Annotated in this window: 111 protein-coding genes, 1 tRNA gene and 1 pseudogene (1 of these 113 running past the window's edge); 91 read left to right on the forward strand and 22 right to left on the reverse strand. The window is 53.1% G+C overall.

Annotated features, from left to right (window positions below; genetic code table 11):
* Nucleotides 1-936: IS110 family transposase (locus AC0YNV_RS20675; RefSeq protein WP_475769702.1), on the reverse strand; the 936-nt coding region annotated here is incomplete at its 3' end.
* 677 nt (nt 937-1,613) lie between these two features.
* Here AC0YNV_RS20675 and AC0YNV_RS20680 point away from each other — a divergent pair.
* The 4 genes from AC0YNV_RS20680 (at nt 1,614) to AC0YNV_RS20695 (ending at nt 4,259) form a co-directional block, all read left to right on the forward strand.
* A complete protein-coding gene (locus tag AC0YNV_RS20680; protein WP_475769703.1) occupies nt 1,614-2,048 on the forward strand; it encodes a YciI family protein in 435 nt (144 codons plus the stop codon).
* A complete protein-coding gene (locus AC0YNV_RS20685) occupies nt 2,045-3,304 on the forward strand; it encodes an RNA polymerase sigma factor (protein WP_475769704.1) in 1,260 nt (419 codons plus the stop codon). Before AC0YNV_RS20680 ends, AC0YNV_RS20685 begins: the two co-directional genes overlap by 4 nt.
* A 17-nt stretch (nt 3,305-3,321) precedes the next feature.
* Nucleotides 3,322-3,756, forward strand: coding sequence for a YciI family protein (locus tag AC0YNV_RS20690; RefSeq protein WP_475769705.1), 435 nt, complete (start codon nt 3,322-3,324; stop codon nt 3,754-3,756).
* A 164-nt stretch (nt 3,757-3,920) separates the two neighbouring features.
* Nucleotides 3,921-4,259 carry a DUF1801 domain-containing protein gene (locus AC0YNV_RS20695; RefSeq protein WP_475769706.1) on the forward strand — a complete coding sequence of 113 codons (339 nt, stop codon included), beginning with the start codon at nt 3,921-3,923 and terminating at the stop codon, nt 4,257-4,259.
* A gap of 113 nt (nt 4,260-4,372) precedes the next feature.
* Here the strand turns inward: AC0YNV_RS20695 and AC0YNV_RS20700 are convergent, their stop codons facing one another.
* On the reverse strand, nt 4,373-5,311 hold the full coding sequence (locus AC0YNV_RS20700) for an NADP-dependent oxidoreductase (protein ID WP_475769707.1): 939 nt from the start codon (nt 5,309-5,311) through the stop codon (nt 4,373-4,375).
* A gap of 237 nt (nt 5,312-5,548) precedes the next feature.
* Here AC0YNV_RS20700 and AC0YNV_RS20705 point away from each other — a divergent pair, with 237 nt between their 5' ends.
* From AC0YNV_RS20705 to AC0YNV_RS20730, 6 genes are all read left to right on the forward strand, one after another.
* The gene (locus AC0YNV_RS20705; RefSeq protein ID WP_475770038.1) at nt 5,549-6,361 is read left to right on the forward strand and encodes an MmyB family transcriptional regulator; all 813 of its coding nucleotides are present in this window, start codon (nt 5,549-5,551) and stop codon (nt 6,359-6,361) included.
* Between the two features lie 211 nt (nt 6,362-6,572).
* Nucleotides 6,573-8,972 (forward strand): glycoside hydrolase family 15 protein, encoded by a 2,400-nt coding sequence (locus tag AC0YNV_RS20710; RefSeq protein ID WP_475769708.1) that lies wholly within the window; start codon nt 6,573-6,575, stop codon nt 8,970-8,972.
* Nucleotides 8,973-9,570: 598 nt separating this feature from the next.
* Complete coding sequence (locus tag AC0YNV_RS20715; RefSeq protein ID WP_475769709.1) at nt 9,571-10,467, forward strand: ABC transporter ATP-binding protein; 897 nt, start codon at nt 9,571-9,573, stop codon at nt 10,465-10,467.
* 12 nt (nt 10,468-10,479) lie between these two features.
* Nucleotides 10,480-11,235 (forward strand): ABC transporter permease, encoded by a 756-nt coding sequence (locus AC0YNV_RS20720; RefSeq protein ID WP_475769710.1) that lies wholly within the window; start codon nt 10,480-10,482, stop codon nt 11,233-11,235.
* Between the two features lies 1 nt (nt 11,236).
* A complete protein-coding gene (locus AC0YNV_RS20725) occupies nt 11,237-12,358 on the forward strand; it encodes a sensor histidine kinase (protein ID WP_475769711.1) in 1,122 nt (373 codons plus the stop codon).
* Between the two features lie 15 nt (nt 12,359-12,373).
* Nucleotides 12,374-12,976 carry a response regulator transcription factor gene (locus AC0YNV_RS20730; protein ID WP_210043336.1) on the forward strand — a complete coding sequence of 201 codons (603 nt, stop codon included), beginning with the start codon at nt 12,374-12,376 and terminating at the stop codon, nt 12,974-12,976.
* On the opposite strand, the gene AC0YNV_RS20735 is transcribed toward AC0YNV_RS20730, so the two are convergent.
* Together AC0YNV_RS20735 and AC0YNV_RS20740 are read right to left on the reverse strand one after the other, a co-directional pair.
* The gene (locus AC0YNV_RS20735) at nt 12,977-14,188 is read right to left on the reverse strand and encodes an anti-sigma factor (RefSeq protein ID WP_475769712.1); all 1,212 of its coding nucleotides are present in this window, start codon (nt 14,186-14,188) and stop codon (nt 12,977-12,979) included.
* Nucleotides 14,169-14,684: an RNA polymerase sigma factor gene (locus AC0YNV_RS20740; protein ID WP_475769713.1), complete on the reverse strand. Its 516-nt coding sequence runs from the start codon at nt 14,682-14,684 to the stop codon at nt 14,169-14,171. Before AC0YNV_RS20740 ends, AC0YNV_RS20735 begins: the two co-directional genes overlap by 20 nt.
* Nucleotides 14,685-14,936: 252 nt before the next feature.
* On the opposite strand from AC0YNV_RS20740, the gene AC0YNV_RS20745 reads away from it, so the two are divergent.
* The 8 genes from AC0YNV_RS20745 to AC0YNV_RS20780 all read left to right on the forward strand — a co-directional run bounded on the left by AC0YNV_RS20745 (nt 14,937) and on the right by AC0YNV_RS20780 (nt 21,851).
* Nucleotides 14,937-15,179 (forward strand): helix-turn-helix domain-containing protein, encoded by a 243-nt coding sequence (locus AC0YNV_RS20745; RefSeq protein ID WP_210043323.1) that lies wholly within the window; start codon nt 14,937-14,939, stop codon nt 15,177-15,179.
* Between the two features lie 3 nt (nt 15,180-15,182).
* The gene (def, locus tag AC0YNV_RS20750) at nt 15,183-15,701 is read left to right on the forward strand and encodes a peptide deformylase (RefSeq protein WP_475769714.1); all 519 of its coding nucleotides are present in this window, start codon (nt 15,183-15,185) and stop codon (nt 15,699-15,701) included.
* Nucleotides 15,702-16,047: 346 nt separating this feature from the next.
* Nucleotides 16,048-17,049, forward strand: coding sequence for a phosphotransferase family protein (locus AC0YNV_RS20755; protein WP_475769715.1), 1,002 nt, complete (start codon nt 16,048-16,050; stop codon nt 17,047-17,049).
* Nucleotides 17,050-17,109: 60 nt separating this feature from the next.
* A complete protein-coding gene (gene corA / locus AC0YNV_RS20760; RefSeq protein WP_475769716.1) occupies nt 17,110-18,060 on the forward strand; it encodes a magnesium/cobalt transporter CorA in 951 nt (316 codons plus the stop codon).
* A gap of 154 nt (nt 18,061-18,214) precedes the next feature.
* A complete protein-coding gene (locus AC0YNV_RS20765; protein ID WP_210043283.1) occupies nt 18,215-18,502 on the forward strand; it encodes an alpha/beta-type small acid-soluble spore protein in 288 nt (95 codons plus the stop codon).
* Between the two features lie 199 nt (nt 18,503-18,701).
* Nucleotides 18,702-19,391 (forward strand): response regulator transcription factor, encoded by a 690-nt coding sequence (locus AC0YNV_RS20770; protein ID WP_475769717.1) that lies wholly within the window; start codon nt 18,702-18,704, stop codon nt 19,389-19,391.
* On the forward strand, nt 19,358-20,971 hold the full coding sequence (locus AC0YNV_RS20775; RefSeq protein ID WP_475769718.1) for a sensor histidine kinase: 1,614 nt from the start codon (nt 19,358-19,360) through the stop codon (nt 20,969-20,971). The genes AC0YNV_RS20770 and AC0YNV_RS20775 overlap by 34 nt, the downstream gene beginning before the upstream one ends.
* Nucleotides 20,972-21,290: 319 nt before the next feature.
* Nucleotides 21,291-21,851 carry a pyridoxamine 5'-phosphate oxidase family protein gene (locus AC0YNV_RS20780; protein ID WP_475769719.1) on the forward strand — a complete coding sequence of 187 codons (561 nt, stop codon included), beginning with the start codon at nt 21,291-21,293 and terminating at the stop codon, nt 21,849-21,851.
* Between the two features lie 66 nt (nt 21,852-21,917).
* Here the strand turns inward: AC0YNV_RS20780 and arfA are convergent, their stop codons facing one another.
* Entirely contained in the window at nt 21,918-23,426 is a 1,509-nt protein-coding gene (arfA, locus tag AC0YNV_RS20785) for an arabinosylfuranosidase ArfA (protein ID WP_475769720.1), read from the reverse strand.
* A 157-nt stretch (nt 23,427-23,583) separates the two neighbouring features.
* Here arfA and AC0YNV_RS20790 point away from each other — a divergent pair, with 157 nt between their 5' ends.
* On the forward strand, nt 23,584-24,495 hold the full coding sequence (locus AC0YNV_RS20790; RefSeq protein WP_475769721.1) for an ArsR/SmtB family transcription factor: 912 nt from the start codon (nt 23,584-23,586) through the stop codon (nt 24,493-24,495).
* Between the two features lie 194 nt (nt 24,496-24,689).
* Here the strand turns inward: AC0YNV_RS20790 and AC0YNV_RS20795 are convergent, their stop codons facing one another.
* Together AC0YNV_RS20795 and AC0YNV_RS20800 are read right to left on the reverse strand one after the other, a co-directional pair.
* Nucleotides 24,690-25,667, reverse strand: a complete 978-nt coding sequence (locus tag AC0YNV_RS20795) for an aldo/keto reductase (protein ID WP_475769722.1) — start codon at nt 25,665-25,667, stop codon at nt 24,690-24,692.
* Between the two features lie 95 nt (nt 25,668-25,762).
* Nucleotides 25,763-26,635, reverse strand: coding sequence for an aldose epimerase family protein (locus AC0YNV_RS20800; RefSeq protein WP_475769723.1), 873 nt, complete (start codon nt 26,633-26,635; stop codon nt 25,763-25,765).
* Between the two features lie 149 nt (nt 26,636-26,784).
* On the opposite strand from AC0YNV_RS20800, the gene AC0YNV_RS20805 reads away from it, so the two are divergent.
* The 5 genes from AC0YNV_RS20805 to AC0YNV_RS20825 all read left to right on the forward strand — a co-directional run bounded on the left by AC0YNV_RS20805 (nt 26,785) and on the right by AC0YNV_RS20825 (nt 30,853).
* On the forward strand, nt 26,785-26,970 hold the full coding sequence (locus AC0YNV_RS20805; protein ID WP_475769724.1) for a YjfB family protein: 186 nt from the start codon (nt 26,785-26,787) through the stop codon (nt 26,968-26,970).
* A gap of 318 nt (nt 26,971-27,288) precedes the next feature.
* Complete coding sequence (locus tag AC0YNV_RS20810; protein ID WP_210043243.1) at nt 27,289-27,609, forward strand: PadR family transcriptional regulator; 321 nt, start codon at nt 27,289-27,291, stop codon at nt 27,607-27,609.
* Nucleotides 27,606-28,163, forward strand: a complete 558-nt coding sequence (locus AC0YNV_RS20815; protein ID WP_475769725.1) for an HAAS signaling domain-containing protein — start codon at nt 27,606-27,608, stop codon at nt 28,161-28,163. Before AC0YNV_RS20810 ends, AC0YNV_RS20815 begins: the two co-directional genes overlap by 4 nt.
* A complete protein-coding gene (locus tag AC0YNV_RS20820) occupies nt 28,160-29,110 on the forward strand; it encodes a DUF4097 family beta strand repeat-containing protein (protein ID WP_475769726.1) in 951 nt (316 codons plus the stop codon). The genes AC0YNV_RS20815 and AC0YNV_RS20820 overlap by 4 nt, the downstream gene beginning before the upstream one ends.
* Before the next feature lie 297 nt (nt 29,111-29,407).
* Complete coding sequence (locus tag AC0YNV_RS20825) at nt 29,408-30,853, forward strand: HD-GYP domain-containing protein (protein WP_475769727.1); 1,446 nt, start codon at nt 29,408-29,410, stop codon at nt 30,851-30,853.
* Between the two features lie 109 nt (nt 30,854-30,962).
* Here the strand turns inward: AC0YNV_RS20825 and AC0YNV_RS20830 are convergent, their stop codons facing one another.
* Nucleotides 30,963-31,886, reverse strand: a complete 924-nt coding sequence (locus tag AC0YNV_RS20830; protein ID WP_475769728.1) for a phosphatidylinositol-specific phospholipase C/glycerophosphodiester phosphodiesterase family protein — start codon at nt 31,884-31,886, stop codon at nt 30,963-30,965.
* Nucleotides 31,887-32,198: 312 nt separating this feature from the next.
* Here AC0YNV_RS20830 and AC0YNV_RS20835 point away from each other — a divergent pair, with 312 nt between their 5' ends.
* From AC0YNV_RS20835 to AC0YNV_RS20855, 5 genes are all read left to right on the forward strand, one after another.
* Complete coding sequence (locus AC0YNV_RS20835; RefSeq protein ID WP_475769729.1) at nt 32,199-36,044, forward strand: response regulator; 3,846 nt, start codon at nt 32,199-32,201, stop codon at nt 36,042-36,044.
* Nucleotides 36,045-36,174: 130 nt separating this feature from the next.
* Nucleotides 36,175-36,894, forward strand: a complete 720-nt coding sequence (locus AC0YNV_RS20840) for a response regulator transcription factor (protein WP_475769730.1) — start codon at nt 36,175-36,177, stop codon at nt 36,892-36,894.
* A 120-nt stretch (nt 36,895-37,014) separates the two neighbouring features.
* Nucleotides 37,015-37,188, forward strand: a complete 174-nt coding sequence (locus AC0YNV_RS20845) for a MerR family transcriptional regulator (RefSeq protein ID WP_475769731.1) — start codon at nt 37,015-37,017, stop codon at nt 37,186-37,188.
* The gene (locus AC0YNV_RS20850) at nt 37,185-37,460 is read left to right on the forward strand and encodes a hypothetical protein (protein WP_475769732.1); all 276 of its coding nucleotides are present in this window, start codon (nt 37,185-37,187) and stop codon (nt 37,458-37,460) included. The genes AC0YNV_RS20845 and AC0YNV_RS20850 overlap by 4 nt, the downstream gene beginning before the upstream one ends.
* Nucleotides 37,461-37,467: 7 nt before the next feature.
* Nucleotides 37,468-38,928 (forward strand): MFS transporter, encoded by a 1,461-nt coding sequence (locus tag AC0YNV_RS20855; protein ID WP_475769733.1) that lies wholly within the window; start codon nt 37,468-37,470, stop codon nt 38,926-38,928.
* A gap of 89 nt (nt 38,929-39,017) precedes the next feature.
* Here the strand turns inward: AC0YNV_RS20855 and AC0YNV_RS20860 are convergent, their stop codons facing one another.
* Nucleotides 39,018-39,236, reverse strand: a complete 219-nt coding sequence (locus tag AC0YNV_RS20860) for a hypothetical protein (protein WP_475769734.1) — start codon at nt 39,234-39,236, stop codon at nt 39,018-39,020.
* 623 nt (nt 39,237-39,859) lie between these two features.
* Here AC0YNV_RS20860 and AC0YNV_RS20865 point away from each other — a divergent pair.
* From AC0YNV_RS20865 to AC0YNV_RS20930, 14 genes are all read left to right on the forward strand, one after another.
* The gene (locus tag AC0YNV_RS20865; protein WP_475769735.1) at nt 39,860-41,380 is read left to right on the forward strand and encodes a sensor histidine kinase; all 1,521 of its coding nucleotides are present in this window, start codon (nt 39,860-39,862) and stop codon (nt 41,378-41,380) included.
* Between the two features lie 142 nt (nt 41,381-41,522).
* Nucleotides 41,523-41,597: transfer RNA gene (locus AC0YNV_RS20870), tRNA-Thr, on the forward strand.
* Between the two features lie 658 nt (nt 41,598-42,255).
* Complete coding sequence (locus AC0YNV_RS20875; protein WP_475769736.1) at nt 42,256-43,608, forward strand: glycosyl hydrolase family 28-related protein; 1,353 nt, start codon at nt 42,256-42,258, stop codon at nt 43,606-43,608.
* Nucleotides 43,609-44,161: 553 nt separating this feature from the next.
* Entirely contained in the window at nt 44,162-44,851 is a 690-nt protein-coding gene (locus tag AC0YNV_RS20880) for a hypothetical protein (protein WP_475769737.1), read from the forward strand.
* Nucleotides 44,852-44,891: 40 nt separating this feature from the next.
* Nucleotides 44,892-46,172, forward strand: coding sequence for a polysaccharide deacetylase family protein (locus AC0YNV_RS20885; RefSeq protein ID WP_475769738.1), 1,281 nt, complete (start codon nt 44,892-44,894; stop codon nt 46,170-46,172).
* Between the two features lie 175 nt (nt 46,173-46,347).
* Nucleotides 46,348-47,043 (forward strand): response regulator, encoded by a 696-nt coding sequence (locus tag AC0YNV_RS20890; protein ID WP_210043143.1) that lies wholly within the window; start codon nt 46,348-46,350, stop codon nt 47,041-47,043.
* Between the two features lie 48 nt (nt 47,044-47,091).
* Nucleotides 47,092-48,543, forward strand: a complete 1,452-nt coding sequence (locus tag AC0YNV_RS20895) for a sensor histidine kinase (RefSeq protein ID WP_475769739.1) — start codon at nt 47,092-47,094, stop codon at nt 48,541-48,543.
* Between the two features lie 5 nt (nt 48,544-48,548).
* Nucleotides 48,549-49,751 carry a WD40 repeat domain-containing protein gene (locus AC0YNV_RS20900; RefSeq protein WP_475769740.1) on the forward strand — a complete coding sequence of 401 codons (1,203 nt, stop codon included), beginning with the start codon at nt 48,549-48,551 and terminating at the stop codon, nt 49,749-49,751.
* Between the two features lie 311 nt (nt 49,752-50,062).
* Nucleotides 50,063-51,481 carry an ABC transporter substrate-binding protein gene (locus AC0YNV_RS20905; protein ID WP_475769741.1) on the forward strand — a complete coding sequence of 473 codons (1,419 nt, stop codon included), beginning with the start codon at nt 50,063-50,065 and terminating at the stop codon, nt 51,479-51,481.
* 149 nt (nt 51,482-51,630) lie between these two features.
* The gene (locus tag AC0YNV_RS20910; protein WP_210043126.1) at nt 51,631-51,837 is read left to right on the forward strand and encodes a hypothetical protein; all 207 of its coding nucleotides are present in this window, start codon (nt 51,631-51,633) and stop codon (nt 51,835-51,837) included.
* Nucleotides 51,827-53,089 carry a DNA polymerase IV gene (locus AC0YNV_RS20915; RefSeq protein WP_475769742.1) on the forward strand — a complete coding sequence of 421 codons (1,263 nt, stop codon included), beginning with the start codon at nt 51,827-51,829 and terminating at the stop codon, nt 53,087-53,089. The genes AC0YNV_RS20910 and AC0YNV_RS20915 overlap by 11 nt, the downstream gene beginning before the upstream one ends.
* A 16-nt stretch (nt 53,090-53,105) precedes the next feature.
* A complete protein-coding gene (locus AC0YNV_RS20920; RefSeq protein WP_475769743.1) occupies nt 53,106-53,468 on the forward strand; it encodes a YolD-like family protein in 363 nt (120 codons plus the stop codon).
* Between the two features lie 200 nt (nt 53,469-53,668).
* Nucleotides 53,669-54,040, forward strand: a complete 372-nt coding sequence (locus tag AC0YNV_RS20925; protein ID WP_475769744.1) for a hypothetical protein — start codon at nt 53,669-53,671, stop codon at nt 54,038-54,040.
* Nucleotides 54,041-54,199: 159 nt separating this feature from the next.
* The gene (locus tag AC0YNV_RS20930; RefSeq protein ID WP_475769745.1) at nt 54,200-54,937 is read left to right on the forward strand and encodes a hypothetical protein; all 738 of its coding nucleotides are present in this window, start codon (nt 54,200-54,202) and stop codon (nt 54,935-54,937) included.
* 142 nt (nt 54,938-55,079) lie between these two features.
* Here the strand turns inward: AC0YNV_RS20930 and AC0YNV_RS20935 are convergent, their stop codons facing one another.
* Together AC0YNV_RS20935 and mscL are read right to left on the reverse strand one after the other, a co-directional pair.
* Complete coding sequence (locus AC0YNV_RS20935; protein WP_475770039.1) at nt 55,080-55,739, reverse strand: NUDIX hydrolase; 660 nt, start codon at nt 55,737-55,739, stop codon at nt 55,080-55,082.
* Nucleotide 55,740: 1 nt separating this feature from the next.
* Entirely contained in the window at nt 55,741-56,235 is a 495-nt protein-coding gene (gene mscL, locus AC0YNV_RS20940; protein ID WP_475769746.1) for a large conductance mechanosensitive channel protein MscL, read from the reverse strand.
* 187 nt (nt 56,236-56,422) lie between these two features.
* Between mscL and AC0YNV_RS20945 the strand changes: the two genes are divergently transcribed.
* Nucleotides 56,423-58,225 (forward strand): ATP-binding protein, encoded by a 1,803-nt coding sequence (locus AC0YNV_RS20945; RefSeq protein ID WP_475769747.1) that lies wholly within the window; start codon nt 56,423-56,425, stop codon nt 58,223-58,225.
* 269 nt (nt 58,226-58,494) lie between these two features.
* The gene (locus AC0YNV_RS20950; protein ID WP_210043096.1) at nt 58,495-59,538 is read left to right on the forward strand and encodes an FUSC family protein; all 1,044 of its coding nucleotides are present in this window, start codon (nt 58,495-58,497) and stop codon (nt 59,536-59,538) included.
* A 147-nt stretch (nt 59,539-59,685) separates the two neighbouring features.
* On the opposite strand, the gene AC0YNV_RS20955 is transcribed toward AC0YNV_RS20950, so the two are convergent.
* The 5 genes from AC0YNV_RS20955 to ilvA all read right to left on the reverse strand — a co-directional run bounded on the left by AC0YNV_RS20955 (nt 59,686) and on the right by ilvA (nt 63,994).
* Nucleotides 59,686-59,973, reverse strand: coding sequence for a transposase (locus AC0YNV_RS20955; RefSeq protein ID WP_475769748.1), 288 nt, complete (start codon nt 59,971-59,973; stop codon nt 59,686-59,688).
* 274 nt (nt 59,974-60,247) lie between these two features.
* Complete coding sequence (locus AC0YNV_RS20960) at nt 60,248-60,586, reverse strand: hypothetical protein (protein WP_475769749.1); 339 nt, start codon at nt 60,584-60,586, stop codon at nt 60,248-60,250.
* A gap of 46 nt (nt 60,587-60,632) precedes the next feature.
* A complete protein-coding gene (locus AC0YNV_RS20965) occupies nt 60,633-61,238 on the reverse strand; it encodes a TVP38/TMEM64 family protein (RefSeq protein WP_210043074.1) in 606 nt (201 codons plus the stop codon).
* A gap of 17 nt (nt 61,239-61,255) precedes the next feature.
* Nucleotides 61,256-62,446 (reverse strand): MFS transporter, encoded by a 1,191-nt coding sequence (locus AC0YNV_RS20970; protein ID WP_475769750.1) that lies wholly within the window; start codon nt 62,444-62,446, stop codon nt 61,256-61,258.
* A gap of 273 nt (nt 62,447-62,719) precedes the next feature.
* Nucleotides 62,720-63,994: a threonine ammonia-lyase IlvA gene (gene ilvA, locus AC0YNV_RS20975; protein WP_475769751.1), complete on the reverse strand. Its 1,275-nt coding sequence runs from the start codon at nt 63,992-63,994 to the stop codon at nt 62,720-62,722.
* Nucleotides 63,995-64,601: 607 nt separating this feature from the next.
* On the opposite strand from ilvA, the gene AC0YNV_RS20980 reads away from it, so the two are divergent.
* From AC0YNV_RS20980 to AC0YNV_RS21025, 10 genes are all read left to right on the forward strand, one after another.
* Nucleotides 64,602-65,813, forward strand: coding sequence for an oxalate decarboxylase family bicupin (locus AC0YNV_RS20980; protein WP_475769752.1), 1,212 nt, complete (start codon nt 64,602-64,604; stop codon nt 65,811-65,813).
* A gap of 58 nt (nt 65,814-65,871) precedes the next feature.
* On the forward strand, nt 65,872-66,288 hold the full coding sequence (locus AC0YNV_RS20985) for a DUF4395 domain-containing protein (RefSeq protein WP_475769753.1): 417 nt from the start codon (nt 65,872-65,874) through the stop codon (nt 66,286-66,288).
* A gap of 167 nt (nt 66,289-66,455) precedes the next feature.
* Nucleotides 66,456-67,130: a response regulator transcription factor gene (locus AC0YNV_RS20990; RefSeq protein WP_475770040.1), complete on the forward strand. Its 675-nt coding sequence runs from the start codon at nt 66,456-66,458 to the stop codon at nt 67,128-67,130.
* Nucleotides 67,127-68,104 carry a HAMP domain-containing sensor histidine kinase gene (locus tag AC0YNV_RS20995; RefSeq protein ID WP_475769754.1) on the forward strand — a complete coding sequence of 326 codons (978 nt, stop codon included), beginning with the start codon at nt 67,127-67,129 and terminating at the stop codon, nt 68,102-68,104. The genes AC0YNV_RS20990 and AC0YNV_RS20995 overlap by 4 nt, the downstream gene beginning before the upstream one ends.
* A gap of 188 nt (nt 68,105-68,292) precedes the next feature.
* A complete protein-coding gene (locus AC0YNV_RS21000) occupies nt 68,293-69,213 on the forward strand; it encodes an ATP-binding cassette domain-containing protein (RefSeq protein WP_475769755.1) in 921 nt (306 codons plus the stop codon).
* Nucleotides 69,210-69,995, forward strand: coding sequence for an ABC transporter permease (locus tag AC0YNV_RS21005; RefSeq protein WP_475769756.1), 786 nt, complete (start codon nt 69,210-69,212; stop codon nt 69,993-69,995). The genes AC0YNV_RS21000 and AC0YNV_RS21005 overlap by 4 nt, the downstream gene beginning before the upstream one ends.
* 292 nt (nt 69,996-70,287) lie before the next feature.
* Entirely contained in the window at nt 70,288-70,899 is a 612-nt protein-coding gene (locus AC0YNV_RS21010) for a TVP38/TMEM64 family protein (RefSeq protein WP_210043029.1), read from the forward strand.
* A gap of 73 nt (nt 70,900-70,972) precedes the next feature.
* On the forward strand, nt 70,973-71,794 hold the full coding sequence (locus AC0YNV_RS21015; RefSeq protein ID WP_475769757.1) for a VanW family protein: 822 nt from the start codon (nt 70,973-70,975) through the stop codon (nt 71,792-71,794).
* Between the two features lie 24 nt (nt 71,795-71,818).
* A complete protein-coding gene (locus AC0YNV_RS21020) occupies nt 71,819-72,727 on the forward strand; it encodes an effector binding domain-containing protein (RefSeq protein ID WP_475769758.1) in 909 nt (302 codons plus the stop codon).
* 11 nt (nt 72,728-72,738) lie between these two features.
* The gene (locus AC0YNV_RS21025; protein WP_475769759.1) at nt 72,739-73,590 is read left to right on the forward strand and encodes a sugar phosphate isomerase/epimerase family protein; all 852 of its coding nucleotides are present in this window, start codon (nt 72,739-72,741) and stop codon (nt 73,588-73,590) included.
* Between the two features lie 359 nt (nt 73,591-73,949).
* On the opposite strand, the gene AC0YNV_RS21030 is transcribed toward AC0YNV_RS21025, so the two are convergent.
* A complete protein-coding gene (locus AC0YNV_RS21030) occupies nt 73,950-74,780 on the reverse strand; it encodes a phytanoyl-CoA dioxygenase family protein (RefSeq protein WP_475769760.1) in 831 nt (276 codons plus the stop codon).
* Nucleotides 74,781-74,907: 127 nt separating this feature from the next.
* On the opposite strand from AC0YNV_RS21030, the gene AC0YNV_RS21035 reads away from it, so the two are divergent.
* The 4 genes from AC0YNV_RS21035 to AC0YNV_RS21050 all read left to right on the forward strand — a co-directional run bounded on the left by AC0YNV_RS21035 (nt 74,908) and on the right by AC0YNV_RS21050 (nt 79,988).
* Nucleotides 74,908-75,771, forward strand: a complete 864-nt coding sequence (locus AC0YNV_RS21035; protein WP_475769761.1) for a helix-turn-helix transcriptional regulator — start codon at nt 74,908-74,910, stop codon at nt 75,769-75,771.
* Nucleotides 75,772-75,839: 68 nt separating this feature from the next.
* On the forward strand, nt 75,840-77,657 hold the full coding sequence (locus AC0YNV_RS21040; protein ID WP_475769762.1) for a DUF5693 family protein: 1,818 nt from the start codon (nt 75,840-75,842) through the stop codon (nt 77,655-77,657).
* Nucleotides 77,654-79,060 (forward strand): glycoside hydrolase family 26 protein, encoded by a 1,407-nt coding sequence (locus tag AC0YNV_RS21045; RefSeq protein WP_475769763.1) that lies wholly within the window; start codon nt 77,654-77,656, stop codon nt 79,058-79,060. The genes AC0YNV_RS21040 and AC0YNV_RS21045 overlap by 4 nt, the downstream gene beginning before the upstream one ends.
* A gap of 253 nt (nt 79,061-79,313) precedes the next feature.
* Nucleotides 79,314-79,988, forward strand: coding sequence for a DUF421 domain-containing protein (locus tag AC0YNV_RS21050; RefSeq protein ID WP_475769764.1), 675 nt, complete (start codon nt 79,314-79,316; stop codon nt 79,986-79,988).
* Nucleotides 79,989-79,991: 3 nt separating this feature from the next.
* On the opposite strand, the gene AC0YNV_RS21055 is transcribed toward AC0YNV_RS21050, so the two are convergent.
* A complete protein-coding gene (locus AC0YNV_RS21055; protein ID WP_475769765.1) occupies nt 79,992-80,810 on the reverse strand; it encodes a PPK2 family polyphosphate kinase in 819 nt (272 codons plus the stop codon).
* 187 nt (nt 80,811-80,997) lie between these two features.
* Between AC0YNV_RS21055 and AC0YNV_RS21060 the strand changes: the two genes are divergently transcribed.
* The 20 genes from AC0YNV_RS21060 (at nt 80,998) to AC0YNV_RS21155 (ending at nt 98,001) form a co-directional block, all read left to right on the forward strand.
* Nucleotides 80,998-81,522, forward strand: a complete 525-nt coding sequence (locus AC0YNV_RS21060; protein ID WP_475769766.1) for a YfiT family bacillithiol transferase — start codon at nt 80,998-81,000, stop codon at nt 81,520-81,522.
* A gap of 171 nt (nt 81,523-81,693) precedes the next feature.
* On the forward strand, nt 81,694-82,146 hold the full coding sequence (locus AC0YNV_RS21065) for a GNAT family N-acetyltransferase (RefSeq protein ID WP_475769767.1): 453 nt from the start codon (nt 81,694-81,696) through the stop codon (nt 82,144-82,146).
* Between the two features lie 15 nt (nt 82,147-82,161).
* Nucleotides 82,162-83,175 (forward strand): TIR domain-containing protein, encoded by a 1,014-nt coding sequence (locus AC0YNV_RS21070; RefSeq protein WP_475769768.1) that lies wholly within the window; start codon nt 82,162-82,164, stop codon nt 83,173-83,175.
* Complete coding sequence (locus tag AC0YNV_RS21075) at nt 83,172-83,357, forward strand: hypothetical protein (protein WP_475769769.1); 186 nt, start codon at nt 83,172-83,174, stop codon at nt 83,355-83,357. The genes AC0YNV_RS21070 and AC0YNV_RS21075 overlap by 4 nt, the downstream gene beginning before the upstream one ends.
* A 300-nt stretch (nt 83,358-83,657) precedes the next feature.
* Nucleotides 83,658-83,873, forward strand: coding sequence for a hypothetical protein (locus AC0YNV_RS21080; RefSeq protein ID WP_210042988.1), 216 nt, complete (start codon nt 83,658-83,660; stop codon nt 83,871-83,873).
* Between the two features lie 259 nt (nt 83,874-84,132).
* The gene (locus AC0YNV_RS21085) at nt 84,133-84,321 is read left to right on the forward strand and encodes a hypothetical protein (protein ID WP_210042986.1); all 189 of its coding nucleotides are present in this window, start codon (nt 84,133-84,135) and stop codon (nt 84,319-84,321) included.
* Nucleotides 84,322-84,629: 308 nt separating this feature from the next.
* Nucleotides 84,630-85,076 (forward strand): tellurite resistance TerB family protein, encoded by a 447-nt coding sequence (locus AC0YNV_RS21090; protein ID WP_210042984.1) that lies wholly within the window; start codon nt 84,630-84,632, stop codon nt 85,074-85,076.
* Nucleotides 85,077-85,213: 137 nt separating this feature from the next.
* On the forward strand, nt 85,214-85,804 hold the full coding sequence (locus AC0YNV_RS21095) for a TerD family protein (RefSeq protein WP_475769770.1): 591 nt from the start codon (nt 85,214-85,216) through the stop codon (nt 85,802-85,804).
* Between the two features lie 48 nt (nt 85,805-85,852).
* Entirely contained in the window at nt 85,853-86,428 is a 576-nt protein-coding gene (locus AC0YNV_RS21100; RefSeq protein WP_210042980.1) for a TerD family protein, read from the forward strand.
* A gap of 91 nt (nt 86,429-86,519) precedes the next feature.
* Nucleotides 86,520-87,098 (forward strand): TerD family protein, encoded by a 579-nt coding sequence (locus AC0YNV_RS21105; RefSeq protein ID WP_475769771.1) that lies wholly within the window; start codon nt 86,520-86,522, stop codon nt 87,096-87,098.
* A gap of 87 nt (nt 87,099-87,185) precedes the next feature.
* On the forward strand, nt 87,186-88,454 hold the full coding sequence (locus AC0YNV_RS21110; RefSeq protein WP_475769772.1) for a TerD family protein: 1,269 nt from the start codon (nt 87,186-87,188) through the stop codon (nt 88,452-88,454).
* Nucleotides 88,455-88,476: 22 nt separating this feature from the next.
* On the forward strand, nt 88,477-89,223 hold the full coding sequence (locus AC0YNV_RS21115; RefSeq protein ID WP_475769773.1) for a TerC family protein: 747 nt from the start codon (nt 88,477-88,479) through the stop codon (nt 89,221-89,223).
* A 103-nt stretch (nt 89,224-89,326) separates the two neighbouring features.
* Entirely contained in the window at nt 89,327-90,532 is a 1,206-nt protein-coding gene (locus AC0YNV_RS21120) for an HpcH/HpaI aldolase/citrate lyase family protein (RefSeq protein ID WP_475770041.1), read from the forward strand.
* Entirely contained in the window at nt 90,477-91,901 is a 1,425-nt protein-coding gene (locus AC0YNV_RS21125; protein ID WP_475769774.1) for a phosphoribosyltransferase family protein, read from the forward strand. The genes AC0YNV_RS21120 and AC0YNV_RS21125 overlap by 56 nt, the downstream gene beginning before the upstream one ends.
* On the forward strand, nt 91,898-93,049 hold the full coding sequence (locus AC0YNV_RS21130; protein ID WP_475769775.1) for a cysteine protease StiP family protein: 1,152 nt from the start codon (nt 91,898-91,900) through the stop codon (nt 93,047-93,049). Before AC0YNV_RS21125 ends, AC0YNV_RS21130 begins: the two co-directional genes overlap by 4 nt.
* Entirely contained in the window at nt 93,046-93,876 is an 831-nt protein-coding gene (locus AC0YNV_RS21135; protein ID WP_475769776.1) for an HAD family hydrolase, read from the forward strand. The genes AC0YNV_RS21130 and AC0YNV_RS21135 overlap by 4 nt, the downstream gene beginning before the upstream one ends.
* Nucleotides 93,873-94,904 carry an ATP-grasp domain-containing protein gene (locus tag AC0YNV_RS21140; protein WP_475769777.1) on the forward strand — a complete coding sequence of 344 codons (1,032 nt, stop codon included), beginning with the start codon at nt 93,873-93,875 and terminating at the stop codon, nt 94,902-94,904. Before AC0YNV_RS21135 ends, AC0YNV_RS21140 begins: the two co-directional genes overlap by 4 nt.
* 440 nt (nt 94,905-95,344) lie before the next feature.
* Complete coding sequence (locus tag AC0YNV_RS21145; RefSeq protein WP_475769778.1) at nt 95,345-96,082, forward strand: hypothetical protein; 738 nt, start codon at nt 95,345-95,347, stop codon at nt 96,080-96,082.
* 16 nt (nt 96,083-96,098) lie between these two features.
* Entirely contained in the window at nt 96,099-97,205 is a 1,107-nt protein-coding gene (locus AC0YNV_RS21150) for a toxic anion resistance protein (RefSeq protein WP_210042921.1), read from the forward strand.
* A 241-nt stretch (nt 97,206-97,446) separates the two neighbouring features.
* On the forward strand, nt 97,447-98,001 hold the full coding sequence (locus tag AC0YNV_RS21155; RefSeq protein ID WP_475769779.1) for a hypothetical protein: 555 nt from the start codon (nt 97,447-97,449) through the stop codon (nt 97,999-98,001).
* 426 nt (nt 98,002-98,427) lie between these two features.
* Here AC0YNV_RS21155 and AC0YNV_RS21160 read toward each other — a convergent pair whose 3' ends face one another.
* Nucleotides 98,428-98,943 carry a hypothetical protein gene (locus tag AC0YNV_RS21160; protein WP_475769780.1) on the reverse strand — a complete coding sequence of 172 codons (516 nt, stop codon included), beginning with the start codon at nt 98,941-98,943 and terminating at the stop codon, nt 98,428-98,430.
* A 215-nt stretch (nt 98,944-99,158) separates the two neighbouring features.
* Between AC0YNV_RS21160 and AC0YNV_RS21165 the strand changes: the two genes are divergently transcribed.
* Nucleotides 99,159-99,497, forward strand: a complete 339-nt coding sequence (locus AC0YNV_RS21165) for a YrdB family protein (protein ID WP_475769781.1) — start codon at nt 99,159-99,161, stop codon at nt 99,495-99,497.
* Nucleotides 99,498-99,523: 26 nt separating this feature from the next.
* Here the strand turns inward: AC0YNV_RS21165 and AC0YNV_RS21170 are convergent, their stop codons facing one another.
* Nucleotides 99,524-100,660: a transglutaminase domain-containing protein gene (locus tag AC0YNV_RS21170; RefSeq protein ID WP_475769782.1), complete on the reverse strand. Its 1,137-nt coding sequence runs from the start codon at nt 100,658-100,660 to the stop codon at nt 99,524-99,526.
* A 189-nt stretch (nt 100,661-100,849) separates the two neighbouring features.
* Between AC0YNV_RS21170 and AC0YNV_RS21175 the strand changes: the two genes are divergently transcribed.
* The 10 genes from AC0YNV_RS21175 to AC0YNV_RS21220 all read left to right on the forward strand — a co-directional run bounded on the left by AC0YNV_RS21175 (nt 100,850) and on the right by AC0YNV_RS21220 (nt 112,633).
* A complete protein-coding gene (locus AC0YNV_RS21175; protein ID WP_475769783.1) occupies nt 100,850-101,494 on the forward strand; it encodes an SOS response-associated peptidase in 645 nt (214 codons plus the stop codon).
* A gap of 225 nt (nt 101,495-101,719) precedes the next feature.
* The gene (locus AC0YNV_RS21180) at nt 101,720-102,391 is read left to right on the forward strand and encodes a response regulator transcription factor (protein ID WP_475769784.1); all 672 of its coding nucleotides are present in this window, start codon (nt 101,720-101,722) and stop codon (nt 102,389-102,391) included.
* 20 nt (nt 102,392-102,411) lie between these two features.
* Entirely contained in the window at nt 102,412-103,737 is a 1,326-nt protein-coding gene (locus AC0YNV_RS21185; RefSeq protein WP_475769785.1) for a sensor histidine kinase, read from the forward strand.
* 118 nt (nt 103,738-103,855) lie between these two features.
* Complete coding sequence (locus AC0YNV_RS21190; RefSeq protein ID WP_475769786.1) at nt 103,856-104,731, forward strand: carbohydrate ABC transporter permease; 876 nt, start codon at nt 103,856-103,858, stop codon at nt 104,729-104,731.
* Nucleotides 104,732-104,744: 13 nt separating this feature from the next.
* The gene (locus tag AC0YNV_RS21195; protein WP_475769787.1) at nt 104,745-105,710 is read left to right on the forward strand and encodes a carbohydrate ABC transporter permease; all 966 of its coding nucleotides are present in this window, start codon (nt 104,745-104,747) and stop codon (nt 105,708-105,710) included.
* 114 nt (nt 105,711-105,824) lie between these two features.
* Nucleotides 105,825-106,979 (forward strand): efflux RND transporter periplasmic adaptor subunit, encoded by a 1,155-nt coding sequence (locus tag AC0YNV_RS21200; protein ID WP_475769788.1) that lies wholly within the window; start codon nt 105,825-105,827, stop codon nt 106,977-106,979.
* A 58-nt stretch (nt 106,980-107,037) separates the two neighbouring features.
* The gene (locus AC0YNV_RS21205) at nt 107,038-108,444 is read left to right on the forward strand and encodes an ABC transporter permease (protein ID WP_475769789.1); all 1,407 of its coding nucleotides are present in this window, start codon (nt 107,038-107,040) and stop codon (nt 108,442-108,444) included.
* A gap of 6 nt (nt 108,445-108,450) precedes the next feature.
* On the forward strand, nt 108,451-109,836 hold the full coding sequence (locus AC0YNV_RS21210) for an ABC transporter substrate-binding protein (protein ID WP_475769790.1): 1,386 nt from the start codon (nt 108,451-108,453) through the stop codon (nt 109,834-109,836).
* A 118-nt stretch (nt 109,837-109,954) separates the two neighbouring features.
* A complete protein-coding gene (locus AC0YNV_RS21215) occupies nt 109,955-110,665 on the forward strand; it encodes an HAD family hydrolase (RefSeq protein ID WP_475769791.1) in 711 nt (236 codons plus the stop codon).
* 216 nt (nt 110,666-110,881) lie between these two features.
* The gene (locus tag AC0YNV_RS21220) at nt 110,882-112,633 is read left to right on the forward strand and encodes a methyl-accepting chemotaxis protein (RefSeq protein WP_210042869.1); all 1,752 of its coding nucleotides are present in this window, start codon (nt 110,882-110,884) and stop codon (nt 112,631-112,633) included.
* 213 nt (nt 112,634-112,846) lie between these two features.
* On the opposite strand, the gene AC0YNV_RS21225 is transcribed toward AC0YNV_RS21220, so the two are convergent.
* Both AC0YNV_RS21225 and AC0YNV_RS21230 read right to left on the reverse strand, forming a co-directional pair.
* Complete coding sequence (locus tag AC0YNV_RS21225) at nt 112,847-114,385, reverse strand: sulfatase family protein (protein ID WP_475769792.1); 1,539 nt, start codon at nt 114,383-114,385, stop codon at nt 112,847-112,849.
* A gap of 19 nt (nt 114,386-114,404) precedes the next feature.
* Complete coding sequence (locus AC0YNV_RS21230) at nt 114,405-115,199, reverse strand: helix-turn-helix transcriptional regulator (protein WP_475769793.1); 795 nt, start codon at nt 115,197-115,199, stop codon at nt 114,405-114,407.
* A gap of 120 nt (nt 115,200-115,319) precedes the next feature.
* Between AC0YNV_RS21230 and pyk the strand changes: the two are divergent.
* A pseudogene (gene pyk, locus AC0YNV_RS21235) lies at nt 115,320-115,343 on the forward strand (pyruvate kinase) (its annotated part continues 1,008 nt past the right edge of the window); the annotation flags it as partial.

Genomic DNA, 115,343 nt, shown 5'->3' on the forward strand with positions numbered 1-115,343 from the left:
CCCTGCCTCACCCAGAATACCGGCTAGTGAAATGGCATTAATCCCTTTGACAGCAAGCATAAATTTCGCAAATGGAATCCGTTCTAAAACGGCAACAATCTCCGTCTCTACCGTTTCTAGCTGCAGGCAAGCAAGATCGTACTCGTCGAGAAGTTGCTTCAAGTGAAGCTTGTAGGCATGCAAGGCCTGTTTAGATCCAACAGAACGACGAGCAAGAGAGATAAGAGTTCGGGCTTTTCGCTCACCAGCATGCCGTTTCATAAGCGATTTCCAACCTTGTATGACGTCTTGTGGCTGTAAGGTACCTATGTCATCGGGCGTAGGAAAAAGACGAAGTGTGGCCAATGAACCGGTGCACAGGATGTTTTTGAAGACTTGCCGTAGCTCCGGGAAAACCACGTCGACCCAGCGATGAATTTGGTTCTTCGCACTCACGAGTCTCGTTACGACAAAGTCGCGATTGGAGAGAAAGACACGGAGTTCTTCAAAGGCTGCTGGTGTGTTGCGAGTAACCGAGTAGTAGCCGTTCTTGACCATGTCGGCAATGACCAGAGCATCCTTTTTGTCGCTCTTGGATGGCGTATTGTCGCGGTTCTCCTTGTTCTTTTTCACCAGATGTGGATTGACGAGAACGACTTCAAATTGACGATCCGAGAGCCACTTGGATACGTTAAGCCAGTAATGTCCGGTAGGCTCCATGCCAACAATGGCCGCCGTTAAAGCATGGGCAGATTGTAGCGTCTGGATCCACCGAAGAAGGCTGTGAAAACCTTCCTCATCATTCGAGAAGGATAGGGAATGACCAAGCACAATACCGCGAAAGTTAACGGCTCGTGCAACATGGGTCTGCTGGGCGATGTCGATCCCGACGACCAGATGCTGGGCGGTAATTTTTTCAATGAGTTGATTTTGTTTGTCCTGCGATTTAAACTTCATAGTAGAGCGTCCTCCTAAGATGATGGGATTTAAAGGGCTATGACCCGTTTCGTACTCCCATCGTACCGAGGCGCTCGTTTTTTTGCAAAGCGGTAATTTAACGCTCTACAGGAATGCTATCTTGTTTCATTGTTATTGGATCTCCTTTTCTCTTCGTGAAGATTATTCAGTTATTTCTTATTGTAGTTGTTTCAGGCACTCTCGGGGCTTTAATAAGAGAACTGTTCTTCCGGAAGGAACAGTCGAAGCAATCCGGCAGGGACTGACTGAAGAAGAACATACAGATTCCTAAAATAAGGTCTGTCTCGTACTGCTGCCTTTTATGCGCTTGCAAAATATGTTAAAAGACTTCAATGAGTTGATTTTGGTTGTCCTGCGCTTTAAACTTCATAGTAGAGCGACCTCCTGGATGGGTTTTTGAGGCAATGACCTCGTACGCGATCCCATCGTAACGAGGCGCTCGTTTGTTTGCCCAGGTGAAAATCATAGCCGAATACCGCAATCTTTAAGCTGCCGCGTACCCGTGACGTGTGACCGCTGTTTGCCGCCGAAAAAAATTTATTAAACCGCATGTCGATCCGTTCGTCTTTCGTTCGTCGTCTATATAGAGGCAGGTTAAGCCGCCCGAATCGGGTGGTGCAGCAGGCTTTAGCAAAATAAGAGGAGGCATACCACGTATGCGATTTATGATGATTGTCAAAGCCACAAAGGATTCAGAAGCCGGCGTAATGCCGAGCGAAGAGCTGTTCGAAGCGATGATGCGGTATAACGAGGAACTGGTAAAGGCCGGCGTGCTGCTTGCTGCCGATGGTCTGCATCCGAGCTCAAGCGCAATCCGGATTTCTTATCCGGAGCCGGGCGGCAAGCCAAAGGTGCTGGACGGACCGTTCACCGAGGCGAAGGAGATGATTGCCGGTTACACGCTGATTGAGGTCAAATCGAGGGAAGAAGCCATTGAATGGGCGATGCGTATGCCGGATCCTCACGGCTTCGGCGAGGGACAGATCGAGCTTCGCCAAGTATTCGAGGGCCCGGACCTGACGGAAAATCCGGAGCTGCTGGCGGATCATGATGCGCTGCGTGAGGAAATGGAGAGGCGCAGCAGGCCGTGACGCACTCCGCTTCCTACCGGACAATCGATGCTGTATGGCGTATTGAATCGCCGAAGCTTATCGCGGGGTTGACCCGAATGGTGCGCGATGTGGGACTCGCCGAGGATCTCGCGCAGGATGCGCTCGTCATCGCCCTCGAACGGTGGCCGGATTCCGGAATTCCGGACAACCCCGGGGCCTGGCTGATGGCTGCTTCCAAGCGGAGGGCGATCGACTTTTTGCGGAGGAGCAAGCTGCGCGACCGGAAATATGAGGAGGTCGGACGCAGCGCCGATTTATACACAGAAGATGATCTGGAAGCTGCAATGGACGGGGAGATCGGCGACGATCTCCTGCGTCTCATTTTTATGACCTGCCATCCGGTACTGTCCCGCGAGGCTCGGATTGCTCTGACGCTTCGCCTTCTGGGCGGGCTTACAACCGATGAAATTGCACGCGCCTTCTTTGCTGCTGAACCGACCATCGCGCAGCGGATCGTCCGGGCGAAGCGGACGCTCCGGGAAGCCGGGGCTGTATTCGAAGTTCCATCCGGCAGTGAGCTCAAGGAACGTCTTGCGACGGTGCTGGAGGTCATCTATCTTCTGTTCAACGAAGGCTATGCGGCAACGTCGGGAAGCAGCTGGATACGCCCGCTGCTCTGCCAGGAAGCGCTGAGATTGGGGCGCGTCCTTGCGGAATTTGCGCCAGCGGAGCCGGAGGTTCACGGCCTGGTTGCCCTCATGGAAATTCAATCGTCGCGGTTCAAAACCCGGGTGAGCCCCACAGGCGAGCCGGTTCTGCTTATGGACCAGAACCGGGCACAGTGGGATCAACTGCTGATCCGCCGCGGCTTGGCTGCGCTCAAGCGTGCCCAGACGCTCGACCGCCCGCTCGGCCCTTATGCGCTGCAGGCAGCGATATCCGCATGCCATGCCAGAGCGCGTACTGCCGGGGAGACCGATTGGGCGCGAATTGCCGCGCTCTATGAAGCGCTGTCGCGGGTGATGCCGTCGCCGGTGGTCGAGCTGAACCGCGCGGTGGCCATTGCGATGGCGTTCGGGCCGGCATTCGGCCTTCAGCTCGTCGATGAGCTGACCTCCGAGCCGGCATTAAAGGAATACCATTTGCTGCCGAGCGTTCGGGGCGATCTCCTGGTCAAGCTGGGGCGCCGGGAGGAAGCGAGGGAAGAGTTTGAGCGCGCGGCATCGCTGACGAGAAATGAACGCGAGCGCGAGCTGCTGCTGAGGCGTGCCGCTGAATGCGAATCGGGAGGATAATGAGAGGAGGAATACATATGAGATTTATCCTGATGACGAGAGCGACCAGACACTCGGAGGCGGGTGTCCGGCCAAGCCGCGAAAGCATCGACGCAATGAACGCCTATCACGAGGAGCTGGAGAAAGCTGGCGTGCTGCTCGCTGCCGAGCGGCTGTATCCGAGCTCGAGCGGACTGCGGATGTCGTTTTCCAGGCCTGGCGGCCAACCGTCCGTAACCTCTGGGCCTTTGGCAGAGGTGAACGAGCTGGTGGCGGGATTTACGCTCATCGAAGTGAAATCCGAAGAGGAAGCGATTGAATGGGCTTTGCGTGTCCCGGATCCTCACGGCTATGGCGAGGGTGTAATCGAGCTGCGCCAGCTCTTTGACCGCCGGACACCGGCACAGGATCCGAGGATGCGTGTCCTGGAGGACGAGCTGCACAGCCAGATCGACATGCTGAAAAAAAGTTAAAACATTATTTTTCCGGTTTTGTCGATTTAACGGTTTTTCATTCGTTGTGTAGATAGGAGACGGATTTTAGCAGGTAACAACTCTTTAACTACATTAGTGAAAGCGGCTGATTACCCTGCGGTAAGAAATATTGACCCATTACATCTTGCAGAGGAGAGTCTTAAATGAACCAGGAAGTTACGGATTTTATAGAAGCGGTGAAGGAGCCGTGGCAGGGGCAGCTATGCGCCAGCCTGCGCGAGGTTGTGCACGGAGCGATTCCGGATGTTCATGAGCGGATTCAGTATAAGAAGCCCCATTTCTTGAAAAACGGCAAATATGCGGCTGTCATCTCGACGTCGAAGGACGCGGTAAGCTTCACGATCTTCAACACCGCGGAGCTTGCGCTTCCTGCAGGCTTCGACGGGCCGCCGGAGAGGAAAACGATCAAGCTGCGGCAGGGGCAAACGATCGATGCCGAGATGCTGTCCTCCCTGGTCAGCCAGGCGTCGTCGACATTATAAAATATATATTTTGATGAGCCGGTTATATGATGTGGAATCAAGATGAGCGTCAAATAGCTCCCACCTGGCGGCGGGAGCATATGCTGCTGTTGCAGCATGAACGGTTCAAGCGCTTACGGATTCCGTGCAATCAGCAGCTGACCTTTCTTACGGCCGGCTGCGCTCGCGCGATGCGCCTCCGCAATTCCCTCGGCGCTGAATGGAAAAACTCGCTCAATATGCACCTTCAGCTTTTGTTCCTGGACATTGCGCATAAGGGATGACCAATCGCTGTTGTTCGGTTCTGGGCGCACAAACTGGGCTTCGATGCCGCGAATGCGCGGATTCCCGCTGATTGACGGGGATACGAGAGATAGAATCTTTCCTCCGTCCTTCAATACCGTGTAGCTTTTCCGCTCCGTTTCTCCGCCGTCTCTCACCATATCGAGCACGATATCTACCGGGCTGACAGCTTCCGCAAAATCGGTTGTGACGTAATCGATCACCTCATCAGCCCCCAACTGCCGTACAAATTCTTGATTGTCGCCACGCGCCGTGGCAATTACGTAAGCCCCGTGCTGTTTGGCCAGTTGAACGGCAATATGACCCACAGCCCCAGCGCCTGCGTGAATCAGAATGCGCTGTCCCGGCTGCAGCTCGCCGTACTCAAACAACGACTGCCATGCGGTCAACCCGACAGCCGGTAACGCGGCGGTTTTCTCGAACGAAAGCGTAGACGGGATAACTGCGAGTCCCCTCTCATCCACTGCCACATAATCCGCATAGCCTCCGCCGGCTGCAGTCAGCCCTATGACACGGTCGCCCTGCTTCACATGCTTAACCTTCTCTCCGACTTCTCTCACCACGCCTGCGATTTCAATACCAAGAACATGCGGAAACCGGAGAGGAATGATATTCCGGAACGCCCCTGAGAGGATAAGATGGTCCCCGGAATTGACCGTCGTTACGTACATTTCCACAAGCGCCTCCGTTTCTTTCAACTCCGGCTTGGCTGTTTCCTGTTCCTGCAGAACCTCGGGAGTCCCGTAATCAACAATAACGACCGCTTTCATATTGCTTCCTCCTATCCTGATCTAACAATAGAGAATACGTCTTTATCCGATAGTCATCCATGCTCCAGTGAGCATAAATTGACCTCGGTTTTATGGAGAAGTATACTTTAGTAAAACATTTAGCCCAAGTGTAAAACTACACCTGGACCTGAATGAGGGGGGAAAGTCGTGCATGGAAACCGGAGCCCGCAGCATAAATGGCTGAAAGCCGCATTGGGAGAAATCGAAACGCTTCGTATGAAGCGCCAGCGTCAATATGCCGATCAATCCCATCCTTCGTTAAAACGATTCACGCAGCAGGAGCTGAACGACGAGGCCTGCCTGACGTATAAAAACCTGCTGGTCGGACGTTCGCACAGATTGCCGGACCGTCAAACGATGCTTCGTATTGCCGAATATCTTGAATGCACCTCCGATGAGCGCAATGATCTGCTCGCAGCTGCCGGATATCTACCGATCCTGCCCGAAATGGCGGGACGATCCCTGGAGCTTGCTCTGGAGCAGGCGCATCAATTGATGGCAAATTTATCTCTTCCGGCCATGATCGTAACCCCGACGTTGGATATCAAGGAGTTTAATGAACCATTCCGTGATTTATTTGATATCCCTTGCGATTTATTTTATGAGAACCGTATGAATCTAATCGATTTTCATTTCAATTCCGATCTTCCCATACGAGCTCGCTCCACTTACGATGCAGCATCGTTCGACCAGTGGGAATCGCATGCCATCAACGGGATACAAGCTTTCAAGAGGAACCATCTGCTTTCCCGACACGATGACTGGTATCAAAGATTGATTCGAAAATTCCATCAATACGGCGATACCGATAAGTATTGGAATATGGAGCCGAAGACTCCGGAACACCAAGAAAACTACTCCAGAATCATATTAGCCAGAACGGAAAGCGCAGGCGGGTTAGTTCCGATCCGTTACAGGCAAGTCTTTCTTTCCGCCGGCAGCAGCATGTATCCAGGAATCGGAGTTTTCCTGCCGGTTGACGAACCGGCGCGCCAAGCGTTTGCTCACTTAGGTTGTCCTGCCGTGTGATGTTTCGATTCGAAGAGGGCTGAAGCTGCTTTTTATCTTAAATTGTTCTCCAAGCGCGCGTCCGATCAGGACGCTTTTTTTTGTCGATGCTAAAATGAGCAGTCCTCACGCAGCATGGACGGGCAGTTTGCGGCCGCCCTGCAGGGGTAAAATATAATCATTAGTTGGCATGTGCGCGGACAACAATAAGAATGCAGGGGGATTGTTGCAGATGAATGAAGCCTTCGGCAGACCCGGGGAGCGTCCGACCTGGACGACAGGGGCCAAATCCGGTGTGGGTACCGCGGCAAGTCCCGAATCGCTGGTATGGTTCACTTTTTCGCAAGGGATAATGAATGAGGTTTATTATCCGCAGGTCGATACGGCAAATATAAAAGATGCGCAGTTCGTGGTGGCGGGAGATGGATTTTTCTCTGAGGAGAAGTCGGGTACCAGGCATAAAATGGAGTGGTTGGATCTGTGGGCGCCCGCTTTCCGGATTACGAACACCTGCCTCTCGAGGCGGTATGAGATTACCAAGGATGTGATCACGGATCCTTCCCGTAATACGCTGATTCAGCAGGTCCGCTTCATTCCCCTGGAGGGAAAGCTTGCGGATTATTCATTGTTCGCGTTGACCTCCCCGCATATAGGAAATCAGGGTTACCACAATGACGCGCGGATCAGCGAATATCGGGGTAATCCTCTGCTGCTGGCTTCCTGCGGCTCCATCACGCTTGCCGTTATGTGCTCCTGCGGCTTCAGCAAACGCTCGGTCGGATATGCCGGTACCTCCGGAGGCTGGCAGGATATCGCCGCAAACTATAGAATGACGAATGAGTTTGCTTCGGCCCCGGACGGCAATGTTGTGCTCACAGGACAGATCGATTTGCCGGAGGATGGGATGTTTACGCTTGTTTTCGGCTTCGGGAAGACGGAGGAGGAAGCGGCAGGCCAGGCCTATGCCACGATAGAGGCAGGCTATGAGAACTGCTACACGGCCTATGTGGATCAGTGGAAAAAACGAACGGAGTCTATTCGTAATTTATTCGCCTGTACGGGGGATGACGGGGCATTATTCCGTTCGAGCGTTCAAGTGCTGCTGAGCCACCAGGACAAGCTCCATCCCGGCGGGACGATCGCTTCGCTGTCCTTCCCATGGGGGGAGACAAGCACGGCGGACGGGCAAACGGGCGGTTACCATCTGGTATGGCCGCGGGATTTGGTACAGACGGCAACGGGCCATCTGGCGATTGACGATGTGGAGAGCGCCCGGGCGATCCTGCTCTACCTGGCCGGAATTCAGCAGGAATGCGGGGGCTGGCATCAGAACAACTGGATTGACGGACGCCCTTTCTGGGACGGCATTCAGCTGGATGAGACGGCTTTTCCGGTTATTCTCGCCTGGCGGCTGAGTGAACGAAATGCGCTGGAGGGCTTCGACCCTTGTCCGATGGTGTTCAAAGCAGCGGCTTTTCTGATCCGGCAGGGGCCGGTGACCGGGCAGGAGCGGTGGGAAGAGGACGGCGGGTATTCCCCTTCGACGCTGGCGGCCATGATTACGGCGCTGATCTGCGCTGCCGATCTGGCTGACGCCAAAGGCGAACGGGAGCATTCCGTTTATCTGACAGAGGTTGCGGATTGGTGGGCGAGCAATCTGGATGCGTGGACCTATACGACGAACAGCCTGCTCGATCCGGAGCTGCCTGCCCATTACGAGCGGCTGAACACGGTTGTGGTCGGCAATCCGGATCACGATAGTCCCCATCAAGGCAAAATCCCGATCCGCAATCTGGCGCCGGATGTGCAGAGCGAGTTCCCGGTGGATGATGTGGTGGATGCGGGATTCCTGCAGCTGGTCGATTACGGCATACGCCCGCCCCATGATCCGCATATCCTGAAATCTGTGCAGGTGGTGGATAAGGTAATTAAAGTGGAGCTGCCTGCCGGGCCGAGCTGGTACCGGTATAATCATGACGGCTACGGCGAGCATGAGAACGGTGATCCCTTCCAGGGCTACGGGGTCGGACAGGCGTGGCCCCTGCTTACGGGAGAACGGGCGCACTATGAATTGGCAGCGGGAAATAAAGCGGAGGCGGAGCGTCTGGCGCGCGCCCTTGAGGATTTCGCCGCTGGTAATAAACTGCTGCCCGAACAGCTGTGGACCCTTCCGGACATTCCGGACAAGGGACTGCACAGGGGCAAGCCGACTGGCTCCGCTATGCCGCTGGTATGGGCTCATGCGGAATATCTCAACCTGCTGCGGAGTCTGCAGGATGATCAATTATTCGACCGCGTGCCGATCGTTGCCGATCGCTATAAGGATGGGCCGCCTGCGCTGCGCAACGTCTGGCGCTTCAATCATAAGGTCAGCTCGACGAATGTGGGCGAGCCTCTGCGGATTGAGGTTCTGGCTCAGGCGCGCATTCACTGGAGCATGGATAATTGGCACACCGTACATGATGATGAGATGCGGGGCAGCGGGTTCGGGACTTATTGGTTTGATATCCCCTTATCCGCCAGCGACAAGCTGACGGGCGTGGAGTTCACTTTCTATTGGACGGACTCCCGGACCTGGGAGAACGCGGATTTTACGATATGGATCAGGCATCCTTTGGCGGAGAATCGCTAAGCCATTCTCCGCCCTGGCCCTTCATCATCAGGATGAAGCCCCTGAAAATTAGTCGACCCCCGCTGATTAATCAGCGGGGGTCATTTGTATTAGTCGCTTAGCCTGCGCCGTCAAACCGATCGATCGATTCAGCGGAGCGCATATGCGATGTATATAATAGCGTAACATTTAGTGGTCTTCGATTCACTTGCACGAAAACAACGAAAGCCCTTACCTCTCAGTCGTCCTTGCGGTTCCAATGACCGCGCCAGTTTGAATCCGTGTTCCTTAAAGCAGCCGTGATAAAAGGAATGTGTTAACTGGATGGGAGGATAACCATCTTAACTAAAACTAAATCGGGGAAAACCATGAGGTTACACTACATATAGACTTATAATATATCACATTCTATAAATAATGTCAAATTCCATTTAAATAAATTCGCTTCTCCCTGACCGCCCTGCTTCCCTCCCTGATGGATCCAACCCGTATGACATTTGTCATGCGCAAGACATTACATTCGTGAATACCTGCCGGCATCACGTCTTGGTAAGATGAAATCAACAAAGAGGCCGCAGCACAAGGCCTGTTGCAAACAAGGAATAAGGGGTGGGAATCCATGACAGCAGCCATACAGCTGGATCAGGTGACGAAGATCTATAAAGGGAAGAAAGCAGTCGACGGGTTATCCCTGACGATTGAGAAAGGCAGCGTAGTGGCGCTTCTTGGCCCTAACGGCGCAGGCAAGACAACAACGGTCTCCATGATACTTGGCCTACATCAGCCGACCAGCGGCAGCGTCAAGCTGCTCGGGGGAGACCCCCGGGACCCGCGGATCCGCGACCAGATCGGCGCTATGCTGCAGGATGTCAGCGTTATCGATAATCTGAAAGTGTATGAAACGATAGAGCTGTTCCGTCATTATTACGAGAAGCCGCTGCCGCTTGAGCAGCTGCTGCGGATTTCCGGTCTGGAGGAGGAGAAAAACAAGATGGCAACGGCGCTCTCCGGCGGACAGCAGCGCCGGCTCGGATTCGCGCTGGCTGTAGCAGGCGATCCTGAGGTGCTGTTTCTCGACGAACCGACAGTCGGGATGGATGTCTCCTCGCGCCAGCTCTTCTGGGATACGATTCGCGCCATGGCGGGAAGAGGCCGGACTATTGTGCTGACGACCCATTATCTCGAGGAAGCGGACAGTGTAGCCGACCGGATTGTGGTCATCAATAACGGGAAGCTGATCGCCGATGGCACGCCAAGCGAGATCAAGGCGGAAACAACTGGCCGTGTGATAACGTTCACTGCCGGAGCCTCCGTCACCCCGGATTCGCTGGCGGCAATGCCGGGAGTCACGGATATCCAGTGGAGCGGACGGAAGGTCAGACTGTTCAGCGGCAATACGGACCAATTGATCGCCGCCCTTGTAGAGAAACGGATCGATATGCGCGATATTGAAATTGCCAGCGGCGGACTTGAGGATGCTTTTCAGGCGCTTGTTCAGCAAACCACCCAACGATAGGAGAGATTGATAATGAAAAACACAAGTATGCAGGCGACATGGGCGCAGTGCAAAGCGGAGCTGATTCGCACGGCACGGAATAAACGGTTTGTTTTCTTCTCGGTCATCATGCCGGTAGCTTTCTTCTTTATCTTCACCAGTGCGATGGGAAGCGATACAACGGTCGGGGGTGTGGATTTCAGCTCGTACTATCTCATGTCCATGACGGTATACGGGGTGATCGGGGCAAGCCTCATGTCCTTTTCCCAGCGGATCTCCAAGGAGCGCTCTCAAGGATGGATCAGACTGCTGCATATTACCCCTCTGCCCTCATGGTCCTATATCTTCTCCAAGGTGGCGGCGCAGGCGTTCATTAATCTGATTATTATTGCCATGATGTTCATCATCGGCGGGTTTGCCAAGGGCATCGATTTATCCCCGGCCGTCTGGATCGAAAGCGGTCTGTGGATATGGATCGGCGGCTTTTCCTTCATGGCGCTTGGCACGCTGCTGGGCACGATCAAGAATGCGGATGTCGTACAGGTGATCAGCATGATCGTGTATATGGGGCTTTCGGTGCTGGGCGGTCTGTGGATGCCGACTTCCACGATGTCGGCGGAGCTGCAGAATCTGGCCCGATTCACGCCGACCTTCAGGCTTGGCCAGGGAGCCTGGAATCTGGTGGCCGGGGGTTCCCTCGACTGGAGCGGTGTGCTGATATTGGCAGCGTATGTGCTGGTATTTATGGTATTATCCTCTTATATCATTAAAAAGCGGGAAGCGGTGTAATATGAAGCGATCGACCGTGCGGCCCCGTAAAGGGCCGCCCCTTTACTTTTCATTTGTTTTTTTGTTTTACCTGGCGTTTCCGCTCACCGAGCTGTTTAGCCGTCCCGTCGGGGAGCTTGTAATCGGACTCCTTGTCCTTGCCGTATTTACGGCCCTGTATCTCTACAGCTCCAAAGTGAACCGGGGAAGGCTTATTTCTGTGTTTTTGCAGCTTATCATTATAGGGCTGTTCTGCTACCGGTATAATGCGGGCTTCATTTATATGGCCTTCTATCCGTCCCCCATCATCGGATTGATATCGTCGAGGAAGCAGATGTACGTTGGGATGGGCGCAATGGTTGCGCTGTTCCTTGCCGTGGGATTGTACTATAAGCTGTACCTGAGCGCTAATGACATGATCCAGATTGTACCTGCGATGCTGGTGATGCTCTTCCTGCCTTTTGCGCTGCGGATGGGCCAAAAATCATTTGAGCTGCGGGAAAAGCTCAATCTGGCGAACGAGGAGATTGCGCGGTTGTCCAAGAACGAGGAGCGGCAGCGGATCTCCCGCGATCTGCATGATACGCTGGGTCATACCCTGTCGCTTATCACGCTCAAGAGCGAGCTTGCGGAGAGGCTGATCGTGAAGAATCCGGAGCGCGCAGCGCAGGAGGTCAAGGATATTCACGCCACCTCGCGGGCGGCGCTGAAGCAGGTGCGGGAGCTGGTATCCGGGATGAATGCCGTAACGGTCCGGGACGAACTGGTAAACGCAAAACAAATATTGGCTGCGGCAGATATTGTGCTTGAGGTTCGCGGCGAGCTCGCGGAAAGCATGGCATCACCGCTTGCCGACAATATTCTGGGCATGTGCCTGCGCGAAGCGGTCACGAACATCGTCAAGCACAGCAAGGCGAGAACATGCACGGTGGAGTGGAGGGGGGAGCCGGATCTGCTTCATCTTAAAGTTTCCGATGACGGCCGCGGCATCGACCCCGCTGCGGGGGTCACTGACGGGAACGGGCTGAACGGCATGAAGGAGCGGCTTAAGCTGGTCGAGGGCGACTTGAGCTTCGCGCCATTCAAAGGCAGCGGCACTTCTGTAACCTTCACAGTGCCGCGGGTTACCAAATCGATGGAATAAAGGGGGTTAATAACCATGAAAGTCATTGTGGCGGAGGATCAGGCCATGCTGCGCGGGGCACTGAGCGCGCTGCTTGATCTGGAGGACGATATTGAGGTGATCGGCCAGGCGGAAAATGGCGAGCAGGCGCTCTCCATGATCGAGTCGCTTGTACCGGATCTGTGCATCCTGGACATTGAGATGCCGAAGCTGACGGGGCTCGACGTGGCCGAACGCCTGAAGGCGCAAAAGCATTCCTGCCGGGTAGTCATTCTGACGACTTTCTCGCGGGCCGGATATTTTCAGCGCGCGATGCGTGCCGGTGTACAGGGCTTTCTGCTCAAGGATTCGCCAATCGATGAGCTGGGCGCAGCGCTCCGCAGCGTCCATCAAGGCGGCCGGGCAGTCAGCCCCGAGCTTGCTATGACATTCTGGGAAGCGGAGAACCCGCTCAGCGAACGCGAGCGCGAGGTGCTGAAGCTTGCCGCGGAAGGGTTATCGGCGGTCGATATGGCAGGCAAGCTTTTTCTGACAGCCGGAACGGTACGGAACTATTTGTCGGAGGCGATCCAGAAGCTGGAGGCCAAAAACCGGATCGATGCGATCGGAATTGCCCGGAAGAATGGCTGGCTGGATTAATTAATGGCTGTATTCCACGCCGCTCGCCTGCTGCTGGTCCCAGTTCCACCAGTCCGTAGACCCCACCAGGGGAGTGTCCAGCTCGGATTCCTGTTTGAGCTTGAGCAGTTCCTTGGTCGGGCCGGTCAACACGGCGCCGTACAGCTTGACGCCATTTTTCATCAAATAGCTGTAGCGGTCCTCCAGGTTCGCTGCTTTGAATTGCGGGTTCTGCGCATTATTGCGCAGCAGCGCCTCTGTCAGCCTTCCGTGGTCAAGCAGATAACGGATCTCCCTCAAATAGGTCTGCGCGCGTCGTTCGCCTTCCGCGTTGTCTTCTATTGTATAGCTGCCCGGATTATCCTCATCTCCGTAAGGTAGCGCATCCGGAGCATAACCGAACACAAGGCCCGAGCCCAGCAGCGGATTGCTTGCGGACAGCTTGCTTTCCACTCCTGTATCGACGGCGAACCAGATGGTGTCGAGGTCGTATTTTTTGGTGATCGCGAAATATTCGTCATGTGTCAGCAAATGCCGGAACGAGACGGCAAGCTGGGAGACGGTTCCCTCCGGCAGCTTCTCCAGCGTCAGCCATCCATTCCCGCTCGAAGGTTGAGGAGCCAGGTCGGTGCCTTCTGCCGGGTACCGGAAAAAGAAGGGAAGGGCATGCTGGCCGCCTGACCAGTCATAGCGGCTCGATACCTTGGCAAAAAACCAATTTTCCCGGTAATAGCCGACGGTATTCTCGCCTCTGCCCACCTGCTCCCGGAGCTCATAATCGCTTGTGAACGTGAGCAGCGCGCTTCCGGTTGCTGAATTGCCGACCTTGATGCCAGGCTTCGTGAATGAAATGACATCGCTGGTGACCCGGATCATGGCATGGGCATCGGGACCAAACCAGCGGGTGGCGAAGAAAACATTGGAATACCCATACAAAACGGATACAAGGAAAATGGCAGCAAGCGTTGTAAAGGTGATCGAAACCACCGAGAACCGGCTCTGCCACTTGCTGCGGCGGATGATGTTAGATTGGATGTCAATGGGCATGCCGCCATGTTCCGGCTTTTCCGATTCGCCGGGAGGCGGTCCCAGCAGCAGCAGCTCCAGTTGGCCGGCTAAGGTCTCGTTTTGTTCCAGCTCACTACGCAGAAGATTGACTTCCTCCCCTGTAAGCTCCCCCCGCAAATAAGCCGCGATCCTGCTGTTCAATTGTTCATCGGATGGCTGGGTCATCGTTATCCTTCCTCCATAACTGACGTAATTTTTGTCTGCCGCGGTAGATCGATATCTTGACATCGGCCAGCGGGATACCCAGAACCTGGGCGATTTCATCATAGGTAAGCTGATGATAGTAAAGCAGCAGCAGCGACTGATGCTGTTTATGCGGAAGCTCCCGGGCAAGAGTCTCGAATTGCTCATGCAATTCCTGCTCAAGCATTCTGCTCTCGGGATCGCTGTCTGGCGGACCAGCGGCTTCAGGCTGCATAACCAGGGGAAGCTCGCGGCCTCGGGCTTTTTTGCGGTGCCAATCGATGAAAGCGTGATACGCTACCTTGAACAGCCATGGGCGGACCTTGCCTCCGGTATAGGAATCCAGAAATCGGAAAGCGCGAAAATAAGTTTCCTGGGTGAGATCCTCAGCGGTCTGCCTGTCTCCCGATAGTTTATATAGATAAAGGTAAATGTCATTCATATGCTGGCGGTATAAATCATCCAAGCCCGCTGTCACAAGTGCTTTCCTCCTTACACCACTGCTTGATGCTTCACTTAGTACCACGTTAGCAAGATCATAAAAGTTACACAAGCAACAAACGGCTGTCGACATCCTTTGGCGGCGCTGCAGGTTTCTTCCCTCAGAAATAGACTGGACAAAAAGGGCTGACAGCCGCCGTTGCGTTTTCGATTGGTGTTGGTATAATATTAGGTATTGCCTTAATAAATTAAGTGTTGCCTAATTAATCGGCTGAAGAGGAGTGGAGATATGCTCGAATGGATGTTGAGACAAGTAATGGCTGAGCGGGGCATTTGGTCCGGAGCGGCACTGGGTCGTCTTTTGCATGAAAAAACAGGCTACCGTCTGTCCGCGCCTTCCATCAGCGCTTTGCTGACGGCAGCTCCGAAACAGATGAAGGCTGACACGCTTGATGCGTTGTGTACAGCGCTGGAATGCAAGCCGAATGACCTTTGGGTGCACACCCCCAATCATCAAATGAGAGGAGCTTAAAGCATGAGCATCAAAGCAATCCTGCCGTTCGGCGATCCGATCCTGCGCAAGAAGTCCAAACCCGTCGAGGAGATCACGCCCAGGATTATCAAGCTGCTGGAGGATATGGCAGAGACGCTGCACGACTCCGATGGACGGGCAGGCCTGGCTGCTCCGCAGGTGGGAATTCTACGCCGGGTCGTGGTGATGGACTGTGGTGAGGGGTTGATTGAGCTGATCAATCCGGAAATCATCCGTGCAAGCGGCGAACAGACCGGGCCTGAGGCCTGCCTCTCCTACCCTGGATATGCGGGGATTGTTAAACGGGCACAAACCGTAGCGGTGCGGACATTGAACAGGGCCGGAGAACAAGTGGTGATCGAGGGAGAAGGATTCCTTGCCAGATGCATCCAGCATGAGGTGGATCATCTGGATGGTATTTTATTTATCGATCATGTAACGGAGGATACGCTGTTCCACGAGGTTATGGATCAGCGCATCAGCGTGATGGAGGTCAAGCGGATCGCCAACCGGCCAGTTTGATTTTACTAAAGCAGCTTCATCAGGGTTCGGTGAAACCGGCAGGCTGCGCATGCGGAATCCTCTTTCGCATCCAGCTTACAATAGGAAAGCCTTGGGACCCATTTGTCCCAAGGCTTTTTTGAATCCGTCAGAAGCAGAAAGGGCTTTCAATTTCTTCCGGATCGTATGTATGTTTTTATACAGAAATCAGTCAACATCATAACATACGGTTTCGAAACAGTCTATATTTTTATCGGCATTTTGTTTACGATAGTCCGGAAGCATTCGGGCTTGAGCAGATTTTCCGAGATACTGCAGCAGCTCTTCCCGGGCTCGAGGACAGACTCAAGAGAGGGAGTGGAGCATCATGTCGCAAAGCAGCGGCGGACACATTAGCCAGGCGGATTTGGAGGAGCATATCAGGGAGATTGGAGGAAACCGGTATCGTCTAAACGGCATTAGCCGGATCAGTGATGGGGGCGCGCAGAAAGCGGTCTACAAGCTGAATTGTACGGAAGGACTGTGCTTGATTCTGTTTGTTTGGGACCTGTCGGCGAATTATTTTGAACGGGATTTGCGGGAGGGAGGGGTAACGGATACGTCTTACGGGGCACTCCAATTCGAGACCAATACTCGTCTGCTGAGCCAAATTGGCGTTCGCGTGCCCGCGGTTCGTTATATCAACAGGGAGAGGAGACGCTACCCTTTCGATTATGCCATTGTCGAATATGTTTCCGGCATGAATCTGGAGGCCTGTGAAGAGGCAACGGCGGATGTGAGGGATGGAATTTATGGAGAGCTGGCAGAGATGCTCCAAGCCATGCACGGCAGCTGCGGCAAGGCGTGGGGAAAGGCGCAGCCCGGCGGAGAAGCGCATCATCAAGCACCGGCTAATCCCTGCCATAAACAGATATATGACCATGCACTTAGGGAGCTTGCTTTCACGGTGCCGCGTGTTCAACAAAGCGAATGGAATGAGCATCAGATTTTGAAGCATCTTGAACATCTGATGACCGGTATTCAGCCGCGTGAGCAGTATGGCTTTATCCATGGTGAACTGGGCCCCGATCATGTGCTGGTGAATGAAAGGAATGAGCCGTATCTCATCGATATTGAGGGCGCCGAATATTTTGATATCGAGCATGAGCATAGCTTCATGCAGTTTCGCTTCGGCGCGCAGTATGAACGGTACCTGCAGCGGAGCGGGCTTGATCCCAACCGGATGCGTTTCTACAAATTCCATCATCACCTCTCCTGTACGGCCGGTGGCTTGAAGCTGCTGGAACGGGGATTCCCCAACGTCAAACTGGCCGGATTGATTTACGAGAGCAATCGGCAGAGCGTGCTGGAGATGATGAAGTCCGGGTAAAATTGCTCCCTGAAATCTCCAATGCTACAATGAAAAGAAAAGTCGGATGGAGCACGGATTATGATTCGTACGTTAGTCATCACGAAGGACAAACAGCTGATTGAGCATACGCCGCTTCTTGAGATCGACCGTGAGCAGGCAAAATGGATCTGGGTTGATTTTTGCAAGCCTACGGAGGAGGAAGTGGAGCTGCTCGACAGCTATTTTCATTTTCACCCTCTGGCGATTGAAGACTGCCTCATGCACCTGCAGCGTCCGAAGCTGGATCATTACGATAATGTCCATTTCTTCGTTCTGCATGCGATGGAGGAGCAGGGCCGGAGGCCGGTGGAAGTGGATATGTTCGTCGGTCCAGGCTTTGTGGTCACCTTCCATTGGAAGCCGCTGCAGGAGATGGAAGAAGCCTGGTCCAAGTTCCTGCGCAAGCCCCAGTTTGAAGAGCAAGGCCCCTTATATACGGCATATCTGGTGATGGATGAGCTGGTCGATCATTATTTTCCGGCCGTGGAGGCGATTGAGGACCAGCTGCTGGAGTTCGAGGGGGAAGAGCTTGAGTTTAAGGTGCAGGGGAAGCTCAGCGACGTTTTTGAAATCCGCAACAAGCTGCTGAAGCTGCGCAAAACGATCGTGCCGATGCGGGATTTGTTATACCGGATTGTGAATACGCAGCGTATTGACGGGATGAGCCATTATTTGCTGTTTTTTACCGATGTTCACGATCATCTGCTGAAGCTGTCGGAGATGGTGGATTCCAACCGCGACATGACCTCCGATATGCGGGATCATTATATGTCGCTCAGCTCCAACCGGATGAACACGATCATGAAGACGTTGACCGTCATTACCACCATCTTCATGCCGCTCACCTTTATCGCCGGCGTTTATGGGATGAATTTTCAAAATATGCCCGAGCTGGACTGGCATGGCGGTTATTTTGGAGTCCTCTCTGTCATGGTTCTTCTCGGTGGCGGTATGTTCGCCTGGTTTAAGATCAAAGGATGGTTTGACTGACTTGGCAGTAGATAAATGATTTCAAAAGCATCCGTTTAGCCGCCGCAACAAGCGGGGATTAAACGGATGCTTTTTATGATGCGCATGATTCTGTACCGCACCGGGCAACCTATGCCTAGATAAATCCGGATGGGCAAAAGGAGTGAGTTATACAATGGCCAGAAGAGGCAGAAGAACGCATGTTGTACCTGGCGTAAGCCAGCAGATGAGCGCCTTTAAAGCGGAAGTGATGCGGCGCGAGGGCTATGCAGTGGACCCGAACAGGCCCGACGATGTGAAATACGAGGTTGCCAAATCGCTTGGCGTACCTATGGAGCATGGCTATAATGGCGGTTTGACCACGGAGTCTGTCGGGCATGTGGGCGGACGGATCGGCGGATCGATGGTCCGGGAATTGGTGCGGATGGCGCAGGAGCAGCTGGTGAAGGAACCGCGGCAATAATTGCCGGTGAAACGGGGCTTCGTCAGAAAAGCGGGACATCTTCTTTATGCGAGTAATATTCGGTGTGGAAAAAAACCGAATTTATTCCATAGAGACGGATGTCCTTTTTTCTGTCCTGCCGCTTCATGCGGCATTCATTTTAATTTCATATTCACCGTTTATAATAGGCCTATTCCAGTAACAAGGGGCTGCTGCGGTTATGCCGGCACATATTCTCGTCATAGAGGACGATCAATATATTCAAGAGCTGATAGCGGAGTATCTGCGCTCCCGGCAGTATGAGGTGGAGGTCGCAAGCGACGGACGGGAAGGCTGGGACAAAATTCAGCAGCAGCCCTACGATTTGGTTATTCTTGATATTATGATGCCGCGTCTCGATGGATTTACCGTTTGCAGGATGATCCGGGAGCAATCCGATATGCCCGTGATCGTGCTGACGGCGCTTGGCGAAGAGAAGGATCAGCTGCGCGCTTTCGAGATGCATGCGGATGATTATGTCGTGAAGCCATTCTCCTTCCAGGTGCTGATGAAGCGGGTGGAGGCAGTGCTGCGCCGGACCAAAAGCAAAGTGAAGCCGGGCGGGCTGTTGTTTGGCGGCCGGTTGCGGCTGGATCCGGATGCCTATAAAGTGTATGTTGACGGTCAATTAATCGATACGACAACCAAAGAGTTTGATATCTTGAGCGTGCTGCTCAGCAACGCCGGCCGGATTATGACCCGCGATATGCTGCTTGATAAAATATGGGGCTATGACTACTTCGGCGATTCCAGAATTGTCGACGCCCATATCAAAAATATCCGCAAGAAGCTGGGTGTTATCTCGGTGATTCGAACAGTCAAAGGAGTCGGATACGCATGGGAGAACGAACCGGCGGAAGAGGAAGGATGAGGCGCGGGGGCGTCACGTTTAAAATATTCACCATCACAGCGGCGCTGCTGGTCGTGTCGGCGCTGCTGATCTATTTGACGCTGTATTTCATGCTGCCCGGCTACTATAAGTCCATTAAGCAAGCCCGGCTGGATAGCGGTGTGAATGAGCTTGTTGCGGCTGTCGACGGACAGGATTACGGGGATGCCATTCCGCTGATTATAAAGTTCGGAGAGGAACATAACGCGATGCTGCGTGTGCGGGATGTGAACGGTCAAATGCTGCTGCCCGCTGATTTGATGTGGTTCATTCAAGGCAGCGGAGGCAGCATTGATTTGCCGGGCTTCCGCAAGCTGAGGCAGAATCCGGACCGATTCGTTCCGGCAAGGCCAGCGGTTGCGGCAGGTCCGAATATGCTGACGGTGAACCGGACCATTCATTTCGCCGAAAGCGCGGAGTCCTTTACGCTGTCGGTAAACGCTCCGCTCCAGCCGATTGATGAAGCTTCCGAGGTTATCCTGCGGTTCCTTCCCTACATGCTGATCGCCATCCTGCTCATTGCTGTCGGCGGAGCGGCCCTTTATTCGCGCCTGATCGCCCGTCCGCTGCTTGGCTTGAACAATGTGGCGCGCAGGCTGGCGAAGCTGGATTTCTCCGCGGCGGCGAATCCCCTGAAGTCGGGCGATGAGATTGGAGAGCTGTCCCAGAGCTTGAGCAAGCTGGCCTCCAACCTGCGCTCGACCATGGCGGAGCTGCAGGAGGCGAATGCGCAGCTGAAGGATGATATCGAACAAGAGCGTGAACAGGAGAAGAAACGGCGTGAATTCGTGGCGACGATATCGCATGAGCTGAAGACACCGATTACGGCGGTGAGCGGCCAGCTGGAGGCGATGATCGGCAATGTCGGCGCTTACCGGGACCGTGACACCTACCTGAGACAGTCCTATAAAATCATGCGCGACATGGATAAGCTGGTGCACGAGATATTGGACCTGTCCAAGCTGGAGAGCCGGGATTTTCTGCCCTTGATGCGGCAGGTCGATCTGGCTGAGCTAGTCCGCGAGTCGGTCGAAAACATCAGTTACCTGGCTGAGGTTAAGGATATGACGATTGAATGCGAGCTGCCGCAGGAAGCCGTCATTGCCGCCGATGAGCGGCTGATGGCCAAGGCCGTATCCAATATCATCGGCAATGCCGTACAATATTCCGGCGATGGCGAGCATGTTTACGTGCGTATTACGGAGATGAAGGAGCCGCAGGCCGGAGAAGCGTTCATTCCTCTGAGCTCTGCTGCTGGCAGGGGCGTAACCTCAGGGATGGGAGCAGGCATGGAGCAGGACGGGGCGGATGCGAAGGCAGGCCGGATGAAACGCCAGTATAAGCTGGAGGTCGTGAACACCGGAGCGCAGCTGGATGAAGCGAAGCTGCCCAGGCTGTTCGAGCCCTTTTATCGCGTCGAGGAATCGCGGAGCCGGGCTACGGGGGGCAGCGGTCTTGGGCTGTATATCGTCAGCAAGGTGTTCGATGCCCATGGCGCTTCCTACGGAATCGAGAATACCCCCCGAGGCGTAAAATTCAGCGTCGTACTGCAGGTGGCTTAGGACATACGTGAGATTGACAGCCATCATGCACCGTCATACCTCGCGGGGGGAGCCCCGCGAGGTGCCAAAAGTGAGAAGACATGCCCGGCCGTTTGGCGGTTACTTTGAATCTTTAAGAATTCATAAGCATTTTCCAACGATAGATTTCTATACGCGCGGATGAAGGATAGGAGCAGCGCCGTCAGTGTACCGCATCAGCCGTTTTTCTGGCCGTGGTTTATAGTTTATGTCTATAAAGTATTTAAGATTAATATATTTCATTATGCGAGCCCTTTCAGTCATAATAGAGATATGACTATTCCTGACGAGGTGAAGCGAAATGGGAAAATTGTTTGATGCGATGCTGCCGGAGCATGAGGCCTTTATCCGAAAACAGCATATGTTCTTCGTAGGCTCAGCTCCGCTGCAGGGGGACGGACATGTCAATATTTCACCAAAGGGCTACGATGTGCTGCGTATTTTCTCCCCGACCGAGGTGGCTTATCTCGACCTTACCGGAAGCGGCAATGAAACGAGCGCGCATCTGCTGGAGAACGGCAGGATTACGCTTATGTTCATAGCGGTGGAAGGTCCGCCAATGATTCTCAGGCTGTACGGAACAGGCCGCGTCATTCTTTCCGGGTCAAAGGAATGGCAGGAGAAGATCGGTCATTTTCAACTGCTTCCGGGTGCCCGCCAGATCGTATCGGTATCCGTTGAGTCGGTGAAAACCTCATGCGGCTACAGTGTTCCCTTCTTCACCTATGAAGGGGAACGAAGCACCCTGAAGCTGTGGGCGGAAAAGCAGGATGATGAGAAGCTTGCAGCTTATCACAAGGAGAAAAACACCTTCAGCATGGATGGGTTGATTACGCCGATGGGGCGAGAGGCTCAGTCATAACCATTCCTATATGATTGGAAAAGGGTACCTGCTCCAAATGAGCGGGTACCCTTCGTTTTGCATGGATCAGGCCAGCTTGAGGCGAATCACATTCCACGAGGCTTTGCCAAGCGACGCTTCTATCGAGCTGCCGGCAACAACCGCGCTGCCTTTGTTATGCGGAGTGACGTGATCCGGCCTCTCCAATGTATTGGCGGCCTTCAGGTCCTCATGCTCCAGCACGATATGCTCGATCAGGCTGAAATTACCGAAGCTGCGCAGATCGGCGGCGAGCGGCAGAGACTCGGTCAGATTGCGGTTGACCGCAAAGATCGTGACCTCGCCCTGCTCTTCATTATGGACCGCAACGGCTTCCAGATAAGGCACATCGGTATAGTCCTTGGCATCGTATTTCGGTGATTGGATCAGCGGCATAAGAGCCGTCCCCCGTCCGAAGATGCTGGCATGCATGTAAGGATAGTAGATCGTTTGCTTCCACGCCGCACCGCCATTTGCTGTCATAATGGGGGCAATGACATTGACCAGCTGGGCGATACAGGCCATTTTGACCCGGTCCGCGCGCTTGAGCATACTGATCAGCATGCAGCCGACGAGCAGCGCATCCTCATGGTTGTAGATGTCTTCGAGCTGCGGAGGAGCGACGGTCCATGGCTCGAGTTTCTTATCGGCTTCATTGGAATGATACCAGACGTTCCACTCGTCGAAGGAAAGATTGATTTTCTTCTTGCCGCGTTTCTTTGCCTGGATGTAATCCGCTGTGGAGATAACGGTATTGATGAACGAATCCATCCCCATCGACTGGGCCAGGAAGTTGGCCGAATCCTTGTCGCGGTTGCCATAATATTGATGCAGTGAAATATAATCGACATTGGCGTAACAAAGGTCAAGTACCGTAGCTTCCCATTCGGGGAAGGTAGCCATGCCAAGATTGGAGCTGCCGCAGGCGACAAGCTCAAGCGAGGGGTCGACCCATTTCATCACTTTGGCTGTCTCGTTGGCGATTCTTCCGTACTCGGCTGCTGTCTTGGCGCCGATCTGCCATGGGCCGTCCATTTCATTGCCGAGGCACCAGGTCTTGATGTTATGGGGCTGCTTGTAGCCATGCTGAATGCGCAGATCGCTCAAATAGGTCCCTGAGGGGTGATTCGAATATTCCACCAGCTGTCTGGCCTCATCAGGTCCGCGCGTACCGAGGTTGACGGCCATCATCGCTTCCGTGTCCGCCTTGCGGCACCAGTCGATAAATTCGTTCAGGCCGAACAGATTGGGTTCAACCGTCCGCCAGGCCAGCTCCAGCCGCCGCGGTCTGGATTCGACCGGACCAACCCCGTCCTCCCAATTGTAACCGGAGACGAAGTTGCCGCCCGGGTAACGGACGATCGGCACATCAATGCCTCTGACCAGCTCCATAACGTCGCTGCGAAAGCCCTGTTCGTCTGCCGATTCATGACCCGGCTCGTAGATGCCGCCATAGACGGCTCTTCCCAAATGCTCAATAAACGATCCATAGATCCGTTTGTCCACTTCACCGATCTTGAAATCCTTGTCCACTACCATTTTGGCTTTGTTTGACATGGTCATCACCTCATGTTAAATTAACAAATATATAAATCAATTAACCTGAATAGTTGCCTGCATCATTATTAAACACGAACAATAAACCCATTACAAGCTTTAATTTTCAATCTTGATGAATTAATGGTTTTGTTAATCGGGATAGAGGGAGAATGGAATGATACGCGCAAATACAGACCGCAAATGGCTGCCTTTATACGAAGCACTGGCGAGCGGGGTCCGGCTGCATATTCTGGAGCTGCTGGCCGGTCAGCCCATGAATGTGAAGGAGCTTGCATCCGCGCTGGGACTAAGCAGTGCGATCGTGACGATGCATACGAAGAAACTGGAGAAAGGGGGGCTTATCCATACCCAACTGGTCCGCAGGGGCGGGGGGACGCACAAGATCTGTTCCCTTGCCGTCAGCCGGGTGGAGCTGAATATACCGCAGATGGGCGAGAAGCAGCGCGAATATCAGGAGGTATCGGTACCGGTTGGCCATTATTCGAGATTCGAGGTCCATCCGACCTGCGGATTGGCGACACTGGACCGCATCATCGGCCAATATGACGACCCCCGTTATTTTCATGAGCCGCAGCGGATGCATGCCCGCATTCTGTGGTTCGGTAAAGGGTATGTGGAATACCGCATTCCGAATTATGTGCTCAGCAGCCAGCAGCTTGAAGAAATCGAATTTTCGCTTGAAATCGGATCGGAGGCGCCTGGCGTTCAGGCGGATTGGCCTTCGGATATCCACTTCTACCTGAACGATACGCTGCTTGGCGTATGGACCAGTCCAGGCGATTCCGGCGAGGGGCGGGGTATGCTTACGCCCTCGTGGTGGACGGTGAACCAGTATGGCTGGCTCAAAATCATACGCGTTACGAGGGAGGGGACGTATCTGGACGGCCAAAGGCTGTCGAATGTGAGGCTTGAGGATATCATTATGACCCGCAATGAATGGATGCTCAAGCTGGCTGTGCCCGAGAGCGCCGTCCATGTGGGCGGATTGACGATTTACGGGGAAGGCTTCGGCAACTACAACCAGGATATTGTGTTCCGTACTTATCTTCAAACGGGCGCAGATTAGGGGAATTTTCTTATTTGGACCGGACGGAGTATCGGTCAGTTGCAGCCGACAGTCAGAACCGCCGGTTCTTGGGGAACGATGAAACAAGGCGAACCAGGTGCCTTGAAGCCGTTGTGCGCACCGGGAAGCGCAGCAGAAAAGGAGCATAACGTCAGTTCTGACGCCATGCTCTTTCTCGTCCGTTGCAGCGGTTTCTATCGTTTGCTGTGGTCCGCAAGCTCGGCAAGCTCACGGATTTCCTCCTCTTCGAGCGCAAAACGCATCGCGTTGACATTCTCTGTTGCATGGTGAGGCTTCGATGCGCCGGGGATGGCGAATACGGTTTCGCCATGCGCATGGATGAGCCAGTTGAGCGAAATCTGGCTGGGGGAGGCTCCGTATTTGCCGGCAAGCTCGCTCAGCCGCGAAATAAGCGGCTGTGTGCGCTTCAGGGAATCCGGCTTGAAGCCGCTGGACCATTTGCGCGGGCCGCTGATCTGCTTGACGAGCTCAGGATTGCTGTGGAATTTGCCGCTCAGAATCCCCTGCTCCAGAGGGGAGTAGGCGATAATCGCCACGCCAAGCTCCTTGGCGGTCTGCATAATGCCATTGCGTTCAATGCGGCGGTCCAGCAAGCTGTATTTGACCTGATTGGATACAAGCCGCAAGCCATGCCGGCGCAGCGCCTTGTCTGCCTCCACCATCTTCGCGGCCGAGAAATTGCTGACGCCCACATGCCTGATCTTGCGCTGCTCCACGAGCTTCGCCATGGCATTCATTTCACTTGAGGCGGAAGAGAAGGAATACGGCTGGTGAACCTGATACAGATCGATAGTCCAGCCCTTTAAACGGCGCAGGCGTTCATCGATCGTCTTTCCAATGTTGCCGGCAGTCCGCATAGCCGGCCACCATTTTGTGGCGACGTGTGCGCCTTTTCCTGCATCACCGAGCGCGCTCAGCGCATCGGCCAGCATTTCCTCGGATTGTCCGCCGCCGTAAGCTTCGGCGGTATCAAACCAGTTGATGCCGCCTTCCCAGCTGATCCGCGTGATATCGCGGATGACGTTGTCCTCCAGAACAGGCCAGAACTTCCCGACGAGGCCCCGGCCCTTGCTGAACTGCCAGCAGCCCAGACCAAGCGGCGAGAGCGCAAGATCCGATCCCCCGAGCGAACGCAATATACCTTCCGCCATGAACATCCCCTGCTTTCAAAGTGGAATTTTTTTGATTGTATAGATTGTAGTCCGCAAAAGGACAGCTGCAGCCGTTTCTTCTTGAACGAACCTTATCAGCGGGTATATCCGATCGACAACTGCGCCTTGAGCGTTTCGCCTGCGGGCAGCATAAACAGCTCATCCTTGCGGTTGAACTCGGCATTCAGCGCCATCCAGGGCTCAACACAGATGAACGGTTTATCATTCACCTGCCACAGCACCACATATTTGAACACATCGCTGTAGGACATGTGCACGCGCCCGGTGCCGCCCGGACCGGGGAAGGCAATTTCGCGCTTGTCCGCATCCAACAGGGCGACGGATTCCTTGAGTCCGCCCAGATCGACGGCCCCGCGAAGGGGCTTAACCTCATTATCGTTATAATCGAGGTAACGCGTTGCATCGGTGTCATAGACAAGCGCTTTTGAGGTGCTCTTGAAATAAGGATGAAAGCCGGCATAGAACGGCATGGCGGTGTCCGAGAAGTTGCGGTAGCTCTGGCGGATATGCAGCGCGCCGTCGACCAGAGCGTAGGTAAACAGCAGCTCGAATTCAAAAGGAAACTGCTCCCGCGTGCCTTCTCCGCTCTGCAGCCTCAGTGTTACTGAGGCTTCGCCTTCCTCCGAGGTCGAGACGACCTCCCATGCGCGGTTGCGGGCCACGCCATGGTTGCGCATCGTATATGTAGCGCCATCCAGCTCGTACACGCCCTCTTCAAGCTGCCCGCAGATAGGAAACAGCACAGGATTGCCGCCGCGGATATTGGCCTCTGGATCGTTGAAGGATTCGCGGTCCAGATAGAATAGCTCCTCGCCTTTCAGCTGGCAGCTGATGGCGATGCCGCCGCGTTCCGGACATACCGTCACCGATGAGTCCGTGCCCGGTTCTTTGAGTGTATAAAGGGTGTAGACATCCTGCTTCACATCGACTTCATAGCTGCTGCTCATGTTCATGCCTCCACATCGCATTCATAGTTTAAACAAAGCATATCATATTGCGCCTGTTCACTAAAGCGAATCGGCATCCCAACCGATATTAGCAGTACCGGCTGGTATAGCGGGAGAGAGCATACAACAGAATGGAGGATGAACCGTTAATGGACATCGGAGGAATTGGAGCTTTGGTAACCGGCCAGTCGTCAAGCGCTCTGCAGCAGCAAGTTGGAATCGCTGTTCTGGGCAAAGCGCTAGATTCGCAGCAGGAGAACGCGCAGTCGCTTGTTCAGATGATGGAGCGCAGCGTACAGCCCCATCTGGGCGGAAGCATCGATATTCGCATGTAGGACGTAAAGCAGGCAGGACGAGGGGCCTTCCACCTTGAAAATTACGCTTGTTCACGAGCGGACAAGACAGGGCGGGAGGCCGATTCCAAAAATATATGACCATATCAAATCCGGTCTGTGCGCTGCTTATCTTTCTGATGGAATGAACCCTGGCTTAACCGGCAAAATAACAACCTAAGCCTTTTTTTTGAAAATACTGCTCCACTATATTGCATAATTGAATAGCAGGTGATATATTATAGCTGCAGGAGGTTATTTTTTTGCCTCGCTATTCTATAATGATGAATACCATACAATGTATCATAGGGAGCGCTGTGAATGAATGTACAGTTTAAAAAAGGCGTCCTGGATCTGTGCGTGCTCGCTCTGACCGCCTGGGAAGACCGCTATGGCTATGAGCTTGCCGTATCGATCTCCTCCAAATTCGAAGTGGCGGTGGGAAGTGTTTATCCGCTGCTCGCCAGGCTGACGCTGGAGGGATATTTCTCCACCTACCTGAAAGAGTCCACTGAGGGTCCGCCGCGCAAGTATTACAAGCTTACACCGCATGGCCATGAGCATTTGATGGATCTGATCCGGGAATGGCGGTCCTTCTCCATATCCGTGGACCAATTGATTAAGGAAGGTGTGGAACGATGATAAGAGAACAATATTTGCAGCATCTCTGGGACTTGCTTGCGCCGGTTCCCGAACCGCTGCGCCGTGAATGGATGTTTGATTATGAAGAGCATTTCCGGCAGGCTGCCGAGCATGGCCGCAGCGAGGAGGAGGCTGCCCACGAGCTGGGGGATCCGCGCCTTATAGCCAAAGAAATGCTGCTGGGATACCGTGTGGAACAGGCCGAGAGCAGAAACGGAGGCATTACCCATGTGTCTCGCGCGGTGCTTGCCGCAGTAAGTCTGGGATTTTTTAACCTCATATTCGTACTTGGCCCTTACATTGCGCTTCTAGGCGTGCTGCTGGCCTTGTGGGTATCCTCCATCGCCATCGGAATAGCCTCGTTGTATGCCATTTACGAAGGGACGATCGGCGGGACGTTCACACTGATTCAGTCCGTCTTCATCGCTATCTCGCTGCTGGCTGTAGGCATGCTGCTCGGGGCGTTCACGAAATGGCTGACCGGTGCGGTATCAAAAGGGACCCTGCAGTATCTGAAATTCAATTCGAGAATGATAAGGGTGAAAAAACAATGAGAAACTGGATCATTATTGCCTTAATTCTGCTGGTGGTCGGAATAATTGGTACGGGCGCAACGATGGGCAGGGACGGATTCTGGAATTTCGGAACGGTCGATATCGCTCAGAATCAGGCGGTTGACGGCATAGGCGCGAAGAATATTATCCTTTCAATGGAAAGTATGGATGTAACGGTCGTGAAAGGCCCGACGAATGAAATCAAGGCTTCTCTCAGCGGCAAGGTGAGCGAGAAATTTGTGAAGTCCACAAAACTGAAAGTCGTTCGGAATGGCGATACCGTTACGGTCGGTGTTGATGCGAAAAACGGATTTTCCTTTGGAGTGAGCATTTTTAACGTCAAGCTCAAGCTGGAACTGCCAGAGCAGCAGTATGATTCTCTCGCTCTGGACAGCGGCAGCGGCAATACCAGCATAACGGATTTGGCTGCACAGACATTGGATGTCGAAGCAGGTTCCGGGAATGTGAAGTTCAACCAATTGACCGTCGGCAAGCTTTCTCTCGATATAGGCAGCGGGAATTCGACAATCACCGATGTAACAGCCGACACGGCGGAGCTGGATATGCGATCCGGGGTTATCACGGTCGAGAAGCTGAAAGCCCGGGAGCTGTCGGCTGAAGCGGGGAGCGGAGATATCAAGCTGTACGATGTGGATGCCGAGCTGGAGGCGAAGACCTCAAGCGGCAACATCCGCGTGGAGCAAAGTGCAATTACCCGCCCCATGGAGCTGTCAAGCGGCAGCGGCGATGTTACCGTTAATACGGATGCAAGGCCGGAATCGGTCAGATTCAAATTCGACGGCGGATCTGGAGACCTGCGCAATCATTGGGATGGCGCAGTGCAGTCGACAGACGACGATGATGAGAAAAATGTAGTATTCGGAGATGGCGGCATTCTGGTAAGCGTCGAGACAGGATCAGGTAATTTAACGATTGGAGAACGGTAAAGATCAAGGGTTCATGCAGGACCTGAGTTGATGATTACAAACATCCGGCTGCGTTCGCTTCTGCAATTTGCGGGAGGAAATGCAGCCGGTTTTTTGACCTTGTAGAATGCCAAATTAAAATGATATATTACGACAAAATTTGACTGATATTTGTGACTATAGACCTAAATTTTTGGCTAAGAAAAGCCGATATAGAGAAAAAGAGCTTTCTTCCAGGACAGCGAAGCCCGCTGCTTCCTGGCGCCACATATATGAAGTTCGTTTGCGTATTTAATCAGGGAAACGGGAGGAAGCTTCATGCAGGATAAGGGAAAGTCGATTATCTGGCCGCTGACGATTACGATAGTGCCATTGCTGGTTTATGAGCTGCTTCGTTCGTTCCAGGGTACTGACATTTCCGTGAACGCTCCAACAGGACATTTCTACATTGTGAGCGCCATCGCCGCGCTTGCCCTCATTGTAGCGGTAGCGGTCGGCTACACCGGACATCGGCTGCGCAATATCAAGGTCGGGTTTCTGTCCCTGTCCTATGTGTCGATGGCTGAAATATTCGTTCTGCATGGCTTGTCCACTCCCGGCTTCCTGATGCATGAGCAGCATATAGCCGGAATCGCCGCACAGCTTAGCGTCATGCTGGCGGTTATGTGGCTTTGTTTGTCGGCAGCGTCTTCGGATCATCCCCTTGTCCGGCTGCTGACCAAATGGCGCCGATGGTTAATCCCCGGCTGGGTGCTGCTGCTTGCTGCCTTTACCCTGTTTACATTCCTTCGTCCCGATCTGATGGATAGGCTGATGCTCGCGAACCAGCCCTATAACTGGATTGCAGCCGGTTTGACCGGAGCGGGATGCATATGGACGATGTACCGCTACTGGCATTCATACCGGGCTGCGCGGTTTCCGCTTCAGCAGGCAATTGTATACAGCTCGGGCTGGCTGCTGGTTACCCAATATATTATCGTAACCGGAATTACATGGAAGCTCAGCTGGTGGCTCTATCACGGGCTGCTGCTGGGATCGATGATCATCATGATCGCCGGCCTGACCCGCCAATACTTCTCCAGAGGATCCTTCACCTCATCTCTGAAGGTATTGTTTCAATCGGATCCCCGCGTCTGGCTGGAAGCCTGCATGACACCGAGTGTCCGGGCGTTGATTATGGCAACTGAGGTCAGGGATGCCTACACAGCCGGCCATAATATGCGTGTTGCGCTCTATGCGCTGCGGCTGGCGGAAGAAATGGAGCTGACCACGGAACAGCTTCGCGCCATCGCACAGGGAGGCGTCGTTCATGATGTCGGCAAGCTGAAGGTGCCGGATTCCATTCTGAGCAAGCCCGGCAAGCTGCTGCCGGAAGAGCGCACAATCATTGAGCTTCATCCTGTCTCCGGCTATGACATGTGCAAACGGCTCGGCTTCCTGCAGGATGAGCTGACAGTCATCCGCTCTCATCATGAGAAATGGGATGGCACGGGTTATCCCGACCGCCTGGCGGGAAATGACATTCCGCTGCTGGCCCGCATTACGGCGGTTGCGGATGTCTATGATGCGCTCACTTCTTCCCGTTCATACCGGAGGGCCATGTCGCATGAAGACGCTATGGCGATTATCGTGAAGGACAGCGGAGTGCACTTTGATCCGAAGTGCGTCAAGGCGTGGGTTCGCCTGGCACAGGATGATGTCGACTTCTTCGAAGAGATTTCCGGCAGCGCCCGCACTCTTAAGCTCGTCAAGCAGACTTCCTGACGAAACAAGTCTGGACCTTGCAAATCAAGCATAACCAGTATAACAAGAAGAAACAGCTTAAAGACCTCCGATCCGCTTATGGAACCGGAGGTTTTTCTATAGATCGATTCTATAGTTCGCCAGGAACGGCAAAGTCGGTCATAACGCCTTTTACCCCTGTGCTGAACAGGGTGTGAATCCGGCCGACATCATTAATGGTATTAATATACGTATAAATTCCTTTTTGCAGCAGCGCTTGAACAAATTCGGGCGTATAGCGGTTTTCGTCCATTACGACAACACCGATTCCTTTCCCGCTGGCAAAGTTGACCACATCCTTCATGGAGTCCCCGTTCATATATAAAGTATAGATGTACTGCCTGAATGGATATACCCGGTTGACCGCGTCATAATTATCCTGCTTGTACAGCTGCGGAATGAATTGGCGCAGCACCTGAGCATCCACCCCGTTGGCCTCGCTGACGATCTGTTTGAACAGCTGGGTCGCTTTGGTTGAATCGGCTTCCTTCGTATCGGTGACAAGCAGTATATCGGGATGCTCCGACATGAACACACATAGCTCCTTGAAGGTCATGGGAGTGTACTGCTGCTGAATTTTCGTTGATTTGAACCGGGCTAATGTCATCGGCTCCAGGGGGCGCGCGTCCGGAATGGCTTGTCCAAGCACCATGTAGGTGCCGGCTTCCCAGTCATGCCTCAGTACCAGATGGCCATCGGAGGTTGCGGTAATATCCGTTTCAAACACGCGAAGCCCGCTGTTATAGGCCCGCTTCAGCCCCTCGATGCTGTTTGTCCCGGAATATCCGCCTATGCCTCCCAGCGCATGCGAGATCAGCGGCTCCTGATTCACCCAGTCATAAGGCATGCTTTCGATAGCGGGCTGAATCGCTACCGGGGCGGTTTCCTTCCCGGAGGCTGTATGGGAGGCTTGAATCGCTATGCCGGGAAGCACCTGGGCAAAGACGAACGGAGAAATAATCAAGGTTGTCAGTATAAAGCCGATAATACCGTAGAAGATGATTTTTTTGTTCATAGCGGGGGCTCCTCCTCAGATGTCTTATCTACCATTGGACAGATCCTCCGCCGCGCGAACCATATAGGAAAAAACTTGCTGCCATCCTCCTATGGCGGCAAAGCTGGTTTCTTCCTTCGGAAATATCAGAAAAGACAGGATAGAGTTCATGCGTTCTGATAGCTCAAGAATAGGATGTTCCCTCTTGGTCTGCCACGGTTCTACTCCTATTTTTTACGTCCGGGTCCCTATCTTGTCCGTCTATGAAGCTATTGGCATGAACGATATAATAGATGCAATAAAGCCTGCTGCTGCGAAAGGGGAACACCCGGGGTGAAAACGATATCGCTGCGTACTAAAATTCTGGTTCTTGTCGTGCTCATTACATCCATTCCGCTGACTATTGTCGGCTACGACAATTATAGAATGACCAAGAAGACGGTGCTCACGGCGATCACGGACAATGCGTTCGTCAAGGTGAAGAACAATGCGGATAATTTGGCCGAGTGGGTAAAGGCCAGAAGCACGGAAATTGAATTGATGAGCCGCACCGATATTGTCCGCTACGGGACGGATGCCGAACGCCTGAACTATTTCAGCAAGGAGACGGGTCGGGTCGATTCGGCATTTGTTACGATGGGATTTGCGGATCCGGACGGGGATCTGACGCTTTCCAGCCAGAAGCGGGTCAATATTGGGGAAGATCCCTCGTTCAAAAGAGCAATGAGCGGAGAGACGATAGTCACAGACCCCTTCCTCAGCGATTGGACCCAAAACCGGATTGTGGTCTTCCAGATTCCGGTCAATGACGAGGCGCACCGGGTAATCGGCGTCGTCTGCGCCGCTATCCTGACTGACCGGATTTACCGGGAGCATCTTAATTTTCATATAGCCGAATCGGATAATATTTTCCTGTATACCGATTCCGGAGATATTCTGGAATCACCGGATCTTGAAGCAGCAGATAAGGGCTCTGTCATGTCCAGGCCTTTTCTGTTCGGATCGCAGACCCAAGACCTCCTCGGCCGTGAGAGCGGCTACATCCAGCTGCAGGAACCGGGGGGAGATTCATTCGTTTTTTTCGCGAAGGTGCCGGGCACGACATGGCGGATTGCCATGCATGTGCCGCTGAATGAAATCGAGAAGCCGCTGGGCTCTATTCTGCTGCGGACGGTCCTGTTGATCGCGATAGCGGAAGTGGTCATGATTGTGCTGCTTTTCTTGTTCATGAACCGGATTGTGATGCGGATCAAGAAAGTTCTCAAAGCGACGGAGGCCGCTGCGGGGGGAGATTTTGACGTCAAGGCGGTCGCCGAAAACGGCGGGGACGAAATTTCGCAGCTTTCCCATTCCGTCAACGACATGCGGCTGCATCTGCGTGACATGTTCGGCCGGTTGGAGGCCATTATCAATCAGAATCAGTTCGCTTTTATCGTGCTTGACGATCAGTACCGGGTCACTTACTTCAGCAAGGCCGCCGAGCTGATGCTTGGCTATACGGCAGAGGAAGTGGTCAATAAGGCAACCGCCATCGCTTTTATTGACCCGGATGACCTGCAGGCGGAAGCGAGAAGGCTGAGCCGCAGGCTGCTCCGCAGCGTTCCCCCCGATCTGTCCGTGCTTCGCGAGCTGAGGCGGGAACAATTCACCTATGACCGGGAGTGGATATATGTCCGCAAGGACGGCGGCCGCTTCCCGGTAGCCTACAGCTCCAACGGCATCCGCGATCAGGATGGCAGATTCATCGGGGAGGCTGGCGTCGCCCGTGATATTACGATTCAGAAGCAGGCGGAGAAGGCCCGCAGCCAGCAGCTTGAAGTCATGGGGGCTGCGAAGGATCTGATCGCCACCTTCGATGAATTGGGGCGTCTCTTGTATATGAACAATGCGGGCCGGCTGCTGCTGGGCGTGGATCTGTATGCCGGCACATCGCCCAAGGAGCTTGTTCCGCAGCGTACGGTCAAGGAGCTGCTGCACGGTCTTGCGATTGCCAAGGAGCTGGGCTTTCATGAGAGCGAGGCGCTTCTGACAACGATAAAAGGAGAGAGTGTTCCCGTCTCCAAGATTGTGGTGGCGCATCGGGACAGCCGGACGGGCGATACGTTCTACTCCTGCATTGCGCGCGATATCTCCGAGCAGAAAAGAGCGCAATCCGATCTTCTGCAGGCGAAACGAGAGGCCGAGGAGGCCAATACCGCCAAGGGCAACTTCCTGGCCCGCATGAGCCATGAGATCAGGACTCCGATTGCCGGGATTATCGGGCTGACGGGCCTGCTGCAGAAGACGGAGCTGACCAGTCTTCAACAGGATTATCTGGACAAGACCCGCGCCTCATCCGAAGCGCTGCTGCGCATTATTAACGATATCCTCGACTTTGCCAAAGTGGAGGCGGGCAAAATCAAGCTGACGGAGGTGCCTTTTGATCCATGGGAAATGATCCATCGGTTCGCGGATCTGCTTGCCGTCTTCGTTGGCGGCAAGGAGCAGTTCGAGTTCATTATCGAGATGGATCAGGATATGCCCACGATGCTGGCGGGGGATTCCCTGCGGCTGGAGCAGGTTCTGCTTAACTTATGCATCAATGCGATCAAATTCACGGACCGGGGGCATGTCCGGCTGCAGCTGGAGCTGGTGAGGATAACCGAGGAAGGCCGGGCGGAGATCCGTTTTCTCGTCGAGGATACAGGAATCGGCATTTCCCGGGAACAGCTGGACAAGCTGTTCGAGCCTTTTATGCAGGTGGATGGCGCGGCGAGCCGGAAGTACGGGGGAACCGGCCTTGGACTTGTCATCGTCAAAAGCCTGGTAGGCATGATGGGCGGCTTGATTGAGGTCGACAGCAGCGAGGAAGAGGGCAGCTGCTTCTCCTTTACCCTGGAGCTGCCCGTTACGGCCGGGGCGCATGAGGAACGGTATAAAATAAGCCGCACCGGTGAGCTGTCGGCTTGGGTGGTCGAGGACTATTCGCTCATGAGCGATCACCTATGCGCCGAGCTGGAAGTAATGGGATTCTCGGCGATTGCGCACGGATCCTGGAGATCGGTGTACGAGCGTCTGCTGCGGGCCGGCATCGGCATTCTTCCCAGCGTGCTCCTGCTGGATTTTGAAATGCCGGATATGTTCGGCGAGGATACCTGGCGCACCCTCCATAGAACCGCAACGCAAAGAGGGGTTCCCACGGTTGCGCTGACAACGGCTTATGGCCGGGAGGAGCTGCTCAAGCTGCCTGAGGCAGACCGGCCCAATGCCATCATCGTGAAGCCGGCAGACCGGATCAGCCTGTACCAGTCGCTGCTCGCGGTATGCCAGCGGTCATCCGATGTATCCGTCGCGGCCCAGACAGCTTCCGCCGTGGAAATCTCGAAGCCGCCCAGCGGAACGGTCCTTCTTGCTGAAGATAATAAAATCAATCAACTCGTAGCGCTGGAGCAGCTGCGCGAGTGGGGCTTTATCGTGGAGGTCGCAGAGAATGGCCTGCAGGTGCTAAGCAAGCTGGAGGAGCAGCGATGGGATCTGGTGCTGATGGATATTCATATGCCGGAGATGGACGGGGATGAAGCGGCGCGCATTATCCGCTCGGATTCCAAATACGACCGGATGCCGATTATTGCGCTCACGGCGAATGTAATCCGGGAGGATCACGAGAGATACATGCAGCTCGGTATGAATGATGTGCTGACCAAGCCGATTCAGCCTGAAAGCATGCTGCAGATGATTGAGAAATGGCTGCTTGCAGGCAGAGAGAACCGGCTTGGCGCTGCCTCCGCAAGCAGAGAGAGCCAGCGTGAAGCATATGAACCGATTTTGGGCCATGAAGAGGAGCTTCCTTACGAGGTTCCGGGAATGGATCTGGGCGCCGCAATCAAGCGGGTGAATGGCAAAAGGGATATTCTGGGCCATATGCTCAAGCTGTTTGCCCGTGATTATGCCGAATTCGAGGTGCGGCTGCGCGAAGCGCTGCAAAGCGGGGATTATGGTCTGGCGCGAAGGATGACCCATACCTTGAAGGGAGTGGCCGGCAATTTGTCCGCGGCGGAGCTTGCGGCCATGGCCGATCAGCTGGAAATGCTGCTGAAGGCCCCTCTGGAGTCCCGCGAACCGCTGGCGATCGCTTCGGCTGCCGCATGTGTCCAAATTGTTTTGACTCCGATGATATCGGCGCTCAACCGCAAGAAATAACAATTTCGACAAATTCCCCTAACATTTTTCTAACAATCTATTGTTGACGGGTCGAACCTTATTGTATATTGGATATAACGTTGACGAAAGAAGCCATCTTCAATTTCTTTTCCATTCCGAGGTGAAATCATTGAATAAGGTACTCGTAATCGAAGATGACGTCATGATGAGCGATATGTTAGCGATGTATTTGTCGGAAGAGGGCTATTCCGTTAAGCAATCGGCCACTGGCGACTGCGGGCTCAAACTGCTGGAGTTGTATCCGCCCGATGTGGTTCTGCTCGATCTGATGCTGCCCGATTGGGACGGCATGAAGCTGTGTTCTACGATTCGACAAGCTTCGGGTGTCCCCATAATGATTGTGTCGATGAAATCCGAGGTTTCCGAACGGGTACAGGCTTTGCGCGCGGGCGCTGACGATTATTTGTGCAAGCCGTTCAGCATGCACGAATTGACTGCGCGGGTGGAAGCTTTGATCCGCAGGACGCGAATGGTGCAGGCCGTTCCCGCAAGAGCTGCCTCTCCGGAGGTCACGGAAGCAAGACTGCCGGAAGAGCAGATCCAGCTCGATGCGGACCGCCGGCTTCTGCTTGTCCGTGGAGCAATGGTCGAAACGACATTTTCCGAATTTGAGCTGATGAAATTATTTCTCGCGCATCCGGGAAAAGTGTTCAGCCGGGAGGATTTGATCAATGCGATTCGCGGATTCGATTCCTTCGTAACCGACAGGGCCATTGATGTACATATCGTCAATCTCCGCCGCAAGGTGGAGCAGAATGCCAAAGAGCCCAAATATATTCGTACAGTATGGGGTGTCGGGTATAAATATATGACGGAGTCTGACGGGTAAATTTCAAATTGTAATTGTGGCCTATTTCGCAAACCGGCGGATAAGGGCCTTTTTTGTTTATAGGGTAAAAAATAACCATACCTTTACGTAAACGTTAGGTATATAATGAGGAGAGTTGAAATGCAGAAAAAGAAATACAGCATTGAAGAGGTTACGGAACGTTTGGGCGTAACAGCGAGAACCCTTCATTATTATGAAGAAATCGGCCTCATCGGGAGGTCGAGCGGACTGGCGGAGGCCATCGTCTCTATTCCGAGGAAGAAGCAGAGGAGATGGAGCATATTTAGCGGTTGAAGAATGTCCTCGGCTGCTCGCTGCAGGAAATCCGGACGATTCTCGACGCCGAACAGCAGCTGACGGCTCTGCGGGAAACCTACCGCCAGGAAATATCGGACTCCAGCCGCTCAAGCCTTCTGGATCAGGCTGCTGTTCTGCTGAACCGGCAAATATCCCTGATCGATGAGAAGGTGAAGGGGATGCTGGAGATGAAACAACGATTTCAGGAACGGCTTCAGCGGGTAGAAGCCAAGCAGCCCGCGAAGACGAATGACTTTGCAAAGGAATGATAAGCATATGAATGACCGGAAATGGTGGATACTATCGGTAACCAGTCTGGGCGCGCTGCTCTCGGCGCTTAATTTCAGCACATTAATTATTGCTCTTCCGGATTTAATAAAGGGCATGCACGCATCCGTTCTTCAGGCCATGTGGGTTATGCTCGCCTATATGGTTGCCCAGACCGTTGCTGTGCTCATGGCAGGCAGTCTGGCCGACCGTTTTGGACGCAAGCGCATGTATATGTGGGGAATGATTATCTTTACTATCTTCTCGTTTGCTGCCGGGTTCTCGTCCAATGCTCCCATGCTGATTGTATTTCGCATTCTGCAGGGGATTGGCGGAGCCATGGTTATGGCGAACAGTACCGCTCTCGTCGCCGATGCCTTCCCCCGGGAGGAGCTCGGACGTGCGCTGGGCGTGAATATCATGGTGGTCGCCGTCGGGCAGATCATCGGCCCTGTGCTTGGCGGGTGGCTTACAACCGAGTACGGGTGGGAATGGACCTTCTGGTTCAATGTGCCTTTTGGCATAATCGCTATTGCCTGGGGCATGTGGGCTATGGGAATGAAGGATGTGAAGAGCACGGCTGCCGCGAAGAAATTCGATTTTGCCGGGTCGGTGCTGTACATGATTTTCATGACCGGCCTGCTGCTTGGACTAACCTGGGGCCCTATTCAGACCTGGAACTCCCCGGTTGTCTATATCTCTTTTCTTGCCTTCATTATCGGATTTCCGCTGTTTATCCGAACGGAGAGACGCCAGGCTTCTGCGCTGCTTCATCTGCCTTTGTTCAAAAACGTCGTGTTCTCGCTTGGCATCGTCACCGCTACACTGAATGGACTTGCACGCATGGGCGTTATGTTTATGCTGATCTTTTATTTTCAGGGCGCGCTGTCCTATGACGCGCTGATGGCCGGAATTTTGACGATTCCGCTTGCTGCAGGCATGCTCGTGGTATCGCCTGTCGGCGGCTGGCTCGGAGACCGTTTCGGCGAAACGTCGCCGGCAACGGTCGGTATTATTTTCAGCTTTGTCGGCCTGGTCGGGCTGGCGATGGATACGGGCCTTCATACGCCTTATTGGCAGCTTGCCTTCTGGATGACGCTGATGAGCATCGGCTCCGGACTCTTCAATTCGCCGAATTCCAGCAGTATTATGAATGCCGCTGGCCCCAAATTCCGCGGAGAAGCTTCCGGAATCCGCTCCATGACCGCCAATCTGGGGATGATGCTGAGCGTCGCCTTTACGATTCCGCTTGTGACCCAGAGTATTCCCCGCGAAGCCATGCTGGCAATTTTCTCGGGTACCCAGGTGGGTCTCGCCAACCCGGATCAGTCGCTTGCGGGATTCATCCACGGCCTGCATACGGTATTCTGGGTTATGGCCGCATTGATGGTCATTGCCTGCGTGCTATCGCTGATGCGGGCCGGGCGCACGGAGAAGCGTCAGGTCAAGACCGGCAGCGCCCTGCAGTAAGTTTTTGGTTTCGCAGATACAACAAAGGACAGCTGCATGTTATCCGCCTGGTCGGGAACGTGCTACTGTCCTTTTTTTTTTAGATAAGTTCAACAAACTTCCATGTAAAGCTTTGTGCCGTCATTATATTGTAAAATCGCCACGTCTCGAATCATCTCCACGGACGATATACGTTTCCATTTTTTGCGAAAGTCAAAGTTGTATTCCATCTCAAGCAATTTAATGTGAAGGAGCTCAATGTAGCTGATCTGCTCGGAAGGGTAATGAACGGGAACGGAATGTTTCTTAAAGGTAATGATTTTAGTCATTGCGGTAACCACCTCCGATCTTGAATTAAGCTTAGTATACCCCAAAATATTTAATCGCTTATAAAGGAGACATGAGGTACATGTTTGCTTTGCTAATGCCTGGCTAACAATTTATATTACCCTTTTCCTGTCGGTTTAGATCACATTAGCACTGCTTTTTTTGCGAGAAACTGGATGTTTATGGAGTTTCATGTAGAATAATGGGGAGTTCGGAGATGGGCGGACATTCGCATGAGGCACAAAAACGACAGCGCACAGGGGTCGCCGCCGAAGGCTCAGGCGTCATGAGTCACCGGATATAAAGAAGGGTAATTGACCCTATGTCATTTACATTTAAGGCGGCGAATCAGTTGTTCAGACCTGAAGCATCGGGGCGGAACTTTGAACATATTGGTGCATATTCTTGCGCTTGCGTTATGGAAGTGTTTTCGTATGGGCCTTGCTCGGGCATGATACAGCGGGATCCTTGAAAATGATGAGCGCCGCACACAAGCATATCCCGTATATGGTATTCTTTCTAATAGGTATGCGGGACGATCATCTGAAAAGAACGCTGTGTGCGCGCATGCAAATAGCGGAAGGAAGCCGCCGGTTGTACCCGACTATGGCAGGAGGAATCGCGCATGATGTTTGCCAAAGTTTTTTTTGCTAATCTGAGTCTGTTGATTGCCCTGGCCTATCTGTTTAATCTGGGGTATAAATATATTTTCCAGCACGCCTCCGTGAGGGTGAAATATGCGTTGACGGTTGCCGTGTTTATTATAGCCGGATGGCTGACGATGGTGTTCGGCGGCAGAATGGCGGGTACGGCGCTGATTGATATGCGTTTTGTACCGTTGATTATCGCTATTCTGGTGATGCCGAATCCTTATTGGATTGCTTTCATCGGGGTCGGTATCGGCGCGGGACGGCTCTTCATCGATTACGATCCCCACAGCTGGCTGGCTGCTCTTAGTATGGGCGTTATCGGGCTTGTCGGTACGGCTCTGAATATTTGGCTGAGAAAGCTGCGTTGGCGTTTTATTTGGAAAAGCGCTCTGGTTGTCGTTGTCGTAAATCTCCTGTATTCCATTAATTCAACCGTCATCATGTGCGTTTCCGATACGATGGATGCTTACGAGTACTGGCGTGAGATTGGCGGTTATGCCCTGCCGATCCGAGTGGTTTTCAGCGGCCTGCTGGTCTTTATTATCCGCGATTTTCAGAAGGAACAAATCCGTGTCGACGAGCTGCGCACGATGAATATGCTCTTAAGACGGCAGACGCGCGAGCTGCGCCAGGCCAAGCGCGAGGTGGAGGAGAAGGCGCGCGAGCTGCTGCTGGCCTCCAAATACAAGTCGGAATTTCTCGCCAATATGTCCCACGAATTGAAAACGCCGCTTAACAGCATCATTCTGCTCTCCCAGTTTATACGGGATAATGATGATGAGCGCTATGAAGGGGACGAGGTGCGGTACGCCGATCTGATTCATGGAGCCGGCAATGATTTGCTTCAGCTCATTAACGATATTCTGGATTTGTCCAAAGTCGAGGCCGGCAAGATGGATATCGTCTTTGAGCCTGTGTCCTCGCATGATCTGGTGCAGATGCTGCACCAGCAGTTTATGCCGATCGCGGATCAGAACAAAGTATCCTTCGAGCTGGACATCGCGCCAAATGTGCCGGCCAGCCTGCAAACCGATGCTCTGCGGGTGAACCAGATTCTGCGGAACCTGCTGGTCAATGCGTTCAAGTTCACCGAAGAGGGTACGGTCCGCCTGGCGGTGCGTCTGGAGGGAGGCGCTCCTTCCATCGAGCCGGGACCGCAGGGGAGAAGGCGTATCCTCAACTGGAATCCCGCCACCTGGGTGCGTCCGGCGGCGCGGCCGATTGCTCCGCAGCGGGTGTCCTTCACGGTGCACGACACCGGAATCGGCATCGAGACTGAGAAGCAGAAGGTGATCTTCGAGGCCTTCCAGCAGGAGGATGGCGCCATCAACCGCAAATACGGCGGAACGGGGCTGGGGCTCTCTATCAGTCTGCAGCTGGCCCGCCTGCTTGGGGGCTCGCTGACCTTGAAAAGCGAGAAAGGCAAGGGCAGCTCGTTCACCCTGCATATTCCCGTGCGTCCGCCTGCCCAGACCGATAAACCGCCGCAGCATTGATGGATATTACCCATTGTGGAGCGATCGCCAGAGCTGTAAAAAAAGGTCATATTTACCCCCGCTGCGCGGTCCCCAAAGGCTTGACTAATGATTTGCTTTTGCGATATATTATAAAAGTCGCGTCGCGCAAGACGGTGAATATGCTGATGTAGCTCAGGGGTAGAGCAACGCACTCGTAATGCGTAGGCCGGGGGTTCAATTCCCTTCATCAGCACCATCTCCCGTAATTACTACGTCTGTCGGTTGTTGAATGGACGAAAAGACATACGCTAGGCCAACGTTTTCCGGGCAATTATGCGGTTAAGCGTTGGTCATATACACGAAGCCTCCTGCGGTATCACGCGGGAGGCTTTTTGCTATGACGAACGGTCCACGGCAAGGTAAAACGGTCACGCGATAACGGCGGGGAAGGCGGCAGCGGCTAGGGTACATTTTGGTCAAGATCAAGCGTTCGACTTGTTTTATAGCGCTAAACGGACGGAGGGGCTACGCGGCCGAACATTAAATGATTACATAAGTTGCTGGAGCGGGTGGTTATCGTAGAAACATCCGGAGATTAATGGCGTTAGCGAATCCATTCGAGAATAACTCCGAGTTGTTTCGATGTCAGCATGCGCTACGATCCGATGTGGATGTAAGGTGATGAGATTCCTGCCATTGAGCAGTTTTAATAAAATAACTGCGAAACTGGTGTGGATGAGAGATATTTCGGTCTGCGAGAACTATAAATATAAGTACCGAGGGGGGGTTAATACGCGGTGAAATCCCCGTAATTAACGGGCTTGATTCAAAAGCAAGTCGTTGATCCGTCCCGTTCCCGACAGTTGTTGGTCCGTCAATGAACACGGCGTGTATTATCACAAGGAGGACGACGAATGAGCGTATCAATCTTGGATTATGGCGCTGTCGGTGATGGTGTTTACAATGATCGTGCTGCTTTTTCAAAGGCTATTAATGCTGTAAAACTGCAAGGCGGCGGCACCGTATTTGTCCCGGAAGGAACTTGGCACTTCGCAGATGCGCTCACAATTAACGAACCAAATATCCGATTAAGTGGGATGGGTATTAACTCTATGATCAAGGCGAAGCCAGGTTTCATAGGTACGCATGTTATCTCTACTTCATCCCAAGATACCGTCTTGGAGAATATGCGTCTAGACTTATCCGAAGGCGGTACAGTAAGTGTGAATTTAAAAAGCGGAACGAAGAATCTAAAGTTGATGAATGTTTACTTTTTCAAGGGTGTACAGAAGGTGAGTATCAACAACGGGACGGGTGTTGTAGAGGATGTAGATATCAACGGCTGCACATTCGATAACGATAACAGCCCCACAGGATACAGCATTCTGCTTGACAGGTTCGCAAACGGCAGAGGTTTAACCGTCCGTGGATGCTCCTTTATGAATGATGCTGCCGACTATATTGAAATAAACTTAGCTTCATATCCCGGAATATCCATTATTGGGAATCAGTTTTCAGACTTAACAAATGTAGCAAGCTCGGCAGGCTTTGCTATCGGTGTTGCCGATGGGCATAATGTCACAATCATAGGCAATACGTTTCATCGAATTTTTAAAGAAGCCGTTCACATAGAGGCAGGCAGTACCGCTATTTCAGTTATCGGCAATACGTTCAAAGAGTGTGGCAAGAGTGTTAGTGGGAATTCATATAAGACCATAAACATCACAGACGGCTCCAATACGGTCACTGTTTTGGGTAATACTTTTGTAAACACAGGCAGACTAGGAACAGCGATTTCTCTTGCAGCGGCTGGCGGTACAAACGGACATAAACACAGTATCTTGGCAAATATCATTGAGGGTTATGGTGTTGGCATTAATAACGGAGAACAGTCGTTATGCACCTACATTAACAACACAATAACAGACTGTAATACCGCAATAACAGTATACAAATCCAGCTCCCAAACCTTTATCGGCAATCAGATACATGGCTGTGATGATGGCATACACTTGCATGGATGGAACCTTACGTACACGGCTCCGGCAAGCAAGCTTGTGTTTGTTGCAAACGTCGTAGGCGCAGACGTAACTACACCATTCTTTATAGACGAAACTTCGCCATTCCTGATCGGCAGAATGTTGGTAGGCAATACGCGAATACCTGCAAAAGTTATCGATGCATCTACAGCGGCAGACGTAGCAACACTTAAGGCAGATGTTAATAAGGTCATCGCAGCTTTAAAAAATAGTGGTATCATCGGATAGCCACTGGATCGCTCAATCCTGTTTTATCGAAACGAAGTACGTTTTGTTCGGGACACCGAAAATTATTAGAGTTGAAATTAAACGTAGACAATGGTGTGGCCCGTTAACGGGTGGCGAGGTAGTAACTGTTGATATCGGAATATAACGAAAAAACGGCCACTCTCGGAGACTAATCCGCAGATGGCCGTTTTTTTCGTATATACGGTTATTGACCGTCCTCAGCTAGCGTAATCCATTCGCTATACTCCGGTTACTTTTCGTTATCACGTAATAGTGACAAGGCCTTGTGGCAAACGGAGATTTTCATTTAATGTATAATTTTCCATGCCCCTTATTTAGGAAGGGTATTGTGCCTGATGCTTCAACCCCGTTGTATTGGGGACGTTTTGTACACTTGAATATCCGTATCCACTCATGCAGATATCGATCAATGTTCCTATAACAATTTCATGCAAATAGTATCAAAGTACTACATATCCCTGAGTCTCTAATACCGATAATATATCATAGTGGAGAGTAGTAGATAGATACTGTGTGTTAAGGAGATGTCGATATGACAGATAGACCCCATTCTGCCGGCAAAGCAAAAGGGTGGCTGAAAAATGCGTTGACAGCGCGCACCCAAAGCTATCGTCAGGCGGAATTCTCATCTGAAGCAGAAATACAGTCATCGCTCGCCGAGCACCCGGCATCCGAAATTTCCTTGCTGGATCAGGACAAGGCAGCCCTGGACCTTGTGGTTGCGGTCGAGAATCTCTTGAATGACCGTCAGCTTATCCACTTCAAAAGCAAAGATATCGAGCAGCAGCTTGCCAATGCAAACGAAGATATCAGTCGTCTCAAAAACGACCTGATGAAGAAAGAACAGCTCATTGCCGACAGGGAGCAGGAGTTCAGATTGCTGGAGGATAAGCTGATTGCGAAGCAGATGGGCTATGACCAGCTTCTGGAGGACTACAAGGAGTTCCAGAACGCCTCCAATTCGGGTATCGATAATCTGAAGTACCAGCTGGAGAAGGAAAGAAACAAATACGCCAAGCTCCATGAGGATTCGCACCGTTTTCAGCAGGACAGTCTGCAGAGAACGAAGGAGCTGGAAGAGAAGCTCAGAGATGCGGAAGCGGAGAACCTGCAGCTGGCCAGCCAATATCAGAAGGTCACAGAAGAAAAAACGAAACTGCTGCAGTCCGTCACCGACTTTACAGCACGTATGGCCTTCTCATTATCTCCCCCGTCTGAGTGATTTTTTGTCAGCGAGAAGGGACTGAAAGGGGGAATCCACAATGGCATCCTATACGGGGAAATGGCTGGAGGTCCTATCCGTAGAGAATGGATCCGAGAGCCACTGCATTCATATACAATTAAATCTGGAACAATCCATGAATCTCAAATGGAAGCTGGATTCCTATACGGCCTATCATATCCGCGCCTTGATCGGATCCGTGGAAACGGCTAAATATAGATTGTCCTTACATAGCAATTGGAATGCCTTGAACAACCATCCTTCCGGCTCGCTTACCAAATATGACCGGGGCTCGAGTGAAAAAAGCATATTTCCCTGTTCCCGGCAATTTGCTGAGGAGCTCGCCGCTTTGCGGGAGATTCAGGACTTGTCCCAAATAAAACGATTATCTTCTTTTATCTGCACGGAGGATGTTTCCGAATGCCACGAACAAGCGGCTAATCCGAAGACGGTGCTTGAACGCTTGTCATGGAAGCCTGCATTTCCCGCACGGGCGCTGAGAATTCTGGCGGCTACGTTCGTGGTCGCAGCCTTCTTCCTGATCTTTGTTCCCGACTACCCCTCTACCAATCAGGCGGTGCTGGCCAAGGTCGATACATCGGTATTGGAAGAAAGAACGCAGCAAAGGGGAACGTCATTCACACAGCAGCTTGCCGAGGCGAGAAGCGAGCCGGTTCCGGCTCCTGCCCAGGAGGCCCTCGTCGTACCCGCGGTTGTAACTGAATCCGCTGCTGTCCCTGAGGTTAAGCTGGGCGGATTGGTCAATTTCAGCCTGCCCAAAGGCTCCGTTGCGCTTACCTTCGATGATGGGCCATCCAAGTATACCCGGGAGATTGTCGATATTCTGGAGAAGCACAAGGTCGGGGGAACGTTCTTCTTCGTGGGGACGCAGGTCAGGAAATTCCCCGAATATGTAAAATATGCCGATGACCATGGGTTTTCGATCGGCAATCATTCCATGACGCATGCGGATTTTAAGGACCTGACATCCGATAAGCGGCAGCTTGAGATTGCCCGCACCAACCAACTGCTCGAAGCGGTCACGTCAGAGCCCGTGGTGCTTTTTCGCCCGCCCTATGGAGCTACGGATGACGCGCTTTCGGAGCTTGTCGAGAAGAACGGAATGAAGATTGTTCTCTGGAACAAAGATTCCGAAGACTGGAAGGCCTCCAGCTCCCAGACGATTATGAATTATACCAGGCACACCGAGTTATCCGGTTCGATCCTGCTCCTGCATGAGTCGAAGCAAACGGTGCAGGCGCTGCCTCAACTGATCGAATATTTGCAAAAGCAAAAGCTGCAGTTCCCTAATCTGCGGTAGAGAAAAACAACAAGAAACCAGTCGGACACTAATGGTGTTTGGACTGGTTTTTGTTTATGCAGGGATGGACACGCCTGAACCTCAATAAAGAGTTTTGCCTCAACCGGTGCCATGATTCATGGTTTGAATGAACCCACAGGTTGTGCTACCATGTCGTTAGAATGGGGTGAACCGCATGGAGAAAGCCAAGATCCTGATTATTGAAGATGAAGCAGCGATTGCGGATTTGCTTGCCTATGGCTTGAACAGGGAAGGCTTCGATACGATCACCGCAAACAGCGGGGCGCATGGCTTGCGGCTGGTGGAGCAGTTCAGACCGGATCTGCTGCTGCTGGATTGGATGCTGCCGGATGTGAGCGGACTGGATGTTTGCCGCAAAGTTACGGAGACCCTCAATATTCCGATCATTATGATTACAGCCAAATCAGACATCGCCGACAAAATTGTGGGCCTTGAGTTCGGAGCGGATGATTATATTACCAAGCCGTTTGATCTGAGGGAGGTCATCGCCCGGATTCGAACGGTCCTGCGCAGATTGCCCCAGGCGGCACGCCCTTCCGGCGATCAGCCGGCATCCAGCATCCGTTTTAAAAATATCGAAATTATCAAAGAAGAGCGATTGGTAAAAAAGGATAATGAAGTGGTCGAATTGACGCCCAAGGAATTCGATCTGCTGATGACTCTGAACAATTACCGGGGCAAAATCTTCTCCAGACCGGAGCTGCTGGATGTGGTCTGGGGTTTTGATTATTTTGGAGACACCCGCACCGTCGATATCCATATCCAGCGCCTGCGCAAGAAGCTGGATATTAATGATGTGATCCTGACCGTTTTTGGCGTGGGCTACAAATTTGACAAACAGGTGGACTGACGGCGCTGCTATCCGGAGGCCGCCAACCGATCGGGGGGACAAGCCGGAATGATCCGTACAATCAGAGCCAAATTCATCATCGGCTTCTTCCTGATTTTCTGCCTCTCTTTTCTGCTGCTTAATCAGATTGTCGCGCGTGTCATCCAGACCAGCAACCAGAATATCATCACCGACGATTTGATCGGCTTGAAGAAGAACAGCAATGTCTATGTCCAGCAGGCGTTTATGATCAACCACTTTACGAACGACGATCTCTATTTTGGGCAGATGGCCGAGGAAATGGTAGGCGACCTGCAGCATGCGACCTCCAGCAATGTCACGGCCTATACAGTTGACGGCGTGCTGTTGTATTCATCCGATCAGGACGCTTTCTCAGGCGTTACGGACGATGATCTCAAGCAAGCGCTTCAGGGCAAAACGGCCTACACCATCTCCTACGAGCACGGCATTGCATCCGTTCTGTATTCGTACCCGGTCATCATCGGCGGGGTCAAGGTGGGGATTCTGCGCTTCTCCAAGGATTTTACGCTGCTCTATGAGCAAAGCGGGCATATATTGGATATCATTTTCTATATTGCTTTGGCAGTCTTCGCTGCAGCTTTCCTGTTCTCCTACATGCTCTCCCGGCATATTACGATCCCTCTGGTCAAGCTGGCCAAGGCCTCCACGGAGGTGATGAACGGGAATCTGGATATCCGCATCGCCTTTCGGCGAAAGGATGAAATCGGCCGGCTGACCGCCAATTTCAACGATATGATCGAGCAGATCAGAAGCCAGATTGCCAGAATCGAGCGGGACCGGGACCGGCTCGAGGGGTTGAACCGGCAGCGCAAGCGTTTCTTCGACAATGTCACCCATGAGCTCAAGACTCCGCTGACCTCCATTCTCGGGTATGCGGAGATCATCCGGGAGAACGGGGAGAGCGACCGCGACTTCTTCGATAAAGGAATGAACCATATTGTGGAGGAGAGCCAGCGTCTGCACGAAATGGTGCTGAGGATGCTGGAGGTATCGCAAGGACCGGCCAGCCGCGATGAATTCGCGCGCGTCGAGACAGGCCGGATTCTGCACGATGTATGCGATGCGATGGCCTTCAAGGCCAAGCGCTATAACAAGACGATTCGCTGCGACACGGAGGAGGGGCTCTTCGTACACGGACATTCGGACAGGCTCAGACAGCTCTTTATCAATCTGCTTGACAATGCGATCAAGTATGGCGACGCCCATTCGGAGATCGGAGTCAAGGCGCTGCTTGACCTCGGGACCGTCCGTTTTGCCTTCGTTAATTTCGGAGAAACGATAGACCCCGAGCATCTCGCGAGCATTTTCGAGTCCTTCTACCTGGCGGACAACAGGCCCAAGGAAGCGGGCAGCGTAGGCCTGGGCCTTGGCATTGCCAAGGCCATTGTCGAGGATCACGGGGGAAGCATCCACATCATCAGCGAGAACCGTCAAACAGGCGTCTATGTGGAAATACCTTACATAAAGGCGGAGAGGTAGCGATTATGAGCAGACGGATTGCGTTCTTGTGCGCAGCTCTTGTGCTTCTGGGCGTCCTGATGTCCGGATGCATGAGGCAGCTGCGATCCGAGACGATCATCATACCCGATACGGAAGAAGACAGCGCAGTTGACCAGGCCAGCGGGCCGTTCAAGGTCAAGACCTATTACCGGCTGCCCGCTCAGACTGGGGAGAACCAGTACAAAATCAGCTGGCTCGGCCGGGATACCGTTATCGGCGTGTTCGGGGAAGCAAGGCAGGGGCTGAGCATTGATCGTCTTGTCTCCCCTTATGGGACACCGGAGAAGCTGCGCGATGTGGGCGGGGATACCTTATTTGCCGGACTGTCGCCGGATGGCCGGTATGTATGCACGATTGCGCTTGCCGACCGCGTCTATACGATTACGCTGATATCGACGTCCGACCAGCAGGCGAAGGCTGCTGTTACGCTTACTTCCAAGCAGCTGCTGATATCGAAAAACCTGACATGGTCGGATAACGGCCGATACGTCTCGTATTTGCTTTCCGAAAATGGTCAGGGCAGCATTGGCGTAATCGATACAGACACCGGAACCGCGAAGTATTATTCACTGCCGGAGTGGAATAGAGCAGATGTCATTTACTCCATCAAGCTTTCGGATGACGGACAGCGCGTATTGATCGTCAAAGGCGAGGGCAGCCGACTCAGTTTCAGCGTCGGCGTCTGGAGCGGCAGCGGATTTGTGAGTCAATACGAGCATGAACTTGGCGGTGACAGATCGACGGTCTGGATGGGCGGCAGCAGCCAGGCCGACTGGGTCAATAAGGATCAGATCGCTTATATAGGGCCTGATGGATCTCTGTATACGTACGATCTGCGCAATGCGGCGGTAACCGTCCTGCTGGGGCGGGTAGGAAGCTTTCAGCTGTCTCCGGACCGGAAATATATCGCGTACTGGAAGGGCAAGGGTTCGACAATCAAGGATATGAGAATTTATGCGGGCAAGCTGCAGGGAAACAACATCTTGAACGAAACAGCGGTTTATCAGGGAGTCGTTCCCTTCCAGATGGCATGGAATCCGGACAACAGCGGACTTCTGATTGAAGGACAGAAAGTGTATGCGCGAGAGGCGGGCCCTGCGCAGCCTACCCAATCTGCGCCTAGTACTGTGCCCTCTGACCTGGTCCCGCTGCCCGATAATCAATCCTTTATTATCGAATTTGAATGAACCGCCCGCCAAGCGGTGGCAGCTGCAGTACCCGATGCATCTTGTTGGAGAGCCAGGAACACTTTTGGTGTTCCTGTCGGCTGTTCATCAGGATGTTTTTTTCTTAAAATCATTCAGAAAGTATACAATATGGCCTCTACTTTTCTGATATTTTTGGGGAAGAAACTAACTTTGCCGCTGAAGGACGGCGAAGCCGGTTCTTCTTATTGGAGACAAATTGTTTACAAGTCAGTGAAGTTATGTTGACATCTTCGCCTTAGACTGAAGGGGCCCGGATACGCCAAGTTCTCCGGCAGGAAAGGTGATCAACAATGAAAAAAATGATGATTATGTTGTTGGGGTTTGTCCTTCTGGTTAGTTTGGCTGCCTGCCGCAGCGGCGGCTCCGGCAGCGGGGGAACGGCTCCGGGGCAGGGATCGGCGGTAAGCGACACCGGAACAGCCGCCATCGATACCGGAACAACTGCCCCCGGGCAGGGGAAGGACGGCGATGCGCCCGGGAAAGATTCTCCCCCTGCCAAGGGAGGGAAGACGACAATCACGTTCTCGACGTTCTGGCCGGATGCCCGCTTCCAGGAAGCGAAGAAAAAGTATGAGGCGCTGCATCCGGATGTCGAGATCAAGCTTACGGATATGCCGACCGACAATGCGAATGTGGATGCGGATCTGGAGAAATACCAAACGACTATGAACACAGCCATGCTGGCAGGCAAAGGGCCGGATATGCTGGAAATGAAAGAGCTGCCTGTCGCCAGTTACGTGCAGCAGCAGCTGCTTGTCAATTTGGACACGATGATGGATCAGGATCCGTCGTTCAAGAAAGAGGATTATTTCAGCAACATTCTGGATAACGCCAAAATCGGCGGAGGGCTCTACGGTCTGCCCCTCTCCTTCTTCCTCTACGGCTTCGCCGGCGATATGGATGCCATCGCGCAGGCAGGCGTGCAGATCGACGACAAATCCTGGACCTGGAGCGATTTTGCCGCGGCTACGGAGAAGCTGGCGGAGGACGGTCCCTACAAGAACGTGCTTAACAGCACCCCGGAATATTTGCTGGCGCAGATGGTATCCGACAACTATTCCCAATTCGTCGACGCCGCCAGCCGCAAGGCGAATTTCGATTCGGCAGCTTTTATCGGACTGATGCAGCAGGTGAAGGAGATGGGCGATGACGGCATCATCGGCGAGGGGCGTCCTTATTTCTTTCCCCTCCAAATCAATTCTCCCGGGGATTATCTTACATCGCTCAGAGGATATCTCGCCAAGAATATGAAGCTGCTCATTATGCCGCATCCGCAGGATACGGCTGCCGGAGGCTATTTCATGAATTACCTTACCATCGGCATTAACGCGAAATCGCAGGTGAAGGAGCAGGCCTGGGATTTCCTGAAATTCATGATGTCGGATCAGATCACAACGCCTCCCAATACCGCGGGGTTCCCCCTCAACAAGAAGGCGTTTGCTGCAGAACTGCAGCAGTTGAAGGATGATGGGACGGCGCCAACGAACAAGGAGGGGCCGCTGGAGGGTGTGCCGGTCAAAGTCGACGATGCGCAGCTTGACCAGCTGCAGGGCTTCCTGGAAGGGGCGATTCATTCCGCATTATTCAGATCCGACCAGGTCGCGCAGTTCGTCACCGACGAGTCCAAGGCTTTCTTCAGCGGCCAGAAATCGGCGGAGGACGTCGCCAAGCTGATTCAGAATAAGGTGACGACCTATCTCAATGAATAAGACGAGGCTCCTCTCCACATCAAGATCCTTGTGTCCGCGGCTGGTTAGCGGATGCAGGGATTTTTTTATGGACCCCACATATTTCCTGTGTTGCGAACAAGCGTTCTTGTATATAATAAGAATATACGTTCGCAGATGGAGGGGTTGCAATGGACTTCAAGAAATATGTCGGGCAGCATGCGGAAATCATTTATCAGGATGCCAAAAATAACATAACGCAGCGGCGGGTGTTTGTGTATTCACAGAATGATAGCTATGTGCGCGTATTCTGCTTGAGGGCCAAAGCCTACCGCACCTTGAAAAGCGATCAGGTATTGGCCATTGTCCCGGCTCCGGCGAGACGCCATGCCATCTAAAGAGAGAACCATCTTCCTCGCGGACTGCCGGAGCTTCTATGCCAGTGTGGAGAAGGCGGACAATCCGGAGCTTATCGATAAGCCGGTAGCGGTCGCAGGCGATCCTGCGCGGCGCTCGGGAATTATTCTGGCAGCCTGTCCGCTGGCCAAAGCTAGGGGTGTTACGACAGCCGAAAGGCTTGGCGATGCGCTTGGCAAATGCCGCGATCTGGTTGTCGTCAGGCCGCGGATGCAGCACTACATCGATGTCTCTCTTCAAATCACGCAGATTTATGAAACCTACACGAGCCTCGTTGAACCCTATTCGATCGATGAGCAGTTCATCGATGTGACCGACTCCCTTCACCTGTATGGCGATGCGCAAACCACCGCCCATCTGATGCAGCAGGAAGTATTGGCCTTAACCGGCATATATACGCGTTTTGGAATCAGCCATAACAAAATTCTCGCCAAGCAGGCCTGTGACAATTACGCCAAGAAAAATGACTCGGGCTTGTATGTTTTGCGCCGCGGGGAACTGGCCGATTCCCTGTGGCAGCTGCCGATCAACAAAATGTTTATGGTCGGCAGCAGGATGACGAACCATTTTGTCCGCATGGGCATTCATACGATCGGAGATCTCGCCCGGATGCCGCTTCCTGAATTGAAGCGCAGGCTGCGCAGCAAGTTCGGCAAGAACAGCGATATTCAGGCGGAGGTGTGCTGGCGAATCGCCAATGGAATTGACGATTCGCCGGTTCTGCCGGGCACACATGCCGGGGAGAAATCCGTCGGCCACATGATGACGCTGCCGCGCGATTATGCGGCACGCGATGAGATCAAGGTGATCATCCTGGAGCTGTGCGAGTTGGTGGGCCGGCGCTGCCGATCGATCGGCAAGATGGGCCGGACCTTGTCGGTGAACTGCCGGGGAGCTGATTTTGACAGGCCGACCGGCTTCAGCAGACAGATGACGATGCCCTATCCCTCCCATGTGACCAATGACCTTTACTATCATGCTCTTGAGCTGTTCGACCGTCACTGGGACGGCCTGCCCGTCCGCAGGGTAGGGGTGTCGGTAACCGGCTTCCAGAGCGACGAGCAGTACCAGCTTGTCATGGACGATACGAGGGAGCGCATGGGTGCTCTGGAGGCAGTGACAGATCGGCTTAAGGACAAATACGGCGATGATGTCATTATCCGCGCCGTCTCGGGAACACCGGCCGGGCAGGCGGCGGACCGGGCCAGCAAGATAGGCGGCCACTACAAATAGGAGGGCGGGGCAAGCGATGGGCAAAACAAAGAAGCTGACACCAGGCGGCAACTGGATGTGGGAGGACAGCCGGATGATGCTGCCCGAGCACAAGCTGGAGCATAACCGGCATCAGCAGAATCTGAAGCGTCGGGAGCAGAAGGTATTGGACGAAGCGCGGTGGAGCGAGATTGCCATGCTTTTCAGCGAGTCGCTGCACCGGCACAAGGAGATTCGCGTCAAGCTGTTCGATGCGTTCGAGGAGCTGTCCGTAATCGGGATTGTGGAGCGGATTGACCAGCGGGGCGGCCAGTTTATGGTCAACGGGGACTGGTTCAGGCTCTCCGATGTCGAGGGTGCCGAGCTGGAGTCAGAAGATCATGATTTTTTCGATTCATGAAGATCCGCTGAGCAGCCCCTATTGAAGGAGAGCTCCTTAGTGTAAAAGATTACCCTGGAGGTATATTTGTCTTCGGCTACTGACGCCTATGCGGGAACGGCTGATTGAAGAATATGCGGTTTACGGGGCATTCTTGTCCATGCTTTTTACATGTCCTCCTCATAAATTGGATTATGTACATCCGAGAGGAGGGAAAACAGATGTCAGCCAAAATGAAGTTTGCCAATATTAAAGTTGCGAAGAAAACCCGCAGCCGTGCGCGGATTTCTTCCAACAGCTGCTGCAAAAAAACAGACAGTGCCGTCGAAGGCATCCAAGAAGCCGGTCAGGATCTGTGCAAGCTGTTCTGCCAGCTGAAGGATGCCGATAACGCAGCCGCACTTGTCCGCGCCATTCGCTGTAAAAACCGTAAAGTGGTAGACAACATTATCGGGGATAACTGCAGCGTGGTCTGCTTCTTCAATCAAGGCAGAAGCTCTTGCGTACGGATCAGCTGTGTTTTTGGAGAATGCTGCGACGTCCGTATTACCTTCGATATTTGCGTATCGAATGGCCAATGCAATATCCTGTAAGACCGTAGCTCCCTTCACCTACCCGGCTTCAGGCCGCAAAGAACCGTCTTGCGTCTTTATGCGTGGACGGTTTTTTTGCTGCAAGCGGCAGGGAAAAGAACCAATAGCAGTTAACCGCATAAAATAGCATAAACGGATGTACGGCAGGAGGGAACAGTAATGCCCATTATTCCTAATTTTCCGGCGGCGCTCCTGGAGGAGCACCGTCTTTGGCATCATACGAACCATCACAGCAATCCGGCAAACTTGCCGCCTGGCTATGGGGAGAAATTTCTGCAGTTCCACCGGCAATATATCGCCAAGGCACTTCAGTGGTATGAGCGGCAGGGGTATGATATGCCCCTTGTTGCGCCTTGGCAGGAAGTGCCGGAGGAGATTCGCAGCGCCCCGTGCTACGATCAGAATGCCGAGATGCGGATCCGCAATAATCCGGAATCGTTTGCGACTGCGGATGAGCTCGGCTTGTTTCTGGAAGCGTCCAATTTGCACGGCTGTATCCACGAGACAGCGGCCAAGCTTTATAGGCAGCCTGATTTGAACGATTTTGACCTTGCTCCGGCGAATACGATATTTTATAACATACACAGCATGATCGATCAGTGGTACCAGAATTGGGAGCGCGCGAAGGGCATGCGCTTGAAATACGCGGCCAGGAACGGCGGAGCCAGTGTGCGGGCGGCTGGAAAAGCGGGCAGACCAGGCAGTCTGCGCGCAGCATCGGGCGGCAGGAGCAAGTCCGTGCGGCGTTCCGCCGGGGGCAAGCTTCCCCGCAAAGCGGGAGGCAAGCTGGTGCAGTCGTCCAGCCGCCTGCAGTCTACGCCCTGGCATCGGCCGGCCAGGAGCGGAGCAAGCCCATGGCGTCTGCAAGGCGGCATGACCCCGCAAGAGAAAGGCTAGAGGAACCTCTTCCCGAGCCGGCATATGATAAGAACCCGGGAGCGGGACCGTAAGGGAATGTTCCGCGAAGGGGATGCGCCGGAGGCGGTATATCACAATTTTCGCTTAGGGATCCGAGAAGGATGGCTGCACCCCTCTCTTCTTAGATATGGGAGAGCAGGGCGCGAAACACATCCGTATAATAAGGCGCCGGCCGCGGTACAAAATGCCCGGCCTCCACAATCAGGGAAACGTGCTGAAGCTGGCCGCCGCTCAGGGCTGCGACGCCTTCGGCGTTCAGGCTCTTGCAGCGTCCTTCGAACAGATCGATCATTCGGGCAAGCTCCGCCTCGTAAACCCCGGCTACCTCCTCGGGCTGCAGACGCAGCGAATCCAGGGGGGCATGGTACACCAGCCCGAAGACGTCGCTTATTTCCCGGTCGATGAAGGGGATGCCCTGCGCCGTGCCTTCCGCCTCCTTGCGGGCGGTGCCGAGCGGAATAAGCTCGGAGAACGGCGCGCGGACGCCGAGCTCCTCTTCAAGCTCCCGGGCAGCCTCCGCCATCGTCTCGCCGGCAGCCAAATGGCCGGCAGCCGTAATATCCAGGAAGCCGGGGAAGGTATCCTTGCCGGACTGCCGCTGCTGGAAGAGCACAAGGCGCCGGCTGCCTTCCCGGCGGACCAGCCAGCAGTGGAACGAGCGGTGCCAATGACCGGCGGCGTGAACCTCGCTGCGGCTGGCTGTGCCGATCGGCGCGCCTGAGCTGTCATAAATATCGAAGAATTCCTCGGCGGCGGGTCGCTTGTCGTCATGGGCCGCCATGCTAGGACAGGCCCTCCTGCACGCCCTCAAGCTCTTCATCTTTCAAATGGGAGGTACAGTGGCCGCAGCGGGTTGCTTTTATCGGAATTTTGGACAGGCAGTACGGACATACCTTCTCCGTAGGCTCCGTGACCGATTCCGGTTCCCTGGCGTTCAGCCGGCGCAGGGCGTTCGCGCCCTTCACGATCAGAAAAACGCAAAATGCGACAATGGCGAAGTCGAGGATGACATTAATAAAATTGCCGTAAGCGATCACCGGTGCGGAATGGGCTTGAGCTTCGGCCAAAGTATCGTAATGTTCGTCCAGAGATAAATTAATGAACATATCCTTGAAATTCACTCCGCCGAGTATTCCGCCGATTGGCGGCATGATGATATCATTGACCATCGAAGTGACAATTTTGCCGAATGCGCCTCCTATAATGACACCGACTGCGAGATCGAGCACGTTGCCGCGAACCGCAAATTCCCTGAATTCTTTTAATACCTTCATCATGGGTAAATCCTCTCCTTGAGCTGCTGATCTCTCGATTGAATTCTATTATAACGTAAAGCCGCACCGCAAAAAAAGCGTCGTCCCATGCTTTAATCCCACATTTCATGTCACAGAAAAAAGGATTATTTGGAAAAATGTCGAATTGTCACATGAATATAACAGAATTTCTAGGTAATCGAGGATAGGTATGAGCGAATTGATCGTTTCGGACAAATGGATGTACCTGCTTTTGGCATTAGCTATCAATCTATTTGCCTCTTTTACAATGTACAATATGATCGGTCATTTCAAGCTAGTCAGAAAGCTCCGGCATTATTGGCTGCTGAGCGGGGCTGCCGTATATGCGCTGGGGCTGTGGGTTTGCCACTTTATTGTTCTGATTGCCACGGATAATATGATTGTGATTGATTGGACATCCGTCATCAACCTGTTTGGCATCATGTGCTGCGCTTATTTCTCCTTATGGCTGCTTGGCTCGGCCCGGATCTTCGTCATCAAACTGCTGCTGAGCAGCCTGATTATGGCGGCCGGGACCGTATTCTTGAATTATGCCAGTCTTCTAAGCGACCAGGTCCAGGATTACAGCGTCCACACCGGGCTGGTTTGCTTCGCCTTTGTCTTGAGCTTTCTGGGAACGGCCTACTCCTTCCATCTGTTCGAGCAAAAGAACGGCACCTACCTGATGCTGCCGGGCCTGATGCTCGGCTTGTCAGGGTTTGCTACGCACTTGATCGGCCTGCTTGCGATAACCATCCTCTATTCCATTGTGCTGACAACGGACCGGCTGAACGAATACATGCGGCTGCTTGCTGTCATTCTCGGAATTACCACCTTGGTCATCTTTGCCTTCAGCCTGCTGGCGAGCTTCGTTGAGCGTCGCTACAATGCCATGAATGAACGCTATAAGCTGCTGGTGGAGAATTCCATGGATATGATCGCGATTATCCGCGATGAATATTGGGAATATATCAATGACTCGGGCATGCAGATGTTCGAAACGGATAATGAGTCGGATTTGCTGGGAAAGTCGATTTATATGCATCTGCAGCCTAAATGCCATTCGGACATGAAACGGATGCTGCAGGTAACCGCGCAGGGTCTGGGACAAGGACCGACGGAGCTGGTATGGAACACGGTCAAAGGCAAGCCGCTGTTCACGGAGGTGGTCCAGACCAGCACGAGAATGTCGGGCAAGCCCGTCTTTCAAGTCATTGTCAGAGATATCTCGGAGCGCAAGAAGAATGAGGAATTGCTCATTAACTCGGAAAAGCTGTACGTCGCGGGGCAGCTGGCGGCAGGCATCGCGCACGAGATCCGCAATCCGCTGACCTCCCTGAAGGGGTTCCTGCAGCTGCTCGCCTCCGGCAGGCATAACAATAAAAACTATTTTGATATTATGAAATCGGAACTGAACCGCATCGAATCGATCGTCAGCGAACTGCTTATGCTGTCGAAGCCGCAAATTTATGAGCTGTCCCACAAGGATATCCGCCAGATTATGAATGATACCATAACCCTGCTGGAAGCCCAGGCGATTCTGCACAACATCGAGATGGAATGGAGCCCCGGCCAAGAGCCGCTGTGGGTGCTCGGCGTTGAGAATCAGCTGAAGCAGGTATTCATTAACGTCATTAAGAATGCCATTGAAGCGATGCTCGATGGGGGCAGGATTCTGATCCGCTGCATCCGGGAAGACGACCAGATCATGGTACGGATTGAGGACTACGGACCGGGCATTCCGGAGGAGCAGATGGCCAAGATCGGTCAGCCCTTTTACACTACCAAGGAAAAAGGCACGGGGCTTGGCCTCATGGTCAGCTACAAGATCGTCGACAATCATCAAGGCAGCATTCAAGTCACCAGCAGGCTGGGAAAAGGGACGACCTTTGAGATCGTGCTGCCTTATTTCGAACCTGCGGCAGAAGCGGAGGTCGGCCCCGGCAAGGTGACGCGGATTCGCCGGAGCCGGACGGATGAGGGGAAACTCTAGCAGGAACTGTGCTTCAACCAAGCAGAGGGAAAACGCGCCTCTGCTTTTTTGAACTATAATAAAGGATAAAATTCCATCGACCTTTGCTTATATTTCCAAAGGAAGAAAATGGGTCTAGCCATGATAGGACGGGGTAGTCGTTTCTTCTTGGTGAATTCGGCTATAATAGCGTGAGGAGGCGGTAATAAAGAAATGGCACAACCTTTGAGAAAAATGTTTGACCTGCTTGTGGAAGAAGAGCTGCGGCCGCCTGCGGAAGGAGGCGGAGCATGACAATCGGCGCACGCGTGATGAAGACAGGCCTTGCGGTTGCACTGGCCGTTTATATAAGCGGCATGATTGGTTTCTCATCCCCGATCCTTGCGGCGGTTTCATCCATTTTCACGATTCAGCCTTCAATTTCACGTTCATGGAAGCAGATCCTTGATCAGCTTCAGACCAATGTGCTGGGCGCAGCTATCGCGCTTGCAGCCGTTCGTTTATTCGGCAATACGCCGATTTCGCTGGGACTGGTATGCATTATCGTTATTTTATGCTGTATCCGGCTGCGGATGGAAGCGACGATCGGACTTACGCTTGTCACTGTAGTAGCAGTCATGGAAGCGGATGGAGGGAGCTGGCTGTATGCGCTGGAACGTTTCTCCATGGTGCTTACCGGGATGGGGGCGGCTTTCCTGGTGAATGTGCTCGTCTTTCCTCCCAGGCCGCGCAAGCAGTTTGTCAGGCAGGTCCATGACGCCTTCGGCCAGCTGTCGCTGCTGCTGCGGATGGCGATATCCAATGAGATGAAAGAGGATATCCACCGGCAGGAGAAGGAGAAGCTGCATGGCACGCTGCGCAAACTGGAGGAGCGTTATACGCTGTTTGAAGAAGAACGGTCGCTGCTCCCCGGGCGCAAGCAGGCGCGTATCCGGCAGCTGCTGCTGTCCAAGCAGATGATAAGAGCGCTGCAGCAGGGAGCGGATCTGCTTGAGGTTGTGGAAGAGCATTATTTTGCCGCGCCGGGATCAAGAGAGTGGGCGCAGCGGTTTGATCAGCAGATCGAGGAGCTGACGAAGTACCATGAGCAAATTCTGCTGAAGCTGGAAGGAAAGATGAAAGCCGGTGCCGATATCGAGCCTGAAGAGGAGCGGGAGGCGCGCCTGGTGAAGCAGCTGACGGATTACTTCAGCGATGATCTGAATGAGCATAAACGGCTGGTATTTGTCGCTTCTTCCATGTTTGAATATGCCTATCATCTGCGGCGGCTGGACAGGCTGGCGGAGCAGGTTATTGAGCGGGAAGAGCAGGAGACGCCGGTACTGGGGCATTAGTGAAAAAAGCGAAACGCCCATGTCCGGCAGATGAGAGATCTGCGCGGCATGGGCGTTTTCAATTCGTTGAACGGCTGGTACAATTGTCAGCCTTTGCTGCGGGCATGCGGAAGCGGCTGTGCTGCCGCCAAAGAATCCGCCTCGTTCCTAGTCCTCTTCTTTTTTGTCCGGATGGCGGCGCGGATGCTGCAGATGCGCCTCCTTCTGGGTGATTTCCTTCTTGGGCACCAGCCTCTTGTCGGTACGTCCTTCATGGTGGTTGTCAAAATCAAGCTCGACAAGCTCCCATTCCGATGTGCCAAGCTGCGGATCGGCGGGAAACAGGTCGCCGCGTTCAAGCTTTTCCTCGCGCCCCCATTGGTTGCGGTAGACGCCTTCGGTTTCTACGCGTTCACCGGACATCGGGTCCATCTCATTATGACGCTCATCGCTCATTGCTGTTTTCCTCCTGCAGAGTCATTATAGATCGGTCTTTCCTCATAATTTCAGTATGAGATAGCGCAGCTAACTCCGAATTCTTCTTTAGCATGCCGCGGGTACAGGCAAACTATGTATAAGGAGGCAAGTATTGCTCGGGATATCAATGAAAAGAGCCCCGGATGATCTGAAGGATCATTCGGGGCTCTGTCCGGTTTTATAGCGTTCATAAGCATCATGGAGACGCGTCGAGGTGATTGCAATCAAGACTGCCGCAAGGAAGGACACGGCCCTAGAGCAGCCGCAGGCCGCAAGCGGGACAATCCCGATGCTCATGGGTGACTGGCTCGCCGCAGGCGGGACAGAGCTCGCTGAAGGGCTTCAGCGGGCTGGCCAACGTGCTCGTCTCATCCTCTTCGGCAGCGGGCTCGTCCCCTCCGCTGCGCAGATGAGCCGGTGTGCCGAAAATGGTCTCCATATATTCCTTCATTTGTTTGTACTTGTCCGAATCGTCGCTCATAAGCCGGATAAGGAAGAGCATTCCCCCTACCAGCGCTGCTGTAAACAGCAGCACGACCGCCGTAGCTAGCCCGCCCATGATGCTTACAAGCGGGAACATCCCCTTTTTCAAAGCCCACTCCCCCGCCTTCCTGGGACATTTCCGATATGCGTTTGCATTATTTCAGGTGATAACGGGCTTCGACTCTTTTGCCGCCAAGCCACATGCCCAGAATAAGAGCGACTGTAAGAATAGGACGCCAAGGCTCCTGCGCGATGCTGCTGATGTCGAAGCTCAGGAGCGAGACGCTGAGAATCATAACCGCCTTGCCCAGCATAATCGCCAGCATGAATGAGCGGAAGGAGACGTTGCTGAGTCCGGAAACAATATTAATAAGTGCGGAAGGCGAGAACGGGAAACAGGCGAGAAAGAAAATAGGGGTGAAGCCTTTCTGCTCGATCCAGTCAAAGAAACGGACGCTTTTGGGAAAGCGTCTCCGGATCCAGCTGCCAAAACGTTTCCCCAGCTTGCGGGCAATCCAGAAGAGCAGCATCGATCCGCTGCACACGCCAATCCATGAATAGAGTGAACCCAGCCAGAATCCGTAAATATTGGCGTTAGCCGCCACGAAGACCAGCAGCGGCAGAACGGGAATAAACGATTCCAGCAGCGGCAGAAAAATTCCCGGAAGCGGCCCATATGCAGAATAGCTCCGCAGTGTGCGCTGAAGATGCTCCAGATCGATCTGCTTCATCTGCTGAATCCATTCTTGTATTTGACTCATTGATTCCAATCCTCCTGCTATTCCACACGGGCGCCATTATCCGCGAACGCACGGAACGGGAACCATATATAGAAGAATCCAATAATCAGAAACATAACCGCACTGACCCATATGACAAGCGACTCGCCGTGCCAGGAGGCAAGTGTGCCCCCAACGACAGGACCTATCATGCCCCCGATGCCTTCAACGGTCGAGAAGATACCCCAGCCAAGGCCCTGCTGCCTGGGCGGGACATAGTTGGCGAGCAGCGCATTCCATGCCGGCAGCAGCGTTGCATAGGAAAGCCCCAGCACGCTGGCCAGCAGGATACTCTCCCATAAGGGCGGAGCAAGCCCGATCAAATACAGACCAAGTCCGATGCCGCCGAAGCCAAGCACAAGAAACCATTTCTTCCCGCCGAGCTTGTCCGACAAACGGCCAAGCGGAATGAGGCTGATCACGGTAAATGCGCCTCCGGCGAGCAGCAGAAACGAATACTGCGTGCCGCTCATCCCCAGATGGTCCTCGGCGAAGCTGGGCAGAATCGGCACGAGCATGCCGGCTCCCATCGTCTGCAGCACCATGCCCGGCAGCAGGAGGCGCATGTGGCGCAGACGGTCTCTCAGGATGGCGAATTGCTCACGCAGGGGCAGGGAAGTCACTGTGCTGTTCTGACGGTTGCTGATGAACATAGCCAGAATCCAGGCGGCAAATGAAAGTCCCAGCAGCAGGTAGTAGGGTATTTTCGTACTGTAATCAAGCAGGATATTGCACACGATGGGGCCGGAGCCGAGACCGATAAACCAGATGGTGTACAGAAAGCCCATTTGGGTAGCGCGCTGATCGTCGGAGACCTTGGTCAGGCAGACGATCCATATCGGGGAGATGCCTACTCCATAGACGGCTGCGGCCACAATGAAAATCCAGGGCTGGTAAGCGAATTGAAAGAGCAGCACGCCGACCAGCGAGAACAAGAGACCGATATGGACAACAAAACGGATGGAGAAGCGGTCCAGCAGATACCCGATCGCCATTTTCAGCAGAGTATCAATGAGGTAGTGGGCTGTGATCGCGACGCCTATAATATCAAGCGTGAGGCCGAGCTGCTTCTCTCCGAAAATCGGCAGGAAGCTGATCAACATGGCCCCTCGCATAAATTCCACCAGAAACAGAATCGCCGAAAACAGGATGATCTCCGGTCCAAACCATGTTTTGCGAATCGTACTCACTCCTATAAGGATCGAATGTGCTCCTCCCATTATATGCAAGTTGGGGCAAAAGTCCAAGAAGAGGGCATCCGTCAGGCAGGGAGCCGATTACTTATTAAACGAGCGTCAGCGGACAAAAGATGCAATTTCTTCAATAATAGCCAATAAGACCGTTCATCCTGCAAGATTATTCTGTCGGAATGTTAAAAAGAGGCCGCCGGGAGCGAAACGTCCTTGACGGTTCGCTCCCGGCGGCCTCTTTATTTGAAGGACGGCCAGCCGCTGCAGCTATTCTCAGATAAGCAGATTATACAGCAGCGGATCCTTGTTCAGCTCCAGGAACTGCAGGTCCTTCCGGCGCATTCTCTCGACCAGCGGTTCATAGTCTTCCCGGTGCTTGAGCTCAATGCCGACCAGGGCGGGACCATTGTCCTTGTTGTGCTTCTTCGTATATTCGAATCTTGTAATATCGTCTTCCGGACCGAGCACTTCATCAAGAAATTCGCGAAGAGCCCCGGCGCGCTGCGGGAAATTAACCATGAAATAGTGCTTTAATCCTTCGAATATAAGAGAGCGCTCCTTGATTTCCTGCATCCGGTCTACGTCGTTGTTGCCGCCGCTGATGATGCACACGACCGTCTTGCCGGCAATCTGATCGCGGTACAGATCCAGCGCGGCGATCGGCAGCGCGCCGGCAGGTTCCGCGACGATGGCATTCTCGTTGTAGAGATCAAGCATCGCCGTACAAGCTTTGCCCTCGGGCACAAGCAGCACATCATCAAGCAGCTCGCGGCACATGCGGAAGGTCAGGTTGCCGACCCGTTTGACAGCCGCCCCGTCTACGAATTTATCGATCGTCTCAAGCGTCTTCACCTCGCCGGCATCCATCGATACCCGCATGGATGGAGCGCCTTCCGGCTCAACGCCGATCAGTCTTGTTCCCGGCGATACCGTCTTGACATAAGCTCCGACGCCTGCGGCAAGACCACCGCCGCCGATCGTAAGGAAGATGAAATCCGGCGCGGCCTCGACTGACTCCATTATTTCTTTGCCGATGGTTCCATTGCCCGCAATGATCTTCGGATCGTCGAAGGGATGGATGAAAGCCAGATCATCCTTGCGGCTGGCTTCAATCGCTTCATTGAAGGCATCGTCGAAGGTATCTCCGGTCAGGATGATCTCTACGTCGGGGCCGCCGAAGAAAGCGACCTGGTTCACCTTCTGCCGCGGCGTTGTGCTGGGCATATATATCTTGCCGGGAATCCCGAGCGCATGGCACGAGTAAGCTACGCCCTGCGCATGATTGCCGGCGCTGGCGCACACAACGCCGCGGGCAAGCCGCTCGGCAGGCAGCGACTTCATCATATGGTACGCGCCGCGCAGCTTGAAGGAGCGCACCACCTGCAGATCCTCGCGTTTGAGCAGTACCGTGCAGCCATAACGGGCGGATAACACGCGGTTGTGCTGGAGGGGGGTTCTTGCTGCAACCTCCTTGACATGCATTTGGGCCTGTGCAATCTCGGTAAGGCCCACGGTATAGCTGTTCGTGTGAAGGGATTCATTTGCCATTGCGCCTCGCCTCGCTTTCTTGTTCCAGCTATGAATATGAAAATACGCCAAATATACAAAAAAACCCCGTCCCTCAAGGGACGAGATGCATCTCGTGTTACCACCCTAGTTCCGTCGTCAGCCCTCATGGAGCTTGCGACCGGCGCTTAGTCGCGTACCAGCATACGCGCTCCGTGTAACGGCGGATTCCGTCCGGGCTTATTGTTTCCCTAGCGTCCCGTTATTACAGGACCGGCTGGTGCGCCGAGGCGCAGCACCCTAAGGAATGTTCAGCACGGCTTCTTCGGGAGGATATGTCAATTGACGGCAAACGTTGGCTTTCAGCGGCATGCCAACTCTCTGGGGATTGCCCGGCTCAAACGCACCTGTTCCCATCAGCGAATTTCTCAGGATTTCGGATTATTATTGTTATACTCCCGCGCGAGCGTTTTTGTCAACCGGCAATCGCCGTTATCTATTTGAGAATGGCATCGACGGGGCACATAACCTTGAAGCCCGCCTCATAAATTAATTAAATGTGATCCTGATACCGGACCGGAGACAACCTAATAGCTGCAGATGGAAGATGGGGCAAAAAGGGCAATTTGAACAGGAGGAGAATTTGTTTATGGAAGATACACCGAATCAGTTAAGGGGCAAAAAAGTCGAAATACCGGAGCCTATACGCCGCAGTGATGGAGCTGGGGCAACGGACCCGGGGCCGCGCGATATTATGCGCGATCTGGAGAACCCGGATATGCTCGTTCCTCCGGTAACAGATTCAGGTCTTCTGCCGAATATGAAATTCTCATTCTCCGACACCCATATGCAGCTGAATCAAGGAGGCTGGTCCCGGGAAATTACAGTCCGGGATTTACCGGTTGCGACTACGCTTGCGGGCGTGGATATGCGCCTGACTCCGGGCGGCGTTCGCGAGCTGCATTGGCATCAGCAGGCGGAATGGGCTTATATGCTGTGGGGCTGTGCGCGTGTGACCTCGGTTGATCAGAACGGACGCAACTTCATTGCCGATGTCGGGCCGGGGGACCTCTGGTATTTTCCCGCCGGAATCCCCCATTCCATTCAGGGGCTGGAAGAGGGCTGCGAATTTCTGCTGGTCTTTGACGACGGCAGCTTCTCCGATCTGAATACCCTCTCGATATCCGATTGGTTCGCGCACACGCCCAAAGAGGTGCTTTCCGCGAATTTCGGCGTGCCGGAGCATGCCTTTGACGCTATTCCGTCCGGGCAGGTCTACATTTATCAGGGCAGCATTCCAGGCTCGCTGGAAAGCCAGGCGGTCCAATCGCCGTATGGAACCGTTCCGCAAAGCTTCACCCATAATCTCCTGGCCCAGACGCCGCTCAAGACGCCGGGCGGGAGCGTGCGGATCGTGGACTCCAGCAATTTTCCCGCGGCCAAAACGATCGCTGCCGCTCTGGTAGAGATTGAACCGGGAGCCATGAGGGAGCTTCACTGGCATCCCAATAATGACGAGTGGCAGTATTATCTCACCGGGCAGGGGCGCATGACCGTATTTGCCGGCAACGGGATCGCCCGGACCTTCGATTACAGAGCCGGGGATGTGGGCTATGTGCCGTTAGCATACGGGCATTATATCCAGAACACAGGTACTCAGACCTTATGGTTTCTGGAGATGTTCAAGAGTGACCGCTTTGTTGACGTATCGCTCAACCAGTGGATGGCGCTGACGCCCCGCGAGCTGGTGGAGAGCAATTTGCATGTCGGACCGGAACTGCTTGATGCGCTGCGCAAGGAGAAATGGCCGGTCGTCGAATATCCGGGCTTCTCCTTTATTCCCCCAATAAACAGGTATTGAATTAATAATCCAAATCGGTTAAGTTGGAATTATCTGAACGAACAGGGGAGGTGGCACGGTGAAAGAAGTGCCGATGCCCTATATTAAGGCCAACCAGGCGGGAATTGTGCTGCTGGCTGCTGCCGCTTTTATTTTTCAGGAGCCATGGATCATTGCCGCGCTTTGGGTAATTCAGACTGCAGGTCTGCTGCTTGGGGGACAATGGAATCTGTTTGTCCGGATCGCGAAGCCGTTCCTGACCGTGGCTGGCCGGGAAACGCAAGCCCTGGAGCTGCAAAGGTTCAACAACACCCTGGCGGTCTTGTTCCTTACACTGTCGCTGGCGTCATTTGCTCTTGGCTGGACCATTGCGGGTTATGCGTTTGCCGTGCTGCTGGTGATCGCCGCCGGAGCTGCGCTGCTGGGAGCCTGCATCGGCTGCGTGGTCTATTTTCAGTACAAACAGTTTATGGCCAGAAGACGCCTCAGAACGTAAGCCCGGTTTGATGATTGCGGTAACGGCAGTCAGGCGGAATAAGACATCTCAAGGCACCTTTGCGTGGTGTCTTTTTTCTATCGAAACATAAGGGGAGAGGCTCGCATCCGGCGAAGCGCGGAATGGGCGATGAGTGGATTGTATGATACGATAAACCAAGGTGATGAATAATGAAAAAGATATTGTACATAGAGGACGATCCGGAAATCGGAAGCTGGGTTGTGGAAGAGCTGGAGCAAAGGGGATTTGCAGTGAAATGGCTCATGTCGGGCGAAGGGGCGGACAAGGAAGGCCGCAACCATGATCTTGTTATCCTTGACGTCATGCTGCCCGGCCTGGATGGCTTCACGGTTGGACAGCGCCTCAAAAAAGAATCTCCCCAAATACCCGTATTCATGCTGTCCGCACGATCGGCTGTAGACGACAAGCTTCAGGGCCTGCAGTTTGCGGACGATTATCTGACCAAACCGTTTCATCCCGACGAGCTGGCTGCGAGAGTGGAGGTTTTATTGAGGAGGTCGGGTTCGGTACCTTCGAATACGGTCATGCTTGGTCATATTGGCGTCAACCTGTCCGAGAACACGGTCAGGGACGACCGGACGGGAGAGGAAATCAAGCTGACAGGCAAGCAGTATCAAATATTGATGTATTTCCTGCGCCACCCGAATCAGATTCTGATGAAAGAACAAATCTATGAAGCGGTTTGGGGCGAGCCCTATATCGAAGGGGATAAAACATTATTGGTCCATATCCGGCATCTGCGGGAGAAATTGGAACTGAATCCTGGCTCCCCCGAAATTGTGGAGACAATCCGCGGCCTGGGTTACAGGGTAAAGCAATGAAACCGAAAAAATCGCTATTGAATCCCTATTTATTGATTAATTTTTTGACGGTGACGCTTTTGCCAATCCTGATCCTGGTAGTGTCCGTTGGTGTTTTTCCAAACTTCAGCGAATACAATCCTTATCTAAATTATATGATCGCAATCGTAACGATCCTGGGTGCCTTTATTCTGATCTCCTGGCTGTTTTTCTACAAAATAAGAAAAAGACTGATGCATCTGCAGGAAGCGATGGCCAAGCCGGCCGGCAATGGGATTCCTCTTCCAATCCGCATTGACAAGAGAGACGAGATTGGCCAGTTGGGGGATTCCTTCAACAAAATGGTTCATGAGCTTGAAGTCAGCCGTCAGCGCGAAAAAGAGGAAGAAGCGCTTAGACGGCAGCTGATTTCCAATCTGTCCCATGATTTAAGAACGCCTCTAACTGCGATCAGAGGTCACGCCTATCGGTTGAAGAAAGAATCTTTAAGTCCGAAGGGCCGGGAGTCGCTGGACGCCATCGATCATAAAATCAGTCATCTCGGGCAGCTGCTCGAAAATCTTCTCTCCTATACATTGCTGACGTCGGGAAAGTACCCGTACCGCCCGGTGAAGACAGATATGATTCGCCTGCTGAAGGCCTCCTTTACCGGCTGGTACCCCGCTTTTGAGAGTATGGGCTTCTGCATTGAATTGAAATGGCCGGAAACCACTTTTCACTGGGAGATCGACCCCCAATGGATGGAACGAATACTGGACAACTTTTATCAGAATATTAACCTTCATGCCAAACAGGGGAAATATATCGGGATAAGCGCAGATGCACAGCTGGAACGGATTACCATTGAAGACCGCGGACCGGGGATGCGCGTTGAATCAGCTGCCGGGGGAGCCGGGATCGGTCTGTCGATAGCGGGTCTGATGCTGCAGGAAATGCAGCTCCATTGGGAATTTGAAACCAATGAGCACGGAACGAAAATATGGATCCAAAAATGAATGCAGGAGCAAAAGGGGCTGAAGCGGGTTTCAGCCTCTTTTTTGTGCGCAGATAGAGCGGTGAAAATTAACCCAAATTTAAACGGGCCGCCCCTGGTTCTTAACCTTGACAAGCTAATATGAAGGCCGGGGTGAGGATCAGGAGTGGAATGATCGAAACCATCAATTAGAGAGGAGATGCCGTCAGAGTGAGCGATTACGTCCTGAGAACGAATCAGCTGTCCAAGGAATACGGGGGTCATAACGCGCTGGACCATGTCGATCTTTCCATACGCCGAGGCAGCATTTACGGTTTTATCGGGCAAAATGGAGCGGGCAAATCGACGCTTATGCGAATTGTAACCGGACTCGCCTTCCCGACAAGCGGCTCGATCGAGCTGTTCGGGAACAGCGGAGCGCAGGAGATCATGGGGGCCAGATCGCGCATAGGCACAACGATTGAAAGCCCGGCCTTGTTCCCGTTTATGACCGCTTACGAGAACATGGAAGTACAGCGGCTGCAAAAGGGAATCAGGGATAAGGAAGCCATTGAGGAAACCCTTGCGAAGGTCGGGCTGCAGGAGACCGGCAGGAAGCTGGCGGGAGATTTCTCCCTGGGAATGAAACAGCGGCTTGACCTTGCCATCGCACTGCTGGGACAACCGGAATTTCTTATTCTCGATGAGCCCACGAACGGGTTAGACCCGATGAGCGTCGTAGAGCTAAGGGGACTGTTAAAGAGGCTGAACCGTGAGGGCGGGATAACTATCCTGATTTCCAGCCACATTTTGAGCGAGCTTCATCTGCTGGCCACGCATTATGGAATCATTCATCAAGGAAAACTGCTGGAGCAGCTGACATTGAAAGAGCTGAGCGGGAAGTGCCGGCAGTATCTGCATATCAAAGTGGACGATTCCGGGCGGGCTGCCGAGGTGATGGGGCGGGAGCTTGAGGGTGCCGAATTCCAAGTGATGCCGGATGGCATCATCCGGCTGTTCAACCCTGTCGAGCATCCGGGCAAAGTCTCATCCATGCTGGCAGCCTCTGGTCTCGAAATCGAGCAGTTTACACCGATGGGCGAGCATCTGGAAAGCTATTTTGTCCAGCGGATCGCCAGGTGCGGGGCATGAGCCATTTGATAGCGTCGGAGTGGTACAAGCTGAGGAAGAACGGCCTGTTCCGTATCATCTGCTTTTTTATGGTTGCGAAGGCGGTCATTTTTCCGTTGTTTACTTATTGGAGTTATCCGAAGGACGGGGGATCGGGCATCACGCTCACCGGAATCGAAATGTATGTGAACGCGATGATGATGAATCAATTTTTTCTTAAAATTTCGCTGGGCCTTCTGGCCGGGTTTTTCATTTCCAGCGAATATTCCTCCGGCGTGTTAAAGAGAACCGTATCTGCCGGGAACAGCAGAAGGCAGGTTTATGTTTCGAAGCTTATGATTTACTCGCTTGGTGTGGGCCTGACCTCCCTGCTGGCTCCTGTCCTCAGCGTCGTCATCGAAATTCTGATGAGCGAAGCCGGCCTGTTGTCCGGATTCGGGCAGCCCACGGGAATTTCCACGATAGCGTATGTGCTCAGAACGCTCGGGTTCACCGTCCTGTTTGCCGCCGCTTTCGCATCCATCGCCGCATTTGCCGCCGTTGTCCTGGCTGACAATAGCAAAACAATCGGCTTTTCCATCCTGTTTTTCCTTTTTGTCGATCAGATTCTCCATTCTTTGGGCAATTACGTGCCTCTCTTCAAGATGGTGTATGATTACTCGCTTTTCAAGCTGTTCACGACGACGATCGAATTCAGAATGGATAACAGCGAGCTGTTCCTGTCTATCGTCATGCCGGCCGCAACATTCGCGGTCTTTGCGTTATGGGGGATCTATATTTTCCGCCGGAAAGAAATTCAATGACGGCAAGTCCAGCTCGTGCAAAGGGGTGATATCGTGAAAAACAGCATATATATGATAGTCGGAGTCATTGTAGTGGCGATTGTGCTGCTCATGTTTCTGATGCCGGCCCCGAATAACTAAGACAGATGGACGCAGTTGGATAAAACAAGCAGGCAGCCGGGAGTTTTCCTTGGGCTGCCTGCTGCTGCATGGAGCAGTTCACAAGAATATCCGGATTGCCTGCGTATTCCGAGGGTTTATTTGGTAAGATGAAGAAAGAATCGCCAACACGATAAACAGGATGTGCTCATAGATGGATATATCGTCGCTGCTTACGGAAGACAATCTGCAGGATCTAATGGAGCGGTACCGGTCATTCGGGCCGCTTCCGGGCATCCTCCTGACGTTTCTGAAATCCTTCATCCCTCCGCTCCCGACGCTGGTTATCGTGGGAGTCAACGCTGCCGTGTACGGCTTGTGGCTTGGTTTCTTCTATTCCTGGCTGGGCCTCATGCTGGGCTGCACGGCGACCTTCCTGATTGTCAGAAGAATTGCCCGCCACCCTTACATGCAGCGTTTTGCGGATAAGCCCAAGGTGAAACGCAGCATGGAATGGGCCCGCCGCAATGCGTTCAGCTATGTGATGCTGCTCAGCCTGTTTCCGGTAGGCCCTTTTGTTGTGATCAACATTGCCGCCGCCTTGGCCGGAATGCGCCTGCGGTCGTTTGCGGCGGCGCTTGCAATCGGTAAAGCCATTATGGTGTTCGCCGTTTCCTATATCGGCTACGACCTGTCCCGTTATGCGGAGCATCCGGTTCAAGTGCTGTATGTGGTTGTGTTCCTTGCGGCTTCCATCCTCGTAAGCAAGAAAATTGAGGCCTTCTTCGCGCGCAATGCCGCAAAACAGACAGACCCGGATCAATAGGGAGGCCGCCGGCTGCTTCCTTCCTGCTCCATGAGGTTAGTAGTAAGTAGCTCATCCGTGGAGGCGGTGAATCATGAAGAGACCCGTACCGCGATCAAGAATGAGACTGGCGGCAGGACGAACCTATTTTATGTGGAAAAGGTATCTGCAGTGGGTGCTGGACCGCACAGCATTCGCCAGGACATTCTCGGAGATGGATTTGGCGCACTGCATTTTCCGGCACGAAACGCCAACCCTGCGGGAGCTGAAGGATGTCGACATGTGGCTGCAGCATAACAAGGAAACGAATTTGCAATTGGCTGCAAAGCGGCTGAACGGGCTGATTCTCCGTCCCGGCGAGACGATGTCTTACTGGCGGCTGATTGGCAGCCCCAGCAAGCGCAAGGGCTATAAGCCGGGAATGGTGCTGTTCTACGGCGGCTTCAAACCGGGCATCGGCGGCGGCTTATGCCAGCTCTCCAATCTGATCTACTGGATGACGCTGCATACACCGCTGTCCGTCATTGAACGTCACCGCCACAGCTACGATGTGTTCCCGGATTCCAACCGGACGCAGCCGTTCGGAAGCGGAGCAACCTGCGCTTATAATTATCTGGATCTGATGATTCATAATCCGACGAAATCTTCGTATCAGCTTAAGGTTGAGCTTAGAGACCATCAATTAAAGGGCGAATGGCGCGGGACGGAGCAGCAGGTGTACACCTATGAGGTATACGAGAAAGATCACTGGATTACACAGGAATTCTGGGGCAGCTACGTCAGACATAATGTGCTTCACCGGCGGGTTTACGGGTTCGATGGGGAGCTGCATCACGATGAATATATTACGGAAAATCATGCACTCATGATGTATTCGCCGCTTTTGGAGCAATCTAACAGAAGCGAACATGAATAATTACGTTTAAGGGGGATTCCGGAAGTGACGAGGCAAAGCGAAACCGAACCATCCATGCAGGTTAGAACGGTTGTGATTGAGAAGATCCATCTGGTCGGTCTGCTGAGTCGGGACGGGCTGAAGAAGGAGCCGGAGCTGCGCGGGGAATTGAGTGCGAGGGCGGCCGAGATTGCAAACCGCACCGGGGAAGACGAGTATCTGGTCATTATCCCCGGGGGGCTGCTCGCAGCTGTGCCTGTGACGAGCATCGCGGATGTTCCTGATGGAATGATGGGCTATACCCTCATGGGGGATGAGTATGTATCGTTCAGCTTTGAAGCCGGCCAGGCCGCGGCATTCTGGGATTTTTTCGGCAAACCGGAGAATCTTGCACGCTATCATCTGGATACTGAAAAGCCGCGTTTTGAAATAATGAGGGAGGCACTCCAGCTCTCGGGCAGGACGGAGGTCTATTTTCCGTTGAAGGAGCGGGATGTGAAGGTGGTTGTGCTGCCGGAGCTGAAGCTGATCGGTATTCGTGTGGCGGCCGCAGATGCCACGGGATACGCGGAGCAAATTCCGCCAGCCTTTGAACGGCTGCGGGCACGGCGGGAGGAAATTGCCGGCAGAGTGGAGCCGGAGAAGCTGTACGGCGCGTTTTATGTCAGCAGCGAAACAGAGCAGGAGGAAGGCTACTGGGCCTGCACGGAGGTGGAGGATATTTTGTCTGTTCCAGAAGGAATGGAAGCAATGAAAGTGCCGCCGCAATCGTATGCGGTTACGGATCATCGGGGACAAATCAGTCAAATATTTCAAACCTATGATCAGCTGCATAAGTGGATTGCGGACAAGGGCTATGAGCGCGTCCTGCATGCCTGGCATCTGGAGCAATATGAAGCTGCCGGCAGGGGGGCAGTGATCGTTCATTTACATGATACGATTACCGTAGATTAAGGGGGGAAACCATGATTCGACTTGGAGGATCCATACCTGGAGCTGACGGAGATCCGCAGCAGCTGGCTCGGGCATATCGTGAATTCGGCTATCGCGCCGCGATTTGTCCGGAGGTTGAGGGGAGCGATTCGGCAGGCATCCGCAGCATACGGGATGCCTTCGCCGGGGAGGATGTCCTGATCGCGGAGGTCGGCTGCTGGTCCAATCTCGTAGACTCGGATGAGGCCCGGAGGAGGCGCAACCTCAACTTTGCTTATGAGCGCTTGAATTTGGCGGAAGAGGTCGGCGCGCTGTGCTGCATTACATATATCGGCTCCGCCGCTGCGAATACGCAGTATGACCCGCACCCGTTCAATCTGTCGCCGGAAGGCTTCGAGCTGGCGGTCGATACCGTCCGCGGCGTGATCGATACGGTGAAGCCGAAGAGAGCCAGGTTTGCGCTGGAATTTATGCAGTGGGTGCTGCCGGACAGTCCGGAGGCATGCCTCGATCTGATCAAGGCTGTGGACCGGCCGCAGTTTGCCGCGCATCTGGACCCCGTTAATATCATTCTGACGCCGCGTCAATATTTCAATAACGGAGAATTGATCAAACGCTGCTTCGAGCTGCTGGGCCCTTATATCGTGAGCTGTCATGCCAAAGATATCAAGCTGGGCAACAAGCTGTCTTTGCATCTTGATGAGACGCTGCCGGGAACGGGGAACCTGGATTACGGAACATATCTGCGCGAGCTGAACAAGCTGCCGGGCGAAATCCCGCTGCTGCTCGAGCATCTCCACACGGTTGAGGAGTACGCGCAGGCCCGGGATCATTTGACTGCCGTCGGCAGGGATGAAGGCATCCTCTTCTACGGAGCGGAGTAATAGTGTCCGCCAGTCTGCGGGTGGTTGAAGCTGTGGAGGAACATGAAAAGGGTTTATGGCTGCCTGCAGAAGATAATCTGCAGCGTCCATAAACCCTTTTTCAAAATATAGAATGTATAAACTCTGCCATACTTTGCTTATATTTCTAAGGAAAGAAACTCACTCTGCCGCCAAATGGACGGGACAGCCGTTTCTTCTAAAAATACCGGCAAAGTATAAATTTTATCCTGTTCTTTCCGATATTTCAGAGAGAATAGCTTTTTGCGGGAACCGCCAGGGGACGATCTAAGCCGTTTCTTCCTGCTGCTTGTGCAGCAGTTCGCTTGTCACGCGGCTGATTTTTCCCTGCTTGGGCCGCTTCAGCACTCCGCTTTGGTCATTTCATTGGTGAAGATCCGTTTATACTCCTGCGGTCTCAGCTTGACCGCCGATTCCGGGGCATAATGGAACTGAAGCGCGCGGCGGCGTTTGTCCGAGAAGTTGTACGGCGTTCCATGATAGGTCAGGCCGTGGAAGAACAGAATACCGCCTGGCTTCAGAGGTACGGCAGCATCCCGGTCCACAGGGACATTGATATCGCAGATCTGCCAGTCGCGGACAGCGTAATGAGGCGTCGCGCCGATCATATGGGAGCGGGGAATCACATGCATGCAGCCGTTATCAATACCCGCCTCGTCCAAGGCAATCCACACGCCGATCACCGGCTTGTCGAAGGCCAGCGGACCGTAAGCCATGTCCTGGTGCCAGGGCTTCTCGCCGCCGCCGTGCGGAGGCTTGAGCAGAGCCATGTCCTGGGCCAGCTTCGATGCTTCTCCCAGCAGCTGCTCAATGATGGCAAGAATACCTGAATGCCCGGCCAGGACGCGCAGCCGCGGCTCCACATCGACAAAGTTGTGGACCTTGCGGACGGCAAGCTCCATCTCCTCTCCGGGTGCAAGCTCGCTCCGCGGTTTGACGAATTCCACTTGCGCACCCGTGTCGGGATCGCCGATAATATCCGAGATTGCCTGCACAGCGGATTGGATTTCCGCATCCGACAGCATGTTCTCAATGGCCAGGAAGCCCTGCTCGTAGAACTGTCTGATATGCTCTCCGGTGAATTCAGCTCCTGAGGCCAGCGGAGTGTGTACAGTCTTGATCGGATACAGCCGTTCGTTGATTTCCTGCGGATTGACGGCAACTTTTCTCATCTGCTTCAACTCCCGTTTCGTGGTTGGTTTCTATCTCCAATTTAACCGATCAGGGGGCAGATCCAAATGGCGGAAAAGGCTTTATTTTTGTAGGAAACGGCATAAGGGCAAGAAATGGGGGAAAGTGATGGAGCCTGGTATGGAGGATATAGGAAGCTGGCATTTCAACAATGCGGGCGCTTGCGGCAAAGCGGTATGCGAACCGGAGTGGCGTTGGGACCCTCCTGCCCCCATGGAGGATTATGACATTTGGTACGTGATGGAAGGGCAGGGAATGATCCAGATCAACGGAACGGCTTATCCCGTCAGCCGGGGCACCTTTGTCCTCCTCTATCCGGGGGACGTCATCCAGGCCCGCCACGAGCCGGATGACCGGTTGACGGTCATTTATGTTCACTTTCAGTTTGAACCGGAAGGAGGGCTTGCGCCCGGACAATCCGGGCTGCCTCGCTATTTGTGTCTGGAGGACCCGCAGTGGCTGGAAATGTATCTGCTGCGGGTGCTGGAGGTGGATCGCTGGGAGAGCAAATGGAAGGAAGAAGAGTTTGACCTGCTGCTCAGGCTGATCATGATCCGTCTTATACGCGAGACGGATCTGCAGGAGCAGGAGACGCCTGTCTCCCGGATGAACCGTCAGCGGATACAGAAGGTGACCGATTACATGCGCCAGCATATGCGCGAGCGGCTTACTCCTGGGCAAATAGGCGATGTCTTCGAATGCTCCCCCCGTTACTTAAGCAGGCTGTTCAAGCAGTATACGGGAATTTCGCTGAAGGAGTCTATCACCCGGATCCGTATGGAACGGGCGACGGTGCTGCTGGCCGAAACCTCGATGACCATCACGCAAATAGCGGAAGCCGTCGGCTATTCGGAGCTTTTTTATTTCTCGAAGCTCTTCAAGCATATCCATGGTGTCTCCCCGCAGCATTTCCGCTACAAAGGCGTGCTGTCGGAGAAGCATACCGTAACCCACGAGCCGGATAAAAGCTGAATCAGCCGTGAGCGACCTGTTGGATTATGGTATAATAAGGAATAATTTTGCGAATTTGAGGTGTTATTTTGTTAAAGATTGTAAATATAATAACGTTTGCCCTGCTGGCTGTTACCTTGCTGGGCTCTCTGCCGCTGCTTGCGGAGCGCTGGAAGGCTGAGCATAACGACCGCCGGCTGGAAATAGCCGTCCCCGGAGCCTGGGTCCTGGGAGCTGAGGGACAAGCGGACGGGCCGAAGGCGAAGCGCTGGAAACAGGCGGGAGCAACGACCGTTATGCTGGATACAGCCTTGCTGCCAGGGAAACAGGCAAGCCCGGATGGACAGCTGCCTGAGCCGTATCGCGCTGCGGCAGCCGCGCTGCGTCAGGAGGGCCTGCAGGTTACCGCTTATGTCCGTGCGGAGGCTGTTCCCGAGGATGAGGCGCGAATAAAGGAGCTGTTCCGCGGGCTCGCAGATGCCGGAATTGACCGCGTCCAGTTCGCGGGAATGGAGATTCCGGGCTACCCGGACAAGCTGGGGACGCTTGCCGGGAGCATTGTGGACAACGGGCTCCATTCCGTTCTGGTGAAAAGCCAGAGAGGGGCGCTTGAGCTCTCGCGGCAAAGCGGTTATCTGTCAATCCGCAGTTTGTTCTTCGACATGCCGAAGCTTGCGTCAATGCCGGTCAGAGAAGCTGCCGACGCATTTGAGCTTGGCGTCCGTGAACGGGGAATCCGCCTTATTACATATATGCCTGAATCGCCAGGCAGTCTGCAAGATAATGGGGGAGAAGCCTCCGGTACTTATCAGGATCATGCTCAACGCATCATAGAGACGCTGCGGGCAGAACTCGGTCCCGAATTTGCTTTTGGCGGGGCAAAGCCGATTACCGGTCATATGGAAGCTCCCGGCAAGATGCCGCGGGCCATTCCGGTTATCGGAATAGGAGCCCTGTTCCTGCTTTTGGGCAGCTGCCTGTTCGGCGCTTTAACGCGGACACTGCAGAGAGCTGTCGTGTTCGTCGTGGCCGTGGCGACTTTGCTTCTATTGGCGGCATGGTTATTCGCGCCTGCGCCTTGGGATGGCCGGATAGAGAGCGTCATCGCCTTGTGGGGCGCCGTATCGGCGCCATCGGCTGCGGTATTGTGGCTTCGCGGAAGATTGCGAAGCTTCCATTGCGCTTCGGCTGCGGATCGGCAGCCGGGAGAGCGGCCGCAAAGTCCGATCGTTTCGGCGATTGCGTCATATATCGGTGCTTTGGCCATCACCCTGGCCGGCATCGTCTACGTAACTGCGCTTCTAAGCGATATCTCCTATCTGGCGTATGTCGATCTGTTCCGCGGCGTCAAACTGCTGTATGTCGGACCGATTGCGCTTATATCGGCCTGCCTGCTGGTCGATGGCGGCTGGCGTGGGATATGGCCCCAACGTACTTCCATAGCTCTGAAGGGCGGCGGCTCCTTGAAGCCACGCAGATTATGGCTTGGCGGAGCCGCCGTGCTTGCCGCCGCGGTGCTGCTGGTCTTCCTGCTTGCCCGCACGGGCAACAGCGATCTGGTGCTTCCCTTTGAAGCGGAGCTGCGCCAGCAGCTGACAGACTGGTTCGGCATCCGTCCGCGGACGAAGGAATGGCTGATCGGCCATCCGCTGCTCATGGCTGCCGCATGCCTGCTCGCCTATCGGAACAGGGGCGCCATTGTTCTTCCGGTGGCGGCGATCGGCCTCTGCTCCATGATGAATACCTTTACGCATATTCATTCCCCGCTTGCGGTTTCCCTGACCCGCTCATGGACAGGGGCATTGATCGGAGGAATACTTGGACTTGTGGTCTACATCGCAATGTTCAGCAGGAGTGCGCAACAACATAGATCCAAGAAAGCTGCGTTGGAGGGAAACAAACTGTGATTGTAACAGACACAAAGCGCCGTAAACGGCCGGTTTGGCTGTGGATTCTGTGCGGGCTTGTCATGCTGATGCAGCTGGCGATGTTCGGATATGTGGGCTATAACCAATACCGGGTTGTAGATAAGAAGGACTGGACAATCCGCACCAGCCTGAGCGATTACTCGCTTGCCAAGGCAGAGCCGGTCGAAGGTATTTATCTGGGGGGCTATGTGCTGCAGAACCCCGCCATCGAATTCAGCATGAAGACGTTTAACGAACGAACAGGCCGCCCCCACGCCAGCTTTTTCAAATATGTCGGATACGGCCAGCCGTTCCCGGCTAAATGGGTGGAGCAGGTGAAGTCCATCGGCGCTGTGCCGCATATCGCATTCGAGCCCAATGGCGGGCTTGATGAAGTGCTCGATGATGTCTATTTGCAGGGCTTTGCCGATGAAGCCGGCAAGGCCGGCGTGCCCATATTCATGCGGTTCGCCTCGGAGATGAACGGGACGTGGACGACCTACAGCGGCGATCCGCAGAAATATATGGAGAAGTGGAAGCTGGTGCAGGGTATTTTCAAGGAAAGGGCGCCTAACATTGTCATGGTCTGGGCCGTCCTGTCGGTCCCCGAGGAAACGATAGAGAGCTTCTACCCGGGGGACGACTATGTCGATTGGGTCGGAGTTAATATTTATAGCGTTAAATACCATAACGACAGCCGGCTTCATTCTTCCGACTTTGAGGATCCGCTCGATCTTCTCAATTTCGTCTATAACCGCTTCAGCCGCACCAAGCCGATAATGGTCTCGGAATATGGGGCGACGCATTATTCGGTTACCGACGAGAAGACTGACCTCGCGTTCGCTGCGGATAAGATCAGCCGCTTCTACCGCGAATTGCCGGACAAGTACCCCCGCGTAAAGGCGGTCTTCTACTTCGATGTCAACAATACAGCCGAATACAACGCCGATCGGCGGATTAACGATTATTCGGTGACGACGGAGAAGGATGTGCTTTCCGCATACAGCGGGACGATCACGGGTCCGAAATACTTAAGCAAGGTTGAACCGCATAGCATTCAGGGCACGAAGACCGAGCAGCTTTTCACTTACAGAGGGCTTATTTACAGTAAAGGCGATGAGGTATATGCCGACCAGACGTACTTTACGCGCACGCTTGGTCTTCGTCTTGAGCAGGATGGCGCCGCGGTCAAGGTCAGCAAAGGAGAGCAGTCCGTACAGGTCCGCTCCGGCAAGAAACGGATCTGGGCAGGCTATCATTATATGAATTATCTTCCCCGCTACCGTTCCATGGTGATGCTCCCGCTGAAGCAGACGCTTGAGCCTCTCGGGTACAAGGTTGGAGTCACCGGCCTGGATGTGACTGTGAAAGAAGCGGCAGGGAACTCCGGCAGCGCGCCATAACCAAATAAAAGACAGCAGACAGGGTATGAACGCACTGGTTCAAGGCTCTGTCTGTTTTTTGAAATTCCAGAACGTATAAAATAAGTTTTCCTTACTCGATGTTTCTGAGAGAGTCACTGGTTTTACCGTCAATGGTCGTCTTCCGCCGTTTCTTATTAAGGTGGGAAATGATCTCAAGCCGTGTTCCGGTTCACCCCGTTCCCCTAACGGGTATAGGATGCATAAACGGGATATTCTGAAATGGGGAAGCGCTATGGATTATACGTATATTGCGGTCAAATTGGTCACTGCATTTGTTGGATTATGGATCATGACCAAGCTGCTGGGAAAGAAGGAAATTTCACAGCTGACGCCTTTTGACTTTATCTCGTCCCTGATGTTGAGCGAGCTTGTCGGGAACACCATTTATGACAGGGAAGTCCGCTATGGGGAGCTGCTGTTCGCACTTGCCCTATGGATGGTATTATCGCTAGCGCTGGAAAAAGTCGCGGAGATCTTCCCGCAGCTGGCCACAACTTTGAGCGGCAGACCGGATATTATTATACGGGATGGAAAAATTGACGAGAAGGCCATGAAGCGCAATAATCTGGATATGCACCAGGTCGGAATGCTGCTGCGGGAGCAGGAGGTATTCAGCCTGCGGGATGTGGCTTATGCGATATTCGAAACCAACGGCAATTTGAGCGTGCTCAAATCGTCCGCTGCGGAGAATATCACACGCAAGGATCTTAAGCTTCCTGTGGAACCTGTATATCTGAGCCGCATCCTCATTGATAAGGGCTTTGTCGAGAAGGATGAGCTTCATGCGATTGGCCGGGACGAAGCCTGGCTGCTTGGGGAGCTGCAGTCCCAAGGCATAACCAGACTTGCGGACGTCGTCTATGCGGAATGGTCGGAGGACAGCGGCTTGTACGTACAGCGAAGATAAAGATCAGTTCTGCGGTTCTTCGAGATTGAACAGGCTGGAAGCGTCGAGATCGACCTTGGGATAAGACAGCTTCAGGTCGCGCACCGCTTTGACGATAATTTTCAGCACCAGATAGTCGCGGAACCAGCGGTTGTTGGCCGGCACGATATGCCAGGGACAGTCCTTCGTGCCGGTTGCGGCGAAGGCATCCTCGTAAGCCTGCTGGTAGTCATTCCAATACCGGCGTTCTTCCAGATCGGTCGGATCGAACTTCCACAGCTTTTCGGGATTTTCCAGCCGGTCTTTAATCTTGTTCAACTGAAAATCACGGGAAATATGCAGAAAAATTTTGATTACGGCAATTCCGCTACCCTGCAGAAGCTTCTCGAAGTGGCGGATATGCTTCAGTCTGGACTTGACCTCTCTCTCGTCAATCAATCCGTGGACACGGGTAATCAGCACATCCTCGTAATACGAGCGGTTAAATGAAGTCAGGTAGCCTTTGGCTGGTGTAACCTTGTGTGTGCGCCAGAGAAAATCATGCGCCGCCTCGTCGGTAGTCGGCTTCTTGAAGCTTTCCGCCCGGAATCCCTGGGGATTCAGGTTCGCCAGCACCTTCTTGATAACCCCGTCTTTCCCGCTGCAGTCCATGCCCTGGAATAATACCAGCACGCCGTTTGTTTTGCTTGCGAACAGCTTTTCCTGCTCGTCCTGAAGCTCTTCCTTCAGACGCTCGAATTCTTCCCTGATATCATCTTTACTGCCGATAGACGCGGTGTCTTCGGGATCGAAGCTGCTCAGCCTCACCGTCTCCCGCTTGTTTAACCGATAGTGATTCAGCATGGTGTGAAACGCTCCTTTGCTTACAAACAGGTATGGAATGCATTTACCTCAATGGGAACGGTTGAATCACGATTCTAAAGAGGAACAGCCTGTCTAAATATGGGCTCTACTCTTATTATAGTTCAGTTTTAAATAATTATGGATTATAATGATGGCAAATAATTGAATCGAGAGGGTGGTGCCCCAAATGGAACAATTGCGATTTCCGATCGGAGCTTTCAAGCGTGAGGACGCGCTGGATGAAGTGCGGCGGGCAAGCCTGATCGGCGTGCTGGCACAAGCGCCGGCCTTACTGGGACAAGCCGTATCGGGACTAACGGAGCAGCAGCTGGATACTCCCTATCGGCCTGATGGCTGGACAGTAAGACAGGTGGTCCATCATTTGGCGGATGCGGGCATGAACGGCTATATCCGCACCAAGCTGCTGCTCACGGAAGATCAGCCCATGGTGAAGACGTTTGACGAGCAGAGCTGGGCGGAGCTGCCGGATGCGAAGAGTGTGCCGATTGAGCTGTCTCTGACGCTGCACGACCGGCTGCACCGCCGCTGGGTGATGCTGCTGAAGTCGACGCCTGCCGGAAGCTATGCGCGCCAATACAATCATCCTGAGAACGGTCTGTGGTCATTGGATGAAGCACTGTCTTTCTTTGCCTGGCACAACCGTCACCATATCGCGCATATAACCTCGCTGCGTCAGCGGAAGAGCTGGTAAGTAAGGAAAATGTACCGGAACTCAATTTAATCGACAAACGGAGGTAGATGACGACAGCAGCAAAAGATCATGAACAAGCTGGAACAAATGGGAACGGAGCAGATCGAACGGACCCCTGTATCTGTTAACATGGAGAGTGACTAACCTGTCACAAGAGAGCAAGGTGAGCATTTGACAAGCATAGTGGTGCGTGAAGTGAAGGATTTGAACGAATATGATTTGTCTTCTATGCTTCAGGAGAGTATGGAGGAAGGGTTCCGGCATGTGAGCCGGCTGCTGCAGGATTACGCGGACGGAAGCAACCGTTTCGACCGGGAGGGCGAAGCCCTATTTGCAGCTCTTCATAATGGAAGCGTTATCGGAGTCGGCGGCTTGAATCTGCTTGCGGCAGAGCAGGGAGGCCCAAGCCGGGTCGGCCGCGTGCGTCGGGTCTATGTCCTGCAGAGAGCAAGAAGACTCGGGGCCGGCAAGCTGCTGATGGAGGCGATAATGGAGCATGCCCGCCCCTATGTTTCGGTGCTGGCACTGCGGACGGAAAATCCGGCCGCGGACCTGTTTTACCAGACTCTTGGTTTTGTGCCCGCCCCCGGAAATGAGACTGTTACGCATCAGCTGCTGTTATAGAAAAGGAGTATTGCGGTGACAATTAAACCAAAGGTTTTTATCGGTTCTTCACGGGAAGCGATGGCTTATGTGAACGCCATTCACGATCAATTATCATTCAGCGCAGAAGTCACCCCGTGGCATGCCGGCGTGTTTCGGGGGAATGATTACCCTATGGAAGCGCTCGAGAGACAGCTGGAATCCAATGATTTTGCCGTATTTGTATTATCCCCCGATGATGTCATCCGAATGCGGGGGAAAACCTATTTTATTGCACGGGACAATACGATGTTCGAAATGGGGTTGTTCTGGGGCAAGCTCCGGCGGGGGCGTGTGTTCTTCATGATTCCGGATCAGGTTCAATCCGGCCGGGACGGCCAGGAAGTGGATCAGTATCATCTGGCAAGCGATCTGGAAGGCCTGACGGTGCTGAAATATGAGGCTCACCGGACGGACGCCAACCGCATCGCAGCAGTCAACCAGGCATGCTCGTTCCTGATAGGCCGCATCCATGAGCTGGGATTCTTCCTGACACCGGATAAAGAACTGGAGACAGCCCATCAGGAGTTGGCACTTCTTCGTTCCGTCGTTCATTTCTACCGGGATTTCAACAAAGGAATTCTGGAGAGGGACAAGCATGAGAACGAGCTTATCGATGCCGTCCGCAATGCCTATGAAGCAAGCTGCATCCACTATAAAGTAAAAGGCGCCGCCCTCTGGGAGGCAAGCTCTGATGAAATCCGGCAAATTGCGGGTAATGTAGGTAAAGAGCGCATATACTCCATTCAGGCCAATAATAAGCTGGGAGCAGGAGAGCCGCGCAAGCTTGTAGTGGATGCCTACCTGAACAGCAAAATTGAGTTCATCCAGATCGGTCAGGATGTTGTAAACGAATATTTGCTGTGCTATCCTATTAGCAGTTCGCATGTCATCAGCATTCACATCACGGGGCATTCACCGGTTAGTCCCGATGATTTTGAACGGTTGTTTCAACAGAATCAGGGACTTATGGGAATCATACATCATTTATTTGGAGGGGATTGGGCATGAACAGATCATTCGACCGCAAGAATGGCGCGAAAGGCATACCTGTTTATACCGTCCATGGATCCAATGCGCCGCTCAGGCGGGAGAAGCAGGCTGTCGGCTCTGTTCCGACTACGGATGGCGATAAGGAAGGCATCGTCGTTTTTTCCAGAAAAGCCATTTACATGAAACCTTCCTTTCTATAACCAATAAGGCTCCTTCCAGTTTGCATGAAGGGTTTTATTGACAAGTCAATCGCTCCTTCAGGGTTAACCTGAAGAATTTTACTCTTTTGCCGACAATGCTCCCTCCGGTTTTCCGGAGGGATTTTTTTTATTGAGCCGGTTCTATTCGCCGCAAGGTTGGAATAAGATTAGCAGGTATGGCAAATATTACAATGTTACAATTTTGTAGCAAGTTGTCCATTGGATTGAAAGCGTTCTCTCTATCCCCTATACTTAGCCTAGATATTGATTTCACTATTTTAAGATTAGGGAGGGCGGAAAGTGGTTAAAGAATGGGTAACCATAAGTGTTATTGCGTTTGGTGTGATTATCGCCGTTATCGGCGTGGTTGCCTATCTGCGTATGTACAAAAAAATCGCCTGGACGTCCTCCCCTCCGCCGGAGCAGCCCCAGCAGACGATTGAGACTGTAAATGATTCAACCGCCCGGCCCGAGTCGGGTCAAGCCCCCTTAAAGGATGAGCACAATACACCTTAAACAAGAATAAATTAAAGAAATGCCTCATGCAGATTAAAAATTCTTAACAGAAATTGTATATACTGTTCGCTTTCCATACGAATTCAGAACTGTTATAATTAACTGATAAATCAATCTTTTTCAGTCTATGAGCTCGCCTCAAATCAGCCGGATCGTTCGATACAGATGGGGTGCCAGCCGCACGGGTATTCTGTTGAACCGTGTGCGCTCTCGTACATGAAGTGTTAGGACCACCAACCGATGATAGGGAGGGGATTTCATGGCTAAACGCAGCCACAATGAAGTCAAAGAAAGCCTACAGGAACTGACGAGGATTTTTCAACCCAAGGATTCACGAAAATTTGTAAAGGATTATATCCGCAAGTATCGGATCATGGGCGGATACGAGGACGAGCTGACTATGGTGGTCGATCATGAGATGGGAAGGCTTCGGTCTTCAGTTAGCTAAAATAGGTCAACTATCTGCCTTGCCCATATTTTTCGGGTCAAGGCTTTTTTGTGTTTATCGTGCAAGTTCTGGAAGTATCAAAATATATCAAAACAGCAAAAAATGAGGTACAAGGCAGCCCGGACAGGGTAATAAAAAGATGGATAAGTACCAGGATCCGACATTTATTGCGAATTTACACCTGCTCAAACATTAAATGAATATAAATTCTTGTCTAATGATGTGAAATCTCCTGTCATTTGCGGTACTATTAAGATGGTTAATATAAACGGTGTTTCAACTTTGGAAGAGAACTAAGGAGGAGAAGTATGAGTAATTTTAAAAATTGGCTGAACAATTCCAAAAAAAACCTGGGCGATCAGGTGAAAAAATTCAAAAATAAGGATTTTATGGATGCGGTCGCGGCCGGCTGCGCCGTTGTAGCCTATGCGGATGGCAAAGTAGATGTGGAGGAAAAGAACAAAATGGCGGGGTATATCAATCTCAGCCAGGAATTGAAGGTTTTTAATATGGCTGATGTCATTGACCGTTTCAATTTCTATGTCAATAATTTTGAATTTTCCGCAGAGATCGGCAAGCAGGAAGCATTGAAGGCAATCGCCAAATTCAAAAGCAAGCCAGAGGTTGGACGCGTCATTGTTGGCGTATGCAGCGCAATCGGGGCGGCTGACGGCGATTTTGACCTCCAGGAGCAGGCGGTAGTGCGCGATATCTGCAACGTTCTGGGCCTCAGCCCAAGTGAATTCAGCCTGTAAATCATTAAACCCTTCAAATATATTAATTAATCTAATGAAACTCTTTATCCATGTGATGCGTACAGTCTAGTATCTTCATTTTTCTACATTATCTGATAGACTTCATCACAAATTTGGGAAGGAGGTGACGTAAGCAAATGGCTTCCATAAGTTTGGTTAAAGGCCAAAAGATTGACTTGACCAAAGGGAATTCCGGCCTGGCGAAGGTAGTTGTGGGTCTGGGTTGGGATCCGGTAAAATCCAAAGGATTCTTCGGCGGCGCCAAGAAGAATGTCGACTGCGATGCATCGGCCATTCTCTTGAACAGCGAGGGCAAACTTGCGGACGATAATCAGGTTATCTGTTTTCATAATAAGAAAAGTCCTTGCGGCTCCGTGGTTCATTCGGGTGACAACATTACCGGTGAAGGCGACGGCGATGACGAACAGATTTTCATCGACCTGGCCAAGGTCCCCGCAGATGTGCATAAAGTGCTCGTTGTCGTCAATATTTACGATTGCGTGAACCGCAAGCAGGACTTCGGCATGATTCAATCCGCTTATATCCGCATTCTGGACGGATCCGGCAGCAACGAACTGACCAAGTTCAATCTTTCCGACAACTATGCCGGCTTGACGGCTTTGGTCTGCGGTGAGCTTTACCGTCACGGAACGGAATGGAAATTTGCCGCTATCGGCGAAGGTACCCACTCCCCTCATATCAACGACTTGGCTGCACGCTACAAGTAAATTGCTCGACCCTTATACTTAAAATGACGAAAGCGGGTGCTTTATCAGATGGCAATTAACTTATCCAAAGGTCAAAAAATCGATCTCACAAAATCAAATCCGGGACTTTCCAAAATCACTGTAGGACTTGGCTGGGACACCAATAAATACGATGGCGGCAAAGATTTTGACCTTGACGTCTCCGTGTTTCTGACGAATGCGGAAGGTAAAGTCACCAGCGACAAAAACTTTATTTTCTTCAACAATAAGCAAAATGAAAACGGATCGGTTGTGCATGCCGGCGATAATCTTACCGGCGAGGGCGAAGGCGACGACGAGCAGGTTAAAGTGGATCTGGGTTCCGTACCTGCCGATGTTGAGAAAATTGCCTTCACGATCACGATCTATGAAGCACCTGAGCGCAATCAAAACTTTGGACAAGTCTCCCGTGCCTATGCGCGCATTGTCAATGATGCCAATCAGGAAGAATTGGTCCGTTTTGATCTGGGCGAAGACTTCTCGATTGAAACAGGCGTCGTTGTCGGCGAACTGTACCGCAATGGAAGCGAGTGGAAATTCAACGCGATCGGCAGCGGCTACAAGGATGGTCTTGCCGGATTGACGCGCGATTATGGACTTGCTTAATAAACTGTAAGTACTGCAGGGCCGCCTGACACGGGCGGTCTTGTATTCTTTATGAACGATGAAACGGTAAACAGCCGGGAAGGAGCATACGATGTCAATTAATCTTTCAAAAGGACAACGGATTGATCTTACCAAAACAAACCCGGGTTTGACCAAGGTGGTTGCCGGTCTGGGTTGGGATACGAACAAATACAGCGGCGGCCAGGATTTTGACCTGGATGCATCTGCTTTTCTGCTCTATGAGGACGGCAAGGCCAAGGGCAGCGACGATTTTGTTTTCTACAATAATAAAAGCGGCGGAAACAACTCCGTTGTTCATACGGGAGACAATCGTACGGGGGAAGGCGACGGGGATGACGAACAGATTCTTGTCGATCTGAGCCAAATCCCGGCTGCCATTCATCGTATCGGGATTACGGTCACGATCCATGATGCCGATGCCCGCGCCCAAAACTTCGGACAAGTGACGAACGCGTTCGTGCGGGTAGTGGATGAAGCCTCAAACCGTGAAGTTCTGCGTTTTGATCTGGGGGAAGACTTCTCTACGGAAACCGCTGTTGTATTCTGCGAGTTTTACCGTCACGGGGCAGAATGGAAGTTTCAGGCGATCGGAAGCGGCTTCTCCGGAGGCCTTGCCGCTCTTTGCCGAAACTACGGGTTGGACGTTTAACGCTCCAGGCTCCAGGGTGGCAGGTCATTATATGACTTCGGCCATCCTTTCTTCTTCATCTTTATCAACCCTTAAGGAGGACGCTTAATGGGCACCACGGTAATTAAGGGGCAGAAGGCGGATCTGACCGCTGCGGTACCAGGATTGCAGGACATCACAGTAGGAATCGGATGGAACGCGCAAGCATCGCTTGAGCTGGATACCTCCGCCTTTTTGCTGGGGGTAAACGGAAAAGTTTCCAGCGATGATGATCTTATTTTCTATAACAATGCTTCCACCGCATTCATTAATTATCAGGATGGACAAGCTGCTCCTGTCCAGAAGCAATTTAAAATCCAGCTGAACCGGGTACCGGAGAATATAGCGAAAATCGCCTTCACCCTGACGATCTATGAAGGTGAGAAGCGTCGGCAGAACTTTGGCCAGACCAGCGGCATTTTCATTCAATTCCTTAATAATCAGAACGGTGCGGAAGTGCTCCGGTATGATCTGGCAAACGACTTCTCCGTTGAAACGGCCATTGTGGCAGGGGAATTATACCGGCACAATGGTCAATGGAAGTTCAATGCGATTGGCGCAGGCTTCTCGGGCGGTTTGGACGCCCTGTGCGGAAATTTCGGCATTGAGGTCAGCGAGGCCGCACCTGCTCCGGTACCAACGCCGCCAGCATCCAAGCCTGCCACTGCGCCAGTCCCTGCACCGCAGGCGGCTGCTCCAACCCCAGCTCCAGCCCCGACGCTAGCTCCGGCTCCGCTTAATCTGACCAAGATTGAGCTGAAGAAGAAGGGCGACACCATCAACCTGAAGAAATCGGCAGGCGGTCTTGGTGAAATTCTGATCAACCTGAACTGGAATCAGAAGAAGAGCAAAACCGGATTATTTGGCCGCAGCAAAGGGGTTGACCTGGATCTGGCTTGCCTGTTCGAGCTTAAGAACGGCGATAAAGGCGTCGTCCAGGCGCTGGGCAGCTCATTTGGCTCCTTGGACAGGCCTCCTTTTATCGCTCTGGATGGAGATGACCGCACCGGTACGGTATCGACCGGCGAGAATATGAGGATTAACGGCGCCCGGATAGCGGATATCAAGCGCATTGTCGTGTTTACGTTTATTTATGAAGGAGTCAAGAACTGGTCTGACGCCGATGGCGTTATTACGATCAAGCAGGCCGGCGGCCCGGAGATCGTTGTTCATATGAACGAGCATGACAACAGCAAGGGAATGTGCGCCATTGCCATGATTACGAATGTGAATAACGAAACCTTCAGCATTGAACGGCTTGTACAATTTTTCAACGGCCACAGAGAAGTCGATGAGGCTTATTCCTGGGGCCTGAGATGGAAAGCGGGAAGTAAATAAATCGGTTGAGAGGCGGCATTAAATGGATTGGTTTATGGATTTTTTCACCAGTATCGGCGATAGCTATGGGCAATTCTTCTCTTGGGATTCAATTGTCAATACCTTATCGGATCCCGTGAGCTGGGGCATCATTGCAAGCCTTGTGCTGCTGGAAGGGCTGCTGTCTGCCGACAACGCCCTGGTTCTGGCGGTCATGGTCAAGCATTTGCCCAAAGAGCAGCAGAAAAGGGCCCTGTTTTACGGTCTCCTGGGTGCCTATATTTTCCGGTTTATTGCGATCGGATTGGGAACCTTTCTCGTCAAATTTACACTGGTTAAAGTACTTGGCGCTGCCTATCTGTTCTACATTGCCTACACCGGTATCTTCAAGAAACCGGAAGTCGCAGGGGAAGAGAAGGTCAATAAAGGCCATTCCTTCTGGAAGACCGTTCTGCTTGTTGAGCTGATGGATATCGCTTTCAGCATAGACAGTGTCGTAGCCGCATTCGGAATAAGCAACGAGGTATGGGTATTGTTCGTCGGCGGTATTCTGGGCGTATTGATGATGCGGGGCGTTGCCCAGGTTTTCCTCAAGCTCATCGACAAATTTCCGGAGCTGGAACGGGCAGCCTTCTTCCTGATCGCCATCATTGCAGCAAAGATGCTGGCTGGTGCGTTCGACTATCATCTGCCGCATGTCTGGTTTTTTGCCATTATTATCGCGGTGTTTGCCGGAACGATTATCTACAGCATGAACCGACAAAAGAAAGAAGCGCTGCGCAAGTCCTGATGCATGACGGGCCTTCAGGCGTGGCTAGAATTCAGCCGGAGGCCTGATTATTTTAGGAGAGTAGTAGAGACAGATTTGTTTAGGATGGAAGGAGGAGATCAGGCTGAGATACTTTAATTATTTATCGCGTGAAGAAGAAAAGTCGTTGTTTTTCAGCCCGCCGATTTCATTTAATCACTCCTCCGATAAGGAATTATTAGCCCATGCGGTGGGGGCCGCTTTGTACATGCCGGCAACCAGGCCGCATATTGCGGATGATATTATTTCCGGGAAGAATGAAGGATTGGTCACCGCCGTCATGGATCTTGAAGATGCCATTGGCGACAAACAGGTGGAGCTGGCGGAAGAATCCTTGATGCAGCAGCTGTTCCTGATTGCCTCATATATCAAGATCGGCACCCTGCTGGAATCGGAAGTGCCGCTTCTGCTCATCAGGGTGCGCTCCGCCGCGCAATTGAAACGTCTGCTCGTACGTCTGGCCGATACGATTACACTGATTACCGGCTTTGTCCTTCCCAAGTTCACACAGGAGAACGGACGCGATTATTTTCAGAAGATTGCGGATTATAACGAGAACAGGGCTGCTTCTGCCCCGGTATTGTACGGTCTGCCGATATTGGAAAGCTCCTCTGTTATTTACCGCGAAAGCCGATTGGACTCCTTGCTTGCGATCAAAGCGATTCTCGATGACTATCACGACTACGTACTTAATGTAAGGGTTGGCGCCACGGACTTCTCCAGCTTGTTTGGTCTGCGCAGGAGCCCCGACATGACCATTTATGAGATTGCCCCGATCCGGGATTGCATCGCGGATATTATTAATGTGTTTGGACGGGTAGAAGCAGGCTATGTGATTTCCGGTTCAGTCTGGGAATACTTTGCCAAGCGTGAACGGGTAATGAAGCCGCAGCTGCGGGTTACGCCCTTTGAGGAAGCCTTCGGCAGCACAGGTCACGATCTGAGATCCAGATTCACCAAGGATCCCATGGATGGACTGATCCGCGAGGTTATTATGGACAAGGAAAACGGCATTATCGGAAAAACCATCATTCACCCTACCCATATCAAGCCCGTACAGGCGCTTTATGCGGTCACGCATGAGGAATATGCCGACGCCACCAGTATTGTCGCTCTTAATGATGGCCATCATGGCGTGCTCAAAAGCCAGTATGCCAATAAAATGAATGAAATGAAGCCGCATCAGAACTGGGCAAGACGAATCCTGCTCCGATCACAAGTATATGGGGTGTTACATGAACAACAGCATTTCATCACCCTCCTCCAAGGGAACGAACGTGCATACGTATAAGCTCTTTGAGGATTTGCAGATCAAGGTTGCCGAGACCTATAACCCCTTCCATTTGCCCGTGGAGCTTTTGTTTTCCATGGCGGCACGAATCAATAAGAAACGATCCTTTCTGTTTGTCAGCAAGCTGCTGGGCAAGCATATTCCGGTACATCCCTACACCCCCCTTCTGAGTGGAGCGGCGCTGGCGCTGTTGATACATGCCCGGCTGTTTCAATCAACCAGGAAGGTCATTGAACCCCTGCTGGAGGAATTGCTGTCCGGTCTCAGAGACCCATCCCGGGCCGAGGAGGCTTACCGCCGCCTGATGCGTGATAAGCCCCGGCTGCCGGAGTCCATACTCTGCATTGGTTTTGCAGAGACGGCGACTGCGCTTGGACACAGCGTGTTCCATGCTTTCGCGGACGGCGCCTCTTATATTCATACGACACGTGAGTATATACCGCAGCTGAACTCGCTGATTAACTTCGAGGAAGAGCATTCCCACGCGGTCGCTCATCGCTGCTATGCTTTAGATCCTGAACTTTTCTCGGGTCATGAGCCCATTGTGCTGGTGGATGATGAAATGACAACTGGTCAAACAGCCTTGAACATTATTCGCGATATCCAGTCCAAATTTCCACGAAAACAATATGTAATTGCTTCTCTGCTGGATTGGAGGACAGCCGATAACGAGCAGCAGGTGCGGGAGCTGCAGAATGAGCTTGATATTGACATCCAATCGGTCTATTTGCTTAAAGGACAGATGGAGGTTGATGGCGCACCAAGGCTTGAGGCTGAGAATGCATTTACATTGATCACCCATAAAAAGGCTGCCGATCTGGTTGTTATGCATCATGCGGAGACTCTTGAAAGCATAGATGCCGTATCCGCCAATTCCGGCGGCGAACTGAATCCGGCGCCTTATATGAAACAAACCGGCCGCTTCGGAATACAGTCGGAGGACCATGCGGCTGCCGATGACCATATCAGCGGGCTGGCCGAGTGGCTGAAGACATGCCGCGGCAGCTCCAGTACGCTTGTCCTGGGAACGGGAGAGTTTATGTACGTTCCCATGAGAATCGCAGCTGGGATGGGCGATGGCATCAGCTATCAATCCACGACAAGAAGTCCGATCTATTCCGCCGATCTGCCGGATTATGCGGTTGCCTGCGGGTATCCGTATCCCTCGCCGGAGGACGAATCGGTCAGAAACTTCATCTACAATATTTCACCCGGGCAATACGACGAGATTTTCGTCTTGTTCGAGCGGGATATGCCGCCCTCGCGCGTGAAGCCGATGCTGGACATTCTGCGGCAGCTGGCAGGCAGGAAAGTGTTTGCGGTATTTTTCTCAGGAAACGTCCATGGATGGGAGACATTCGAATCATGAAGCAGACGATAACCGGGCAACTCAGTCAGACGCGCATTGCTTCTCCAGAGCCTATGGGCAGCTATGCGCCGTCGGATGTCATATTCCTGCTCAAGGATCTGAGCGGAGTTCAGCTGGAGTTGCCGACCGAGGATCGGGAAGAAGCCATCCAGTCGGGCGTGCATTATTCGGAAATGCTGCCGGTTGAATATCAGCCGACAGCCGAATATATCGAGCTGTTTCACAGAACGCTGACAGAATCAGCGGGGAAGGTGGCGCTTGCGGCGGCTGTAGTCGCGGAGCGGATCGTTCTTAAGCGGGGACTCAAAGGGGTTCTGGTCTCCCTGGCGCGTGCAGGGACGCCGATCGGCATTCTGATCAAGCGGTATATTGCTTACCGCTATGGCGCAGATATGCCGCATTACAGCATTTCCATTATCCGCGGCAAGGGCATAGACGAGAATGCGGTGCTTTATATGCTGCAGCAGCATGGATTGGATAGTTATCTCCAGTTTGTGGACGGCTGGACAGGCAAGGGCGCCATTCGTCAGGTGCTGACGCAGGCCTCCAATGATTTTGCGGAAAAATACGGCTACCGGCTGGATGATGATCTGGCTGTGCTGGCCGATCCCGGCTTCTGCTGCGAAACCTACGGAACGCGCGAGGATTTCCTGATCCCGAGCGCATGTCTGAATTCTACGGTATCCGGCCTGATGAGCCGCACGGTGCTGCGGGATGATCTGATCGGTCCTGATGAATTCCACGGAGCCAAATTTTACAGGGAATGGCTGGAGAACGATCTATCCAATCTGTTCGTGGATACCGTATCGGACTTCTTCCCGGCTGTCGCGGAGACTGCGTATCAGCAGGCGGTTGCGATGACGGAGCGGGAGGCGGAGGTATCCTGGAAAGGACTCGCGGATATCCGGGCGATCCAGCAGGCCTTCGGCATCGACGATGTGAATCTGGTGAAGCCGGGCGTAGGCGAGACGACGCGAGTGCTGCTGCGCAGGGTTCCCTGGCGTATTCTCGTGGACCGGATGGACAACCCGTTCCTGCAGCATATTCTGCTGCTGGCCAAGGACCGCGGCGTGCCGGTTGAGGTATATCCGGGTCTGACCTATTCCTGCTGCGGCATCATCAAGCCGCTGAAAGGCGGCACGGAATGATTTACGCCAGCGATTTGGATCAAACCCTGATCTATTCAACCCGTTCCATGGGCGCTCCTCTCGAATCGCCGGACATCCTGCCGGCAGAGACCGTGAGCGGAAAGATCGTATCCTACATGTCGAAATATACGCTATCCTTGCTTCAGGGACTGCCCGCGGGGATGGAATTCGTTCCCGTAACTACCCGCACGGTGGCGCAGTATGAACGGATACATGTCTTCCGCGATCATGTTGTGCCGGGCTATGCCGTCACCAGCAATGGGGGCAATATTCTGCTGCACGGCAGGGTGGATGAGGACTGGCGGTCGATGATCCGCGGGAAAGTATCTTTGCTTGCAGCCGATGCTGTAGAGGCGCGGAGTTATTTTGAACCGATTATGAATGAGCAGTGGGTTGTGGGGGAGCGGTTCTGCGATGAGCTGTTCTATGCTTTTGTTATAGAGCGCGACCGGATGCCGCTTGAGGCTGTTCTGGAGAAGGCCGAACAGGTGAAGGCGCTGGGCTGGGAGGTCTCGATTCAGGGGAGGAAAATTTACCTGGTCCCCGCTGCCGTCAATAAGGCGGATGCAGTTCATGAAGTCCGCAGGCGGCTTGGAGTCAGCGAATTGATCGCCTCCGGCGATTCCCTTCTGGATCAATGCCTGCTGGAGATAGCCGATTATGCGATTGCCCCGAGCCACGGTGAATTGTTCCGCGAGAAGCAGCGTAATCCGGACTCGATACCGGAGCGCTTCACAGTGAAATCGGGGATTTTTGCAGCGGATGAAATTCTGGATTATGTTCATGCGGTCTATCAGACAAAGGAAGCGGTGAAGGGTTCTCTATGAAGAAGAAGGTCCATATTTATTTCAATCGCTGGTTCTCTGTTGCGTATCATTATATGAATCTGATACGAAATAACGCGGACGGGCTGGAGGTCAAACTATTCGGCACCCACCCCGACCCTCGGCATATGTCGCTGCAGGCCTGCGATCATGCCGAGACGGAACCGGCGCTCAAAGGCATGGAATATGTCGAGTTTTGCGTGGAATTCTGCAGGAAGCATGAAATCGATGTGTTCATCCCCCGATTGCATATGCTCGATATTGCCAGGCATCTCGACCTTTTCGAGGAAATTGGCACCCGCGTTGTGGTATGCCGGGATACCGGGCTGCTTGAGATGCTGATGGAGAAGGATCATTTCTACAAATCGGTCGAAAAGACAGGGGTTATGGTCATTCCCGATTACGAAGTGGTCAACGATGCGGAGGGCTTCAAGCGCGCCTACGATAGATTAACTGCATTGGGTCACCGCGTCTGCTTCAAGCCGACTAATTCCGAAGGGGGAGTGGGCTTCCGGATCATTGATGATACCAGAGATCCTCTGGAGGAGCTGTTCGGAGTCTCGACCAGACTGGTCTCGTTCCGCGATGCTTATCAGGCCCTGGGCACCGTGCAGGGATTCCCGAATCTGATGGTCATGGAGCAGCTCCCGGGACTTGAGTACAGCATAGACTGCTTCGCAAACAAAGAAGGGGAGCTGCTGGCGGCTGTGCCCCGGCGCAAAGCAGGGGGCCGTCTGCGCCTTCTGGAACGCAATGAGGAGCTCCTGGCCATAGCGAATAATGTAGCCAGGACGTACCGGATTCCCTACAACTTCAATATTCAAATGAAATATAACGGAGACACCCCCAAACTGCTCGAGATTAATCCGCGCATGTCCGGCGGATTGCATGTCACCTGCTTGTCGGGAGTAAATTTCCCCTATCTCGCCGTGAAGGAAGCTCTCGGCGGGGAAGTGGGCCCGCTTGCGCCGGAATATGACATTCTGGCAAGCCATATCGAGCAGCCGATGCGTATGGCGGATTGGTCGTAAAGGATGCCACTGATTCTGAGAAAGCCGCTGACTGTGCGATGCAGTCGGCGGCTTTTTCGCGTATTCAGAAAGTATGACATTTGGCTGCTGCTTTTCTGGATATCTTTATGGGAAAAAACGAACCTGCCCGCAAGGACGGGGTGAGCCGTTTCTTCTTTCTTATGAAAATATACAATCGAATAAATCCTGTCTATACGCTGTTTTTATTTCTGAGAGGAAGAAGCCTGCTGTGCAAAGGACCGCATCAGCCGGTTCTCTTGGCTTGACAGCATTTAGAAGTTTCACTTCAATGAATGTCTGTAAGATCTCAAGGAACATGACCGCGAAAGGACGCGATAAGCAGGTGTAATATTTTACAGGAAGCCTGCTTTGTTGACAGCGTTCCACTGTATTTCTACAATATAGATAAGCCAGTCCTTATCGAAGGGGGTTTACGGTATATGCTTTTCAGATCCAATATGCTTATTGCTGCAGCGATCGGTTACGTCGCAGCTGTTGTAACCAGTCCGCTCGTTCCGGAGCTGGCGTCGCTGCTCATTCCCGTTATAGCCGCAATCATCGGCAGCCTGCTGCCCAAGAGGAAGAAGCGGAGCAACAATCCCGCCATTTCTCCTGAATTTTTGCCTGATGCTTCCTTGAAGCCGGGCGACTCTCCTTCCAACCCCCCGGTCCGTCAGGCTGGCAGTGAACCGTCCTCCGGGGAACCGCGCGCGTCCGCACCGTCACCCTTCTCTGATCAGTCCGCTGCCGCAAGTGGAGGACATAGACAGGAAATCGGTCCCGAATTTGCCCCTGTTGTGGAGTACCTGGAGGTACTGGAGGATATGGTTATATCCGAAGGCCAGAAGAACGCGCTGGACGATGAGATCGTCCTGAAATCTCTCGCCCTGTTCGCCAGGCTGCAGCGGATTATCCCGCTTCTGCAGGAGCTTAAGGACAGCAATGTGAACCATACGGTCAAGCGACTGATTCTCAAAGATTTGAACGGCATTTTGAATCCTTTTCTGCGTTTGGGCGGCGAAGCCAAGACCCGCAACCGGAGGATGCTGCTTAACGGCATTAAGGAAGTGGATACGAAAATTTCCGATATTGTCTCCACCATCGAGCACAAGGATTTGCTTGAGCTTCAGACCAAGGCAGAGCTCATTCACCAGCGGTACAGCAGTTCCGAATTATAAGAGGAGGGGTTAACGAATGGCTGCTCAACTTGTAGAGTTAAAAAAAGAAGACCAGCAGAAAGTTGCTGAGGAAGCATCGCTGCTGATTCAGAAGGTCGCTCATACGGATACGCTGGAGCTGGACTCCCTGATGGACGAGATTGGCAAGCTGGGAGCCAAAACGCAGGAAAAGGCCGGGCAAACGCTGAAAATGCTGGACCGTCCGGTTAATGACCTGATGTCCGGCGACCGCGCCGAAGTATCGAACATGATCTTGAAGCTGCGCAGTGAATGCGAAAGCCTGCAGCAGAGCAAGAATGTCAGCCTCTTCGGCAAGCTGCTGCGCAAGAGCCCGCTCAAAAATTATGTCTACAAATACCAGAGCGTCCGCACCAATGTCGACACGATCGTCGCCGGTCTGCGGGACGGCAAGGATTCGCTGGAAGAAAATATTATCAATATGCGCCAGCTGAAGAAATTGGCGATCGCGGAGATTTACAATCTCCAGACCAAGATCGCTTTTGGCAACAAGCTCAAGCATCTATTTGAAGCGGAAATCGCCAACCCTGCGCGCGAATCGCGCAAGCCGCAGCTGGAGCGCGGGCTCCGCAAGGTCGTCACGCGGATTCAATCGATGACCGAGATGATCATGCTCTATAATCAGGCGATTGCCGCAACGGATATTATTAACGACAATAACGACAAGCTGATCGATTCCGTGAGCAATGCCATCGACAAGACCGTTAATCTGATCACGGTGTCAGCGATGATAGCGCTCGCCCTTAATGACCAGGAGAAGGTCATTGCGGCGGTGGACGCCACCAACCGGACGATAGAGGAGCAGTTCAAGGAAAATGCCAAGCTGCTGAGGGCGACGACGGAGAAGACGACTGAGCTCTTGTCCAAGCCTGCCATGTCGATGGAATCCGTCAATCAGGCGATTGGCGACCTTGTAGCGGCTCTGGATGCCTCGGAGCAGTCGAACCGCCGCATTATTGACAGCTGTAATGATTACACCACACGCATGACAGCCATCAATGGCCAACTGAGCGACCGTCTCGGTCTGTCTCAGGGGGAAGCTCCCGTACCAGGCGGCGTCAAAGATATTGCTGCGTCCAAAGAGGCGAGCAGCTTTCTTGAATAGTGCGGCAAAACCGCATTCTGCGGATGGCGGCGCAGCTCGCTTCATCCTTACTTTCCGCCGCGGTTGATCCACTTTCACTGCAGCTTGCCCGGCTCTTGAGGGCGAGCTTTTTTTTGTGCGGCTGACCGGAAACGGATGGCGGAGGTTCTCTCCCTTTACCCTTTGTCCCTGCTGTATTTATGTGGATCATTTTGGTAGAATAAGTGACAAGATACCATGTGAAAAAAGGGGGAGAAGTCCGATGCTGGATTTTTCTTTTGAGCTGATAGACGATTCCATTATTAATATCCATTATCAATACGGGAGCACTGTATTTATCTTTACTCTGTTTATGCGCGATGAAGAGTGGACGCTGCACCCTTTTGACGGCATTCTGCTGCAAAATAAGGAAATGTGCGCGATCGTGGTGACGGATCTGCTGAAAAACAAGGATTTTCATGTGCTGTTGGCCCGTGAGAATATTACGCTGTCCGCGCTCCGAACGTCAATCGATCTGCGGCCGGAGGGCTCGGATGAATACACCAAGCCTTCCCCCCAGCCGGGGCGGGATGAGAAGACTGATTTTATCGAAGCGCACAGCTTTGAGGAGGTCCTCCAGCTGGAGAAGGAGATGGTGCAGGAGCGCATCGCTTTTTTTCAGGATATTATACAGCGGATGTATATGGACGGCTATGGGCCGGAGGATAATGAATTCAACAAGGTGCAGAGCCTGATCCGGATTTATAAGGAGACCTATGAGCGGCTCGGGACGCTTGACGATCTTGATTTCAAAGGGAAGCCGGGCAAACGGTGGTAGGTACCCGCGTATAATTGTTCTCTCGCATGGTGAAACTATTCATATTGCTAGACTCACTGACATAGGATAGAACATCCGATGTCGAAGAGGAGAGGTCCTATGGGTGTTTCACTTATCATTGGCTGCTTGATTGCGGTTCTGCTGGTCGTCGCCAGCAGTGAGAAAGCAGAAGCGATTGCAGAGCTGAATGATTGAATCGAGGATTGAAACAAAAAAAGGGACTGCTCCAGGGTGTCATGAGAATGACATTCCGGAGCAGTCTCTTTTCGTCGAGATATCAGAAAGGTTAGAATTCCCCATACTTTGCTTCTATTTCCGAGGAAAAAACTTGCTGTGCCGGGAAAGGACGGCGAAGCCGTTTCTTCTTGATTAATCGACAGGGCGGCAGGCACCCGGTTTCTTCAAATAATCACGAGCCGGTAAGCTTCAATAGGTGGAGTTGTCGTCGGATTTTCTTTTCAGCATCAGCAGAACACCGGCTACAACCAGGGCGACAGCCGCTGTCGTTTGTCCAATGAAGTGAAAGCTGAAGATCGTTCCCAGCGTGAAGGCGACAAAGAAGATGATGGAGGCGCTCCCGAGAATGAACACCGGCACAAGCATCCAGCGGTTTCGTTTGCCGAACCAGTAGAATTCAAACAGTCCGAACGCTACAGCCAGCGGGAAGCCCGGCCACATATAAGCCCAGCCGTCGAACAGCATGGAGATCTGGCAGACGATGCCGGCCCCGAACAAAATGCCTCCCGGAATTAACAAGCCGATCCCCCTGCGCTCTGTCGCATAGAAATACATCCAGTGAAACAGCAGCCCAAGCGGAATAACGAATAAACTTGGCCAGAAGTAAGCCATGACCTTGCCTGGTCCCATGACGTTGTCCCGGCTTGTGAACAGGAATATTCCGACCAGGACCAGCAGTGCGCCGAGTGGTGCTTTTTTAGACATAATCTTTTCCTCCGTTCGTTTTATTAGGCTTCCTAGATCGTACCATAGATATCTTTATTGAAAAATATGCTTTAGGATGATTTCTTCTCGGTCTTCAGACTGAGGCAGCCGGCCGAAAGTTATTGACGGTTTAATAACCATTGGTTATATTATTACCAACGGTTATTAAACCTGTGCCAACAAGTGTCCATCTCAAATGAAAGAAGGCTGCTCTTATGATCATTATTCAATCTGTACTGCTGCTTGTGTTGTTCCTGGTAGAGCTGGGTGCTCTGGCCGCATTCGGATATTGGGGCTTTCATATTGACAAAGGGTTACTCGTGAACGTCGTTGCGGGGATCGGCGCTCCGCTGGCGGTTGCCATCCTGTGGGGATTGTTCATCGCCCCCAAAGCATCCATTCCTGTCACTCCTCCGCTACGCGCTGCGCTTCAGATTATCGTATTCACGCTGGCGGCAGCGGCCTTATACACAGCAGGGCAAAAGCAGCCTGCCGCTGTATTCCTGATAATCGCATGGGTGGATTGGGCGCTGGTGCTTGCGTTGAAGCTGTGAATCCATCAGTCTCCTGTCACTTCCGGTTATTTCCTTCTGGTCAGAGTGACGGTAACCAGAACATCCGCGCTTGAAGGACTTCTTGTATAGTCGGAGTAAGAATAACTGTACCTGGAGATGTTGTTCGTACCGCTGAACGCCTTCTTGATGTCGGCGGCGAGCGTTCGTTTGTTCGTATAGCGAATAGTGAAGCTGTTCTGATTTGCTTTGATGGCATTCGCGATAAAGCCCGATAGATCGGCGGCATTACCGGCTGTATGGGCGGCTTCCATATAATGCAGGCCCAGCGTTTTTTTCAGATTTTGATAGAAAGCCGCATTGCCGGCATCCGACTTCCTTTTCGCATCGAGTGTGGCTTCGAACAAAGTAACGGCAGCCGGATAGGAGGCGGATTTGTTCCAGGTGTGCGAGGCTTTCATTTGAGCATCCGTCAGGTTGTAATAATCATACATAATTCGTCCGGGCTTATCCGGAACCGGGTCATTCCATGTGGTATCCAGATGGTACCATTTTCCGTCCAGCTTGACCAGATTCCACGTATGCAGCTGACCCCCCGCATTCCCTTCGATAATTTTATTCTCAATGCCCGCCTGCGACAGCATCTTGAACGCGAGCAGCGCATTGCCCTGGCAGACTGTCTTCTTATTGCCAAACAGACCGGCGTACGCGGAGTACTGCCTGAGTGTCGTATCATAGGACAGATTGGATTCGATCCAGTCGTGGATCGCTTTTTCCTTCTGAAAATCATTCATATTCCGGGTAATGATTTTGCCCAGAACCTCCTTAACCTTCAAGCTCACCTGATTGGACTGAGCCTGGGTTTCCCAATATTCAAACGTATAGCTTACGGTTGTCTTGCGGCCGTCGGTTGAGGCGGCGTACCGGTACTGCCTGGTGCTGTAGTGAAGATAATCGTTCGCATTGTGAATACGCCGGAGGATGCTCTCCAGCTGATCCATTGCAAAGGTGCCGCCCGTATAAACGATGCTGTATGCGGCAGGTTTCCGGAGCATCGCGGCTCCCAGCTTCTTCTCATAGTCTTGGATAGTAGCCGCAGAATCGCCGGCGGCGCTGGCCGCATCACCCCGCCATAAAAACATCATCAGCCCCAAACCGAGTAGTGAAATGAACGTTGATCCTCGCCTGCCGTATGGAGAATTCATCACTGCCCACCCCCGCCAATAACTGCTTCAAACCTTTGCATGCCTTCAATAGTTGTCCTTTATTATATCGACCGAACTTTTGAAACATGAAGAATTCTTGTGCGATAAAGCAAATTTTCGTGTTCTCGTACATGGAATGGGGGATATAGGCAAATACTAGTCAAAACATGAAGAGGTAGGTGATTTTGCATGTGCCAATCTATTTCCATTATGGCTGACGCTTCTGAACTGACGGATCGCTTTCAAATCGACCAGGTGATATACCATACGGCAAACCGCCGTGAAATCAGACCGACGGAATCGCTTTCCGCCATATTCGAGCACAAGGAAAACCGGGTCATGGATGAGTGCCGCTGGGGACTGATGCCTTTCTGGGCCAAGGATTCGTTATGGATGGACAGCAGGACCATGCTGTGGAAGCCGATATTCGACCGTGTTGTGAAGAAACAGCGCTGCGTCATTCCATGCAATGGCTTCTACCTGAGCAGAACGGTTGGCAAGGAGACGGAAAGAGTCAAAATATCGATGCGCAGCGGGACATTCGGAATCGCTGGTCTGTATGATGTATTCCGCTCAGCCTCCGGAGGGGAGATGCGCACCTGCACCCTGCTCATGACCCGTGCCAATGCCCTTGTTTCTCCATATCAGGAGCTTATGCCCGCAATTCTGGAGCAGGAGGACATGGACAACTGGCTGAAAAAGGATGGGGTAGAGCTCTCGCCGCTGCATCCTATGCTCCGCTCCATGGACGTCATGCGCATGCTGAGCATTCCGCTTTCTGCCACGGGCAGCGACAAAGTCGAATTTGATTCTCCGCGTCCCGAGGTTATATAGCGTATTGCCGCCATAGATCAGGCTCTCTGTCTTCTACATTTTGTAGAAGGGGAGGGCCTTTTTTTCATACAAATTTCAGTATTCTCCTGTAAGCTGAGTGCAAGAAGAGCCTGACCTGCGGCCGGCATGACCATCTTGTTATTGCGTCTGTGTCCCTGTTATTGGCCAGGCTATTATACTGGAGCCAGGCATGGAATGGACTGACGTAAGGGAGGAGTGCAGCGTTTGAGAATATTACTGGTTGAAGACGATCTCAGGCTTGGGCCTCTGGTGGAGTACAAGCTTGCCAAGCAGCTTCACTCGGTTGATTGGGTTACGGATGGAGGTATGGCTCTCGACTATATGGAGGCCGCCCGCTATGATCTGTTCATCCTGGACTGGATGCTGCCGGGAAAAACCGGTCTGGAGCTCTGCCAGGAAGCGCGGAGCCGGAATTTGCATACGCCGATTCTGATGCTAACGGCACGGGATGCCGTACCGGACCGGGTAAGCGGCTTGCTGTCCGGGGCTGATGATTATCTGGTCAAGCCCTTCGCATTCGAAGAGCTGCTCGCACGCATTCAGGTGCTCGCGAGGCGAATAGAAACGGATTGGACCAGCGGAATTTACCGGATCAGCGACCTGGTTGTCAATATGCAGACTTTCGAGGTGCTCCGTCAGGATATTCCGGTTACATTAACCAGACGGGAGTTCCAGCTGCTCGCTTATTTGGTGATGAACGCCGGACAGGTGCTGAGCCGGCAGCAAATCATGGATCAAGTGTGGGGCTTGTCCGCAGATGTAACGCCCAACGCCGTTGACGCGACCGTCAAGCTGCTGCGCAAAAAAATCGACGGACCCTATGAATCCAAATTAATTCAAAGCATCCGCGGCTTCGGTTTTCGGCTGATCAAATAAATGTTAACCAGGGGGCTGCCATGTTCCAGAAAACACGCAATATGCTGGCGCTCAGCTACGGGGGCATTATCGCTATCATTCTCATCATTGTGGCGCTGGCTTATTACCTGCTGCTCAGCCACACCTTGAAGAATAATGTGTCTACGCAGCTGAAGCAGGTCTTTACCCAAGTATCGGGTCAGCTCGATGCAGTATCGCTCAAGACAGGTCTTAGTATCCCGGAGCTGCTGCAGCTGACTTATCCCAAGATGGTGGCGTTCAATTGGAGCTTTCTTGAGCTGGATGAATTCTGCATCGTGGTCGATCCCGACGGACAGCTTCTGACTTCTTCTTATAAGCAGAGCACGAATGGAAGCATACCGACGGAAGACATTCTCGCATGGTCCAAAACAGATATTTCCAGTGGCGGTTTGAATGCGCTCACGGATCATCATACGCCGGAAGGCAGGGATTTCACCACGATGCTTGTACCGCTGGATAAGAGCACGGTGGATTACGGCTATTTGTTCACGGGCAAGGAAGTCACGAGCAATCAATACGTGCTCAATCAAATGCGGATGATTATGATCATTCTAGGTGCGGGGCTGCTTGTCATCGCTTCGGGAATCGGCTATGTATTCGCAGGACGGGCGATGATTCCGATCCGGCAGGCATATAAGCGGCAGCAGGAATTTTCGGCGGACGCTTCCCATGAACTTCGGACGCCGCTTGCCGTCCTTCATTCGTCTGTGGAGGTCATCGGGGAATACAGGGACAGATTGCCGCCTTTTCAACAGGATGTGCTGCAGAAGATGGAGGAGGAAATCAGCAGAATGACTCAGTTGGTTCAGGGACTGCTGACATTGTCCCGCAGCGATTCCGAATATCCGCAGCTGCTGCTCGAGCCGTTCGAGCTAAGAGCGATTGTGGCGGAAGCGGTAGAAATGATGCGCCCGCTTGCGCTTGGCGCAGGAGTACGGCTGTATTTTGAAGATAAGCTTGCAGCTGGTGCTTCAAGCAGCTTTCATGGAGACAAGGCAAGGGTCAAGCAGCTTGTGATCATTCTGCTGGACAATGCGCTGAAATACAACAGGCAGGAGGGGACAGTCATGATCCGGCTGGAGGCGGGCGGCAGCGAGGGCTGGAAGCTGACCGTGTCGGATACCGGGACCGGCATTCCCGCGGATGAGCTTCCGCTTATATTCGAGCGCTTCTACCGGGCGGATAAGGTACGTTCCCGCAGTACAGGCGGAATGGGACTCGGCTTGTCGATTGCGGCATGGATTGCCAAAGCGCACGGGGGAAGAATCACGGCGGAAAGTGAATACGGCAAGGGCAGCCGGTTCATTGTTATTTTGCCCGGATAAGTATAAACAAACAGCGGGGTTGTGCGTGAGTTTCACGTGCGGCCCCGTTTTTTCATGGTTGTTTCATAAACGGCGGATAAGCTGTGGGTAGTCGCAGCAGGAAAGGGGGTGATTGCTTATGGCACAGCGCCGGAGCCGGGGGATAAAGGAATTTGTCGCGGTCAATTTGTTTCTGGCACCCAGTCTGATCGGCTTCTCGGTCTTTTATCTCTTCCCCTTTATGGTTGGCTTCCGTTATTCGCTGTTTGACAGTCCTATTGACGGTTCATTCGTCGGCATACAGAACTATCTTGACCTGCTGGCTAATCCCGTCTTCCGGCAGGCGGCCCGGAATACGCTCCTCTTCACAGGCATCAGCGTTCCGCTTAATATGCTGCTGTCGCTGGGCCTTGCCATGCTCCTGAACCGCAAGTTATATGCCCGGAACTGGCTGCGGATCGGATTTCTGATACCGCTCGTCGTTCCTGTCGCTTCGGTTGTGTATGTCTGGCAGATGCTGTTCGATCTGAACGGCTCCCTCAATGGCATCCTTGCCGGATACGGGATGGAACCCCGCGATTGGATGGAAAGCGGCTCGGCGATGGCCGTTGTGATCGTCGTCTATTTATGGAAGAACATCGGCTACAACATGGTGCTGTTTCTGGCGGGGCTTCAGAACATTCCCGCCGATTACTATGAAGCGGCGTCCATGGATGGTGCGGGGAGCTGGAAAAAATGGGCATCCATTACACTTGTGTATCTGACGCCGACGACGTTCCTTGTCTTCATCATGTCGATCATCAACTCGTTCAAGGTATTCCGGGAAACGTATCTGATCGCTGGAGATTACCCGAACGAGAGCATTTACATGCTGCAGCATTTCATGAACAATATGTTCAAATCGCTGGACTATCAGAAGCTGACCTCCGCCGCGTTCTTAATGGCAGTAATCATTGTGCTGCTCGTGCTGTTGCTGTTTATGGCGGAACGCCGCATTGGCAAATCGATCGGTTAGAGGAGGCGTGAATGTGGGGAAATTGGAGGCGGACCCAGCTGGTCATAGGATCATCATCATTGCGGGGCAAAAGCGCTGGAAGCGTCGGATTGCGGTATGGGCCGGCGGAGGGGGGGCCATGCTGCGCACGATTCTCCTGGCGTCGGTGGTTGTGGCATTCATGATTCCGCTGCTGCTGACCTTTACGAATTCACTGATGACCGAAAATGAAATCTCCACGCATTATTCCGCGATATCCGGCGGCGCAGCGGTCCTGGATGACTCCTCTTCGGGCGGAGACAGATTTGTGGGCATGCCGTTCATTCCCGACCGGATCACGTTGTCGCAATACTATACCGTTCTGATTGAGAAGCCGCAATTTCTGTTTATGTTCTGGAATTCGCTGAGAATCGTCGTGCCGATAATTGCCGGACAAATCGCCATAGCCTCGCTTGCAGGGTATGCGTTCTCCCGTTTCCGCTTCCGCGGCCGGGAACCGCTGTTCTTCCTGTACATTGTGATGATGCTGATGCCTTTTCAGGTCACGCTTGTACCCAACTACATCGTTGCCGACCGACTGGGCCTGCTGAATTCATACTCATCTATCGTGCTTCCTGGAATATTCAGCGCATTCGGTGTATTTCTGCTCAGGCAGTATATGAGCTCGATCCCCCATGCATATGCCGAAGCCGCCAGAGTGGATGGGGCTGGGCACTGGATCATCTTCAGGCGGGTGATCGTGCCCATGTGCAGACCCGGGATGGCGGCGCTTGCGATTCTCGCGTTTGTCGACAACTGGAACATGGTGGAGCAGCCGCTTATTTTTTTGCAGGATGCCATCAAGCAGCCCTTGTCCGTTTATCTGTCCGTCATTGGAGCGGAAGAACGCGGTATCGCATTCGCCGCTTCTACTATTTACATGCTGCCGATGCTCCTGTTGGCCTTGTACGCGGAGAAGGAGCTGGTGGAGGGCATTCAGTTGTCCGGCATTAAAGGGTAACCTCTGCCGCTGGGTTGTTTTTCAAACCTATGCTTGCAACGTTTTGCCGGGCAAAGCGGGGTTTAAGCTTACGAGTAATGATTTTGCCCCGTGCAAAATCGAAGGAGGTTCAATATGCAGCTGCCGGAAATAGCCGGTCCGCTCCCGGCATCGCCCGGACGGTCCGGCAAACGATACCTGCGCAAGGTAATCTTCTTGTTCATCGTTGGCATTGCATTGCTTACACTGTTCTCAAACACGCTGCTGAATTACTCGGTTCCGCAGGTTACGCTGCAGCAAGCGGCGCCAGGTGCGCTCCAATATGTGATTTCCGGCTCTGGAGCTGTGGAAGCGGCGCAGACTCATGATCTGTTTACGAGTTCGGTCTGGCCGGTCAGTAAGGTCTATGTCCAGACCGGCGACCAGGTCAAAAGCGGGCAGACGCTTGTCACATTCGATACCAGGGCGGCCAGGGAGGCGCTGGAGGACGACCGGACGCGGTATGAGCAGCGGCAGATCGCGCTTGAGAAGCTTCAGGAGCAGTATATCGAAGCCCAAAGAAGCTCGGAAGGACAGCTTATCCGAACGATTTCGCTGGACATCAAGAGCATGCAGCTTGATTTGGAGATGATGGAGAGGCAGATATCCCGCCAGGAGGACTCCCTTCAGCAGTCTTCCGTCATCAAGGCTCCTATAGATGGAATTGTCATTGAGCTGAATGCGGACAGAGGCGCTGCGGTTCAGGCAGGGATGGCGGCCGTCCGGCTGGCCGATCCCGCCGCTGGCCAGCGCATTACGCTTCTGCTCGATTCAAGTCAAGCCGACCGGATCAGTGTCGGCGATCAGGCGGAGGCTGTCTTTGAATCGCTCGATAATGCGCGTATTCCCGCAGAGGTAGCGATTGTCCGTGCTCCCCCCGTTTCCGGGACGGCCGGATCAGCCGCAGAGCCCGCAAGCGGCAGGAAGGAGGTTGTCCTCACATTGAAGGACGAGCGGCTGAAGGGTGGAGAAACCGGAGAATGGACGCTTGTGAAGAAGATGCAGCCGTCCGCCATGCTTCTGCCCAGCGGTGCTATTCGCGAGGATGCCGACGGAGAATTTGTGCTGCTGCTGAAGGAACGAAACGGTCCGCTCGGCAGCGAATACTTTCTGCAGCAGGCAGCTGTGGAAACCGGAGATCAGGATGAAACAAAGACAATTGTGGTCAAAGGAATCACTCCCCGGGACCAAGTAGTCGTATCGAGCAGTAAGCCAGTGGCAGACGGCGACAGGGTGCTTGCTGCGGAGTAGCCCGCGGACCGCAGAGCGAAGGGCTATGCGGGATGACTATGAGAAGGAGGCCCATGCGATGCGCCGTACACGCTTGGCTTCTTGGATTGTTTTTGCAGGAGTGCTGCTCCTGATGTCAGGTGCGGGATTATCGACTGCCATAATCCACAGCTGGGAAGAGGCAAACGGAACACAGAAGCTTGACAGGTTAACTGTTCGGGTTAATCCCGAATCCGCTTCAGCGGCTTCTGCCGATCCAACGGGCTCCGCCGGATGGGCGCTTCGGCAAATGGAGAGCATCGCCGCTGCCTGGGCACCCTTGCCTTCATCCTGGTCGGCAAGCAGATCCGATACGATTGCCTATGGGCAAGTGTCGGTGACCGGAGATGTGATTGGCGTCAGCGAGGATGACGGCCTGTTCACGCAGAGATGGATCAGATCCGGCAGTCCGGTTACGGAAACAGCCCTAACGGGGCACAGCAGAGTGGCGGTGCTTGGTACGGAAATGGCGGAGAGGCTCTTTCGTTCTACCGATGTAACAGGGGAAAGCGTTGAGATCGGCGGTACTGCATTCCATATCGTCGGTGTGTTTGAGGAGTCCTCTTCACTGCTGCGCAGTATGACGAATGACAGCAGACCGGACATAATCGTACCGGTTACCACCCTGCTTGACCTTTACCCGGGGCTTTCCATACAGGAGATGCGCATTGCTGCTGACAGCGGGTCCTGGATCGCCGACGAAGACAGGATTAGACAGCTGCTTGCAGCAGCAGGCAGCCGATCCGATTCCTTTGTGATCGACAGCGACGTGCAGGAGCACCGGTGGATTGCGCAAAAAACACAGCTCCTGCTGTTTGCTGCAGGAGTTGGAGCCATGGCTGCCGCCGCGAGGGTCCTGATTCTCCATCTGAGCCAGGCTTACAGGCGAATTCAAGCGTCATTGGTCAAGGATGATTGGATGGATGTGCTGCGGAGCAACCGTCTATGGCTGCTTGGAAGAACCGCGACTGGTTTAGCTCTGGCAGCAGGTATCGGCATGATGTGGCTGCTGATCCGTTTTCCCCTCTATCTGCCGACTGAAATGATTCCCGACCGCTGGATCGATTTATCGTTCTTTCGGGATTTGCTCGGCCAGCGGTTTCTGGCTGTTGCCAATCAGGCGGGAGCGGTTTCGTACGATGGGCAGACGCTGATGCGGCAGCGGGTCAATGAACTGGTTAGCGGCCTTGCAGCAGCCGGTCTGCTGGCAGGCTTGCCTTTTATATGGATCGGAATCAAATTATGGAGATCTGCCGGACTCGGCAGCGGCAGTATGGCCGTTCGAATCTTCCTTTACATTCTGGCAGCGCACCTGGTTATGCTCGCTGCAGCCAGGCAGGCGAATATTGAAATCATAATATCCCCTCACGATCCGATCATTTTATGGGGATGGTTACTAAGTGTTGCCGGGTATCACCACCAAATAACGATCAAGAAGGAGTGGTAATTCAGGATGTCCAGTCCAATGGTTATAACCTTTCGAAAACTTGCCATGAGTTTGGTTGTACTGTTCCCGCTTCTGACAGCAGCATGCAGTACAGCGAATAATGAACCGTCGGTGCCTGCGGGGGACACAGCGGGACCGGTATCGGCGGACCCCATTGTTCTGACGATCGCCGTCCAGTCGAATGAGCCTTTTTTTGACTCGCTGAAAGCGGCATTCGAAGCTTCCCATCCGGGAATCGAGGTAAATTTCAAAGAGTATGTCGCGATGCCGGGCGATAAAACCGCCGCAGGTGCATCAGCGCAGATTCAGCGGGATATGGATAAATTCGTATCGACGGTCACGACGGAGCTGGCCAGCGGCAAAGGTCCGGATATGCTGGTTACGAACTATTTGCCTTATAAGAAATACGCAGACAAGAATATGCTCGCCGATATCGGCGTAATGATGAACAGCGATCCCGATTTTAAGCTGGACGATTACTATGCCAATGTGTTCGATACCTTGAAATATAACGGTAAATATGTGACGATTCCAACCTCGGTGCAGTTCACCAACCTGTGGATCGGCGACAGCTCGGCCATCGGACAGAGCGATGTGGGCGACAAGGATTGGAGCTGGCAGCAATTTATCGACCGGGTCAAGCCGCTCGTTCCGTCAGGGGGTTCGGCCATCAGCCAGATGCCGGCAGATACGCTTCTGCAAACGATGCTGAACCCCGGCATCGGACAGTTCGTCGATCAAGAGGCCGGGAAGGCCTCATTCGATGGGGAGGCATTCATCCATTTGCTCAAGCAGGCGAAGCAGATGGTTGATGATGGTATGGTCGCCCCGGATGCGGGGACCAATTTGAATTTGTTTTTGCCCTATCCCTTCCGGTATTTGAGCGATCTCATCACGATTCCTCAAGTGATGCTGGGTGCTGAGGGGGCGGTTTACAGAGCTCCGGGCGCAGCCCCCGGATATGCTTTCCGCTCTAATTTGACCCTCTCGATTAATGACAAGTCGCCCAACAAGCAGGCGGCGTGGGAATTTTTGAAATTCATACTGTCTGATGAAATTCAATCCAACAGCTCAAGGAGCGGCATGAGAGGGATGCCCGTAAGCAAGAAGGCATTCCACGGCCTTCAGGAGGCGCTCAAGCAGCAGGAAAACACCGGCGCCACGAGCAAGAAGACATTGGACGGGCAATCGATTGTGATTGAACCGCCGACAGATAAGGAAATCGACAAGCTGGAGAGCTACATGACCGGTATTAATGCTGTTCAGGAAACAGACAGCAAAATCGCCGAGCTGATTGCAGGCGAGACCGGTCCATTCTTCAAGGGACAGAAGAGCGCGGAGGAAACCGCAGCCGCTATCCAAGGCAAGGTCACCACCTACTTGAATGAATAAGTGAGGCAGCACTTATCCGTTTCCGCTGTTTGCCGGCAGGCCTGCCGAACCATTGGTGCCGGGCTTGCCTTGTCCTGTATAATGTACTCAGTCAGTGCATGAAGAAGGAGAACAGGCAATGGAAACAGCTTTACGGGGGATCAAGGCGGTGTTCTTTGATCTTGATGATACGCTGTATGATCAGATGCAGCCGTTTCGCGATGCGGTGCATCATATGCTGCCGCAATTGGAAATGGCGGAACCAGCAGCGGAAACTTTATTTCGCAGGGTACGGCATTACAGCGACCGCTTATGGGACAAGTACAAGGCGGGGGAGCTCAGTCTTGAGGATGTCAGAATTCAGCGGCTTACCCTTGCCTTCGATGAGCTGGGGCTCGGACTGGATAATGAGCAAGCTTCGCTGCTGCAGAGAGACTATGAACACCGGCAGCAACATATCAGCCTGTCCGGCGGAGCGGCGGAACTTATCGGAGCCCTGCAGCAGAAGGGAATCGATACGGGCATTATGACCAATGGGCCTTACGGGCATCAATGGGGCAAAATCCGGGCATTAGGGCTGGATCTTATGATCCCGGAGGATCGGATCTTTGTGTCCGATGCACTGGGAATCGCGAAGCCGGACCCGGAGGTTTTCCATCATATCAGCCGTCTCATCGGTCAGCCTCCGGGAAACTGCCTGTACATCGGCGATGCCTGGGTGAATGATGTCACAGCTTCAACAGCTGCCGGCTGGCGCGCGATATGGCTCAACCGGAGAGGCGGTAATCCTGAGGACGCCATTCATAAGCCTGTCCGGATTGTGGGCGACCTCCGTGAATTAATTATTTAATATTCTAAAAAAACGGTTTGAAAGATGCAGCTGAGCCTGCGCTTTTCAAGCCGTTTTTTATGAGAAGCTGCATCGGGGGTCACGCGCTTCTGCCAAAATAACATAAAATAATCATACTTCTAACCAAATTATAGCGAAAAATATCGAAATTAATCGAAATAAATAGTAATATATAGGACATGAGATCTATATACCGTCCATTAGGAGGAGAATATCATGATTCCGATAAAGAAAAAAAGGAATTTATCGATTCGGGTCAAATTAATTCTGGTTTCGCTGCTGCTCCTGCTGACTCCTGTTCTTGTACTGGGCATTATCAGTTATCAGGTTTCGTTCAAGGAAGCGGATTTGTTGATTAAAAAAAACCTGAGCAATAGCGTCCACATGGCTATTGAAATGACGGAGGCCTTGTCACAGCAGGTGAAACAAGGCGGCATGACGCAGGAAGAAGCTGAGGAGAACATGAAGCAGCTGCTGCTGGGGCCGAAGGAAGGCGATACGCGGCCGATTAACGCCAATATCGATATGGGGGAGAACGGTTATTTCTTCGTGCTTAATGAGAACGGGGACTTATTGGCGCATCCCCTTCTGGAAGGCCAGAATATAGCCGAGAAGCAAACGAGCGACGGATTCTTTTACATAAAAGATATGATCCAGAAGGGACTGAGCGGCGGAGGATTCTCGACCTTCTTGTGGCCGCTCCCGAATTCTGCCAAGGAAGCGGAGAAAATCGTCTACGCCGAGGCAAGTCCCGAATGGGGCTGGATTATTGCGGCAGGGTCTTATATGCAGGATTATAACAGCGGCCAAAAGCATATCCGCGATACGATTATTATTACGCTGCTGTGCTGCTGGGTAGCGGGCGTTGTTGTCATGACACTGTTTGCCCGCCATATCTCCCGGCCGGTTCGAAAGCTCGCTGCACAGGCCAGAGTGTTTTCAACCGGAGATCTGCGGACAGCAGACCTGAAGGTAGGCAACAAGGACGAGCTGGGTGAGCTTGCTTCATCGTTCGAGGCGATGTACACCAATCTGCGGCAGCTGGCTTCGGGGCTGCTGAAGGGCTCGGATTCTTTGTCGGCTTCCTCCCGCGAATTAAGCGATGCGATTGAGCAGACGACACAGGCGACGGATCATATCGCCGAATCGGTGCTAAGAAGCGCGACAAGCAGCGAAATGCAGGCGCGAAGCATCAAGGAGAGCTCGATGGCGATGGAAGAGATGGCATCAGGCATTCAGCGTGTGGCCTCGACCTCTGCCGCGGCATTCGAGTCATCGACCTTGACGCTGGAAGAGGCCCGGCAGGGCAATCTGCTTCTGGAGCAAAGCACGGAGCAGATGGCCGCTGTGAATATGACGGTCGATGAGCTGGCTGTCATCGTGACCAGGCTCGGTGAGCGCTCGCACCAGATCGGCGAGATCGTTGAGGTTATCACCGACTTGTCGACGCAGACGAATCTGCTCTCGCTGAACGCTTCCATAGAGGCGGCGCGCGCTGGTGAGCAGGGCAAGGGCTTTGCGGTCGTGGCGGGTGAGGTCAAGAAGCTGGCCGAGCGTTCCAAGGAATCGGCGCAGCAGGTCGCGGAGTTGATTCAAACGATCCAGGGCGATATCGGACAAGCGGGCGTTGCGATGGAGAAGGGCGAGCGGGAAGTCCGGGAGGGAACAAGGTCGATCCAGCATACCAGCGAAGCGCTGACGCGGATTCTGGATGCGACGCAAAGTGTTGTGGATCAGGTGCAGGAGAGCTCGGCCGCCGCAGAGCAGATGTCCGCGAGCTCGCAGGAAATTGCCGCCTCGCTGCAGGAAATAGACCGTATATCGGAGCAAAGCAATACACTCGCTCACGGCATTTCCGATTCTACGGAGAAGCAGTTGGCCGCAATGGAGGAGATTGGCGCTTCCGCTGAATCACTAAGCGGCATGTCCAAGGAAATGCAGGAGCTGGCCCACCGCTTTAAGCTGTAATGACAAGCAAAATTCCCGTACCGGATGGCAAGCTTTCCGCTGCTTCAGCGGATGACCGCCATCCTGGATACGGGAATTTTTTTGAATCAAGCCAATACGTCGTTTAGCGGCTTCTATCAAATTAGATGCCGGCTTGATGCCGCGCGCGGATACAAAAGGCTGATGCTTATTGCAGACTATATTCGCCTGCTCCGCCGGCTTATCGCCGGTCTTCTAGGCATGGGCGATCCTCGGCATGGCCAGCGGCTCCTTGCCTAGCTCGGCCCATATATATTGGAGCAGCAGCTGCTGCTTCAAGGCTTCATGCTCCGGTTCATTCCACAGATTATGAATTTCTCCGGGATCCTCCTTCAGGTCAAACAGCTCGCCGTAAGTCTGATTGTAATAAACGGTTATTTTGTAGCGCTCATTGATATAGGTTTTCTGATGAATGGTGGTAGGTTCATGCCGGAACTCCACGATAGCATGGTCTCTCGCTTTTGCCTGCTGGCCGAGCCACACCTCCCGCTGATCGACTCCTGTCATGGGGAGAGGAACCGCAAGTCCGCTGAAGGACAGGAAAGTAGGGGCGAGGTCGACCAGCGACTGTATGGCTTGGGAGGTTTGCCCTGCAGGTACATGGCCGGGATACCGGACGATGAACGGAAGCTTGATCAGATCCTCATAATGAAATCCGCCCTTGAACTGCAGGCCGTGCTGGCCGAAGAAATGTCCATGGTCCGTGGTGAAGACAACAATCGTATTGTCGGTGAGCCCAAGCTCATCCAGTTTATCCAGAATGCGCCCGATGTATTTGTCCATCATGCTGATCATCCCGTAATAGACAGCCACCAGCTTTTTGCGATGCTCATCCGTTAATGGAAAATCCGTCCCATATCCATAATGAAGATGGGAGCGATAGCCGTGAATGCCGAAGCCGGTTTCGCGAAGGTCCGAGAAGTCGGGCGCTTCCTCCTGGGTCTTGGCAAAATGAGGAGGGTTGCGGTCATGCTCGCCGGGATAAATAGACGGGATCGTCAGCTTGTCAGGGTCATACAGAGTATCCCACGGCTTCGGAACAAGGTATTCCGGATGAGGATCGAAGAAGCTGGACCAGAGGAAGAAGCTCTCGTCGCTTCCGGCATGCTGCTCCAGCCTGGCATTCGTGCGCTCCGCTATCCAAGTATTGTAGTGGTACTCCTCCGGAATCGGCCATTTGTAGGTAATGGAGGAATCCATCGTTCCGGTTGGGGGCAGGAAATAGTCCCGCCAGTTGGCGCAGCCCTGCTGCTCCAGCCAGAGGGCGTAATGCTGCCCTGCATGGGCCTCGTTGGTATGATTCCGCGTCAGCTCCACATGGTCGAAGCCGTAGAAGGGTCCGTTGAATTGCTTCCAGAATTCCTGATTATGCATGAGCGGGTATGATTCCAGGGACGGATAGTCCTCGGTGGAAACGAGCGGCTGAAAATGAGCCTTGCCGATCAGCCCTGTTTTATATCCTGCCTTGCCCAGGTTATTCGTGATCGTATCCTGATCCTCCGGGAGCTTCGTCCCCAAGGTCCATGCTCCATGCTGGCTCGGGTATTTGCCGGTCAGGATGGAGGCGCGGCTCGGGGTGCAGGTCGGGTTGGGGCAATAAGCGTTCTTGAAGGTAGTGCCCTCTCTGATCAGCCGATCCAGATTGGGGGTGGAAATTTCATGGTTAAAGGCTCCTAGCGTGTTCCAATGCTGCTGATCGCTTGTAATCAGCAGGATGTTCGGTTTGTTTTTCAAGAACTCGTCCTCCTTAAGATTATTCTCTTCCTGTCCCATCCCGCTCGGCGAGGAGCACGGAGGGCAGCTTGCCGACGATCCGTTTGAACACGCGGTTAAAATAAGAAGGATCGCTGTAGCCCAGATGCTCGGAGATATCCTGCACCGACAGCTGCGAGTGCAGCAGCATATACTGGGCGGTTTTCATCCGCTTGAGGTGGACATATTCGCTAATTGTCAGTCCTGTCATTTTGCGGAACAATGCCGCCGCATAATTGGGACTGACGCCGATGCAGGCACCCAATTCGACCTTGGTAATATGGCTGCGGTACTGGTCTTCAATATAATGCTTCATACGTTCAATATGCCGGATGGAGGAGGGTGCCTGCTCCCCTTCATCGACTTCGCGGTTGACGGTCACGATCAGCTCGGTCAGCAATGCGCCGCACATCACGCTAAAATAAGGATCTCGCTCGCTCCAGTGCTCGGCCAGCTGGAGCAGCTTATCCAGCAGCAGCTCCGGCATATGCGTCATCCAGCGCAGCGGCTCCCTCCGCGCAAGCAGGGGAAGCTGGCCTGCTGCCCCGCTGCTGGCCGGACTGAACCGGACGGTGATGCTCTCGCGAATACCGCCGGCTCCGCGCAGCTCGGCGGCGGGCACGCCTGCGGGGATCAGCAGCAGCTCGTTCTTGCGGCAGAGCGCGATGCTGCCCCTGTATTCATAGTTGCATTGCCCGAAGCGCACCCAGATCAGCGTGTAGCAGTCACTGCCGATCGGCCTTCTCTCTCTTGCCGGAATTCCCCGGTCCTGTGAGATCTCAAAGATGTGGAACATGCTTATCACCGGTTTCTGTCATACTATAATACAATTACTGTACTATAGTGAGTCCTCTTGCCGCAAGGGTTCTTCTATAATGAAGAATAGAGATATATACAAGGAGAGAGAGTGACACGGATGAAAAAAACAACAATTGTATGT

This window comes from Paenibacillus sp. JT31N11 (assembly GCF_056269285.1).

Excerpts from the sequence above, each read along its gene's own strand:
- AC0YNV_RS20900 (WP_475769740.1), top strand. The coding sequence starts at position 48,549 with ATGAGCAGACGGATTGCGTTCTTGTGCGCAGCTCTTGTGCTTCTGGGC.
- AC0YNV_RS20955 (WP_475769748.1), bottom strand. The coding sequence starts at position 59,973 with ATGAGCGATGAGCGTCATAATGAGATGGACCCGATGTCCGGTGAACGC.
- AC0YNV_RS21085 (WP_210042986.1), top strand. The coding sequence starts at position 84,133 with ATGGCTAAACGCAGCCACAATGAAGTCAAAGAAAGCCTACAGGAACTG.
- AC0YNV_RS20810 (WP_210043243.1), top strand. The coding sequence starts at position 27,289 with ATGAATGTACAGTTTAAAAAAGGCGTCCTGGATCTGTGCGTGCTCGCT.
- AC0YNV_RS21015 (WP_475769757.1), top strand. The coding sequence starts at position 70,973 with ATGAAGAGACCCGTACCGCGATCAAGAATGAGACTGGCGGCAGGACGA.
- AC0YNV_RS21095 (WP_475769770.1), top strand. The coding sequence starts at position 85,214 with ATGGCTTCCATAAGTTTGGTTAAAGGCCAAAAGATTGACTTGACCAAA.
- AC0YNV_RS20795 (WP_475769722.1), bottom strand. The coding sequence starts at position 25,667 with ATGGCGGAAGGTATATTGCGTTCGCTCGGGGGATCGGATCTTGCGCTC.
- AC0YNV_RS20885 (WP_475769738.1), top strand. The coding sequence starts at position 44,892 with ATGGCATCCTATACGGGGAAATGGCTGGAGGTCCTATCCGTAGAGAAT.
- AC0YNV_RS20820 (WP_475769726.1), top strand. The coding sequence starts at position 28,160 with ATGAGAAACTGGATCATTATTGCCTTAATTCTGCTGGTGGTCGGAATA.
- AC0YNV_RS20895 (WP_475769739.1), top strand. The coding sequence starts at position 47,092 with ATGATCCGTACAATCAGAGCCAAATTCATCATCGGCTTCTTCCTGATT.
- AC0YNV_RS20800 (WP_475769723.1), bottom strand. The coding sequence starts at position 26,635 with ATGAGCAGCAGCTATGAAGTCGATGTGAAGCAGGATGTCTACACCCTT.
- AC0YNV_RS20715 (WP_475769709.1), top strand. The coding sequence starts at position 9,571 with ATGACAGCAGCCATACAGCTGGATCAGGTGACGAAGATCTATAAAGGG.
- AC0YNV_RS21190 (WP_475769786.1), top strand. The coding sequence starts at position 103,856 with ATGGCACAGCGCCGGAGCCGGGGGATAAAGGAATTTGTCGCGGTCAAT.
- AC0YNV_RS20825 (WP_475769727.1), top strand. The coding sequence starts at position 29,408 with ATGCAGGATAAGGGAAAGTCGATTATCTGGCCGCTGACGATTACGATA.
- AC0YNV_RS21215 (WP_475769791.1), top strand. The coding sequence starts at position 109,955 with ATGGAAACAGCTTTACGGGGGATCAAGGCGGTGTTCTTTGATCTTGAT.
- AC0YNV_RS21130 (WP_475769775.1), top strand. The coding sequence starts at position 91,898 with ATGAAGCAGACGATAACCGGGCAACTCAGTCAGACGCGCATTGCTTCT.
- corA (WP_475769716.1), top strand. The coding sequence starts at position 17,110 with ATGATTCGTACGTTAGTCATCACGAAGGACAAACAGCTGATTGAGCAT.
- AC0YNV_RS20705 (WP_475770038.1), top strand. The coding sequence starts at position 5,549 with ATGAAGCGCCAGCGTCAATATGCCGATCAATCCCATCCTTCGTTAAAA.
- AC0YNV_RS20725 (WP_475769711.1), top strand. The coding sequence starts at position 11,237 with ATGAAGCGATCGACCGTGCGGCCCCGTAAAGGGCCGCCCCTTTACTTT.
- AC0YNV_RS20730 (WP_210043336.1), top strand. The coding sequence starts at position 12,374 with ATGAAAGTCATTGTGGCGGAGGATCAGGCCATGCTGCGCGGGGCACTG.
- AC0YNV_RS21030 (WP_475769760.1), bottom strand. The coding sequence starts at position 74,780 with ATGAGAAAAGTTGCCGTCAATCCGCAGGAAATCAACGAACGGCTGTAT.
- def (WP_475769714.1), top strand. The coding sequence starts at position 15,183 with ATGAGCATCAAAGCAATCCTGCCGTTCGGCGATCCGATCCTGCGCAAG.
- AC0YNV_RS20965 (WP_210043074.1), bottom strand. The coding sequence starts at position 61,238 with ATGAGTCAAATACAAGAATGGATTCAGCAGATGAAGCAGATCGATCTG.
- AC0YNV_RS20865 (WP_475769735.1), top strand. The coding sequence starts at position 39,860 with ATGATGTTTGCCAAAGTTTTTTTTGCTAATCTGAGTCTGTTGATTGCC.
- AC0YNV_RS20700 (WP_475769707.1), bottom strand. The coding sequence starts at position 5,311 with ATGAAAGCGGTCGTTATTGTTGATTACGGGACTCCCGAGGTTCTGCAG.
- AC0YNV_RS21050 (WP_475769764.1), top strand. The coding sequence starts at position 79,314 with ATGGATTATACGTATATTGCGGTCAAATTGGTCACTGCATTTGTTGGA.
- AC0YNV_RS20790 (WP_475769721.1), top strand. The coding sequence starts at position 23,584 with ATGATACGCGCAAATACAGACCGCAAATGGCTGCCTTTATACGAAGCA.
- ilvA (WP_475769751.1), bottom strand. The coding sequence starts at position 63,994 with ATGGCAAATGAATCCCTTCACACGAACAGCTATACCGTGGGCCTTACC.
- AC0YNV_RS20945 (WP_475769747.1), top strand. The coding sequence starts at position 56,423 with ATGAGCGAATTGATCGTTTCGGACAAATGGATGTACCTGCTTTTGGCA.
- AC0YNV_RS20815 (WP_475769725.1), top strand. The coding sequence starts at position 27,606 with ATGATAAGAGAACAATATTTGCAGCATCTCTGGGACTTGCTTGCGCCG.
- AC0YNV_RS21035 (WP_475769761.1), top strand. The coding sequence starts at position 74,908 with ATGGAGCCTGGTATGGAGGATATAGGAAGCTGGCATTTCAACAATGCG.
- mscL (WP_475769746.1), bottom strand. The coding sequence starts at position 56,235 with ATGATGAAGGTATTAAAAGAATTCAGGGAATTTGCGGTTCGCGGCAAC.
- AC0YNV_RS20930 (WP_475769745.1), top strand. The coding sequence starts at position 54,200 with ATGCCCATTATTCCTAATTTTCCGGCGGCGCTCCTGGAGGAGCACCGT.
- AC0YNV_RS21140 (WP_475769777.1), top strand. The coding sequence starts at position 93,873 with ATGAAGAAGAAGGTCCATATTTATTTCAATCGCTGGTTCTCTGTTGCG.
- AC0YNV_RS20890 (WP_210043143.1), top strand. The coding sequence starts at position 46,348 with ATGGAGAAAGCCAAGATCCTGATTATTGAAGATGAAGCAGCGATTGCG.
- AC0YNV_RS21210 (WP_475769790.1), top strand. The coding sequence starts at position 108,451 with ATGTCCAGTCCAATGGTTATAACCTTTCGAAAACTTGCCATGAGTTTG.
- AC0YNV_RS20880 (WP_475769737.1), top strand. The coding sequence starts at position 44,162 with ATGACAGATAGACCCCATTCTGCCGGCAAAGCAAAAGGGTGGCTGAAA.
- AC0YNV_RS20720 (WP_475769710.1), top strand. The coding sequence starts at position 10,480 with ATGAAAAACACAAGTATGCAGGCGACATGGGCGCAGTGCAAAGCGGAG.
- AC0YNV_RS21165 (WP_475769781.1), top strand. The coding sequence starts at position 99,159 with ATGATCATTATTCAATCTGTACTGCTGCTTGTGTTGTTCCTGGTAGAG.
- AC0YNV_RS20935 (WP_475770039.1), bottom strand. The coding sequence starts at position 55,739 with ATGGCGGCCCATGACGACAAGCGACCCGCCGCCGAGGAATTCTTCGAT.
- AC0YNV_RS20910 (WP_210043126.1), top strand. The coding sequence starts at position 51,631 with ATGGACTTCAAGAAATATGTCGGGCAGCATGCGGAAATCATTTATCAG.
- AC0YNV_RS21100 (WP_210042980.1), top strand. The coding sequence starts at position 85,853 with ATGGCAATTAACTTATCCAAAGGTCAAAAAATCGATCTCACAAAATCA.
- AC0YNV_RS21060 (WP_475769766.1), top strand. The coding sequence starts at position 80,998 with ATGGAACAATTGCGATTTCCGATCGGAGCTTTCAAGCGTGAGGACGCG.
- AC0YNV_RS20780 (WP_475769719.1), top strand. The coding sequence starts at position 21,291 with ATGGGAAAATTGTTTGATGCGATGCTGCCGGAGCATGAGGCCTTTATC.
- AC0YNV_RS21175 (WP_475769783.1), top strand. The coding sequence starts at position 100,850 with ATGTGCCAATCTATTTCCATTATGGCTGACGCTTCTGAACTGACGGAT.
- AC0YNV_RS20845 (WP_475769731.1), top strand. The coding sequence starts at position 37,015 with ATGCAGAAAAAGAAATACAGCATTGAAGAGGTTACGGAACGTTTGGGC.
- AC0YNV_RS20775 (WP_475769718.1), top strand. The coding sequence starts at position 19,358 with ATGGGAGAACGAACCGGCGGAAGAGGAAGGATGAGGCGCGGGGGCGTC.
- AC0YNV_RS21110 (WP_475769772.1), top strand. The coding sequence starts at position 87,186 with ATGGGCACCACGGTAATTAAGGGGCAGAAGGCGGATCTGACCGCTGCG.
- AC0YNV_RS21055 (WP_475769765.1), bottom strand. The coding sequence starts at position 80,810 with ATGCTGAATCACTATCGGTTAAACAAGCGGGAGACGGTGAGGCTGAGC.
- AC0YNV_RS20950 (WP_210043096.1), top strand. The coding sequence starts at position 58,495 with ATGACAATCGGCGCACGCGTGATGAAGACAGGCCTTGCGGTTGCACTG.
- AC0YNV_RS20855 (WP_475769733.1), top strand. The coding sequence starts at position 37,468 with ATGAATGACCGGAAATGGTGGATACTATCGGTAACCAGTCTGGGCGCG.
- AC0YNV_RS20695 (WP_475769706.1), top strand. The coding sequence starts at position 3,921 with ATGAACCAGGAAGTTACGGATTTTATAGAAGCGGTGAAGGAGCCGTGG.
- arfA (WP_475769720.1), bottom strand. The coding sequence starts at position 23,426 with ATGTCAAACAAAGCCAAAATGGTAGTGGACAAGGATTTCAAGATCGGT.
- AC0YNV_RS20755 (WP_475769715.1), top strand. The coding sequence starts at position 16,048 with ATGTCGCAAAGCAGCGGCGGACACATTAGCCAGGCGGATTTGGAGGAG.
- AC0YNV_RS20770 (WP_475769717.1), top strand. The coding sequence starts at position 18,702 with ATGCCGGCACATATTCTCGTCATAGAGGACGATCAATATATTCAAGAG.
- AC0YNV_RS20710 (WP_475769708.1), top strand. The coding sequence starts at position 6,573 with ATGAATGAAGCCTTCGGCAGACCCGGGGAGCGTCCGACCTGGACGACA.
- AC0YNV_RS20680 (WP_475769703.1), top strand. The coding sequence starts at position 1,614 with ATGCGATTTATGATGATTGTCAAAGCCACAAAGGATTCAGAAGCCGGC.
- AC0YNV_RS21025 (WP_475769759.1), top strand. The coding sequence starts at position 72,739 with ATGATTCGACTTGGAGGATCCATACCTGGAGCTGACGGAGATCCGCAG.
- AC0YNV_RS20745 (WP_210043323.1), top strand. The coding sequence starts at position 14,937 with ATGCTCGAATGGATGTTGAGACAAGTAATGGCTGAGCGGGGCATTTGG.
- AC0YNV_RS21220 (WP_210042869.1), top strand. The coding sequence starts at position 110,882 with ATGATTCCGATAAAGAAAAAAAGGAATTTATCGATTCGGGTCAAATTA.
- AC0YNV_RS21010 (WP_210043029.1), top strand. The coding sequence starts at position 70,288 with ATGGATATATCGTCGCTGCTTACGGAAGACAATCTGCAGGATCTAATG.
- AC0YNV_RS21005 (WP_475769756.1), top strand. The coding sequence starts at position 69,210 with ATGAGCCATTTGATAGCGTCGGAGTGGTACAAGCTGAGGAAGAACGGC.
- AC0YNV_RS20980 (WP_475769752.1), top strand. The coding sequence starts at position 64,602 with ATGGAAGATACACCGAATCAGTTAAGGGGCAAAAAAGTCGAAATACCG.
- AC0YNV_RS20905 (WP_475769741.1), top strand. The coding sequence starts at position 50,063 with ATGAAAAAAATGATGATTATGTTGTTGGGGTTTGTCCTTCTGGTTAGT.
- AC0YNV_RS20765 (WP_210043283.1), top strand. The coding sequence starts at position 18,215 with ATGGCCAGAAGAGGCAGAAGAACGCATGTTGTACCTGGCGTAAGCCAG.
- AC0YNV_RS21150 (WP_210042921.1), top strand. The coding sequence starts at position 96,099 with ATGGCTGCTCAACTTGTAGAGTTAAAAAAAGAAGACCAGCAGAAAGTT.
- AC0YNV_RS21205 (WP_475769789.1), top strand. The coding sequence starts at position 107,038 with ATGCGCCGTACACGCTTGGCTTCTTGGATTGTTTTTGCAGGAGTGCTG.
- AC0YNV_RS21075 (WP_475769769.1), top strand. The coding sequence starts at position 83,172 with ATGAACAGATCATTCGACCGCAAGAATGGCGCGAAAGGCATACCTGTT.
- AC0YNV_RS21115 (WP_475769773.1), top strand. The coding sequence starts at position 88,477 with ATGGATTGGTTTATGGATTTTTTCACCAGTATCGGCGATAGCTATGGG.
- AC0YNV_RS20860 (WP_475769734.1), bottom strand. The coding sequence starts at position 39,236 with ATGACTAAAATCATTACCTTTAAGAAACATTCCGTTCCCGTTCATTAC.
- AC0YNV_RS20830 (WP_475769728.1), bottom strand. The coding sequence starts at position 31,886 with ATGAACAAAAAAATCATCTTCTACGGTATTATCGGCTTTATACTGACA.
- AC0YNV_RS21230 (WP_475769793.1), bottom strand. The coding sequence starts at position 115,199 with ATGTTCCACATCTTTGAGATCTCACAGGACCGGGGAATTCCGGCAAGA.
- AC0YNV_RS21200 (WP_475769788.1), top strand. The coding sequence starts at position 105,825 with ATGCAGCTGCCGGAAATAGCCGGTCCGCTCCCGGCATCGCCCGGACGG.
- AC0YNV_RS21135 (WP_475769776.1), top strand. The coding sequence starts at position 93,046 with ATGATTTACGCCAGCGATTTGGATCAAACCCTGATCTATTCAACCCGT.
- AC0YNV_RS21160 (WP_475769780.1), bottom strand. The coding sequence starts at position 98,943 with ATGTCTAAAAAAGCACCACTCGGCGCACTGCTGGTCCTGGTCGGAATA.
- AC0YNV_RS21090 (WP_210042984.1), top strand. The coding sequence starts at position 84,630 with ATGAGTAATTTTAAAAATTGGCTGAACAATTCCAAAAAAAACCTGGGC.
- AC0YNV_RS20920 (WP_475769743.1), top strand. The coding sequence starts at position 53,106 with ATGGGCAAAACAAAGAAGCTGACACCAGGCGGCAACTGGATGTGGGAG.
- AC0YNV_RS21155 (WP_475769779.1), top strand. The coding sequence starts at position 97,447 with ATGCTGGATTTTTCTTTTGAGCTGATAGACGATTCCATTATTAATATC.
- AC0YNV_RS21125 (WP_475769774.1), top strand. The coding sequence starts at position 90,477 with ATGAACAACAGCATTTCATCACCCTCCTCCAAGGGAACGAACGTGCAT.
- AC0YNV_RS21145 (WP_475769778.1), top strand. The coding sequence starts at position 95,345 with ATGCTTTTCAGATCCAATATGCTTATTGCTGCAGCGATCGGTTACGTC.
- AC0YNV_RS20995 (WP_475769754.1), top strand. The coding sequence starts at position 67,127 with ATGAAACCGAAAAAATCGCTATTGAATCCCTATTTATTGATTAATTTT.
- AC0YNV_RS20690 (WP_475769705.1), top strand. The coding sequence starts at position 3,322 with ATGAGATTTATCCTGATGACGAGAGCGACCAGACACTCGGAGGCGGGT.
- AC0YNV_RS20925 (WP_475769744.1), top strand. The coding sequence starts at position 53,669 with ATGTCAGCCAAAATGAAGTTTGCCAATATTAAAGTTGCGAAGAAAACC.
- AC0YNV_RS21105 (WP_475769771.1), top strand. The coding sequence starts at position 86,520 with ATGTCAATTAATCTTTCAAAAGGACAACGGATTGATCTTACCAAAACA.
- AC0YNV_RS20805 (WP_475769724.1), top strand. The coding sequence starts at position 26,785 with ATGGACATCGGAGGAATTGGAGCTTTGGTAACCGGCCAGTCGTCAAGC.
- AC0YNV_RS21185 (WP_475769785.1), top strand. The coding sequence starts at position 102,412 with ATGTTCCAGAAAACACGCAATATGCTGGCGCTCAGCTACGGGGGCATT.
- AC0YNV_RS20735 (WP_475769712.1), bottom strand. The coding sequence starts at position 14,188 with ATGACCCAGCCATCCGATGAACAATTGAACAGCAGGATCGCGGCTTAT.
- AC0YNV_RS21170 (WP_475769782.1), bottom strand. The coding sequence starts at position 100,660 with ATGAATTCTCCATACGGCAGGCGAGGATCAACGTTCATTTCACTACTC.
- AC0YNV_RS20915 (WP_475769742.1), top strand. The coding sequence starts at position 51,827 with ATGCCATCTAAAGAGAGAACCATCTTCCTCGCGGACTGCCGGAGCTTC.
- AC0YNV_RS20875 (WP_475769736.1), top strand. The coding sequence starts at position 42,256 with ATGAGCGTATCAATCTTGGATTATGGCGCTGTCGGTGATGGTGTTTAC.